We start from the raw sequence: 113,248 nt of genomic DNA, 5'->3' as shown, positions 1-113,248 counted from the left end.
GACGTAGTAGTCCACGTCACCGTTGATCAGCGCCTGCTCGCGGCCGGCGGACGCGATCGCCTTGTAGTCGATCTTGTCCTCGCCGTAGCCGAGCTTGGAGGCGATCAGCTTGGCGATCTCGATGTCGAAACCGCTGTACTTGTTCGTCGTGGCGTCCTTGAGGCCCAGACCGGGCTGGTCCTCCTTGACGCCGATGACGACCTTGCCCCGCTTGGTGATGTTCTCGAACGTCTTCGAGCCATCGACCTTGACGTCGGTGGCGACCTTCTGCGAGGGGGCCGGGGTCGACGCGCCGGGGCTCCCCTCCTTGCCGCACGCGGTCAGGGCGAGGCCGCCTGCCAGCAGCACCACCGCAAGGGTGCGAACCCTCATCGTCTGTCTCCTGCTCTTCTTCGGGGTCTGGCGGCGCCAGGCTCAGCGCCGCGGTCACGGGACTTCAGTGGGTCAGGATCTTGCCAAGGAAGTCCTTCGCGCGGTTCGACTTCGGCGCGGAGAAGAACGCCTCCGGCGTCGAGTCCTCGACGATCTCGCCGTCGGCCATGAAAACCACCCGGTCGGCCGCCTTGCGGGCGAAACCCATCTCGTGGGTGACCACGAGCATGGTCATGCCCTCCTTGGCCAGCGTGGTCATCACGTCCAGCACCTCCTGGACCATCTCGGGGTCCAGCGCGGAGGTCGGCTCGTCGAACAGCATCACCTTGGGGCGCATCGCCAGGGCGCGGGCGATCGCCGCGCGCTGCTGCTGCCCACCGGACAACTGGGCCGGGAACTTCTCCGCCTGGTTGGCGATCCCGACCCGCTCCAGCAGCTCCATGGCCGTCTTGCGGGCCTCGGCCGCCGGGGTCTTGCGGACCTTGAGCGGGGCCAGCATCACGTTGTCCACGATGCTCTTGTGGGCGAACAGGTTGAACGACTGGAAGACCATGCCCACGTCCGCGCGCAGCCGGGCCAGCTCCTTGCCCTCGGCGGGCAGCGGCTGGCCGTCGACCTCGATGGTGCCCTTGTCGACGGGCTCCAGGCGGTTGATCGTGCGGCACAGGGTGGACTTGCCCGAGCCGGACGGCCCGAGCACCACGACGACCTGGCCCTTCGGCACTTCGAGCACGACGTCCTTGAGGACGTGCAGTGGCCCGAAGAACTTGTCCACGCCCGCCATCCGGATCATCGGCGGAGCAGGTGTGGGGGCGGTCATCAGATCCTCCAAAGGGGTTCCTTCAGCGATGGCGGAAACCTAGGTGTGCGCCACCACACCAGTCCAGGCGGTTGAGCAAGACTTAGGGTCTCAACTCTGTCACAGGCAGGCGACAATAACTGGGGAGGACGCCGGTGCGGGTGCTGTTGGTCGAAGACGACGACCGCGTCGCGGAAGCGCTGGTCCCGGCGCTGACACGGCGCGGTTTCACTGTAGACCGACAAGCAACCGGTCGGGGGACGCTCGATCGGTTGGCGGGGGTCGACGTGGTGTTGCTGGACCTCGGTCTGCCGGACATGGACGGGGTCACCCTGTGCCGCAACATCCGGGCCGCCAGCGACGTCGCGATCATCGTGGTGTCGGCGCGCGGCGAGATCATCGTGGTGTCGGCGCGCGGCGAGATCGACGACCGGATCCTCGGGCTGCACGCCGGGGCGGACGACTACCTGGTCAAGCCGTACGACGTCGGCGAGCTGGTGGCGCGGGTGCACGCGGTGCGGCGGCGGCGCGGCGACCCGGTCGGGGTGGGCGTCGCGGGCACGGAGGTGTTCGAGGCGGCGGACGTGCGGGTCGACCTGGCCCGGCACGAGGTCACCGTGGCGGGTGAAGTGGTGGCGCTGTCGCGCAAGGAGTTCCAGGTGCTGGCGCTGGTGATGGCCGCGGGCGGCGCGGTGTGCACGCGGGAGCGGATCCTGGCCGAGGTGTGGGGGCGCACGTGGGCGGGCGCGAACCGGACCCTGGACGTGCACGTGGCCACCCTGCGCACCAAACTGGGCCGGCCCGCGCTGCTGGAGACGGTGCGCGGCGTCGGGTACCGGCTCAGCTCGATCGGTGGTTGAGGCCGGCCGGGTTCGGGAGCGGGTTCGGCGGGTTCGGGAGCGCGTGCGGCGGGAGCGCGTGCGGCGGTTCGGGTGCTGTCAGGGTGTGGCGGGGAGGTTGAGTGCGTTCGCGGTTGTTGGGCATCGTGCTCACCCTTGTGGTGGTGGTGCTGGCCGGCATGGGTGTGCCGCTGGGGCGCGGGGTCGCGGCGGGTGAGCAGCAGGAGATGTTCCTGGACCGGCTGACCGACACGGCGCGGTTCGCGTCCGTGGCGCAGCGGCCGCTGATCGACGACCAGCCGGTGGTGATGGAACGGGAACTGGCCCGTTACCAGGACCTCTACGGGATCCGGGTGGCGCTGCTGGACCGGTCGGGGAAGGTCGTCGCGGCGTCCGGGTCGGGGATCGACGTCACTTCGGAACCGGTGTCGGACCTGGTCCGGGGCGCGCTCGCCGGGCGGCAGCCGGTCGTGCCCGGCCTGCTCATGCCGTGGAACCGCGAAGACCTGGTGCTGGCCGAGCCGGTGCTGGTGGACGGGGAGGTGCGCGGCGCGGTCGTCACGTTCTCGCCGACGGTCAAGACCCGCACCGAGGTGATGTGGTGGTGGGTGCTGCTGCTCGTGGCGAGCCTGCTGGTGCTCTCGCTGGCGGTGCTGGCGGCGTTGCCGCTGGTGCGGTGGACGCTGCGGCCGGTGCGCCGGCTGGACGACGCGACCGGCGCGCTGCTCGGCGCGGTGGTGTCCGGCAAGCCCGTGCAGCCGGTCGGGTCGTCGTCCGGGCCGCCGGAGCTGCGGCAGCTGTCCCGGTCGTTCGACCAGATGGCGGCGAACGTCGGCGACGTGCTGGCCGCGCAGCGGGCGTTCGTCGCGGACGCCTCGCACCAGCTGCGCAACCCGTTGACCGCGCTCAAGCTGCGACTGTCCAATCTGGACGGTCACGTGTCCGGGGACGGCGTGGTGCACCAGGCCGCGGCGCTGGACGAGGCGGACCGGCTCAACCGCATCCTGGACGAGTTGCTGGCCATGGCGCGCGCCGGGTCGCCGTCGGTCGACCCGGTCGAGGTGGACGTGGACCGGGCGGTCGCCGGGCGGCTGTCGGCGTGGCAGCCGGCCGCCGCCGCGCGCTCGGTGCACCTGGTGCTCGACGGCGAGCCGGGCGGGCGGGCGCTGGCCCCGCCGCGCGGCGTGGAGGCCGTGCTGGACGCGCTGCTGGACAACGCGCTGAAGTTCGCGCCCGACGACACGCTGGTGCGGGTCGACGTGCGGCGGCGGGACTCGACGGTGACGCTGACGGTGAGCGACGAGGGGCCGGGGTTGTCGCCGGACGAGCTGGAGCGGGCGACGGACCGGTTCTGGCGCTCGCCCGCGCACCAGAACATCCAGGGGTCCGGGTTGGGGCTGGCGATCGTGCGGCAGATCGTGGAACGGGTGGACGGGCAGGTGCGGCTGTCGCTGCCGGCGGATGGCGGGTTGAGGGTGACGGTGACGTTCCCGGCGACGGTGTGAGGGTCGCGGGTGGGGTTGCGGGTGGGGTTGCGGGTGGGGTTGCGGGCGCTCAGACCTTGACGTCGCGGTAGTAGTTCTTCGCGCCGGGGTGCAGGGGCAGCGGGGTCGTCTCGATCGCCGATCTGACCTCTATCGAGCGGGCCACCGGGCTGACCGCCACGAGTTCGGGTTGCGCCTGGAACAGGCCGCGCAGCAGCACCTCGGCCACGTCGTCCGGCATCGCGTCGGTGACCAGCAGGAAGTTGCGCACGACCAGCGTGGTGACGGGCTTGGCCACCGGGCCGCCGGGCAGTTCGTACGCGGAGGCGGGCAGCGTCGCCGACCCGTAGACGGGGTAGAGCCGGCGCAGGTTCGGCAGCACGTCGCCCAGGTCGAGCATCCGCAGCCGCACGGTGGTGGCGAGCGTGGTGACGCCGGTAGTGGGCACGCCGCCGGACCAGAAGAACGCGTCCAGCGAGCCGTCCCGCATCGCGTCGGTGGTCGCGTTCAGGTCCAGGTAGCGGGGTTGCAGGTCCTCGGTCGGCGAGATGCCGGCCGAGCGCAGCAGGCGTTCGGCGATCAGCTTCACGCCGGAGTCGCGCGCGCCGAGCGAGACCCGCCTGCCCTTCAGGTCGGCGAGCTTGGTCGCCGGGACGTCGTCGCGCACGACGAGCTGGAGGTAGTCGTCGTGCATCCGGGCCAGCGCGTACAGGTGGCGCCCGCCGTCGTTGGTCTGCGCCTCCTCCGCCGCGTCGGCCGCCGAGAACCCGACCTGCGCCTGACCGGTGCGCAGCCGCTCCAGGTTGTCCACCGAACCGGCCGTCGCCACGACCTGGGGACGGGGGATGCCGGGGTTGCGCGTCCACGCGTCGGCCAGGGCGGTGCTCAGCTTGTAGTAGACGCCCGTGTCGCTGCCGGCCACCATGGTGAGCTTGACCTGGTCGAAGTTGTCGCCACAGGCCGTCACGGACAGCGCGGCCAAGGCCAGCACGGCCCCCGCGGCGTGCACTCTGAACAGCGTTCCCGACACGCCTGGCATCGTCGCACGTCCACCTCTCGCGGCGGACCGGACCGACGTGTCGGGCCCGGTCAGAGGTGGTGGCCGCGGGCGTCGGGACGAGGGCGGGACCGGGGCGCCCGTCGAGCGCATACCATGCCTGGTGGGCGTCGGAGGCCGTCGGACCACCTCGATCCACCCGGTGAGCAGCAGCGATGACCTCCTGGCGACCGTGGCCTCACTCGGCCACTGACCAGGGGATATGGTGACTACGTGAGCGCGTTGCAGGTTCCGAGGACCTTCCAGATTCGCACGTTCGGGTGTCAGATGAACGTGCACGACTCCGAGCGCCTCGCCGGGATGCTCGAAGACGCGGGCTACGCGCCGGCGGAGGGTGACGCGGCTCCCGACGTGGTGGTGTTCAACACCTGCGCGGTGCGGGAGAACGCGGACAACAAGCTGTACGGCACGCTCGGGCACCTCGCGCCGGCCAAGACCGCGAACCCGGACATGCAGATCGCGGTGGGCGGCTGCCTCGCGCAGAAGGACCAGGGCGAGATCGTCAAGCGCGCACCGTGGGTCGACGTCGTGTTCGGCACGCACAACATCGGGTCGCTGCCCGTGCTGCTGGAGCGCGCCCGGCACAACCGGGAAGCCCAGGTCGAGATCCTCGACTCGCTGGAGACGTTCCCGTCCACGCTGCCCGCGCGCCGCGACTCCGCCTACTCGGGGTGGGTGTCGGTGTCCGTCGGGTGCAACAACACCTGCACGTTCTGCATCGTCCCGTCGCTGCGCGGCAAGGAGAAGGACCGCCGGCCGGGCGAGGTGCTCGCCGAGGTCCAGGCGCTGGTCGACGAGGGCGTGCTGGAGGTGACGCTGCTCGGCCAGAACGTCAACTCCTACGGCGTCGAGTTCGGCGACCGCTACGCGTTCGGCAAGCTGCTGCGCGCGGCGGGCGGGATCGACGGCCTGGAGCGGGTCCGGTTCACCTCCCCGCACCCGAAGGACTTCACCGACGACGTGATCGCCGCGATGGCCGAGACGCCGAACGTGTGCCACCAGCTGCACATGCCGTTGCAGTCGGGCTCGGACCGGGTGCTCAAGCAGATGCGCCGGTCGTACCGGTCGGCGAAGTACCTGTCGATCCTGGACGACGTGCGCGCCGCCATGCCCGACGCGGCCATCACCACGGACATCATCGTCGGGTTCCCCGGCGAGACGGAGGAGGACTTCCAGGCCACGCTCGACGTGGTGCGGGAGTCGAGGTTCTCCAGCGCGTTCACGTTCCAGTACTCCAAGCGGCCCGGCACGCCGGCGGCGGAGCTGCCCGACCAGTTGCCCAAGGCGGTCGTGCAGGAGCGCTACGACCGGCTGGTGACGCTGGTCAACGACCTCGCGTGGGAGCAGAACAAGCTCCAGGTCGGCCGGCGGGTCGAACTGCTGGTCGCGAACGGCGAGGGCCGCAAGGACGCCGAGACGCACCGGATGTCCGGCCGGGCCCGCGACGGCCGGCTGGTCCACTTCACGCCCGGCGACGCGCGGATCCGGCCGGGTGACGTCGTGGAGACCGTGGTGACCTACGCCGCGCCGCACAACCTGATCGCGGACGGGGACGTCCTGTCCCACCGCCGCACGAAGGCGGGCGACCGCTCGGAGGCCGGCATCAAGCCCAAGACGTCCGGGGTCACCCTCGGACTCCCGAAGTTCGGCACCCCGGACCCGCTGCCGGCGGCGGTCGGCGGGTGCTCGGTCGGATGATGAGCGACGAGCGGGACGACATGGCGGAACTGCGGGACGAGATCGACCAGGTGGGCCGCACGGCGGCCAAGCGGTTCGACCCGGGTCGCGGGGCGTTGACGATCGCGGTGGCGGTGCTGGCCATCCTGGTCGCGATGATCCTGCCGTGGGTGGGCGAGCAGACCGGGTTGGACGTCCTGTTGGGCGAGGCTCGGGCGATTCCGAAGGTCTTTTCCTACGGGGCGCTGATCGTCGGGGTGCTGCTGTCGGCGGTGACGTTGGCGGTTCGGCGGTGGGCGCTGGCGTGGGTTTCCTCGTTGGCTTTGTTCGCCACTTCGGTGAGCGGTGTGCTGTCGATTTGGATGACTCAGACGACTACCGGGCACAAGGTGGGCGAAGGTCCCGGGGTCGGGCTCGTGGTGGCGGTTGTGGCGGTTGTCCTGTTGCTGGTCAAGTGGCTTCGGATTGCGGCGTCCCGGCCGCCTATCGACTGATGGCCGGTTGAGGAAAAACGTCCTCGCCGGACGGGCTGACCACCGAGGATGACTGAAAGAACGGGCGGGTCTGCGTGTCATCCCCGCATGTCCTGGTCGGGAGACAACCACCCTTGAGTAGGGAGTGCAAGCGAAAAGCGTGCTTGCACTCCCTACTCAAGCGCGGTTCGCTGGCGCGCAGGCCATACGGGGATGACACGCAGACGGGGCGGGGTGTGCGCGGCGCGCGTTTGTCAGTGGGCTGACAAGGAATTCGTTCGTGGGTTTTGTCTCGATAGGGGATTGAAGGGAACAGCCCGGCCCCGTGTTCGTGGGGCCGGGCTGTGTCCGGGTCGTGCGGGTCGTACGAGGTGTGGTGCGGGTCGTACGAGGTTGTGCGGGTGGTGGTGTTAGCGGGTGGCTACGGCCTGTTCGGCTGCGGCCAGCCATTCGCGCCACTGCTTGGCCTGGGCCTCGGCCTGTTCGGCGCGGCGCTTGTCGCCGGACGAGCGGGCCTTTTCGGCCTGGGCCTCGAACTGCTCCACGCGCTCGCGGAACTGGGCCACGCGGGCCTCGGCCTCGGGGTCGGAGCGACGCCACTGGGCGTCCACCGCGCCGCGCACCCTCTCCTCGATGGTGCGCAGCTTGCCCTCCAGCTCGCGGACCCGTTCGCGCGGGACCTTGCCGATCGCGTCCCAGCGCTCCTGGATCTTGTAGAGCTGCTGGCGGGCGGTCTCCAGGTCGTGTGACGGGTCGATGTGCTCGGCCTCGGCGAGCAGCTCCTCCTTGAGCTTCGCGTTGGTCGCGAACTCCGCGTCACGCTCCGAGAACGCCTCCGAGCGCTTGGCGAAGAACGCGTCCTGCGCGGCCCGGAAGCGCTGCCACAGGGCGTCGTCGGCCTCCTTGGGCGCGCGCCCGGCGGCCTTCCACTCGACCATCAGGTCCTTGTAGCGGCCGGCGGTGGGGCCCCAGTCGTCGGACTCGACGAGCTTCTCGGCCTCCTCGACCAGCTCCTGCTTGCGGCTCTTGGCCACGCCGCGCTGGCGGTCCAGGTCGGCGAAGTGCGAGCCCCGCCGCCGGTTGAACGCGTCGCGCGCCTTGGAGAAGCGCCGCCACAGCTGCTCGTCGGTCTTGCGGTCGACGCCCCGGATGGTCTTCCACTCGTCCAGGATGGTCCGCAGGCGGTCGCCCGCCGCCTTCCACTGGGTGGACTCGTTGGCCAGGACCTCGGCCTCCTCGACCAGCTGGAGCTTGCGCGCCCCGGCCTGCGCCCGGGCCTCGTCCTTGGCCGCCTTCGCCGCCTCCAGGCCCTCCTCGGCCTTGGCCAGCACGTGCTCGACCCGCGCGGCCAACGCCGCCAGGTCGCCCACCACGGCCGCCTCCGCCAGGCTCTCCTGGACGTGCTTCGCGCTGGTCAGCGCGTGCTTCGGGTCGCCCGCCCCGGACGAGAGCCGGGTCACCAGCAGCTCGACCTCGGTACGCATGTCGTCGAACCGGCGCGCGAAGTGCGCCAGGCCCTCGGCGGGCTCACCCGCCTGCCAGGAACCGACGACCCGCTCACCGTCGGCCGTCTTGACGTAGACGGTGCCGTCCGCGTCCACGCGCCCCCAGCGGTCAGGGTGGTCCGACGCCACGGGGACCGGCGGAGGCGTGCTGCTTTCCGCCCGGGTCTCCTCGACTACCGCCCCCGTACCACTGTCGCCAGTGGCTTCCGGTGTCGTCTCGTGCTCCGTCATCGCCGGCTTCCTCCTCGCCTGCCCACTTCGTGGTGCCCGTGCCGACCACGGGCGCCCCGCCGATGGCGGGGCCCAGCACCCGGGTACCGCGACTCCTCAGACAGTGCCCAGTACCCCGCGCGCATTCAAACAGGTCAGGGCTCACATCGGTACTGGTGGTGGCCGATGAGTAGCGTGGGTTGCCATGATCTCGCGTGTCGCCGTGGTGCCGCACCCTCCTCTCCTCGTGCCGGAACTGGTCGCCGGAGCCGTCCCGGAAACCGCCTCCGTGCGGGCCGCGTGCCTTGCCGCGGCACGGGATCTCGCCGCCTTCGACCTGGACTGGACGGCCGTCGCGGTGGACCCCTCCGGGCCCCGGACCTTGACCGACAGCGCCGGATCGTTCCGGGGATTCGGCGTGGACGTGCCGGTTTCGCTGTCCGGGCGGCCGTCCTCTGTGGATCCCTCGCTCCCCCTGCCGGTGCTCGTGGCGGGATGGCTGCGGGAACAGGCCGGCGCGCGTTCGGTGCGGGTGCACCTCGTGCCGCCGGACCTGCCCGCGGCGGACTGCGTCTCATTCGGGTCACAGTTGACCGGACGGGCGCTGCTGGTGCTCGGCGACGGCTCGCACCGGCACGGTGAGCAGGCCGTGGGACGCCCGGACGAGCGCGCCGGGCCGTTCGACGAGGGCGTGCGCGCCGCGCTCGCCACGGCCGACGTGGCGGCCCTGGCGGGCCTCGACCCGGAACTGGCCGAGGAGCTGGGGGCACGGGGGCGGGCCGCGTGGCAGGTGCTGGCGGGCGTGCCCGGCGGGTGGCGGTGCACCCGGTCGGAGTTCCTCGCCCCCTTCGGCGTCGGCTACCACGTGGCCGTCTGGGAGGCTTGACCCCGTGAACGCCCCTGTCGCCGTCGTCGGACCCACCGCCACCGGCAAGTCGGACCTGGCCGTGCGGCTCGCCGTCGAACTGGGCGGCGAGGTGGTCAACGCCGACTCGATGCAGTTCTACCGGGGCATGGACATCGGCACCGCGAAGGTGACCGCCGAGCAGCGGCTGGGCGTGCCGCACCACCTGCTGGACGTGCTGGAGGTCACCGAGCCCGCCTCGGTGGCGGTCTACCAGCGCGAAGCCCGCGCGGTGATCGAGTCGCTGCTGGCCTCGGGCCGGGTTCCGGTGCTGGTCGGCGGCTCGGGGCTGTACGTGCAGGCGGTGCTGGACGACCTGGTGTTCCCCGGCACCGACGACCGGATCCGGGGGCAGCTGGAGAACGAGCTGGCGGTGTTCGGCGCGGAGACGCTGCACGGCCGGCTGGCCCAGCTGGACCCGGCGGCGGCGCTGGCCATCCTGCCCACCAACGGGCGGCGGGTGGTGCGGGCGCTGGAGGTCATCGAGCTGACCGGGCAGCCGTTCTCGGCGACCCTGCCCAAGCCCGGACCGGCCCGCTACGGCACCGTGCTGGTGGGGCTGGACCGCGCGGTCGCCGAGCTGGACGAGCGGGTCGACCGGCGGGTGGACCGGATGTTCGCCGACGGCCTGGTGGACGAGGTGCGGGCGCTGGAGGCGGTGGGGCTGCGCGACGGGCGCACGGCGTCCCGCGCGCTGGGCTACCAGCAGGTGCTGGCCTCGTTCGACGGCGAGTACGACCTGGCCGCCGCGGCCGCCGAGACCGCGCAGGCGACCAGGCGGTTCGTGCGCCGCCAGCGCTCCTGGTTCCGGCGCGACCAGCGGGTCACCTGGTTCGACGCGGGGGCCGCGGACCTGGTCGCCGACGTGCTGGAACTGGTCGCGAAGTAGCCTGGTGGGCGTGGGAGTCGAGTTTCTGAAGGGTCACGGCACCGAGAACGACTTCGTGCTGCTGCCCGACCCCGACGGTCTGCTGGACCTGACGGAGTCGCGCGTGCGGGCGCTGTGCGACCGGCAGCGCGGGCTGGGCGCGGACGGGGTGCTGCGCGTCGTGCGGCCCGACTTCGGCCCCTGGTTCATGGACTACCGCAACGCGGACGGGTCCATCGCCGAGATGTGCGGCAACGGCGCGCGCGTGTTCGCGCACTACCTGGTGGTGGCCGGTCTCGCGCCGCTGGGCGGGTTCGCCATCGGCACGCGGGGCGGGCAGCGCGAGGTCGTGGCGCACGAGGACGGCACGGTGACGGTGGACATGGGTCCGGCTCGGGTCACCGGGACGTCGTCGGCGCGGGTCGGCGGCGTCGAGTTCGCCGGGGTCGCGGTGAACGTCGGCAACCCGCACCTGGCGTGCGTGACGGAGACCCCGGTGGCCTCGCTCGACCTGCGCGACCAGCCCGAGTACGACCCGGCGGTGTTCCCGCAGGGCGTGAACGTGGAGTTCGTCAACGTGCTGGGTGACGGGGCGCTGCGGATGCGCGTGCACGAGCGCGGCGTGGGCGAGACCAGGTCGTGCGGCACGGGCACGGTCGCGACCGTGGCGGCGTGGCTGCACGGCACGGGGCAGCGCACCGGCAAGGCCACTGTGGACGTCCCCGGTGGACAGGTCGCGGTGGTGGTCGAGGAGGAGTCGTCCACCCTCACCGGGCCGGCCGTGCTGCTCGCGCGCGGAGAACTCGACCAGGCGTGGTGGGACGCCCTCTGAGGCCGCCTGGCGGCTTCTAGAGCGGGAACACCTCCAGTTTGCCCAGGTGGGCCGTGCTGACGACTTCGGGCTGCGAGGTGGGCGCGGTGCAGCACACGAGGCGGTCGCCGACCACCGCGACGGCGAAGCAGATCTGGCTGGTCTCGACGCGGTGGGTGATCTCGCCGCCTTCGACCACGCGGAACGCGTAAGGCTGCAACGCGGGCGCCACCCAGATGCCGCCCTCGGCGTCCACGGCGATGCCGTCCGGTGCGATGAAGTGCTCCCGCAGCGGGGCCCAGACGCGGCGGTTGGACAGCGTGGCGTCCTCGGCCACGTCGAACGCCGTCAGGCCGAACGCGAGCGTCTCAGCCACGACCAGGGTCCGGGGGTGCCCTTCCCGGTGCGGCAGCAGCGCCATGCCGTTGGGGAACTTCAGGTCGTCGGCGGCGGCGGTGACCGTCCCGTCGGGCTGGACCAGGGCCAGCGGGGTGCCCGGAGCGACCCAGTCGGGTTCGAGCAGCCGGGCTTCGCCGCCCTGCGCGATGGCGGCGTGCAGGTCGAAGCCGAAGTTGCCGACGTACGCGCGGCCCCCGTCGTCCACCAGCATGTCGTTGGCGTGGAACGTGGCGATGCCATTGAGGTCGGCGTGCCGGACCAGCCCGCCCGCTTCGAGGCGGCGGACCGTGCGGTCCTTCATGGACACCACGAGCAGGCGTCCGTCGGGCAGCCAGCCGAGCCCGGACGGCTGGCCGGGGACCGTGCAGACCACTTCCTCGGCGCCCGTGTCGAGGTCGAGCGCCCACACCTCGTGGCCGTAGAAGTCGGAGTAGTAGAGCCGGCCGTCCGGTCCCTGCCGGGGCCCTTCGCCGAACCGGAGACCGTCGCGCACCACGGTTGTGTCAACCATGGGCAGCGACGTTAGTGATCACCCCACACGTCCCGCATCGCCCGCAGTGGTGACGGTGTCGTGCGCGGTGCGCAACGGGGAGAACACGACCCACACGGGTGACAGCGCGCGCCCGACCACCGCGACCCACAGCGTGGCCAAGATGCCGATCTGCGCCCCGAGCAGACCGCCGATCAGGCCGCCCAGCGGCAACGCGCCCCACACCACGAACCGGATCGAGGCGTTCATCCGGCCGAGCAGGTGGTCCGGGCAGATCGCCTGCCGGTAGCTGACCTGCGCGATGTTGTAGACGATCGCCCCGTAGGCCAGGAGCAGGTCCGCGACCACGACGAACGCGAGCCGCCAGTCCGCGTCGGCCAGCGGCAGCAGCAGCCCGAACGGCTGGGTGACCACCATCGACAGCCAGATCACCTTGATCTGGCCGAACCGCTTGTTCCACAGGTTCGCGGTCAGCGCCGCGAGCACGCCGCCCGCGCCCGCCGAGCTGAGCAGCAGCCCGATCGCGCCGTCGGACAAGCCCAGCTCACGGGCCAGGAACAGCACCATCACGGCCAGCGCCACGCCGTCGAAGAAGTTCGCCGTCCCGGTGGTGCCGACGACCGCGCGCAGCGACCGGTTGCCGAACACGAACCGCAGGCCCTCGGCGATCTCCGACACCAGGCCCGGCCGGTCCGGGACGCGCGGCGCGGGCTCCTCGGTCCGGATCCGCAGCAGGAACAGCGCCGAGCACAGGTAGCCCACCCCGGTGGCGAGGATCCCGTTGGCCGCGCCGAGCGCCTGCGCCACGCCGCCGGCGGCGGCCGGCCCGGACACCTCGGCCACGGACTGGCTCGCGGTGAGCTTCGAGTTGCCCTCCACCAGCTGGTCCCGCCCGACCAGCGCGGGCAGGTAGGACTGGTAGGCGATGTCGAACATCACCGTGGCCGCGCCGACCAGCAGGGCGACCACGACGAGGTGGGCGAAGGTGAGCGCGCCCAGCCACCAGGCGACCGGGATGGACAGCATCAGCGCGGCCCGCACGAAGTCCGCCGTGAGCATCACCGGACGGCGGCGCATCCGGTCCACCCACACCCCGGCGGGCAGGCCGATGAGCAGGAACGCGGCCGTGTTCGCCGCGGTCAGCAGGCCCATCTCCCACGGGGTGGCGGCCAGCGCGCCGGCGGCGAGCAGCGGCAGCACGGTCCGGCCGATGGTCGAGCCGAACTGGCTGATGGTGTCGCCCACCCAGAGGAGGCGGAAGTCGCGGTGCTGCCAGAGGGACACGCCGGGGAGTCTCGCCGAAGTGATTGGAAAGTGTCAATCACTTAAGCTCCACGTCATGCACCGACGACCCGCCAGCGAGGCCGAAGCCGCCGCGCTCTCATCGGCCGTGCGGCTGCGCATCATCCGGCTGACCTACGACCGCGCGCTCACCAACAAGGAGATCGCGCACCGGCTCGGCAAGGACCCCGCCACCACCCTCCACCACGTGCGCAAACTCGTCGCCGCGGGCTTCCTGGAGGCCCAGCCCGCCCGGACCGGCAACCGCGGCGCGCGGGAGATCCCGTACCTGTCGACCGGCCTGTCGTGGCAGATCGCCGGCGGCGAGGCGGCGCCGGCGCACCGGGCGATGCTGGAGGCGTACCTGGCCGAGGTCGCCGAACTGGCGCCCGAGCAGCTCGACCAGACCCGCCTCGTCGTCCGGGTGGACCCGGCGGAACTAAACCGGAGGCTCCGTTCGTTGTTGGATGAGCTGGAAGCCGAGCCGGACGACCCGTCGGGACAGCGCGTGGCCCTCTACCTCGCGGTGTACCCGGGAGACTGAGCCGCGGATTATCCACTCGGCGGCAGCGGCTGGACGTGCGACGATGAGAGGCAAATGACGGAAAACACGCATAACAGCAACGACTGGCTCGACCACGACGCCGAGCTGTCCACCGGCGAGCTGGCGCTCGCCGAACGAGCCGCGCTGCGCCGCGTCTCCGGCTTGTCCACCGAGCTCCAGGACGTCACCGAGGTCGAATACCGGCAGCTCCGCCTGGAGCGCGTCGTGCTGGTCGGCGTGTGGACCGAGGGCACCGCCGCCGACTCCGACGCCTCGCTGGCCGAACTGGCGCTGCTCGCCGAGACGGCGGGCTCCGAGGTGCTCGAAGGACTCGTCCAACGGCGCGACCGGCCCGACCCGGCCACCTACATCGGCTCCGGCAAGGTCGCCGAGCTGCGCGACATCGTGATCTCGACCGGTGCGGACACGGTGATCTGCGACGGCGAGCTGTCCCCCGGCCAGCTGCGGCAGCTGGAGGAGAAGCTCAAGGTCAAGGTCGTCGACCGGACGGCGCTGATCCTCGACATCTTCGCCCAGCACGCCTCCTCGAAGGAGGGCAAGGCGCAGGTGGAGCTGGCCCAGCTCCAGTACCTGCTGCCGCGCCTGCGCGGGTGGGGCGAGTCGCTGTCCCGGCAGGCCGGTGGCCGTGCCGGCGGCGGCAACGGCGGCGTGGGTCTGCGCGGTCCCGGTGAGACCAAGCTGGAGACCGACCGCCGGCGCATCCGCGCCCGGATCGCGAAGCTGCGCAGGCAGATCGTGGCGATGAGCGTCATCCGGGACACCAAGCGCGGTGCCCGGGTCGCCAACGCGGTGCCCAACGTGGCCATCGCCGGCTACACCAACGCGGGCAAGTCGAGCCTGCTCAACGCCCTGACCGGGGCGGGTGTGCTGGTGGAGGACGCGCTGTTCGCCACCCTCGACCCGACGACCAGGCGCACCCAGACGCCGGAGGGCCTGCCGTACACGCTGACCGACACGGTCGGCTTCGTCCGGCACCTGCCCCACCAGCTCGTGGAGGCGTTCCGGTCGACGTTGGAGGAGGTCGCCGACGCGGACCTGCTGGTCCACGTGGTCGACGGCTCGGACGGGATGCCGGAGAAGCAGGTCAGCGCCGTGCGCGAGGTGATCTCCGAGATCAGCGAGCGCCGCGACGACCCGATGCCCGCCGAACTCCTGGTGGTGAACAAGATCGACGCGGTCGGCGAGCTGGGCCTCGCCCGCCTGCGCCACCTGTTCCCCACCGCCGTCCTGGTGTCCGCGCACACCGGCGAGGGCATCCTGGAGCTGCGCGAGCGCATCGCGAGCCTCATCCCGCGCCCCGAGGTCGTGGTGGAGGCCCTGGTGCCGTACGCGCGCGGCGAACTCGTCGCCCGGATCCACCGCGAGGGCGAGATCCTCAAGGAGCGGCACACCGAGGAGGGCACCGAGCTGAGCGCCCGGGTCCGCCCGGACCTGGCAGGCGTCCTGGAGCAGTTCGCCGTGAACGGAAGCCGCGCCTGACCCGTTGCTCAACCACGTCCTGTTGACCATCGCCCTGACGGCCGGCTTCGCGACAGCGCAGCCGGCCGTCGGCGACGTCTGCCGGATCACCGACCAGCGCCTGGAGGAACTCTCCGGCCTGGCCTCCGACGGCGACCGCTGGTTCGCCGTCAACGACAGCGACAACGGCGCGATCGAGATCCACGTCCTGGACCGGGGCTGCGCGATCACCGACACGATCACCGCGGCCACCGACCCGTACGACGTCGAAGACCTGGCCCTGGCCCCGGACGGCACCCTCTGGCTGGCCGACACGGGCGACAACAACAAGACCCGCGCGACCGTCGCCCTGCACGCCGTGACCCAGGACGGCACCGCGCGGCTCTACCGGCTCACCTACCCGGACGGCAAGCACGACGCCGAAGCCCTGCTGCTCGACGGGAACGGCACCCCGTACATCGTCACCAAGGAACCCCTGGGCTCAGCCCTCGTCTACCGGCCGGCGGCCCCCCTGGACGAAGCCGCCCCGACCCCGCTGGAACAGGTCGCGAAGATCTCGATCAGCGGCACCGACACCCCCGGCGGCCCGCTGCAGAGCCCGGTCATGACCAGGGTCGTCACCGGTGGCGCGATGTCCAAGGACGGCAAGGTCGCCGCCGTGCGCACCTACACCGACGCCTACCTGTTCCCCGTCCCGGACGGGGACTTGGCGAAAGCCCTGGAAACCGACCCGGTCCGCATCCCCCTGCCGAACGAGCCGCAAGGCGAGGCCATCGCGTTCGACCCGGACGGCACCCTGCTCTCAGCCTCGGAGTTCGGCACCCAGCACGCCACCACGTCGACGGTCCGCGCGGTCCCGGGCGCAACAGCCCTGGCCACCCCACCCCCGCCGAAGACGACAACGACGCCCCCACCGCCCCAAGGCGACACGGCAGCGACCCCGGAACCCCCCACGTCCACCGAGGACCGCCCGCTCTGGCCCGTGCTGGGCGCGGGAGCAGCAGCCCTGGCCCTGGTGGCCCTGGCCATCCGCCGCTCACGCCGCTCCCGCCGCAGACGAACCTGACAGTCGCCCCCTCGGCACTGCCCTCTCGACACTGTCCCCTCGTACCGCCTGCCCCCTGGCACCCCGCCCTCAGGCAGCCCGCCCTCAGGCTGACGGCACCTCCCACAACGCCTCAGACCTCAGAGACGCCGCAGCACCGCCACCACCTTGCCCAGGATCGACGCCTCGTCACCGAGGATCGGCTGGTAGGCGGAGTTGTGCGGCAACAGCCACACGTGCCCGTCCCGACGCTTGAACGTCTTCACCGTCGCCTCGCCGTCGATCATGGCCGCGACCACGTCACCGTTCTCGGCGGTCGGCTGCTGGCGGACCACCACCCAGTCACCGTCGGTGATGGCGGCGTCCACCATCGAGTCACCCACGACCCGCAGCAGGAACACCTCCCCCTCGCCGACGATCTCGCGCGGCAGCGGAAAGACGTCCTCGATGGCCTCCTCGGCCAGGATCGGCCCACCGGCCGCGATCCGACCCAGCATCGGCACGTAGGCCGGCGTCGGCCGCGCGGCCGGGTCGACCCCCGTCACGATCTCGGCCGGCAGCACCCCCACCGCGCGCGGCCGGTTCGGGTCGCGCCGCAGGAACCCCTTGCGCTCAAGCGCGCGCAACTGGTGCGCGACCGACGAGGTGGACGTGAGCCCCACCGCCTCGCCGATCTCCCGAACGCTGGGCGGGTAGCCGAACCGGTCCAGCCAGTCCCGGATGACGTCGAGCACCTTGCGCTGCCGCAACGTGAGCCCGGCGTTGCCCGCGATGTCGGCGGGTTCGGGAGCGGAGGGCACATCGGCGGCGATGCGCAGGTCGTCATTGGTCTTGCGAGCCACAGTGCTTCCCTCCTCACCGGTCCCGATTGCCCAGGCCGGCTGTGCGTCGATCTTCAGTTGTCGAAGGTAGTCGCAGGAGAGGCCCAGATCAAACACCTGTTCGAAGTAAGTGTCGGCGTGTCCTTCCCGTTTCGCCGGTCGAAGTGGTAGACATTCGCACGGACGTTCGATCGAACAGAGGTTCGATCATGATCGGATGACCTGCGTTGGAGGGCGTCATGGCGGTGGTCATTGGCACGAGGAACGGCTTCGACCTCGTGGACGGAACCACGGCGGAAGACGTACGCCGAGGACCACAACTTCACCCCGGCCCGCGAGTCCTGCGCACGTTCGAGGACACCCGTCGCCCCAACACCCCCCGCCGGCTCCCGGTGGCGGCGAAGACCACCCCGGACCCGGCCGCGTGCCAGGTCCGCGAGGACACCCGCCACCCGGCCGTCCAGTTCGCGATCTACGCGGCCGTGGCGATCGCGGCGGCCGTGACCCTGAGCCTGCTCTACCTGTACGGCTCGGGCGCGACGACAGTCCCCGAACGAACCAACGTCGTACACGTCCAGGTGGGTGAAAGCCTCTGGGACGTAGCAGAGCGTTCAGCGCCGAACAGCGACCCGGAAGCAGTAGTGGACCGCATCAAGGCCCTGAACAACCTGACCGACACCACCACGATCACCCCCGGCCAACCCCTGGTGGTCCCAGACGGCCGAGCCGAACCGGCCAACTGACACCCAGGCCCAACACGCACCAATACGCACCAACGCGCACCAACACATGAGGCGCGCGCAGCGCACACTCCTCGCCCCGCGTCGTGTCATCCCCGTGTGGCCTGCGCGCAGCGAACCGCGCTTGAGTAGGGAGTGCAAGCACGCCCTTCGCTTGCACTCCCTACTCAAGGGTGGTTCGCTGCGCGCAGGCCACACGGGGATGACACGACGCCCGCCCCTTCTTTTCGTCATCCTCGGCGGCCAGCCCGTCCGGCGAGGACGCTTTTAACTCTTTTCGCAGTTCAGCGCAGCGACGCGGTGCCCAGGCGTGGCCTCCGGCCCCCGACACCATGATCCCACGCACCACCGACAATCACGCCGCCCCAAGCTGAGACCGCCACCTTCACCACGCCCCGCACCACACCCCACAGCACCGCGCCGCCCCACCGCGCCGCCCCACCGCGCCCTGCCGTGCCGATGCCCGTGCCCCGTGCCACACCGCACACGCGGCCATCGAGCCAGGCACGCCGGGGTCGAGCCAGGCGATGCAGGGTCAAGCCGAGGCGCAGGCACCACGCCGGCCCCGATCACCCTGCACTGGTCGAACGACGCAGCCCAGGAACGACCCGACACAACCCGCCCGCACGACCTCCCCGCCAAGTCGCCGCGCCCCAACACGCCGCCGAACCACACCACCGCGACAGCCCTACGCAATACCCTCGCCGAGCCACACCACGCCGAGCCACACCACGCCGAGCCACACCACGCCGAGCCACACCGCGCCACGCCACACCGCGCCACGCCACGCCACCCCGAATCACCTCAAGCCACACCGACCCCACCCAGTGGCCGGACGACCGCACCCCGCTACCTCCCAGCCACCGGACAACCCCCCACCGCGCCACCTCGTAGCCACCCGGTAGCCACCTCATCGCAGCGAGTTTCACCCGACCGTGTCGTCCACGACACGCCGACGCCCAACTTGCACCATGTGGGCCACAGGCATAGGTTTACCCCTACATCTAGTGGTTACACCGTCGTAGTTAGTCCACAGGTTGGGGTATTCCCCACCACCAGGGCTAACGCGATGGCCGCTGCGCAGGGGAGGGGTGACCGGTCGTGCGCTGTCCGTTCTGCCGCAACTCGGACTCCCGCGTGGTCGACTCGCGCGAAGTGGACGAAGGCCAGGTGATCCGCCGCCGCAGGTCGTGCTCCAGCTGCGGCCGCCGGTTCACCACCGTCGAGGAGGCGATCCTCGCCGTGGTGAAGCGGTCCGGGGTGACCGAGCCGTTCAGCCGGGACAAGGTGGTCACCGGCGTCCGCCGCGCGTGCCAGGGCAGGCCCGTGGACGAGGACGCGTTCCACCTGCTCGCGCAGAGCGTCGAGGAATCGATCCGCGCGACGGGCTGCGCCGAGATCCCCAGCCACGAGGTGGGTCTGGCCATCCTGGGCCCGCTCAGAGACCTGGACGAAGTCGCCTACCTGCGGTTCGCCAGCGTTTACCGCTCGTTCTCCTCCGTAGAGGACTTCGAGAAGGAAATCGCCGACCTCCGAACCGCGCAACAGGACTAGCCGACCCCCGGAAAACACCCGCACCACGCAGAAACCACACCACAAGCCACACCACGAGCTACACCACGAGCTACACCACGCACGACATCACCACGCACCAAACCACGCACGACCCAGTGGCAGACGAACACGCCCGCGACCGCCTCGGACGGGAGCCCGGACGTTGGTCGCATCAACGATTTCGACGACGCGCGGAAAGAGGAACGGGGAATGACGGAGACCGTTGGTGGCTCCAGCAAGAAGACGGCCACCCGCAACGGTGCGGGGGACAAGCGCCTCACGGTGGAGCGCGTCTACACCACCGAGGGCGTGCACCCTTACGACGAGGTGACGTGGGAGCGCCGCGACGTCGTCATGACGAACTGGCGCGACGGCTCGATCAACTTCGAGCAGCGCGGTGTCGAGTTCCCGGACTTCTGGTCGGTGAACGCGACGAACATCGTGACCAGCAAGTACTTCCGGGGCGCGGTGGGCACGCCGCAGCGTGAGCACAGCCTCCGCCAGCTGATCGACCGCGTCGTCAAGACCTACACCGAGGCGGGCACCAAGAACGGCTACTTCGGCACCGACCAGGACGCCACGACCTTCGAGCACGAGCTGACCTGGATGCTGCTGCACCAGGTGTTCAGCTTCAACTCGCCGGTCTGGTTCAACGTCGGCACCAGCTCGCCGCAGCAGGTCAGCGCCTGCTTCATCCTCGCCGTGGACGACACGATGGAGTCGATCCTGAACTGGTACCGCGAGGAGGGCCTGATCTTCAAGGGTGGTTCGGGCGCGGGCCTGAACCTGTCCCGGATCCGCTCCTCCAAGGAGCTGCTCTCCTCCGGCGGCACCGCGAGCGGCCCGGTCTCGTTCATGCGCGGCGCGGACGCGTCGGCGGGGACGATCAAGTCCGGTGGCGCGACGCGTCGTGCGGCGAAGATGGTCGTGCTGGACGTGGACCACCCGGACGTCGAGGAGTTCATCGAGACCAAGGCGCGCGAGGAGGACAAGGTCCGGGCGCTGCGCGACGCCGGGTTCGACATGGACCTGGGCGGCCGGGACATCGTCTCCGTCCAGTACCAGAACGCGAACAACTCGATCCGGGTGTCGGACGAGTTCATGCACGCCTACGAGAACGGCGGCAGGTTCGGCCTGCGCGCCCGCCAGACCGGCGAGATCATCGAGCACGTCGACGCCAAGGACCTGTTCCGGAAGCTGGCCAAGGCGGCGTGGGAGTGCGCGGACCCGGGCATCCAGTACGACGGCACGATCAACGACTGGCACACCACGCCGGAGTCGGGGCGGATCACCGCGTCGAACCCGTGCTCGGAGTACATGCACCTGGACAACTCCAGCTGCAACCTGGCGTCGTTGAACCTGATGAAGTTCCTCAAGGACGACGGCCGCTTCGACGCGGAGCTGTTCGCCAGGTCGGTTGAGCTGGTGATCACCGCGATGGAGATCTCGATCAGCTTCGCGGACTTCCCGACCGAGCCGATCGCGGAGACCACCCGCAAGTTCCGGCAGCTGGGGATCGGCTACGCGAACCTGGGCGCGCTGCTCATGGCGACCGGCCACGCCTACGACTCCGAGGGCGGCCGCGCCCTCGCCGCCTCCATCACCTCGCTGATGCAGGCCGTGGCGTACAAGCGGTCCGCCGAGCTGGCCGGGGTCGTCGGCCCGTACGAGGGCTACGCCCGCAACGCCGAGGCGCACCAGCGGGTCATCCGCAAGCACGCCGCCGCGAACGACCTGATCCGCACCTACCAGGCGAACGACGCCGCGGTGCACAAGATCGCGACTCGCGCGTGGCAGGAGGGCATCCAGGTCGGCGCGAAGAACGGCTGGCGCAACGCGCAGGCGTCCGTCCTCGCCCCGACCGGCACGATCGGTCTGATGATGGACTGCGACACCACCGGCATCGAGCCCGACCTCGCCCTGGTCAAGTTCAAGAAGCTGGTCGGCGGCGGCTCCATGCAGATCGTCAACCAGACCGTCCCCCGCGCGCTGAAGTCCCTCGGCTACCAGGACGAGCAGGTCGAGGCCATCGTCGAGTACATCGGCGAGCACGGCCACGTCGTGGACGCCCCCGGCCTCAAGCAGGAGCACTACGAGGTCTTCGACTGCGCCATGGGCGACCGCTCCATCGCCCCCATGGGTCACGTCCGGATGATGGCCGCCGTCCAGCCCTTCCTCTCCGGCGCGATCTCCAAGACCGTCAACATGCCCGAGACGGCGACCGTCGAAGAGGTCGAGGACGTCTACTACCAGGGCTGGAAGCTCGGCCTCAAGGCGCTGGCGATCTACCGCGACAACTGCAAGGTCGGCCAGCCCCTCTCCGCCGGCAAGTCCGCCAAGTCCTCCTCGGAGACCAAGGCGGAGACCGTCGTGGAGTACCGGCCGGTCCGCAAGCGCCTGCCCAAGAAGCGCCCCTCCCAGACCGTCTCCTTCACCGTCGGCGGCGCCGAGGGCTACCTCCACGCCGGCTCCTACCCCGACGACGGCCTCGGCGAGATCTTCGTCAAGCTCGGCAAGCAGGGCTCCACCCTGGCCGGCGTCATGGACGCCTTCTCCATGTCCATCTCCGTCGGCCTCCAGTACGGCATCCCGCTGGAGTTCTACGTCTCGAAGTTCCAGAACCTGCGCTTCGAACCCGCCGGCATGACCGACGACCCCGACGTCCGCATCGCCACCAGCGTGCTGGACTACCTCTTCCGCCGCCTCGCCCTGGACTACCTGCCCTTCGACAAGCGCTCCCAGCTCGGCATCTTCACCGCCGACGAACGCACCGCCCAGGTCAACGAGAACTACGGCAACGGCGACGTCGACCTGGAGGGCCTGCGCACCTCCGTCGACTCCTCCGTCGAGGCCACTCCCAAGACCGCCGCCGTCGAGAAGAAGAAGCCCCAGGACATCCACGTCGGCAGCTCCACCGAACTGCTCGAACTGCACCTCGGCACCACCGCCGACGCCCCGCTCTGCATGACCTGCGGCACCAAGATGCGCCCCGCCGGCTCCTGCTACCTCTGCGAAGGCTGCGGCTCCACCTCCGGTTGCAGCTGACCGGTAGCAGCACTACCTGAAATGGCAACCCGAGAACGGGGACCGGCACCGCGCCGGTCCCCGTTCTCCTTTTGTCCCCGGCACTTCCGCCGTGTCACGATCTCCGGATGAACGTCCGCGATCGCCGGAGCAACGTCGTGCGCACGACCCGCGTGCTCGGGGCCGGGCCGTTCGGCGAGATCGGCCACCCCACCGTCGCCGCCGCCTCGGACGCCCTGCTCGTCGTGGCCGGCGACCTGGGCGCGGGCCAGTGGAACGCGTGGGACGTGCGCGGACCACGGCGTCTGATCGGCGTCTACCGCACCGACGACCTCGGCTGCCTGGGCCTGTTCCACTCCCGCTGGCCGGTGCGGTGCCTCGCGATCCACCCGACCTCGCCGCTGGTCGCGGTGGGCACCGGGGCGTACGACGGCGGGTACCAGTACGAGGGCGAACTCCTGCTGCTGAACACGGAGTCCGGCCGGGTCGTGTCCGCGCTGGAGGACGTCCGCCAGGTGTCCTCGGTGGAGTGGCTCGACGACCGGACGCTGACGATGGTGCTCGAACCTCCGTGCGACGAGGAGGATTCCCGCTTCGAACTCACGGTCGCGCGCGACTGGACCACCGTCGCCGCCAGGTCGGTCGAGACCGCCGGCTCCCCCACCGACCGCGTGCCGACCTCGACCCCGGCACTCCGCACGATCGCGACCGTCACCGACGTCTCCTGGACGCCTCGGCGCGAGGTCTGGGCCGTGCACGCGCTGAGCGACGGCCGGGTCCTGGCCGCCTCCGAGAACACCGCGCTGGAGTGCTGGCCGCCCGACGCCGACGAGCCCGCGTGGTCGATCCCCACGACGGGCACCGGCTGCCAGATCAAGGTGGCCCCCGACGAACGCACCGCGTTCATCAACGTGCACCCGCCGGGCCTGGCGCTGGAGGCGGTCAACGAGATCTCGATCGTGGACCTCGCCACCGGCCGCCCGACCACCGCGGTCGACACCACCACGCCGACCGTCCTGGTGGGCCGGCGGGACGGTCTGCTCGCCGCGCGCTCCACCCGCCTCGACCCCGTGCGCCCCGAGCCCGTGCAGCTCCTCGACCGGGCCGGCCACCGGGTCGGCCGCGTCGAGATCACCCGCTACGACCTGTTCAACCACTACTTCGACGTCCGCCACGCGCCGGAACTCCTCTTCCTGCGAGGAGACCGCCGGGAACCGCACCGCGACAAGCAGGTCGTCGCCGCCGACGAGTCCGGTCTGCGCGTGAAGTTCCCGCTCGAATGGGACGCCGACCGCGCCGGGCACCTGTTCGGCGGTCCCGGCGTCTACTTGGCGGCGGGCGCGATCGTCCACACCGGATCCGTCTACAGCGGACGGGGCCTGTTGCCGGGCAACGCTTTCGTGGTCCGCCGGGACTACGAGACCGGCCACGCCCAGTGGGTCCACACCGCCGACCACCAACCCACCGCGATCGACACCGACGACGACACCGTCTACGTCACCTTCACGTCCGGCGACCTGGTAGCTTTGGACGCCGTGACCGGCGTGGTCCTCGCCCGCCAGAGGCTCACGGCGAACGGTCACCCGGTGGTCCCGCTGTCGATGTCCTCGGCCGGCGACCGCCTGGTCATCGGCACCCGCAACGGGTACGTGCTCGACTGCACCGTCGAGAGGTAGCGGCGCGCACGCCGAGGTCCGGCGCGGGCGGGGTGGGTCGCACCCCGCCCGCGACCTTCAGGACCTGCGGAACAGCTTGTTGCCCAGCCAGACGATCGGGTCGTAGCGGCGGTCCGCGACGCGTTCCTTCATCGGGATCAGGGCGTTGTCGGTGATCTTGATGTGTTCCGGGCAGACCTCGGTGCAGCACTTGGTGATGTTGCACAGGCCCAGCCCGTGCTCGGACTGCGCCTCCTGCACCCGGTCCGCCTCGTCCAGCGGGTGCATCTCCAGTTCCGCCACGCGCATCAGGAATCGCGGCCCGGAGAACGCCTCCTTGTTCTCCTCGTGGTCGCGGATCACGTGGCAGGTGTTCTGGCACAGGAAGCACTCGATGCACTTGCGGAACTCCTGGGACCGCTCGACGTCGACCTGCGACATCCGGTAGTCGCCCGGTGCGACGCCCTTCGGCGGCTGGAACGCCGGGACCTCGCGCGCCTTCGTGTAGTTGTACGACACGTCGGTCACCAGGTCCCGGATCACCGGGAAGGTGCGCATCGGCGTCACCGTGATCGTCTCGTCCTCGGCGAACACCGACATCCGGGTCATGCACAGCAGCCGCGGCTTGCCGTTGATCTCCGCCGAGCACGAGCCGCACTTGCCCGCCTTGCAGTTCCACCGCACGGCCAGGTCCGCCGCCTGGGTGGCCTGCAACCGGTGGATCACGTCGAGGACCACCTCGCCCTCGTTGACCTCCACCGTGAAGTCGCGCAGACCGCCTCCGTCCGCATCACCGCGCCACACCCTGAAGTGCCCCTGGTACCCCATGTCAGCCCTCCAGTTCGCCGGCGGTCAGGTACTTCTGCAACTCGGTGTACTCGAACAGCGCCAACAGGTCCGGCCGGATCGGGATCTGGGGCTCCTCGGCGACCGTCACCTCCGAGTCGGACGCCGTGCACACCAGCAGCTTGCGCCGCCAGTCCGGTTCCATGCGCGGGTAGTCGTCGCGGGTGTGGCCGCCGCGCGACTCGGTGCGCAGCAACGCCGCCCGTGCCACGCATTCGCTGACCAGCAGCATGTTGCGCAGGTCCAGCGCCAGGTGCCACCCCGGGTTGAACTGGCGGTGGCCCTCCACGGTCAGCGCGAGCGCGCGCTGCTTGAGGTCGTCCAGGCGCTTCAACGCCTGGTCCATCTCCTCGGCCCGCCGGATGATGCCGACCAGGTCGTTCATCGCCTGCTGCAACTCCATGTGCAGCGTGTACGGGTTCTCCCCGCCGTCACGCGAAAACGGTTCCACGGCAACGCGTTGCGCTTCGGCGACGGTCTCGTCGGAGCACACCGGGCGGGTGGCGAGCCCGGACACGTAGGCCGCCGCGCCATCGCCCGCGCGGCGGCCGAACACCAGCAGGTCGGACAGCGAGTTGCCGCCCAGCCGGTTGGAGCCGTGCATCCCGCCGGACACCTCGCCCGCCGCGAACAGGCCGGGCACCGACGACGCCCCGGTGTCCGGGTCGACCTGCACGCCGCCCATCACGTAGTGGCAGGTCGGCCCGACCTCCATGGGCTGGGCGGTGATGTCGACGTCCGCCAGCTCCTTGAACTGGTGGTGCATCGAGGGCAGCCGCCGGGTGATCTCCTCGGCGGGCAGCCGGGTCGAGACGTCCAGGAACACGCCGCCGTGCTCGGAACCGCGCCCCGCCTTGACCTCCGAGTTGATGGCGCGCGCCACCTCGTCGCGGGGCAGCAGCTCCGGCGGCCGGCGGTTGTTGTCGGGGTCGGCGTACCAGCGGTCGGCCTCGGCCTCGTTGTCGGCGTACTTGTCCTTGAACACCTCGGGGATGTAGTCGAACATGAACCGCTTGCCGTCGGAGTTGCGCAGCACGCCGCCGTCGCCGCGCACCGACTCGGTGACCAGGATCCCCTTCACCGACGGCGGCCACACCATGCCGGTCGGGTGGAACTGGATGAACTCCATGTTGATCAGCGACGCGCCGGCCCGCAGCGCGAGCGCGTGCCCGTCGCCGGTGTACTCCCAGGAGTTCGAGGTCACCTTGAACGACTTGCCGATGCCGCCGGTCGCCAGCACCACCGCAGGCGCTTCGAACAGCACGAACCGGCCGGACTCGCGCCAGTACCCGAACGCGCCGGCGATCTTGCCGTCCTCCTGCACCAGGTCGGTGACGGTGAACTCCTGGAAGACCTTCAGCCGCGACTCGTAGTCACCGGTCGCCGCGTGGTCGTCCTGTTGCAGCGAAACGACTTTCTGCTGCAACGAGCGGATCAGCTCCAGACCGGTGCGGTCGCCGACGTGCGCCAGGCGCGGGTACTCGTGGCCGCCGAAGTTGCGCTGGCTGATCCGGCCGTCCTTGGTGCGGTCGAACAGCGCGCCGTAGGTCTCCAGCTCCCACACCCGGTCCGGGGCCTCGCGCGCGTGCAGCTCCGCCATCCGCCAGTTGTTCAGGAACTTCCCGCCGCGCATGGTGTCGCGGAAGTGCACCTGCCAGCTGTCGTTGGAGTTGACGTTCCCCATGGCCGCGGCGATGCCGCCCTCGGCCATCACCGTGTGCGCCTTGCCGAACAACGACTTGCACAGCACCGCCGTGCGCATCCCGTGTTCCCTGGCCTCGATCGCCGCACGCAGGCCGGCGCCTCCCGCGCCGATCACCAGCACGTCGAACGAATGCCGTTCCACCTCGGGCAAAACCAGCTCCTCAGTTGATGATCCGGAGGTCGGCGATCGTCCCGGAGGAGACCAGCGCGACGTAGAAGTCGGTGACGCAGACGAAGATCAGCGACGCCCACGCCAACTGCATGTGGCGGGCGTTCAGCTTGGAGATCTGCGTCCACATCCAGTACCGCACGGGGTGCTTCGAGAAGTGCTTGAGCCGCCCGCCCGCGATGTGCCGGCAGGAGTGGCAGGACAGGGTGTACGCGCCGAGCAGCGCCACGTTCACCAGCAGCACGATGTTGCCCAGGCCCAGACCGGTCGTCAGCGAGTAGACCGCGTCGTAGATGTTGATCAGCAGCAGGATCGACGCCGCGTAGAAGAAGTAGCGGTGCAGGTTCTGCGCGATCAGCGGGAATCGGGTCTCGCCGGTGTACTTGGCGTGCGGTTCGGCGACCGCGCACGCGGGCGGGGACATCCACGCGGCGCGGTAGTACGCCTTGCGGTAGTAGTAGCAGGTCACCCGGAAACCCAGCAGGAACGGGATGATCACCACCGGGGGCGTCAGGAACCCCGGCAGCTCGGGCAGCGGGCGTCCGAAGTGCGCCGCCGCTTCAACGCATTCCTGGCTCAGGCAGGGCGAGTACATGGGCGTCAGGTACCGGTACTCGTCGACCCAGTAGTAGTCGCCCATGAAGGTGCGCACCGCCGCGTAGATCGAGATCAGCAGCAGGCCCGCGACGGTCACCGCGGGCGGTAGCCACCACCGGTCGGTGCGCAACGTGCGCTGGGCGATCTGCGCCCTCATACCTCACCTCGGTTCCACTTCGTTGTGGTGGGGACGGTCGAATCGGTTCGGTCCGGTCGGACTCGCGGGGGCGGGGCCTTCCGGGGGGTGGGGACAGGGCTTGGAAAACCGAAACCGGCCCCCGCGTGGTCACGCGGGGGCCGGCCGGTGGTCGTTCAGGTGTGGCGGTATCCGCCGAGACCCTCGTCGTCGGCGTCGTGCCAGAGCTTCGGGTCGTAGGGCGTGTCGGGCACGACGACCACTTCACGCTCCACCCTGGGCGCCTCGCGCTGCCGGGGTGTGCTGTCCAGGTCGATCAGCTCGGTCGCGTCGATGTCCATCCGCTCGACGTCGTTCGCCAGCCGTTGCACCGCGGCGACGTCGCCGTACCGCGTGCGCAGGGAGCCGACGCAATGGCGAAGCTGGCCGAGGGCTCGACGCAGCTCCACGATCTCCGAGGACGTCATGGCAGCACCTCCCTTGGGGGTCCGGGTGCCGACTCTGCCCGTTCGGAGGCCCTGTGACAAGCACCACAGGTCACCGCGTCGTGTCTCAGCCTCTGAATCGTTTTTGTGACGATCATGCGTCGTGACATAGTGTGGGTGCTGTCACGTCCGTCCGTGCGACGCCAGCGCTGTCGTCCCACCGGGCCCACCACGGCCCGTGATCACCACCGGAGACAGCGAACCATGAGCGTGCATCCCGTCGTCGCCGAAGTGACGGCTCGCATCGCCGCCCGCAGCGCCGCCAGCCGGTCCGCTTACCTGCAACGACTCGCCGAATCGTACTCCGAGGGCCCGGTCCGCCGGGACCTCGCGTGCAGCAACTTCGCGCACGGCTTCGCCGGGATCACCGGCGGTGACAAGGAGGCGTTGCGCGCCCTTCGTCGCCCGAACGTGGCGATCGTGTCCGCCTACAACGACATGCTGTCCGCCCACCAGCCGATGGACGAGTACCCCGCGTGGATCAAGGACGCGGCGCGTGCGGTCGGCGGCGTGGCCCAGTTCGCCGGCGGCGTGCCCGCGATGTGCGACGGGATCACCCAGGGCCGCGCGGGCATGGAGCTGTCGCTGTTCAGCCGGGACGTCATCGCGATGTCCACCGCGGTCGCCCTGTCGCACGACATGTTCGACTCGACGCTGCTGCTCGGCGTGTGCGACAAGATCGTGCCCGGCCTGCTCATCGGCGCCCTGTCGTTCGGGCACCTGCCGGCCATCCTGGTGCCCGCCGGCCCCATGCACTCCGGCCTGCCCAACTCGGAGAAGGCGCGCGTGCGGCAGCTGTTCGCCGAGGGCAAGGCGACCCGGGAGAACCTGCTGGAAGCCGAAGCCGCGTCCTACCACAGCCCCGGCACCTGCACGTTCTACGGCACCGCCAACTCCAACCAGCTCGTGGTCGAGGTGATGGGCCTGCACCTGCCCGGCGCGAGCTTCGTGCCGCCGGGGACCAGGCTGCGGCGCGCGCTGACCGAGGAGGCCGCGCGCCGGGCCGTGGAGATCAGCCGGGGCGACGACTACACCCCGATCGGGCACGTGGTGGACGAGAAGTCCGTGGTCAACGGCGTGATCGCGCTGCTGGCCACCGGCGGCTCGACCAACCACACCATGCACCTGGTGGCCGTCGCGTCCGCCGCCGGCATCGAACTGGGCTGGGACGACTTCGCCGACCTGTCCGCGGTGGTGCCGCTGCTGACCAGGGTCTACCCGAACGGCAGCGCCGACATCAACCACTTCCAGGCCGCCGGCGGCGTCGGGTTCCTGGTCGGCACGCTGCTCGACGCCGGTCTGCTGCACGCCGACGTGCGCACCGTCGCGGGCCCCGGGCTGGACCGCTACCGGCAGGAGCCGACCCTGGTCGAGGGCGTGCTGACCTGGCGAAACGGCCCCGGCAAGTCGCTGGACCCGGACGTGCTGCGGCCGGCGACCGAGCCGTTCGCGGCCGACGGCGGGCTGCGCATGCTGGCGGGCAACCTCGGCCGCGCGGTGATCAAGGTGTCGGCGGTCGCGCCCGCGCACCGGGTGGTCGAGGCCCCGGCGCGGGTGTTCACCTCGCAGGAGGCGTTCAGCGCCGCGTTCCAGGCGGGCGAGCTGGAGCGCGACGTCGTGGTCGTGGTGCGGCAGCAGGGGCCGCAGGCCAACGGGATGCCCGAGCTGCACAAGCTGACCCCGGCGCTGGGCGTGCTGATGGACCGGGGCTTCCGGGTCGCGCTGGTCACCGACGGCCGGATGTCCGGCGCCTCGGGCAAGATCCCGGCGGCCATCCAGGTCACGCCGGAAGCCGCCGTCGGCGGTCCGCTGGCCCGCGTGCGCGACGGCGACGTGCTGCGCGTCGACGCCGAGACCGGCACGCTGGAGGCGCTGCTGGACCCGGCCGAGCTGGCCGCCCGCGACCTGGTGGACTTCCCGCCGGACGCGCAGGCGTGGATCGGCACCGGACGCGAGCTGTTCGGCGCGCTGCGCCGCTCGGTCGGACCGGCCGACCGGGGCGCGAGCGTGTTCGGACCCATCGCGGCCTCGCACTTCGCGGGCCGCGCGAACCAGGAGGTAACCCGGTGACCACCAGCGCCGATCTGCTGGACCTGTCCCCCGTCGTCCCGGTCGTCGTGCTGGACGACGCCGCGCAGGCCGTGCCGCTGGCCCGCGCCCTGCTGCGCGGGGGCATCCGGGTCATCGAGCTGACCCTGCGCACCCCGGCCGCGCTGGCCGCGATCGAGCGGATCGCCGCCGAGGTGCCCGAGATCGTGCTGGGCGCGGGCACCGTGACCGCGCCGGAGCACGCCGAGCAGGCCGCCAAGGCCGGCGCGTCCTTCCTGGTCACGCCCGGGTCGACGGACCGGGTGCTGGACGCGGTGGAGGACACCGGCCTGCCGTTCCTGCCGGGCGCGGCGACGGTGTCCGAGGCGATGCGGCTGGCCGAGCGCGGGCTGACCGCGCTGAAGTTCTTCCCGGCCGAGGCGTCGGGCGGCGTGGACTTCCTGAAGTCGGTCGGCGGCCCGCTGCCCGGCCTGCGCTTCTGCCCGACCGGCGGCATCACGGTGGACAGCGCGGCCCGCTACCTGGCGCTGCCGAACGTCGGCTGCGTCGGCGGGTCGTGGCTGACGCCGAAGGACGCCCTGGCCGCCGGCGACTTCGACCGGGTCGAAGCCCTCGCCAAGGCCGCGTCCGCGCTCTGACCCCTCGGGCCCGGCGTCGGGGTGCCCGCCCCGACGCCGGCCGGGTCAGGCGAGCCGGGCCAGGTGCGCGAGGGCATCCGGGATCGAGTCGACCACCGGGAGGCCGGTCGCCGCCAGGCGCGGGCGGTCGCCCATGCCGGTGGTGACCAGGATCGCGTGCGCGCCGACGTGCAGCGCCGCCTCGGCGTCGTCCACCACGTCGCCGATCAGGACGACGTCCGCCGGGTCGAGCCCCTGGTGGGCGAGGTGTTCGGCGAGGTGCCCGGCCTTCGAACCGCCGCCGGTGTCCCGGCGCAGGCCGTCGACCCGGGTGAACAGGCCGGTCAGCCCGTGCTCGGCGACCAGCGGGACGAGTTCGTCGTGGAACCACATGGACAGCAGCGACTGCGTGCCCGCCCACCCGTGCAGCAGGTCCGGGACGCCCGTGGCCAGCCGGCACGTGTCCAGCAGCGTGCGGTACTCCTCGTGGTAGAGCAGGTCGATGTGGGCCCAGTCGCCCGCCGAGAGCGCCCGCCCCAGCAGGCGCTCGTAGCAGGCGGGCAGCGGGCGGCTGAACATCGCGCGCCACTCGTCCAGCGCCACCGCCGCCCGGCCGTAGTGCAGGCACACCCGGTTCACCGCGCCGAGCATGGCGTGCGTGTCGTCCAGCAGCGTGCCGTTCCAGTCCCAGACCACGTGCTTCGCGGCGTTCGTCACCGGCACCTCCCCCGTCCGTCCCGACACGGTAGTCGGCGGACGGCCGGGCCAGGACTACTCCGGCAGGAAGTCGTCCAACGGGGACTCGACCTCCGCCGCGCGCAACTCCTCGCGCACCACCCGGTAGGCCATGCCCTCGGCGTACCCCTTGCGCGCCAAGGCACCCACCAACCGGCGGATCTTCGCCTGATCGTCCACTCCGGACATCGAACGGAGCTTCTTGCGCACCAGCTCCCGCGCCCGCGCCTGCTCGGCCTCGTCGTCCACGGCCGCCACGGCTTCGGCGGCCACCTCGTCGGCCACCCCCTTGCTGCGCAACTCCCGCGCCAGCGCCCGACGCCCCAGACCTTGGTAGGTGTGCCGGGACCGGACCCACACCTCGGCGAACGCGGCGTCGTCGATCAGGCCCGCGCGGTCGAACCTGCCCAGCACCTGTTCCGCGGTCTCCTCGCGGATGCCCTTGCGCAGCAAGGCTTCCTTGAGTTCCACCCGGGTCCGGGCACGGGCGGTCAGCAATGCGTAGCAGATGTCGGTGGCCTTGCGCTGCTCCTTGACCGGGTCGACCGGCGCGGCCTCCGCGTCCGGGTCGACCTCCCGAGCCCCTCGACGCCCGGCCGCACGCCCACGACCGCCCCGGGACCCACCACGGGACGACCTCGCCGACGCGGCCTCGAACGCACCACCCGCGCCGTCACCGGCCGGTTCCTCGGCTTCGCCCGCGAACACGACCGGCTCAGGGGCACCCGAAGCCGCCTCGACCGGACGATTCCGCGCGCGAGCCTGCCGCTCCCGCACAGGCGCGTCGAACGGGTCATCACTCGGACGCGTGACCCGCATGGCTTCCGCCGGGGCGGGCAGGGCTTCGCCCGACGCGTTCCGCCGCCGACCCGCCGTCTCGAACGGATCGTCCGAGACCTCGACGGCCTCGACCGAAGGCTCGAACGGCACAGCTTCGCCGGACGCCCCGCGACGCTGCCCCCACGCCTCGAACGGATCCACATCTCCGGACCCGGCCGCATCCGAACCAGCCACACCCGAACCGACTGCATCCGAACCAGCCGCACCCGACGACCCGGACCCGCGCGGAGCCCGGACACCGCCGCCCTCGGCCAAGTCGTCCCAGGCGTCACCCGGAGGCGGCACCTCGCCGCCCTCCGCCACGCGACCACCCGCCGCAGCGGGCCACGCCGCGTCGCTCCAGGCATCGGCCGAAGCCGCCGGCACCGCACGACCACCCGACGCCCCGAACGGATCGTCGGGCGTCGGACCGGCAACTGCCGGACCACCGGACCGCGGACTCCCGGCCGGCGGGCCGCCGACCGGAGGGCTGTCGGACGCCGACTCGACGGGAGCCGGCAGGGCTGGCGGCGTGGGAGACGAGTCGGCCGAGAGGTCGCGAGAGGTCCCGCGACCACGGCCGCCTTGCCCCGCCACCGCTAGAAGTCGACCGGCGCGGGCGCGCTGTCGTCGGCGTCGAGGGTCGCCCCGATGCCGAGCTTGTCCTTGATCCGCTTCTCGATCTCGTTGGCCACGTCCGGGTTCTCGCGCAGGAACTTGCGGGCGTTCTCCTTGCCCTGCCCGAGCTGGTCGCCCTCGTAGGTGTACCAGGCACCGGACTTGCGCAGGATCGCCTGGTCGACGCCCATGTCGATGAGCGAGCCCTCGCGGCTGATGCCGTGGCCGTAGAGGATGTCGAACTCGGCCTGCTTGAACGGCGGGGCGACCTTGTTCTTCACGACCTTGACGCGGGTCCGGTTGCCGACCGGCTCGCCGCCGTCCTTCAGCGTCTCGATGCGGCGCACGTCCAGGCGGACCGACGCGTAGAACTTCAGCGCCTTGCCGCCGGTCGTGGTCTCCGGGGAGCCGAACATCACGCCGATCTTCTCGCGCAGCTGGTTGATGAAGATCGCGGTGGTGCCGGAGGTGTTCAGCGCACCGGTGATCTTCCGCAGCGCCTGGCTCATCAGCCGGGCCTGGAGGCCGACGTGGTTGTCGCCCATCTCGCCCTCGATCTCGGCCCGGGGCACCAGCGCGGCCACCGAGTCGATCACCAGGATGTCCAGCGCGCCGGAGCGGACCAGCATGTCCGCGATCTCCAGCGCCTGCTCGCCGGTGTCCGGCTGGGACACCAGCAGCGCGTCGGTGTCGACGCCGAGCTTGCGGGCGTAGTCCGGGTCGAGCGCGTGCTCCGCGTCGATGAACGCGGCGATGCCGCCGTTGCGCTGGGCGTTGGCCACGGCGTGCAGCGCGACGGTCGTCTTACCGGACGATTCCGGGCCGTAGATCTCCACCACGCGGCCGCGGGGCAGGCCGCCGATGCCGAGCGCGACGTCGAGCGCGATCGCGCCGGTCGGGATCACCTCGATCGGCGCGCGGCCTTCCTCGCCGAGCCGCATGACCGAGCCCTTGCCGAACTGCTTGTCGATCTGGGCCAGGGCCAGTTCGAGGGCCTTGTCCCGGTCGGGTGCCTGTGCCATCTGGAGTCCACCTCGGTTTGTCTTCTTGGTCGCTGAGCGATGTCGGGGCCGACGTTACGGGCGGGGTACGACATTTCTCGGCGGGGACCGGGTCACCTGCGGGGGCGTGTCACCCGGACGTGCTGGGGACTATAGCCGAACAGGTGTTCGACCACCTGGTCGACACGCCGGGTCACCGCCGGTGTTCCGGCACGTCGAACGCGTCGCACACGGCCAGCCAGATCTCCTTCGGCGGCAGGCCCGCCTCCAGCGCCTGGTCGGCAGTGCGCCCACCGAGGGCGGACATCACGTGGTCCCTGGCCACCATCTCCGCCCTGACCTGGCCGAACTCGTCGGACATCAGCTTGCGGAACACCGTATTGCGCATCGCGTCCAGGCTAGCGCGCCGCCTGCCACGCCAGGCTCTCGACGTAGTGGTTGTCGTAGAGGTCCTGGGACGCCCCGATCTCGGCGGGGTCGGCCTGGCCGCGCTGCACCCGGTCCAGCAGGCGGTAGTAGTCGAACCGGCCCATGCCGGGCGTGAAGACGAACAGCACGTCGGCGTCCGCGCCCTTGGCCGCGCCGAACGCGTGTGGCGTGCGCGGCGGCACGACCAGGAAGTCGCCCTTCTCCAGCGTGATCACGTCCTGGTCGAGCAGCACCTGAAGGGCGCCGTCGAGCACGAAGAACAGTTCCGACGCACGGGTGTGGAAGTGCGGTGGCGCGCCGTTCGCGCCGTCCAGGAACGTGGAGCGGTTGCTGGTCAGCCCCTCCAGGTCGGCGAGCAGGGTGACGACGGCGGTGGGGTCGGCGGTGAGCTTCTCGGCCTGGTCGGCCCGGACAAGCAGCGTGTTTTCCATGAGTCGACGATCTCCCGGATCGACGGGCCCGACAACGACCGGGAACGCAACGAACGATAACCTGGGCGTTATGGAACGCCGGGACATCGAGATCTTCCTGGTCTTGGCCGAGGAGCTGCACTTCAGCCGCACGGCCGCCCGCCTGCACGTGTCCCAGGCCCGCGTCAGCCAGACCGTGAAGCAGATGGAACGCCGCATCGGCGCGCCCCTGTTCGAACGGACCAGCAGGCGGGTCGCGCTGACCCCCATCGGCCGCCGGCTGCGCGACGACATCGGCCCCGCGTACCAGCGGATCGTGGAAGGCGTGGAACGCGCCGTCGCCGCAGGTCGCGGCACGGGTCTGCTGCGGGTGGGCTTCGAGGCGCCGGCGCTCGCCGACCTCATCCCGGACGTCCTGGCCCGCTACCGCGCCGGGCACCCCGGCAGCGAGGTCCGGGTGCGCGAAGCGCCGTTCGTGGACCCGTTCACGCTGCTGCGCGACGACGAGGTGGACGTCCTGGTGACGTTGTTCCCGGTCGACGAGCCCGACCTGACGGCCGGCCCGGTGGTCTACCGCGAACCGGTGGTGCTGGCCGTGGCCGACACGCACCCGTTCACCAGGCAGGCCCGCGTCACGGTGGAAGACCTCGCCCGCGACACGGTGTTCCGCGCCGCCTTCTGGCGTGACACGACACCGTCCGGTCTGCCCATCGCGCGCGGACGCGCCCTTACGACGTTCCAGGAACTCATGACGGTCATCGCGAACGGCGAAGGCGTGTGCCCGCTGGGCGCGCACGCGGCCGGGTACTTCGCACGTCCCAAGATCGCGTTCCTGCCGCTGGAAGGCGCACCTCACCTGGAATGGGGAATGGTCTGGCGCACGGCGGGCGAGACGAGTCGGGTGCGCGAGTTCGCCGCAGCGGCCCGTTAATCTCGGACGCATGGACGACTCCACGGCCTCGTGGCTGTACCAGATCGTGCTCATCGCCGGCCTGCTCGCCGCGATCGTGGTCGGCCTGCGCGCGTGGTGGTACCACAACCGCAGGAAGTGATCAGCGGACCCGCTGCAACGACGTGAACAGGCACGCGATCAGCAGCGGCAGCGCCGTGAACCCCACGATCAGCCCCAGCGCGCCGTAAGACCACGCCGTCACCACGATCCCCGCCGTGACGCCGCCCGCCGCTCCGCCGATGTTCATGCACAGGTCGGACAGGCCCTGCGCGGCCGGCCGGTCGGCCGTCGCGACCGACTCGGTGAGCAGCGCGGACCCCGCCACCAGCCCGGCCGACCAGCCGAAGCCGAGCAGCGTCAGACCGGCCGCGAGCTGCGGCGCGTCGTGCGCCGGGGCCATGCCGGCGATGCCGGACGCGGCCACCACCAGCGCCGAGCCGATGGCCAGCACGGGCACCCGGCCCATCCGGTCGGCCAGCCACCCGAACAGCGGGCTGGCCACGTACATCGAGGCCACGTGCAGGCTGATCACCACGCCCACGACCCGCAGCGACGCCCCCGCGTGGTCCATGTGCACCGGGGTCATCGACATGAGGCCCACCATGGCCGTGTGGCACAGCGTGATGCCGCCCAACGCGAGCTTCCCGGTGGCGGGCAGCGCGCGCCACACCGCACCGGACCCCCGTGTGTCGCCTACGCCCCCGGCGCAGTGCGCGGGCGTCACGGGCGCGGCGGACTGGGCCATGGTCAGCGGATCGGGCCGCAGGAAGCGCAGCACGACCAGCGCCGCCGCGCCGAACAGCACCGCTGCGGCCAGGTATGGCCCCGCGCCCACCGGCAGGCCGAGCCGTGCGGCGAACTGCCCCGCCGGGTCGGCCAGGTTGGGCCCGGCGACCGCGCCGAGCGTCGCCGCCCACACCACGATCGCCAGCGAACGGGCCCGCCGCTGCGGGTGCGCCAGGTCCGTCCCGGCGTACCGGGCGGCCAGGTTCGCGCTGCTCGCGGCCCCGAACAGGACCAGCGCGACCACCAGGACCTGCCACGAGCCGAGCACCACCGCGCAGGCCGCGACGACCGCCCCGAGCGCGCCCGCGCCGTAGCCGAGGGCGAGCGCCGGGCGACGCCCGCGGCGGGCCGCGAGCCGGGCGGCGGGCAGGGCGAACAGGGCCGCGCCGAGGACCGCCGCGGTCTGCGCCAGGCCGCCCACCGCGTCCGAGCCGGACAGCACGGCGGCGATCAGCGTGGACACGGCGAGACCGATCGTGACGCCCGCCGCACCGAGGACCTGGGTGACCCCCAGGACCCGGAGCACCCGGCGCTGCACGACCTCCACCGTGGTCATGATCATCATCGTGCCAGGCCGAACGGCGCAGGCACAGCCTCCGTAAGGGTCAGGTACCGGGCTGAACGGTGTTTTCGAAGAAGGACGCGACGGTGTCCGCCGTGAGGTCGCCGCCGCCGCTCTTGGTCACGATGCCGAGCAACGGCCGGTCGTCGGCGGTGAACGCGAGCAGCCCCACGCCGCCGTCCGCAGCGGCGCGGTACTTGCCCTTGAGGCCGTTGCCCGCCCACTCCGCCTCGACCATGTCCGTCTTCAACGAGCGGATCACGGCGTCCGCGCCCTGCTGCGCGCCCGTGACGGTCTCGGTGAGGATGTACTGCACCGAGTAGTCGTCCTGGACCGCGCAGCTCACCACCGTGCCCTTGATGGCGCTGATGCCCGACACGCCGGCCGCGCCGCCCGCCTTGCACGTGTTCGTGTCCGGCACCTTGCCCGCGAGCTGCCTGAGGCACTGCGTGAAGCCCTGCGCGTCCTTCTCCGTGTCGGCCTTGCACTCCTGCGCGTCGGGCACGCCGGGGCCGCCGAACGCGAACAGGCCGCCCACGATGGCCAGCACCACCACCACGGCCGCGCCGGCCGCGATGAGCACGTTCTTATTGGGCTTCTTCTTCTGCGGCGTCTGCGCGCGCGGCGTGACGCTCGGGAAGTTGAACTGCTGCGGCCCCGTCTGCGGGTAGTTCACCTGGTACGGGCCGCTGACCGCCGGGTTGACCTGGTACGGGCCGCTCACCGCCGGGTTCACCGGGTAGGCACCGCTGATCGCCGGGTTGACCGGGTACGGGCCGCTGGCGGTCGGGTTCGGCGGGTACGGGGCGGTCGCGACCGGGTTCGGGCCGGTCACCGGCTTGGTGACCACCGTGGCGGGCTCGTTGGTCACCTTGACCGGGCGCTGCTGGTCCGAGCGCGGCGTCACGCCGTCCTTGGGCACGTGGTGCGCGCCCAGCGCGACCGCCGTCTCCGGCTGGTCCAGGCTGGTCGGCACCACCCGCACCTGCTCCGTGATCATGGTCGCCACCAGCGGGATCCGGCTCGAACCGCCCACCAGGTAGATGCCCGCGAGCTGGTTGGGGGCCATGCCGGTGGACCGGATCGTCGAGGCCAGCAGTTCCGCGCTGCGCAGCATGCTCGGCCGGACCAGCGCCTCCAGGTCGGACCGGTTGACCAGGACGTCCTCGAACGGCTCCGGCATCGGCACCTCGGTGTGCGCGTGCCGGGACAACGACTCCTTGGCCGCCCTCACGTCCTCCTGCAACGCACGCCGCGCACGGCGGTCCGCAGTCGACTCGGGCCGCAGCAGCCGCTGCCAGCCCGCCGGGTCGCGGTGCGACACCTGACGCCCCACGTGCTCCAACAGCGCCTGGTCCACGTCCAGACCGCCGAGGTCGGACAGACCGTCCTCGGCGAGCACGGTGAACCCGTTCTGGGTCGCACCGACGATCGCCACGTCGAACGTGCCCGCGCCCAGGTCGTACACGGCCAGCGCCTGGCCGACCGACAGCGACGCGTAGTGCGAGGCCGCCGCGACCGGCTCGGGCACCAGGACGATGTCCGTGGTCACGCCCGCCAGCCGGGCCCCGGACACCAGCACGTTGCGCCGGGTCGGCCCCCACTGGGCGGGGTGGGTGAGCCGGACCTCGTCCAGCTTCTCGCCGCCGAGCTGGCGGGTGGTCTCCTCCAGCACGCGGCGCAGCACGGCGGCCAGCGCGTCGGTGACCGGCACCACGTTGTCGCCGAGCAGCAACGTCCCGTCGTCCACCCGGCGCTTGGGGTTGGGCTCGAACCGCGACGGGTCCAGCCGCGCCCGCCGCTCGGCGTCCCGGCCGACGACCAGCGAGCCGTCCTCTTCGCAGTACACGGCCGACGGCATGGTGGCGGACCCGTCCACCTCGACGACCCTGGGCGGGCGACCATGCGCCGCGAGCACCGCGACGGTATTGGAAGTGCCCAGGTCAACGGACAGGACGCGCACAGTCACCCCTTACACGTTCGAACCGCAGAGATCCTGTCACAAGCCCCCACCACACGAAGCAGCGTCGGTATTTCGTGACAGATTTCTCCCCCACCCCACCCCACTCCACCCCGCTCTCCCCTCCCCCTCCCAGCCCCTCCCCCTCCCAGCCCCTTCCCTCCCAGCCCCTTCCCCACCTCTCCCTCCCAGCCCCGCACCGCGAGGCCGCGTCGGTGGTTCGCGCCTCATTTCCCGGCGATCACGCTTTTCGATCGACGGGAAATCAGGCGCGAGCCGCCGACTTCCAGGCGGCCGAGCCCGAGCCGCCGAAGGCGGCTCAAATCCCACACTGTCGTACCCCCGGTTCATGATGGTCGGCATGGATGTACTGGCGGCTTTCTCCCCCGCGACCCGGCAGTGGTTCGCCGGGGCCTTCGCCGCGCCCACGGCGGCGCAGGCGGGCGCGTGGGAGGCGGCTGCCGCCGGGGAGCACGCGCTGGTCATCGCGCCGACCGGGTCGGGCAAGACGTTGGCCGCGTTCCTCTGGGCGTTGGACCGGCTCGCGTCGTCCCCCGCGCCGGAGGACCCCAGGCACCGCTGCCGGGTGCTCTACGTGTCGCCGCTGAAGGCCCTGGCGGTGGACGTGGAGCGCAACCTCCGCGCGCCCCTGGCCGGGATCCGGCAGGCCGCGCACCGGCTGGGCCTGCCCGAGCCGTCCGTCACGGTCGGGATGCGCACCGGTGACACCCCGGCCGAGGACCGCCGCGCGTTCGCCCGCCGCCCGCCGGACGTGCTGGTCACGACGCCGGAGTCGCTGTTCCTGATCCTCACGTCGTCGGCGCGCGAGTCGCTGCGCGGGGTGGAGACGGTGATCGTGGACGAGGTGCACGCGGTCGCGGGCACGAAGCGCGGCGCGCACCTCGCGCTGTCGCTGGAGCGGCTGGACGCGTTGCTGGAGCGGCCGGCCCAGCGGATCGGGCTGTCCGCGACGGTCCGCCCGGTCGAGGAGGTGGGCGCGTTCCTCGCCGGTGGGCGTCCGGTCCGGGTCGTGCAGCCGAAGTCCGCGAAGACGATCGAGGTCCGGGTGGAGGTGCCGGTCGAGGACATGTCCGCGCTCGGCGAGCCGACCGGCGAGGTCACCGGGTCGGCGTCGGGCGCGGAGCAGCGGGCGTCGATCTGGCCGGCGGTGGAGCAGCGGGTGCTGGAGCTGGTCCGCGCGCACCGGTCCACGATCGTGTTCGCGAACTCGCGCCGGCTCGCCGAGCGGCTCACCGCCAAGCTCAACGAGCTGGCCGAGGAGGCGGCCGAGGTCCCGGAGCGGTTCCCGGCCGAGGCGGTCGGCCAGTCCGGTTTCACCACCCAGACCGCGCCGGTGGTGGCCCGCGCGCACCACGGCTCGATGTCGCGCGAGCAGCGGACGGCGGTGGAGGAGGAGCTGAAGTCCGGGCGGCTGCCGTGCGTGGTGGCGACGTCGTCGCTGGAGCTGGGCATCGACATGGGCGCGGTCGACCTGGTGGTGCAGGTGGAGGCGCCGCCGACGGTCGCGTCCGGGTTGCAGCGCGTCGGCCGCGCCGGGCACCAGGTGGGCGCGGTGTCGCGCGGGGTGATGTTCCCGAAGTTCCGGGGCGACCTGGTGTCGTGCGCGGTGGTCGCCGAGCGGATGCGGGACGGCGCGATCGAGGCCGTGCGGTACCCGCGCAACCCGCTGGACGTGCTGGCGCAGCACGTGGTGGCGATGGTGGCGATGGAGCCGTGGCCGGTGGCGGAGCTGGCCGGGCTGGTGCGGCGGGCGGCGCCGTTCGCCGCGCTGCCGGAGTCGGCGTTGCAGGCGGTGCTGGACATGCTGGCGGGCCGGTACCCGAGCGAGGAGTTCGGCGAGCTGCGGCCGCGCATCACGTGGGACCGGGTCAACGGCGAGCTGCGCGGCCGGCCGGGGGCGCAGCGGCTGGCGGTGACCTCCGGCGGCACCATCCCGGACCGGGGGCTGTTCACCGTGATGACCCCGGCGTCGGAGAAGGGTCCCGGCTCGCGGGTGGGCGAGCTGGACGAGGAGATGGTCTACGAGTCGCGGGTGGGCGACACGTTCCTGCTGGGCACCTCGTCGTGGCGGGTGGAGGACATCACCCACGACCGGGTGATCGTGGTGCCCGCGCCCGGCCAGCCGGCGCGGATGCCGTTCTGGAAGGGCGACGCGCCGGGGCGTCCGCTGGAGCTGGGGCGGGCGCTGGGGAAGTTCCTGCGCGAGGTGTCCACGATGGACCCGGCGCGGGCGGCGGACCGGGCGGCCGGCGCGGGGCTGGACGGGTGGGCGACGTCGAACCTGCTGGCCTACCTGGCCGAGCAGCGCGAGGCGACCCGGCACGTGCCCGACGACCGGACCGTGCTGGTGGAGCGCTTCCGGGACGAGCTGGGCGACTGGCGGCTGGTGGTGCACTCGCCGTTCGGGGCGCAGGTGAACGCGCCGTGGGCGCTGGCGATCACCGCGCGGCTGCGCGAGCGGCGCGGCATCGAGGCGCAGACGGCGCACTCCGACGACGGGATCGTGGTGCGGCTGCCGGACGCGGTCGACCTGGACGGCGCGCAGGTCGTGGCGGGCGCGGAGGACGTGCTGCTGGACCCGGAGGAGGTCGACCAGGTCGTGGTCGCGGAGGTGGGCGGTTCGGCGCTGTTCGCCGCCCGGTTCCGGGAGTGCGCGGCCCGGTCGCTGCTGCTGCCCCGGCGCGACCCGAGGCGGCGCACCCCGCTGTGGCAGCAGCGGCAGCGGTCGGCGCAGCTGCTGTCCGTGGCGGCGAAGTACGAGAGCTTCCCGGTGGTGCTGGAGGCGATGCGCGAGGTCCTCCAGGACGTGTACGACGTGCCCGGTCTGCGGGAGCTGATGACCGACGTGCGGGCGCGGCGGGTGCGCGTGGTGGAGGTGGAGACGCCGGCCCCGTCGCCGTTCGCGCGCAGCCTGCTGTTCGGGTACGTCGGGATGTTCCTCTACGACATGGACGCGCCGCTGGCGGAGCGGCGCGCGGCGGCGCTGTCGCTGGATTCGGCGCTGCTCGCGGAACTGCTCGGCTCGGAGGCGATCCGGGAGCTGCTCGACCCGGAGGTGGTCGAGGAGGTCGAGCGCACCCTGCAACGGCTGGCCCCGGAGCGGCACGCGCGCGACGTCGAAGGCGCGGCCGACCTGCTGCGGTTCCTGGGCGACCTGTCCGAGGCGGAGGCGGCGGCGCGCGGCATCCGACCGGAGTGGCTGACCGAGCTGGTGGCGCAGCGGCGGGCGCTGCGGGTGCGGATCGCGGGCGACGAGCGGGTGATCGCGATCGAGGACGCGGGCCGGGTGCGCGACGCGCTGGGCGTGGCGCTGCCGGTGGGCGTGCCGGAGGCGTTCACCGAGCCGGTGGCGGACCCGCTGGGCGACCTGCTGTCCCGGTACGCGCGAACGCACGGGCCGTTCCCGGCGGCGGAGGCCGCGCAGCGGTTCGGGTTGGGCGTCGCGGTGGTCACCGGCGTGCTGGAGCGGATGGCGGGCGCGGGTCGGCTGGTGCGCGGCGAGCTGCGGCCCGGCGGCACGCACACCGAGTTCTGCGACGCCGACGTGCTGCGCCGGCTGCGGCGGGCGTCGCTGGCCCGGTTGCGCGCCGAGGTCGAGCCGGTGGAGCCGGCCGCACTGGGCCGGTTCCTGCCGAGCTGGCACGGCGTGGGCCGGCGGCTGCGCGGCGCGCCGACCGTGGACGACGTGTACTCGGTGGTGGAGCAGCTGGCGGGGGCGCCGCTGCCCGCGAGCGCCGTGGAGTCGCTGCTGCTGCCCGCCCGGCTGCCCGGCTACACGCCGGCGCTGCTGGACGAGCTGACCGCGTCCGGCGAGGTGACGTGGACCGGTTGCGGTTCGCTGGCGGGCGGCGACGGCTGGATCGCGCTGGCCCCGACGGACGTGGCCGACCTGCTGCTGCCCGACCTGGTGCCGGAGGCGGTCCCGGAGTCGTCGCTGCACACCGCCGTGGTCGAGGCGCTGGCCGGCGGCGCGCTGTTCTTCCGCCAGGTGGTCGACCGGGTGTCGTTGCAGGGCCCGACGACCGACGGCGACGTGGTGGGCGCGCTGTGGGACCTGGTGTGGGCGGGCGTGGTCACCAACGACACCCTGTCGCCGTTGCGCGCCCTGGTCGCGGGCGGCGGCACGGCGCACAAACCCCGGCGCACCGCCCCGAGGGGCCGCTACGCCCGGATGCGCGCGGCCCGGCCGGACCTGCCCAGCCGCACCGGCCCGCCCACCGTCGGCGGGCGCTGGTCGTTGGCCGTGGTGCCCGCGACCGACCCGACCCGACGGGCGCACGCGCGGGCCGAGGCGTTCCTGGAACGGCACGGCGTGCTGACCAGGGGCGCGCTGGACACCGAGCGCGTCACCGGCGGGTTCAGCGGCGTGTACCGGGTGCTGCGGGCGATGGAGGAGTCGGGCCAGGTGGTGCGCGGCTACGTGGTGGAGGGCCTGGGCGCGGCGCAGTTCGCGGCGAAGGGCGCGGTGGACCGCCTGCGGGCGCTGTCCCGGCCGCCCGGCCAGGACCACGTGGGTGCCCCGCAGGCGGTCGTGCTGGCCGCCGCCGACCCGGCCCAGCCCTACGGCGCGGCCCTGCCGTGGCCCGACCAGGTGGGCGAGGGCAAGCACCGGCCGGGCCGCAAGTCCGGCGCGCTCGCCGTGCTGGTGGACGGCGTGGTCGCGCTGTACGTGGAGCGCGGCGGGCGTTCGCTGCTGTCGTTCACCGACGAGGAGGAGGTCCTGCGCGCCGCCGCGCAGGCGCTGGGCCGGGCGGTGCGCGACGGCTGGCTGGGCCGGCTCGCGGTGCAGCGGGCCGACGGGGAGGTGGCGCTGGGCTCCCGCCTGGCGGGCGTCCTCCAGGAAGCGGGCTTCCGGGCCACGCCGAAGGGACTGCGCCTGCGCACCTGACCCGGGCCCGGCTGCGACCTGCGGGCGCCACGACGTCACGCCACCTCGGTCGGTCCGGGTGCGCCGGCGCACCCGGCCGGATCCGGCCGGGAACCTATGATCGGGACCGGGGGTGGCGAGTCGCGGTTCGGCGGTGCCACCCGGGACGTCGGACCACGAGTTGAGAGCGGGTTCCACCCATGGCATGCCGGATCAGCGAACTCGTGCTCGGTTGCCGCGACCCCGAGTCGCTGGCGCGGTTCTGGTGCGAGGTCCTCGACTACGTCGTGCTGGACCGCGAGGACGACGGCTCGCTGGAGATCGGGCCGCGCGAGGGGTTCGGCGGCCCGCAGCCGACGATCATCCTCAGCTACCGGGACGAGCCGGAGAAGGGCAAGTCCCGGCTGCACGTCGACGTCAACCCCACCGACCGCGACCAGGACGCCGAACTCGAACGCCTCCTGGCGCTCGGTGCCCGGCCGGCCGACATCGGCCAGACCGGGCAGGAGCAGTGGCACGTCCTGGTCGACCCCGAGGGCAACGAGTTCTGCCTGCTCAAGGCCCGCCTCGCCGCGCTCTGAGGCCACCGCGCCGGGTCGGGGTGGCGCGGGTCAGCGGAAGAGGGCGCTGTAGGCGTTGAGGGCCGGTTGGCCGCCCAGGTGGGCGTACAGGACCGTGGAGTCGCGGGGGATCTCGCCGGACGAGACCAGTTCCACCAGGCCCGCCAACGACTTCCCCTCGTACACCGGGTCGGTGATCATGCCTTCGAGGCGTGCGCCGAGCTTCATCGCCGCCACGGTGGACTCGCCCGGCACGCCGTAGATCCCCTCGTGGAAGCGTTCGTCCAGCAGGACGTCCTCGGCCCGCACCTCGACGTCGAGCAGCTTCCCGGTCGCCTGGGCGATGCGGGTGATCTGGGCCCGGGTGTCGTCCGGCTCGGCCGACGCGTCGACGCCGATGATCCGCCGGCCGCTGCCCGCGAACCCGGCGACCATCCCGGCCTGGGTGCTGCCGGTCACCGAGCACACCACGACGGTGTCGAACCGCACGCCCGCCTCCGCCTCCTGCCGGCGCACCTCCGCCGCCCAGCCCGCGAACCCCAGGCCGCCCAGCGGGTGGTCCGACGCGCCCGCCGGGATCGCGTAGGGCGTGCCGCCGGCGGCGCGGACGTCCTCGATCGCCTGCTCCCACGCGGGTTTCACACCGATGCCGAAGCCCGCTTCCACCAGCCTGACGTCCGCGCCCATGAGCCGGCTGAGCAGGATGTTGCCCACCCGGTCGTACACCGCGTCCGGCCAGTCCACCCAGCTCTCCTGCACCAGCACGCACTTCAGCCCGGCCCGCGCCGCCGCGGCCGCGACCTGGCGGGTGTGGTTGGACTGCACGCCGCCGATCGACACCAGCGTGTCGCAGCCGGTCGCCAACGCGTCCGCCACCAGGTACTCCAGCTTGCGGGTCTTGTTGCCGCCGTAGGCCAGGCCCGAGTTGCAGTCCTCCCGCTTCGCCCACACCGCGGCCCCGCCGAGGTGCCTGGTGAGGCGCTCCAGCGGGTGCACCGGAGACGGTCCGAAGGTCAGCGGGAACCGCGCGAAATCACCCAGTGCCATGGTCGTACTCCTCCAACAGGTCGGCCAACGTCGCCCAGTTCCGCTCGACCAGCCGCGCCGCGAGTTCGGCGTCACCGGCCGCGCACGCGGCGATGATCTCGTCGTGCATCGCCACCGAGTGCCGTCCGGGCGGCGCGGCGAACCGCAGCCGTTCCAGCCGGCGCACCAGCGGGGTGTAGCGCTCGATGGTGGCGATCACCGCGAAGTTCCCGCTCCCCCGCACCGCCACGTCGTGGAACTCGTCGTCGGCGGCCAGCGCGGCGGCGACGTCCCCGGCGGCCAGCGCGGCGGCGAACCGCCCGTTGGCCGCGCGCATCGCGTCGAGTTCCGGCGCGCCCATCCCCGGCACGGCGAGCCGCGCGGCGAGGGCGTGCATGGCCTGGATGACGGCGTGCGCGTCCCGGACCGGCGCGGTGTCCAGCGGGGTGACGCGCGTGTAGCTGTGCGGCTTCGACTCGACCAGGCCCTCATCGGTCAGCCGCGCCAGCGCTTCGCGCACCGGGGTCCGCGACAGGCCGAGCCGTTCGGCGAGTTCGACGTCCTTGACGGGCGCGCCGGGCGCGAGGTCGCCGTCCAGGATCGCGGCGCGGATCGCGCTCAACGCCTGGTCCCGGTACAGCGCCCGACTGATATATTGCATACCGGACCTTAACCCGGCTCCACCAGCCGACGCCAGACCCCCGCCACCGGCGACCACCGCCGGATGACCCGAGCGGGTGGTGTGGCCGCGTTGTCCTCCTCCGCCTCCGACCGGCGGGCCACACTCGGCCGTATGACTCGGTCGGGGGATCGGTTGCTGCGCGAGTTGTCGGCAGCGGCGGTGCAGCGGGTGGACGCGGACGAACTGGGCGAAGAGATCTCGCGGGCGCTCGCCCCCGTGGTGCCGCACGACGGCGTGCGGCTCGCCGCGACCGCGCCCTCGGCGGCGGACGGCACGGTGCCGCTGGGCTTCCTGCACGGGTACGACGTCGACTTCGCGCGGGCGTGGGCGCTGCACTGCGTCGACCGGGCGGACCCGTTGCGCTGGCCTGTGCTGGCCCGACGGGTGGTGCCGGCGGGGGTGATCGACGGCCGGGAGCGCGACCCGGCGACCCGGCGGCTGTTCGCCGAGCACGGGATCGGCGGCGAGTTGCGGCTCCTGCTGCGGGACTCGCACGGCGTGTGGGGCGCGTTGAGCCTGCTGCGGGCGCGGGGGCGCAGGGCGTTCGACACCGACGACGTGCACCGGGTGGCGGAACTGGGACCGGCGTTGATCGCGGCCCTGCGCGGGTACGTCACCAGCGGCCCGCTGGCCCCGCCCGGACCGGCCCAGGCGCCGGGCGTGGTGATCGTGGGCCCCGACGACAAGGTGCGGGCGGCCACCCCGGAGGCGATGCGGTGGCAGCCGTGCGGCGCGCGGCACCGGCAGAAGTGGGTCGCGGAGGTCTTCTTCGCCGCGCTGGCCGTCCAGGCCCGCCGGCACGCCCGCGACCCCCGCGCGCCGGTCGCCCTGGTGCACGGGCCCGCCGTGGCCTTCGGCCGGTGGGTCGCCTTCCACGCGCAGGCCGTGGACCCCGACGGCTCGGGCGACGTCGCGGTGGTCCTCCAGGCGGCGTCCGGCGCGCGGCTGCTCCCGGTCTTCGCCGACTGGTACGGCCTGACCGCCCGGGAGCGCCAGGTGGTCACCGAACTCCTCGACGGGGCGGTGCCCAAGCAGATCGCCCGCCGCCTCGACGTGTCCGTGCACACCGTCAACGACCACTTCAAGTCGATCTTCCGCAAGACCGCCGCCGACGGCCGGCACGAACTCGTCACCGCGCTGTCCGGCTGACACCCCCGGCCACCGCGCCGCCGCTCGGCGTCGAAGCGCCGGTCAGCGGGGCGTGAGGACGCAGAACTCGTTGCCCTCCGGGTCCGCCAGCACGACCCACGGCACGACGCCCTGGCCGACGTCGGCCCGTACCGCGCCGCACGCCTCCAGCCGGGCTACCTCGGTGGGCAGGTCGCCGTCGACGGGCGGCGCGACCTCCAGGTGCACCCGGTTCTTGACCGCCTTCGGCTCGGCGACCCGGACGAACTCGACCCAGAACCCGCCTTCCCGGCGCAGCGACGCGAACCCCGGGCCCTCCCGGGTCACCGCCAGTCCGGTGGCCCGCGACCAGAACCGCGCCAGCGCGCCGGGATCCACCGCGTTGACCACCACCGCCGCGACCGGTCCGGTCCCCAGGTACTCGTCCCGGGGCTCCAGCACGCAGAACTCGTTGCCCTCCGGGTCCGCCAGCACCTCCCACGGCACCGGTCCCTGCCCGATGTCCACCGGCACCGCGCCCAGCCCGCGGGCCCGCGCCAGCAGCCACTGCCGGTGTTCCGGCGACGTCGTCGCCAGGTCGAGGTGCAGCCGGTTCGTCACCGACTTCGGGTCCGCGACCGGCACGAACGCCAACTCCACCGACTCGTCGAGCGCCACGTCCACCTCGTCGGCGGTCTCGCCGATCACCGGGCGTTCCAGCAGCTTCGACCAGAATCGCGCCAAGGCGGCCGGGTCCGCGCAATCCACCACGACATCGCACAGCCTCGTCGTCATGCTCCGACGGTAACGTCTGCGCCCATGGCGCAATTGGTGCTCGGTCCGGTGCTGCGGCACGTCGACGCCACGTCGGCCACCGTCTGGGTGGAGACCGACGCGGCCTGCGAGGTCACCGTGGCGGGGCACCGCGCCACGACGTTCCAGGTGGACGAACAGCACTTCGCGCTGGTCGTCGTGACAGGTCTGACGCCCGGCACGTCCACGCCCTACGACGTGCGGCTGGACGGTCGGACCGCCTGGCCGGAGCCCGGCTACGAGTTCCCCGCGCCGAGGATCCGCACCGGCACGGCCAAGCAGCTCGTGTTCGGGTCGTGCCGCGCGGCCAAGGGCGGCACCGAGAACGACCGACTCGGACCGGACGCGCTGGACGCCTTCGCCGCGCGGATGAAGGACTGGCCCGAGCAGCGCTGGCCGGACGCCCTGCTGCTGCTCGGCGACCAGGTGTACGCCGACGAGCCGACGCCCCGGATCCGCGAGTGGCTGGCGGAGCGCAGGCCGGAGCCGGCGGGCGAGGTGGTGTCGTTCCGCGAGTACGCCGAGCTGTACCACGAGTCGTGGGCCGACCCGGAGATCCGCTGGCTGATGTCGGTGCTGCCGACGTCGATGATCTTCGACGACCACGACATCCGGGACGACTGGAACACCTCCCGCACGTGGCGCGCGCAGATGGCCGAGAAACCCTGGTGGGGGCAGCGGATCCGGGCCGGGTTGGCGTCGTACTGGGTCTACCAGCACATCGGCAACCTCGGCCCGGCCGAACTCGCCGACAACGAGCTGTTCGCCACCGTCCAGAACGCCGGCGGCGACGTGCAGGGCCTGCTGGAGGACTTCGCCGAGCAGGCCGACCGCGAGGTGGAGGGCCGCAAGTCGACCCGCTGGAGCTACCGGCGCGATTTCGGCCGGGTGCGGCTGCTGGTCATCGACACCCGCAGCGGCCGGATCCTGGACGGGCCGCAGCGGCTGATGGTCGGCGACGAGGAGTTCGACTGGATCGAGCGCAACACCGAGGGCGAGGTCGACCACCTGCTGATCGGCTCGTCGCTGCCGTGGCTGATGCCGCACGCGCTGAGCCACTTCCAGTCCCTCAACGAACGCGAGGCGGCCCGCCCCGGCAGGCGCGGGCGGCTCGGCGAGAAGATCCGCCAGGTGGGCGACCTGGAGCACTGGCCGGCGTTCCGGGCGTCGTTCGAGCGGCTGGCCCGCCTGCTGCACCGGCTGGGCCGGGCGGCGGACGCGCCGGGCACGATCTGCGTGCTGTCCGGCGACGTCCACCACAGCTACGCGGCCCGCGCCGAGTTCGCCGAGCCGACGAAGTCCGCGGTGCTGCAACTGGTCTGCTCGCCGGTGCACAACGACCCGCCGAAGATCTTCCGCGTGGTGTTCCGCGCGTCCTGGTCCAGGCCGCTGGCGCGGGTGCTGCGGTGGTTGGCGGACCGGGCGGGCGTGTCGCCCGACCCGGTCTCGTGGCGGCGGGTCAGCGGGCCGCACTTCGGCAACTCGGTGGCGGTGCTGGAGATCGCCGGCCGGAGCGCCCGCTACCGCCTGGAGACCGCCACCGCCGACGGTCTCGTGGAGAGCGCGGACCTCGCGCTCTAGTCACTTCGTCGCCAGCCGCAGCAACGCCCACAGCTGCGCGATCGCGTCGTGGTCGCCGGTGGTCTCCACCTCGCGGTCCGGGATGCGGCCCCACAGCCAGCGGTAGACCAGCGCCGGCGCTCCGGTGACGTCCGCGTCCGCCGACTCGGCCTCCTCCGGCGCGGCCTGCCACGCGGTCGCGGGTTCCGGGCCGGTGCGGGCGAGCCACACCCGGCGGCCGGTGCGCACGGCGACCGTGCTCTCCCTGGTGCCGCGCACGCCCAGCACGTCCAGGCGGTGGCCCAGCCACAGCGAGAGCACCTCGTCCGCGCCGTCCTCGGCGATGTCGTCGGGCACCGGGTCCAGCGGCAGGCCGGCCGCCGACTGGACGTCCAGCCGGTGCACGGTCGCCTCGTGCGCGAGCCGCCGCGCCCAGAACCCGCAGGTGCGCTCGGCGGGCCACCACGTCTCGCACGGGTCGTCGGCGGCGCGTTCGGACAACGCGTCCACCAGCGGCCCGACGCCGTCGCTCAGGTAGTCCGACAGCGTCTGGCCGGGCCGCGGATCCTGTTGCCACGCAACGGGTTGCCGCCCTTCCCGGACCCACGCCGCGACCATCCGGAACATGCTGCCGACGTGCCGCGCGGTCTCGCCCAGGTTCAACCCCGGGCACGCGGGCACCTGGCGCTCCGGCCGCTGCCCCTGCGCCGACGCCGCCAGCAGCTCGGCCTCCGCCGCCACCGCGTCGATCAGCCGGCCGTAGCCGACCAGTCCCCTGCTCACAGTCTGCCCTCGTACATGATCTCGTCGACCAGCTCGGTGAACTGCGCCGCTTGGCGCACGAGGTCGTCGGCACTCCGTCGGTCCACCCGCCGGGTGATGCCCGCCTGGACGGCCGCGCGGGTCGCGGAGCAGGACGCGAAGTACGCGGCCCACTCCCGCAGCTCCGGCGCGAGCGCGGGCAGCAGCACCCACACGCTGGTCGGCTTGGCCCGGCCCCGGTGCGGCCGGCCGCGCAGGGCCAGCACAGCCGCGGCGGCGCGCAACGCGCCCAGGTAGGCGGTGGCGAACCGGTCGGCGGGCTCGGTCGCGCGCTCGGCTTCCCGGGCGCAGTCGCGGGCCTGCGCGAGCAGGCTGACGGCCGACGCCGGCGGCAGGGGCAGCGGCACCCGGTGGGTGCTGGGGAAGTCGGTGGAAGTCGACATCGGCGGCCTCCTCGCGGCGTCGGGACAGCGACGACCGCCGCGGGGAGACGGCGGCACTTGGTGGTGGGGCGCTTCCCCCGCCCCACCACCAAGGCATAGCTCGAACAGATGTTCGAGCAAGCCCAGCGTAACCCGTGAACCCGGCACTCCTCAACCCGGCCGCACGTGGTCTTATGAACAGGTGAGCGCACTTGACCACCCCGGCATCCGCAAGGTGGCGGCGGCTTTGGCAGAGGCCGGCCACCCCGAGGCGGCGGACGGGATCCGCGTCCTGGCCGACGCCGTCCGCACCGCGGCCGAGGCCGCGCAGGCGGTGGACGTGCCCGTCGGCGCCATCGCCAACAGCCTGCTGTTCGTCGCCGTGCGCGGCGAGGAGGTCGCCCCGCTGCTCGTGCTCACCTCGGGCGCGCACCGGGCGGACACCGACCTGCTGGCCGAACTGGCGGGTGCCGACCGGATCGACCGCGCCAAGCCGGACTTCGTGCGGGAGCACACCGGCCAGGTCATCGGCGGCGTGTCGCCCCTGGGCCACCCGGCGCCCATCCGGACGTTCGTCGACGTCGACCTGGAGCGGTACGAGGTGGTGTGGGCCGCCGCCGGGCACCCGCACGCGGTGTTCCCGACGACCTACGCCGGCCTGGTCGACCTGACCGGCGGCACCCCGGCGAAGGTCGCCCGATGACGGCCGCGCCGTCGCAGCGGCTGGTGGAGCTGTCCGCGCGGGAGCTGAACTCCCGGCTCGGCGAGGCGCTCGCGCTCTACGTCAGCGCCATGAACTACCCGCCGGGCACGGCCGAGCAGCGCGCGCCGATGTGGCTGGCGCACATGCTGCGCGACGGCTGGCGCTGCGTGGTGGCGCTCGGCGAGGACGACGAGCTGATCGGCATCGGCTACGGCTACCGGGGCTCGGTGGGCCAGTGGTGGCACGAGCAGGTGCGGCACGGCCTGACCCTGGTGTCCGGGCCGAACTCGGTCGAGGAGTGGATGCGCGACTACTTCGAGCTGACCGAACTGCACGTCCTGCCGACCGAGCAGGGCCGGGGCGTCGGCGAGGGCCTGCTGCGCAACCTGCTGGCGGGCGTGACGACGTCCCGCGTGCTGCTGTCCACCCCGGAGGGTCCGAGCAAGGCGTGGCGGCTCTACCGCCGGCTGGGCTTCGCGGACGTGCTGCGGCACTACCAGTTCACCGGCGACCCGAGGCCGTTCGCCGTCCTGGGCCGCACCCTGCCGCTGGACTGAGGACCGGAGATCAGGAACACGACGGGCGGACCGCGTTCACCAGCAGAACGCACTCCGGGGGCCGGGTGACGTCGCGGACGTCCGGCAGGCGCAGCAGGGCCGGTGGTCGGTCGCGACCGTCGCGGAACCTGGACAGGTCGATCCGCCCGGACGGGCCCTCGTAGCAGTTCCGGGCCGTGACCACCGGCTCCTCGCAGGCGGATTCGCGCAGTTCCTGGGCGACGGCCGCCCGGTGCGGCCCCTGCCCCGTGGTGTAGGCGGCCGTCGCGGCCTGGAGCAGGACGCCCGCGCTGTCGTAGCTCAGGCCGAGGCGTTCACCGACCCACACCAGCGGCTGCTCGCGGAGCACGGCTCCGAACTCGCGCCCCGCCGGCCCGTACACCTCGGCGCCCTCCAGCAGGTCCCGCAGGCCCAGGCACAGGGCGGTGGCCTGCCGGCCGTCCGACGGGACGCACGCGCGGTTGTCCAGGACGGTGGTCGGGCCGAGTGACACGTAGAGGATCGACTTGCCCCCGAACGTCGGCTTGTTGCGCTTGTCGCGCTGCGCGACGAAACGCGCCACGGTGTCGTCGCCCACGACCACCGGGGGATCGTCCGGGCACAGGTCGAGCGCCCGCTGCAGGAAGGTGTCGAAGTCGACCTGCCGGCCGGCGAAGAACGCCACCTGGTCCGACCCGCACACCGGGTCGACCCGCCCGATGTCGGTCCAGCGGTGGAACGCGCCCGGGTCGACCACCTTGGCCAACTCCGCGCCCAGCGACTCCAGGTACCCGTCGCCCTCGACCCGGGCCGGTTGGTAAACGGTGAGCTTGCGGCCCTCCCGGTCGGCGTAGCGCTTGACGATCGCGGCCTGCTGCCGGTTGTCCGGAACGACCTGGAAGTAGAGCGGGGAGCGGCGCGTCAACCCGGTGCCGGTGAGCGTCGTGGCCACCGCGGGGACGCCGAGGTTGCCGAGCATCGTGATGGCGTCCTCCACCGGGTCCACGGTGCGCCCCATGCCGACCGCGCCCATGATCGCCGTGTCCTGGACCAGCAGCGGCGTGAGCATGTCGACGAGCGTCCTGGCGTGGCGCATCTCGAACCCGGCGTTCGCGACGACGACCCGCAGCAGCGCGTTCGGGTGGTCGCTGCGCCGGTTGGCCTCGGCTTGCAGCAGCAGCAGGCCGGTCAGCTGCTCGATCGTCGAGTCGTCCCCGCCCAGTTGGCCCTCCGGCTTGGTGAACTCGCCGAAGTAGACGACGCTGACCAGCGGCCGGTTGCGGGACTCGTCCTTGAGCAGGCGGGCCGCGTCGTTCATCTCCAGCACTGCGCGCTGCGCCGAGAGCAGCCGGGGTTGTCCCCGAACAGGTGGCCGTCGCGGTCGCTGTAGCCGATGCACTCCGGCCCCGCCACGCCGTCCACCCACCGGGTGGCCACCCCGGCACCCGCGCCCGGCAGGCAACCCCCGGCCAGCCGGGGAACGGCCCACAGCCCCGCCGGGACGAGCAGGCTCGCGACCACCACGGCGAGCACGGTCCTCGTGACCGCTTCGCGGGCGGCCAGGGGTACCCGCGCCGGTCGCGGGTAGCCGATCCGGGACCAGGCGGTCTCGTCCTGGTCGCTCACCGGCTCGTCGTCGTCCGGCACGCGGACCACGACGAAGCGGGCGTCGCGGTGCAGGACGAAACGCCGCTCGGGGAGTCGTCCGCTCCACTGCGCGATCACCCTCGGCAGCCGGTGGACCGGTTCCACCACGCCCTCGCCGGCCCACCGCGACGGTACGTGGTCGGCCGTCGCGACCACGAGGACGGGATCCGGCTCGGTGGAGCGGTTGCGCACGTCGTTGACCAGTTGCAGCAGCTCCCAGCCGCCGTTCTGCCCGGTCACGCCTTGGAGGAGCACCAGTACGTACGCGGGGTGCCGCCAGCGCCGCAGACGCCACGTGCCCGTGCCGAACTCCCGCCGGAGGTCTTGGAGGAACGCGTGCACCAGGAGCAGCTTCACCTCCTCCCGCGCGTCCTCCCGCCGGCTCGCCCGCGCGAGCCACTCGGCGAACCCGATGAACGACCCGGAGTGGCGAGGGGTCAGGAAGGGTTGGCGCATGATCCACGAGCGCTCCCGCCCGAACCTGATCCACCACTGGTAGCGCAGCCGCCGCACCAGCGCGCCCGGCGAGAACTCGACACCGCCGGGCACCGTCACCCGGACCGGCGCGGCCGACTCCGCGGTGTTCGCGAGCCTGGCGCGGTGCCACGTCCTCAACAACGCCGTGATGGCGGCCCGCTCGTCGCGGGTGGTGCTCGACCGCACCGGCTGCCGGGCGATCCAGGCCAGGAGGCGCAACGTCGGGAAGCCCCTGATCCGCCGGCTCCCGAACCGGTCGCCGACCAGCTGCCCGCACAGCGCCTCCAGCACCGGGAGCAGCCCGGGTTCGAGCGCCGGGTCGCCGTCCGACCTCGACCTGGCGTCGGCCTCGCGCACCTCCCGGACGGCGCTGTCGACGTCGGCGGTCGCGTAGCGCACCTTGGGCGGCGCGACCGGTTTCAGGCGCGCGTCCAGCTCCCGGACCCACGCCGAAGCCCGCGGGCCGACCAGGCAGAGGAGCGGGAGCGCCCGCTCCCGGCTGTGGTGCCACCGCGTTTTCTCGCTGTCGTACGGCTGCTGGTCGAGGCGCGCGGCCCTGGGTCGATTCAGCAGCACCTGCAATTGTGTGAGAAGCGTGTCAAGCCCGCGAAAAACCACACCGTGCACGGCGCTCCCTATCACTGCTCGTCGCAAGAGGCGCTCGACAAGAGAGCCCACTCGACGGGTGGCGGACAGCCGGGTCGGTAACGTTGGCACCTCCGGGCAGCGCGAAGAACCCCTATCAGCACAACAGCCGAGCCGAACTCCGGCGATACCACCCGGTCGGACCCGGAGCATTCGACGGAGCGCGTTCGAAAACCGGCCGAAATCGGCCCGCGAGACCACCGATCAGCCGAAACCCACTACGAAGAGTCGCCGCCGGGCGGCCTCAAAAATTCGGGGAAACGTCCGTGGAACTACGGCAAAATACCCGCCCGCGACCGGCGGACGGGCATTCGCGGCCAACTCCGGCGGACAATGTCCAGGCCGGCGGAATCATCGGGAAATCTTCACTTCGGCAATCCGCACGGGGGCCGCGTTCCGACCGGGACGACGACGGGCGGCCGTCCGGGTGGACGGCCGCCCGCGGCGGTCTGGAAACCGGAGACCTAGAACGGTGACACGAAACCCGACGCCTTGAGGCCGGGGCCCGCGTTCAGGTCCGAGATCCGACGCCACTTCGAGTAGACGACCTGGTCGCTCACGTTGCCCTCGACCGTGCGCACGTGGGTCGCCCTCCGGCCGGTGGCGTCGTAGTTGACCTCGACCACGATGCCGACGTGCGCGACCATCGACGGGTAGTTGCCGTACACGACGGCGTCGCCCATCTCCACGTCGCGGTCGGCCAGCGGCTTCCAGCGGCCGTGCTCCTGGCCCCACTTCTGCCAGTACGTCGCCCAGTGGCCCTGGTCCACGCCCGGCGCGCCCTCGGCCGGGCGCATCGACGGGCGCTGCGGCACGCCGGCCTTGGTCCACGCCCAGTTCACGAACACGCCGCACCACTCCACCGGACGCCGGACGTCCGGGTCCACGTCCTGGTAGCGCTGCGGGTAGCCGTTGGGGCCGTTCTCCTTCGCGCCGATCTGGCTGAACGCGTAGTCCACGATCTCCAGCCGGATCCGCCACTCGTCGGGTGCGTGCTCCTGCTGCTGCGCCTGTGCCGGCACCGCGCTCAGCACCGGGCCCAGCACCAACGCGCCCACGGCGGCGAACACCGTCGCGGAGCGTCTGAGACGTTTGGCCATCCGTCCCCCCTCCCACTCGTGCCCGCAGCATATGCAACAGAAACCCCGGTGACGACGCAGTGAAGCGGAATCACCGGGGCCTGTTCACCGGCGCGCCGTTCACAGTTCCGCGAGGCGCTCCCGCAGCGTGTCCAACCCCATCGCGCCCATCTCCAGCGCGTTCTTGTGGAAGGTCTTCAGGTCGAACGCCGCGCCGTGCCGGGCGCGCGCCTCGTCCCGCGCCGCCAGCCACAGCCGCTCGCCGAGCTTGTAGGACGGGGCCTGGCCGGGCCAGCCCAGGTAGCGGTCGATCTCGTCGCGCACGTGCGCCGGGTCGGTGATGGTGCGGGTGAGCATGAACTCCAGGCCCAGCTCCGGGGTCCAGCGCTCGCCGTCGTGGAAGCCCGCGCCCTTCGGGATCTCCAGCTCCAGGTGCATGCCGATGTCGATGATCACCCGGGCCGCGCGGAACAGGTGCGCGTCGAGCATGCCGAGCAGGTCGCCGTCGTCTTCGAGGTAGCCCAGCTCGCGCATCAGCCGCTCGGCGTAGAGGGCCCAGCCCTCGCCGTGGCCGGACACCCAGCACATCATCCGCTGGAAGTTGTTCAGCCTCTCCGCCTGGTAGACGGCGGTGGCGACCTGGAGGTGGTGGCCGGGGACGCCCTCGTGGTAGACGGTGGTGACCTCGCGCCAGGTGGAGAACTCGGTCTTGTCCGCGGGCACCGACCACCACATCCGGCCGGGGCGGGAGAAGTCCGGGGTGGGGCCGGTGTAGTACGCGCCGACGCCGCCGCCGGGCGGCGCGATCCGGCACTCCAGCTTCATCAGCTCGTCGGGCAGTTCGAAGTGCACGTCGCGGACGTCGAGCAGGGCCTTGTCCGAGAGGTCCTGCATCCACGACCGCAGGCCGTCCTGGCCGTGCACCAGGTAGCGCGGGTTCGCGTCCAGCACGCCCGCGGCCTCGGCGAGCGTCGCGCCCGCCTTGATCCGGTTCGCGACCTGCTTCATCTCGGTCTCGATGCGGGTGAACTCGGCCCAGCCCCACTCGTAGGCCTCGGCCAGGTCCAGCCGCGCGCCGGTGAAGTAGCGCGACCACAGGCGGTAGACGTCCGCGCCGACGGCGTCCTTCTTCGGCGCTTTCGGCGCGAGGTCGTCGCGCAGGAACACGGCCAGGTCCGCGTACGCCTCGGCGGCGGCCTTGGCGCCCGCCTCCAGGTCGGTGCGCAGCGACGCGCCCACCTCGGCCTGCTCGACCAGCGTCGCGAAGTAGGACTTGCCGCCGGAGCGGCCGGCCCAGGTGTCGCACTGCTCGGCGACCTTGGCGACCTGGCGCAGCGCGGCGACCTTGCCCTTGTCGGCGGAGTGGGCCAGGCCCGCGCGCAGGTTCGCCACCGCCTCGGGCATGGCGGTGAGCCGCTTGGCGATGGTGGCCCAGTCCTCGGCGGTCGAGGTCGGCATCAGGTCGAACACCTCGCGCAGGCTCTGCACGGGGCCGGCGATGACGTTGAGCTCGCCCTCCCACAGGCCGGCCTGGTGGATCTCCAGGTCGAGGCCGATCCGCTCCAGGAACACGGACTTGGCGGCGACCTCGCCGGCGTCGGCGGGCTCGGCCGCGGTGATGTCGGCCAGGGCGCGTGCGGCGAGCGCCTCGCGGGCGGCGTGGCCCTCCGGCGAGTAGTCGGTCAGCCGGTCGTCGTAGCCGGGCGTGCCGATGAAGGTCGCGGTCAACGGGTCGGCCGCCGCGTAGTCGGCCACGAACTGGTTGCTGATGCCGTGCACGCCGGCCGGAGAGGTTGACATGGGCCGCACGTTACCTGTGGGTCAGGTACCTCCAACAGGTAATTAGCCAGGCTCACGACCGTGTCCGAACGGTCAACTTTTGACCCGGCCGGCAGGATGACCGGCGTGCCTCGGGCCTCAGCGCTCCTCCTCCCGGTGATCCTCCTCGCGATGTTCTCGCTGACGGGGTGCGTCCGGCTGCACGCCGCGATGGCGCTGTCGCAGGACGACCGCGTCTCGGGCGAGATCGTCGCCGCCACCCCGCCCACCCAGGACAACGACCCGGGACCGCAGCTCAAGGTGCCCGAGGACCTGGCCGGACGGGTGACCACCAAGCCGTACAAGGTGGACAACTACACCGGGACGCAGCTGTTCTTCAGCGCCCTCACCTTCGAGGAGGTGCGCACGCTGTCGATGGTGACCAGCGCGTCGTCCAGCCGCTACCAGCTCGCGTTCCGGCGGTCCGGCGACCTGGTCACGCTGTCCGGCTCGGTGGACCTCACCCAGGTGCCGATCGACCGCGCGGACATCCAGATCAAGATCAGCTTTCCGGGTGAGATCGTCGACACGAACGGGCGAGAAGAGGAGCCGACGACCATCGCGTGGGCCCCCAAACCGGGCCAGGCGTCGATGCTCACCGCCACGCTGCGCTACGCCGGGGAGAACTCGCCGTCCTACTTCGCGTGGACCATGCTGGTGGCCGGCCTGACCGGCGCGGCGGCGCTGATCGTGGTGGTCCTGGCGGTCGTCGCGCACCGCCGCAGCGTCGTGGCGTAGGACGTGGCGCAGGCCACTGTCACACCTGCGGGGCCCGTACCGTCCACCGGGTATGAGGATGAATCTCCCCGAGGTCGCGCCCGAGGTCTACCAGTCGCTGCTCCAGCTCGACGGCTACGCCCGTGAACACCTCGACCCGACGCTCGTCGAGCTGGTGAAGCTGCGGGCGTCCATGCTGAACAACTGCGCGTTCTGCGTCGACATGCACTCGACCGACGCGATGAAGGCGGGCGAGAACCCGCAGCGCCTGTTCGCCGTGTCGGTGTGGCGCGAGTCGCGGTTCTTCACCGAGACCGAGCGGGTCGCGCTGGAGTTCACCGACGCGGTGACCCGGCTCGGCGAGCACGGCGTGCCCGACGAGCTGTGGGAGAAGGTCACCGCGGCGTTCGACCAGAAGCAGATCGCCGCGCTGCTGGCCCAGCTCATCGCGATCAACGGGTTCAACCGGATCGCCGTGCCGCTGGACTCGGGCACCGAACGCCGGCTGCACCCCCGGCACTGAGCCGACGACGGTGGGCCGGTCAGGTCCGGGCGGGCACCAGGCCCAGCCGGCCCACCACCTCGCGGGTCGCCTTGGAGCGGTTGAACGTGTAGAAGTGCAGCCCCGGCACGCCTTCCGCGAGCAGCCGCTCCCCCATCGCGGTCACCAGGTCGACACCGGCCGACCGGAACGCCTTCGGGTCGTCGACCAGCGGTTCCAGCCGCCGGGCGACGGCCGTCGGCAGCGGCGCGCCGGACAGCTCCACGCACTTGGCCAGCGTGCGCGGCGTGGTCAGCGGCATCAGGCCGGGCAGCAGGTAGGTCTCGTGGCCGAGCGCGGCGACCCGGTCGCGCAGCCGCAGGAAGTGGTCGGTCTCCAGGAAGAGCTGCGCGATCGCGAAGTCCGCGCCCGCCCGCAGCTTGCCCACCAGGTGCCGGGTGTCGGTGTCCAGGTCGGCCGAGCGCGGGTGCCCGTACGGGAACGCGGCCACGCCCACGCAGAAGTCGCCCAGTTCGCGGCACAGCCGGACCAGTTCCTCGGCGTAGGTCAGGCCCTCCGGGTGGGCCACCCACTCGCCGTTGGGGTCGCCGGGCGGGTCGCCGCGCACCGCGAGGATGTTGCGCAGCCCGACCGCCGCGTACCAGCCGATCACGTTGCGCAGCTCGGCCACCGTGTGCTCCACGGCGGTGAGGTGCGCCATCGGCACCAGGGTCGTCTCCTGCACCACCCGGCCGGTGGTGCGGATCGTGCGGTCGCGGTTCGAGCCGCCGGCGCCGTAGGTGATCGACACGAAGGCCGGGTCGAGGGCTTCCAGCTCGCGGATGGCCCGCCAGAGGATCTGCTCGTCGGCGTCGTCCCGAGGCGGGAAGAACTCGACCGAGAACACCGGGTTGCCGCCGCTGAGGCGATCGACGACGGACGTCATGACCCCCAGCCTAGTGCGTGTGCCGGCCAGTGGGAGGGACTGTTCACTGGATGGGAGCAGGCCCCCGGTTGGCCGGCGGTCCGGGGCAGAGGTGACCATAAGAGGGTGCCGCCCCACCCGTTGGACCTGGAACTGCCCAAGCACGTCGACGCAGCTCTCGCAGGCTACCTCGCCGACCGCCGCGCCCTGGGCGAGCGGATGGAGGAGAACTTCACCGACGTGGTCGACGCGCTCGCGGACTTCGTGCTCGGCGGCGGCAAGCGGATACGGCCGACCTTCGCCTGGTGGGGCTGGCGGGCGGCGGGCGGCGACCCGGACGGCGAGCCGGCCGACGCGGTGCTCACGGCGGTCAGCTCGCTGGAGCTGATCCAGGCGTGCGCGCTGATCCACGACGACCTGATGGACGCTTCGGAAACCCGTCGCGGGATGCCCACCGTGCACGTCCGGTTCGCCCGCCGGCACCTCGCCGAGCGCTGGCTGGGCGAGCCCGCGCGGTTCGGCCTGGCCGCCTCGGTGCTGATCGGCGACGTGGCGCTGGCGTGGGCGGACGACATGCTGTTCGCGGCCGGCCTGCCCAACGACGCGTTGCAGCGGCTGAGCCTGCCGTGGCGGGACATGCGCACCGAGATGCTCGCGGGCCAGTACCTCGACGTGCTCACCCAGGCGCGCGGCGACGCCTCCCCCGACGCCGCGCTGCGCATCGACCGGCTCAAGACCGCCGCGTACACCGTGGAGCGCCCGCTGCACATGGGCGCCGCGATCGGCGACGCGTCGCCGGAGCTGGTGGCGGGCCTGCGGGCGTTCGGCACCGACATCGGCGTGGCCTTCCAGCTGCGCGACGACCTGCTGGGCGTGTTCGGCGACCCGGCGGTGACCGGCAAGCCCGCGGGCGACGACCTGCGCGAGGGCAAGCGGACCCTGCTGGCGGCGCTGGGCCTGGAGTTCGGCGCGGACGTGCTGCACGACGCGCTGGGCCGCCCCGACCTGGACGTCGAGACCGTGGACGTGGTGCGGGCCCGGCTGGTCGAGGTCGGCGCGGTGGCCGCGGTCGAGGACCGGATCGCCCGGCTCACCGAGTCGGCGCTGGCCGCGCTGTCCGACGCGCCGGTCGCCGAACCCGCCGGGGAGCGGCTCGCCGAACTCGCGATCAGCGCCACGAAACGGACCTACTGACCATGCGCACGGTCACCGGCCGCACCGACCACGTCGTCGTGGTCGGCGCGGGCTTGGCGGGCCTGTCCGCGACCCTGCACCTGCTCGGCGCGGGCCGCCGGGTCACCGTCGTGGAGCGCGACGAGCTGCCCGGCGGGCGGGCCGGGCGGCTGGACCTGGGCGGCTACCGGTTCGACACCGGGCCGACCGTGCTGACCATGCCGGAGCTGGTGGACGAGGCGCTGCACGCGGTCGGCGAGAGCCTGGCCGACCGGCTGGACCTGCGGCCCGTGGAGCCCGCCTACCGGGCGCGGTTCGCCGACGGCGACGTGCTCGACGTGCACGCCGACGGCGAGGCGATGGAAGCCGAGGTGCGGCGGTTCGCCGGTCCGGCGGAGGCGGCCGGGTACCGGGCGCTGCGGGCCTGGCTGACCGACCTGTACCGGGCCGAGAAGGACGCGTTCATCGGCGCGAACTTCGACTCGCCGATCGGGCTGCTCACGCCCCGGCTGGCGCGGCTGGCGGCGTTGCGCGGCTTCGCCCGGCTGGGCCCCTCGGTGGCGCGGTTCCTGAAGGACGAGCGGCTGCAACGGGTGTTCTCGTTCCAGTCGCTCTACGCGGGCGTGCCACCGCGCAAGGCGCTCGCCGCGTACGCGGTGATCGCGTACATGGACACCATCGCGGGCGTCTACTACCCGCGTGGCGGGATGCGCGCGCTGCCGGACGCGCTGGCCGACGCGGCCCGGGACGCGGGCGCGGACCTGCGCTACCGGACGAAGGTGGCGTGGCTGGAGCGGATCGGCGGCCGGGTCACGGCGGTGCGCACGACGCAGGGCGAGCGCATCCCGTGCGACGCGGTGGTGCTCACCCCGGACCTGCCGATGTCCTACCGGCTGCTGGGCCACCGGCCGCGCCGCCCGGTGCCGATCACGTGGTCGCCGTCGGCGGTCGTGCTGCACGCGGGCGTCGACCGGACGTGGCCGGAGCTGGCCCACCACACGTTGTTCTTCGGCCGCGCGTGGGACCGCACGTTCGACGAGCTGACCCGCCGGGGCACGCTGATGAGCGACCCGTCGCTGCTGGTCACCAGCCCGCCGGGGCGCGGCATGTTCGTGCTCGCGCCGACCCCGAACCTGCGGGTCGGCCCGGTCGACTGGGAGCGGGTCGGCCCGGCCTACCGGGACGAGGTGGTGCAGGTCCTGCAGGCCAGGGGGCTGACCGGGTTCGGCGACTCGATCGAGGTGGAGCGCCTGGTCACGCCCAGGGACTGGGCGGGCATGGGGCTGGCCGCCGGCACGCCGTTCTCGGCGGCGCACACGTTCGCCCAGACCGGCCCGTTCCGGCCGCGCAACCTGGTGCTGGACAACGCGGTGCTGGCCGGCTGCGGCACCACGCCGGGCGTGGGCGTGCCGCCGGTGCTGATCTCCGGCAGGCTCGCCGCCCAGCGGATCACCGGGGCCGCCGGCGCGGCGTGGCGGCGGCCGGCGGCCAGGCCGCGAGCGCACAGCCCGCGATGACCGGCGGGTGGCGGGCCGGCGGGCCGGCGGGCCGGCGACCCCGGCGGACGCGGTGCCGTCGGTGACTGCGTCGACCACCGCGACCAGCCCGAACGCCGGCGGGTAGCCGAGCGGCAGGGCCGGCTCGCCGACCGGCGCGGTCACCGGCCGTCCCGGGGTCGCGGTCAGGCGTTCCCGCACGGTCGGGTCGCGCGGTACCGGCGACGTAATTGAACGTGCGTTGAATTGCCATCCCGAGCGGTCGTCCCGGGAAGCGCCGACGCCCCGGCGAACCGGGCCGAACCGGAACGCGGTCCCGCCCGAACACCCTGCCGGGAAGGTGGTTCGGAGGTGTGCGCGGAACTCGCCCGAACGGGCGTTCTCGCACGTCGGAATACTCCATGTGGTCACTCGCTCGGGTGACACGCACGTGCGAGGATCCGTCGGGGTGTTACGACCCTGTCACGCGTGTCCGCCATAGCGTGCCGACGCGCGCTCGCGTTGTGCGACGATGTTGCCGCGATGGCCGCGACCCCGTCCCTACCCCGATCGAGCGCCGCACCTGTCGAGCCGGTGCGGTCCGGTGCTACCCAGGTTCCGGACCCCGGCGGGATCCCCGTGCGCACCATCCTGCTCGGGGTGGCGGGCGTCATGCTCGTCGCGCTGGGCGGCACCGGCGCGGGGGCGATCCTCAAGCGCGACCCGCTGCTCGCCGACACCACGCTGAGCTGGATCCGCTACGGCCACGGGCACGACCTGGCCACCGCCGTGCTCTACCTCGGGCTCGGCATGGTGATCTGGTCGTGGATCCGGCTCGGCCGGATGGTCCGCAACGGGCACGTCGGCAGCAGCGCCGTCCTCACCGCGATCGTGGTCTGGACGCTCCCGCTGCTGTTCGCGCCGCCGCTGTTCAGCAAGGACATCTACAGCTACCTCGCCCAGGGCCAGATCGCGCTCAACGGCCTGGACCCCTACCAGGTCGGCCCGGCGGTGCTGCAAAGCCCGCTGTCGGACAACGTGAGCTGGGTCTGGCAGAACACGCCCGCGCCTTACGGCCCGGTGTTCCTCGTGCTCGCCATGGGCGTCGTGTGGGCCACGAACGCGAGCGTCATCGGCGGCGTGGTGCTGATGCGGTTCGTGCTGGCGATCGGCCTGGCGCTGCTCTGCTGGGCGCTGCCGGGCCTGGCCCGGCACCTCGGCGGACGTCCCGCGATCGCGCTGTGGCTGGCCGCGGCGAACCCGCTGATGCTGGTGCACCTGATCGGCGGCGCGCACAACGACCTGCTGATGGTCGGCCTGATGGCCGCCGGCTGCCTGTTCGTGCTCGACGGCCGGCACGTGCTGGGCATCGCCGTGGTGACCCTGGCGTTCGCGGTGAAGGCCACCGCCGTCGTCGCGCTGCCGTTCCTGGTGCTGGTGTGGGCCCGCCGGCTGACCGGCACGCGGACCGCGCAGCTGGTCAAGGCGATGGCGGGCGGGGTGGCCACGTTCCTGCTGGTGTTCACCGCGACGACCCTGGTGTCCGGGCTGGACCTGGGCTGGATCCCGGCCCTCAGCTCGTCCTCCACGATCGTGAACTGGCTGTCGCTGCCCAGCGCCGTGGGTGACTTCGCCCACACCGTGGTGAACCTGGTCGTCCGGGTCGAACCGGGCGTGTTCATGACCGTCGCGCGCGGGCTCGGGTCGCTGCTGCTGCTCTACATCGCGTGGCGGCAGTGGCGGGCCGCCGACGACGGCGGGCCGGAGGCGATCCGCCGGGCGGCGATCCTGTCGCTGGCCGTGGCGCTGCTCTCGCCGGCCACGCTGCCCTGGTACTTCAGCTGGGCGCTGGTGCTCGGCGCGGGCCTGGCGTGGACCACGACGGGGCTGAAAGCCGCCGCGTTCTTCTCCACGTTCCTGCTGCTGGTGACCTTCCCCAACGGCGACACCGCGCTCTACTCGTGGGCCTACCTGGCGCTCACCGTCGCCGTCTCGGCGCTGGCGTGCGTGTCGCTGGTCAAACCCGACCCGTTGAAGCTGTCCAGCAGGTACACGTGACCGAACTGGCCCTGGCCTACGCCCGGTGCCGCGAGCTGAACGCACGGCACGGCCGCACGTTCTTCCTCGCCACCCGCCTGCTCCCGCCCGACCGGCGCCCCGCCGTGCACGCCCTGTACGGCTTCGCGCGGTGGGCCGACGAGATCGTGGACAGCGGCACGTCCACCGACCCGGCGGGCGAGCTGGCCGCGTTGGAGGCGCAGCTCGGCGACGAACTCGCCGGACGCCGCACCGGGCACCCGGTGCTGGCCGCGCTCGTGGACACCGTGCGACGCCACCGGATCGCCCCGGCGCTGTTCACCGACTTCCTGACGTCCATGCGGATGGACCTGCACACCACCGAGTACGCGACGCTGGCCGAACTCGGCCGGTACATGCGCGGGTCGGCCGAGGTGATCGGGCTGCAACTGCTGCCGGTCTTCGGCACCGTCGCGCCCCTGTCGCACGCCGAACCCGGCGCGGCGGCGTTGGGGCGCGCGTTCCAGCTCACGAACTTCCTGCGGGACGTGGGGGAAGATCTCGACCGCGGTCGCGTGTACCTGCCGCAGGACGTGTTAGCCGTCTACGACGTGAACCGGGAGCTGCTGGCGTGGTCACGGCGGACGGGCAAGCCGGACGAACGCATAAGGCGCGCCGTGCAGCACCTCACGGCCGTGGCGTACGCGACGTACCGGGAGGCGGAGGCCGCCGTGCCGTTGCTGCACCCGGTCGCACGGCCGTGCGTGCGCACGGCGCTGGTGCTCTACCGGGAGATCCTGGACGGGATCGTGCACGCCGACTACCACGTGCTGGACAAGCGCGTGGAGGTGTCGAACGCACGGCGGCTCGCGGTGGCCGTGCCGGGGCTGTCCCGGGCGGTGGCGGCCCGCGCGACGTCCGGACGGCTCCGCTGGAACCGCCCGGACGTGCCTGGTCGGAGTTAGTGGCCTGGTCGGAACACGCGTCAGAAGCCCATGGACTGGGCGCGTCGCTTCACCTCGCGACCGCGGTCTCCGCGCAGCGCCTCGATCGGCGTGCCGGGCAGCGTGTCGTCTTCGGTGAACAGCCAGCGAAGGATCTCATCGGTCGAGTAGCCGGAGTCGCGCAGCACCGTGATGGTGCCGGGCAGCCCCTTCACCACGCCTCCGGCGGCGAGGAACTGGGAGGGGACGACGAGGACACCGTTCCGGCGCTCCGCGAGCAACTGGCCGTCGCGCAGCAACTGGTGGACACGGGTGACCGGCAAACCAAGACGCTCGCCGACCTCGGGCAGGTCCAGGACCTCCAGGTCGGGAGCCAGCACATCCGCAGCGGCAGGAATCGCACTCACGTGCGTCACGATGCCACAACGCCGGGAGCAATGCCCTGCGCCAACCGGGTGGTGGCGATACACCCCCGGGTCGGTTCCCGGACACCCCCTGTTTCCGGGGACTTTGACACGGATCCCACACGCGGGCCGGGATGCTCCCAGCGCACGACACGGGTCGGCTCCACCCCACCGTACGATCCACGGCTGTGGAAAGGTCGGCGACGAATGTGATCGGCGGGCTGCTCGAACAACGCTACCGAGTGGGCGCCCTGGTGGCACGCGGCGGCATGTCCACCGTGTACCGGGGTGTCGACACGCGCTTGGAGCGCCCCGTGGCGATCAAGGTCATGGACCCCCGGTTCTCCTCGGACCCGCAGTTCGTCGCGCGGTTCGAGCGCGAGGCGCGCGCCGCCGCCGGGCTGCACCACCCCGGTGTCGTCGCGGTGCACGACCAGGGCGTGGACGAGGACCGGGTCTACCTGGTCATGGAGCTGGTCGAGGGTGGCACCCTGCGCGACCTGCTCAACGCGCGCGGCAAGCTCGACGTGCCGCTGGCGCTGACGGTGCTGGAGCGGGTCCTCTCGCCGCTGGCCGCCGCGCACCGGGCCGGGCTGGTGCACCGGGACGTGAAACCGGAGAACGTGCTCATCGGGCGCAACGGCGCGGTGAAGGTCGCGGACTTCGGGTTGGCGCGCGCGGTGTCCACACCGGCCATCACCAGCGACACCACGATCCTGGGCACGGTCGCCTACCTGTCCCCCGAACAGGTCACCAACGGCTCGGCGGACGCCCGCAGCGACGTGTACTCGGCCGGCGTGCTGCTCTACGAGATGTTGACCGGCGCGCCGCCTTACGTCGGCGACACGGCCATCTCGGTCGCCTACCGCCACGTGAACGAAGAGGTGCCGCCGGTCACCGGCGTGCCCGCCGAGGTCGCGGAGCTGGTCCGCCGGGCGACGCGCAAGGAGCCGTTCCTGCGGCCGGCGGACGCCGAGGCGTTCCTGTCCGAGGTGGAGACGGCCCGCGCGCAGCTCGGCCTGGCCGCCGTGGACGTGCCGACCGTGACGGCGGCGACCGCCGACGCGCCCGCTTCGGCCGAGCCCCGGACCGAACGGGTGCAGCCGGTGGGCGTCGGGGCCGTGGCGCACGCCGAGGCGACCGTGCCGGTGCGCCGGATCCCCCCGCCGGGCCCGCAGGGCACCCAGGCGCTGCCGCGCGGGCTGGACCCCACCCCGTCACCCGCCATGGGCGTTCCCGCGCCCTTAGGAGGGCAGCAGACGGCCGTTGTGCCCCGCACGCGACCCGTACGGCCGAAGCGACCCCCGAAGAAGAAGACGCCCGAGCAGCTCTACGAGGAGATGCGGGCCAAGAGCAAGAAGCAGTTCATCACCTGGATCAGCGTGGTGGTCGTCGCGGCGATCGTGATCGGCCTGGTCAGCTGGTGGCTGTCGATCGGGCGCGTGGAGACCGTGCCGGACGTCGTCGGCAAGGAGCAGGACGCGGCGGTCGCGATCCTGGAGAGCGCGCACCTGAAGTCGGCGGTGTCCACGGAGAACAGCGACAGCGTGCCCAGCGGCCAGGTGCTGCGCACCGACCCGGCCTCCGGCACCGAGGCGACCAGGGGCGACCTGGTGCGCGTGGTGGTCTCGCGCGGCAAGCCGGTGGTGCCGCCGATCGCGGCGGGCGTCGAGGTGGCGGCGGCGGAGAAGGAGATCGCCGCGCTCGGGCTGAAGTCCAAGGTCGGCCCCGAGGACGAGGCGTTCAGCGACCGGGTGCCCAAGGGCAAGGTCGTCACGACCAAGCCCGCGCCCGGGACGGCCGTGGAGATCGGCAGCACGGTCACCATCGTGGTGAGCAAGGGCGTGCAGCCCAAGCCGGTGCCGAACCTGAAGGGCAAGACCAAGGAAGAGGCGTTCGCGGAGCTGTCGGCGGCCGGTTTCGAGCCGGTGGAGGGCCCGGTGGAGCCGTCCGGCGAGGTGGACGGCGGCCGGGTGATCCGCACGAACCCGGCGGCGGGCACCACGCTCGGGGCGGACAAGCGGGTCACCGTGGTGATCGCGGCGGACCGGGGCGTGGCCGTGCCGAACGTCGAGGGCAAGAAGCTCAAGGAGGCGAAGGAGACGCTGGAGAAGGCGGGTCTCCAGGTCGAGGTGCAGTTCAACAACCGCGAGCGGGCGACGGTGGTCAACCAGTCGATCCGCCCCGGCGAGCGGGTGCCGAAGGGCACCAAGATCACGATCATCGCGGTCTGACCCGGCGGTGGCAGACTCGGTCCGGTGATCGACGACGACGCGAAGGCGCACCTGCACGCCGACCTGTGCGAGGTGCGCCAAGCGGTGCTCTCGAAGCTCGACGGGCTGTCCGAGTACGACGTCCGCCGCCCGCTGACCCCGACCGGCACCAACCTGCTCGGCCTGGTCAAGCACCTGGCGACCGCCGAAGCCCGGTACCTGGGCGAGGTCTTCGGCCGGCCGTTCCCCGAACCGCTGCCCCGCTGGGACGACCGGGCCGCCCGCCACGCCGACCTGTGGGCGGCCGGGCACGAGACCCGCGCCGGGATCGTCGCCCGCTACCTGCGGGCGGCCGAGCACTCCGCCGCCACGGTCGACGCGCTGGACCTCGACTCCCCCGGGCACGTGCCGTGGTGGCCGCGCCCGGACGTGACGCTGTTCGGCGTCCTGGTCCAGCTGCTCGCCGAGACCCACCGGCACGCCGGGCACGCCGACATCCTGCGCGAGCAGCTCGACGGCGCGGTGGGCGTCACGGGTGCCGAGCCGGTCGCGGACGCGGCCTACTGGGCGGCCCGGAACGCGGACATCGACCGTGCCGCCAAGGCCGCCGCGACCTGACCCGGACGCGCCCGTGCCCCGGCGGTCCGGGACGAGGTCCTCTGGTCCGCCGGGGCACGGGGTCCGCTCAGGTCAGCTGCGGAGCATCTCCGCGACCAGGAAGGCCAGTTCCAGCGACTGCTGGGTGTTCAGCCTCGGGTCGCAGGCGGTCTCGTAGCGGCCCGCCAGGTCGGTGTCGGAGATCTCCTGGGCGCCGCCCAGGCACTCGGTGACGTCCTCGCCGGTCAGCTCGATGTGGATGCCGCCGGGGTGCGTGCCGAGCCGGCGGTGCACCTCGAAGAAGCCCTGCACCTCGTCCACGATCCGGTCGAAGTGCCGGGTCTTGTAGCCGGTGGACGACTCGTGGGTGTTGCCGTGCATCGGGTCGCACTGCCAGATGACCTGGTGGCCCGACGCGGTGACCTTCTCCACGATGGCGGGCAGCACGTCGCGCACCTTGCCGTTGCCCATGCGGCTGATCAGGGTCAGCCGGCCGGCCTCGTTGCGCGGGTCGAGCCGCTCGACGTACTCGACCGCCAGCTCCGGCGAGGTCGACGGGCCGATCTTGAGGCCGATCGGGTTGGCCAGCAGCTCGGCGAACGCGATGTGCGCGCCGTCGAGCTGGCGGGTGCGCTCGCCGATCCACAGGAAGTGCGAGGACAGGTTGTACAGCTTGGCCTGGTCGCTGTTGGTGTCCAGGCGCAGCAGCGCGCGCTCGTAGTCCAGCAGCAGCGCCTCGTGCGAGGCGAAGATCTCCGTGGTGTGCAGCGAGCTGTCGTCCACGCCGCACGCCGACATGAACCGCAGGCCGCGGTCGATCTCGGCGGCCAGCGCCTCGTACCGCTCGCCGGCGGGCGAGGTGCGGACGAAGTCCTTGTTCCACTCGTGCAGCCGGTGCAGGTCGGCCATGCCCGCCGTGGTCATCGCCCGCAGCAGGTTCATCGCCGCGCCCGCGTTCGCGTACGCCCGGATCATCCGCGACGGGTCCGGCACGCGCGCCTCGGGCGTCGTGACCAGCGAGTTGACGATGTCGCCCCGGTAGGACGGCAGGCCGAGCGCGTCGATGTTGGACGAGCGCGGCTTGGCGTACTGGCCGGCGATGCGGCCGATCTTCACCACCGGCAGGCTCGCGCCGTAGGTCAGCACCACGGCCATCTGGAGCAGGGTGCGCACGTTGGCGCGGATGTGGGGCTCGGTGTTGTCCGCGAACGTCTCGGCGCAGTCACCGCCCTGGAGGAGGAACGCCTCGCCGCGGGCCACCTCGGCGAGGTTGCCGCGCAGCCGGTCGATCTCGGCGGGCACGGTGATCGGCGGGACGCTTTCCAGCACCGCGCGCACCCGGCGCACCTGCTCGGCATCCGGCCATTCGGGCTGCTGGGCCGCGGGGCGGCTCAGCGCGTCGTCCAGTCGGTTGCGAAGCTCGGGCGGGAGGGGCGGGAGCTCGGGAAGCGTGTCCACGGGCACGTCCACGGTCCAGTTCACGTGTTAAGGGTAGGCGGTCCACGCTGAGAGACGGGCATGGGATGGCCTGTCCATGATGTGAGTCATGTCCGCCGCCCGTTCGGGTGACAGATCACCCGATGACGTGGCAGCGGATCGGCTGCTGCCGACGGCGGTGGAGAACCCCCGGGCGGGCCTTGCCGACCGGGACCCGGGCGTGCACCGGACGTGGCCGACGCGCGCCGGCAGGTCCTGCGGGAACCCGCACCGGCGGGCACCCGCCACGTGGTCGGGCACGGCTGCCGAGCCGGGTGCGGAGACGGGAACGGGCGCTTCCGGGCGGGTCGAGGGTCCGTCCGGAAGCGCCCGAAGGCCGCGCGGTGCGCCCGCGACGGACCGGCGGGGCCGGTGCGCCGCGGGGCGACCGGTCGACCTAGCCGAAGAAGACCTCGGCCTCGGCGTAGCGCTCCAGCGGCACGGTCTTCAGCTCCGCCGTCGCCTCCGCCAGCTTCACCCGCACGATGTCGGTGCCGCGCAGCGCCACCATCACGCCGAAGTCGCCTTCGGCCACCGCGTCCACCGCGTGCAGGCCGAACCTGGTCGCGAGCACCCGGTCGTAGGCGGTCGGGATGCCGCCGCGCTGGGTGTGCCCGAGCACGACCGCGCGGGACTCCTTGCCGGTGCGCTCGGCGATCTCCTCGGCCAGCCAGGTGCCGACGCCGCCCAGCCGGACGTGGCCGAACGCGTCCTTCTCACCGGAGTGCAGCACCTCGGCACCGCCCTCGGGCACCGCGCCCTCGGCGACGACGATGATCGGCGCGTACTGCCGCTCGAACCGCCGCTCCACCCACTCGACGACCTTCTCCACGCTGAACGGCCGCTCCGGCACCAGGATCACGTTCGCGCCGCCCGCGAGGCCGGAGTGCAGCGCGATCCAGCCCGCGTGCCGGCCCATGACCTCGACCACCAGCGCGCGGTGGTGGGACTCGGCGGTGGTGCGCAGCCTGTCGATGGACTCGGTCGCGATGTGCACCGCGGTGTCGAAGCCGAACGTGTAGTCGGTCGCGCCCAGGTCGTTGTCGATGGTCTTCGGCACGCCGACCACGCCGATGCCGTCGTCGGTCAGCCGCTTCGCGACACCCAGGGTGTCCTCGCCGCCGATCGCGATCAGCGCGTCGACGCCCTCGGCGGCGAGCACCTCGCGGATCCGGTCGACGCCGCCCTCGATCTTGTACGGGTTGGTGCGCGACGAGCCCAGGATCGTGCCGCCCCGGGTGAGGATGTCCTCGACGTCACCGAGGCCGATCGGCTTGGTGAGCCCTTCGATCGGCCCCTGCCAGCCGTTGCGGAAACCCACGATCTCCCAGCCGTGGGCTTCGACGCCCTTGCGGACCACGGCGCGGATGACCGCGTTCAGGCCGGGGCAGTCACCACCGCCGGTGAGCACACCAATACGCATCTGCTTAGCCAATCTCTTCGTGGCGTGGGTCACCCAAGACTGTCACGAACTGGATCGGTGCAGCAAGGAGGGGTCCCACCTAGCGGACGGCGAATCCGCGCCGGTGCCGCTCGGCCTCGATCACCTGCCAGCGGGCCAGGTTGTGCCGCGCGTCGGCGAGCGCGTCGTGCGCGTCGGCGGGCGGGGCGGGCAGCTTGGGCTTGCCCACGTCCTCCCAGCGCTGCCGCAGGTCGCGGGTGAACCGGGGCAGGCAGCGGGGCAGCGCGGGCATCGGGCCCCACAGCTGGGCCAGCGCCACGTGGTCGTAGGCGGCGAACCACGCCCACAGCTCGACGTCGTCCCGGTTGGCCTTGGCCCCGCCGAGGAACTCCAGCAGGTCGCGGCGGATCCGCTCGCGCCCGCGCCACGCCCGGTCGGCGGGTGGCGGGAGCTGGTTGAGCACGTTCGCCCGCACCCACGGACCGGCCTTCTCCGGGTCGAACTCGGTCGACACGGCGTAGAACTCGCGGCCTTCCTCGTCGACCACCCCGATGGAGACGAGGTCGATCGTCACCCCGTCTTCGATGAACTCACAGTCGTAGAAGAACCGCACCGCGCCCACCTTAAGGTGCGGTTCACCCGGCCTTCGTGCCGGGCAGCCGGTCGACGTCCTTCGCCGCGGGCTTGGGGTCCTGCTCCTCCTTGGCCTTGGCCGCGTAGACGTCCACGTACTCCTGGCCGGACAGCTCCATCAGGGCGTACATGATCTCGTCGGTGATCGACCGCAGCACGAACCGGTCGCCGGAGAGCCCCTCGTACCGGGAGAAGTCCAGCGGCTTGCCGATCTTGATCCGGATCGGGTACGGCCGCCACATCTTCGAGCCGATGGGGTTGGCCTTGTCGGTGCCGAACATGGCGACCGGGATGACCGGCGCGCCGGACTCCAGGGCGATCCACGCGACGCCGACCTTGCCCTTGTAGAGCCGCCCGTCGGGCGAACGGGTGCCCTCGGGGTAGATGCCGAGCAGCTTGCCCTCGCGGACGATCCGCACGCCGGTGTCCAGCGCGCCCTGCGCGGCCGACGCCGAGGACCGGTCGATCGGCACCTGGCCGACGCCGGAGAAGAACCAGCGCTGGAACGCGCCCTTGAGGCCCTTGCCGGTGAAGTACTCGATCTTCGCCGGGAACGTGACCCGCCGGGACAGCTTCAGCGGCAGGAAGAACGAGTCGGAGACGGCGAGGTGGTTGGACGCCAGGATCGCGCCGCCCTCCTTGGGGATGTTCTCCGCGCCCTCGATGATCCGGGGGCGGAAGAACAGCTTCAGGAGCGGCCCGAGAAAGATGTGTTTCATCAACCAGTAGAGCACTGCCGGCAGCGCCTCCTCGACGTGCTTGATCCCCGCGGGCCAGCCTACGGAGCCGACCGCACCAGGCACAACGAACGGCCGGGTGCGGCCGGTACGGTCGCAAGTCCCACCGACCGCCGTAATCCGCAACACAACGGCCTCGTGGGACGATGAAGTCTGGCAGAGGGTTCGCCTTCACGACCGGAGGGTTGGGGCACGCCGATGAACTCCCGACGCGACTCGACGGACGGCCCGGAGGACGTGGACGCGACCTTCGCCGAGATCGTGGCCGGTCTGGAACGCGAAGGCGTCGGCACGACGTGGCCCGACGACGACGTCCAGGACGACGAGGCCGAACCCGCGGAGCCCGCCCGCCCGGAAGGCCGGCCGGCGGTGGCGACGGCCGACGACGACCCGGACCACGACGACCCGGACGACCACTTCGTCCCCCCGGACCCGCCCCCGCTGCCCGCCCTGCGCGCGGGCACGATCGCGGCCCTGCTGCTGATCCTGCTCGGCGTGGTCCTGCTGCTGTTCCCGGGCCTGTTCGGGCTGGCCCCGAAGATCGGCACCCCGCTGGCGCTGGTCGTGCTGTGCTCGGGTGCCGGCTGGCTGGTCCTGCGCATCCGCAACGGCCCGCCACCCGACTCGGGCTGGGACGACGGCGCGGTCCTGTAGCGCGGCCCTGCGACACGTTCCGCGCTCTGCGCGCTGCCCGACTGCGTCATTCGACTGCCGCTGCCCGGTCCGGCTTCTCGACCCGGCTGCCCTGTCCGGCTCGCCCTGTCCGGCTCGCCCTGCCCAGCTTGCCCAGCCCGGCTGCGCGACCCGGCTTGCCCAGCCCAGCTTGCACAGCCCGGCTGCCCGATCCGGCTGTCCCGTCCGGGCGGTCGATTCGGCTGTTCGGGCGACGTCGTCGGCCCGGTCGTCGGGCGGCTGAGAGCACGGCCGTCAGACCTCAGCTTCACGGCCCGGCACTGTCGTACCCGTGTGTTTGACTGAAAGCAGGGGTCCCCCTGGGCGGGGACGCCTGCGAAAGCACGGCCGGCCGACGCGAGCGGTCCCGAGCAAGCGACCCGGAGCGAGCGGCCCTTATCGAGTGGCCCGGAGCGAGCGCCCCGAGCGAGCCGCCGGAGCACGCAGTCCGGAGCACGCAGTCCGGAGCACGCAGTCCGGAGCACGCGGTCCGGCGCAAGCCTCAAGGCGCGAGCGCACGGCGCAAAGCCGCGCGACGCAAGCGCCCGGCGCAAGCCGCACGGAGCGGGCGATCTAGAGCAAACGGTCCGGGAGCGAGCGGTCCGGACCGAGCCGCCGAGCAAGCCGCCCTGAGCAAGCCGCCTCTGGCAAGCCGCACGGGGCAAGCACCCGACGTGATCGGCCCGATCCTGCTAGCGGCGGCCGTTGCGGGTCGGGCGGGGGACGGTCAGGTCCCGGGCGAGGGTGGCCACGCCGACGATGCCCGCGTCGTCGCCCAGCTGGGCGGTGCGGATGCGGGCCAGGGGGCGGTGGCCCGCGCCGGTGACCACGGACGCGTAGCGCTCGCGGGCCTCGTCCAGGAACAGCGGCGCGGATTCCGAGACACCGCCGCCGATCACCACGACCTCCGGGTCGTACACGTCCGCCACCAGCGCCAGCCCCTCCCCCAGCCAACGGGCCAGGTCGGTCATCGCGCGCTTCGCCAGCGGGTCGCCGTCGCGGGCCGCGGCGGCGATGCGACGCCCGGTCACCGCGCGCGAATCGCCCAGCGCCTCGCGCGCCAGCGGCGTCGACAACCCGGGGTGCCGGGCCAGCAGTTCGACCGCGGTCGTGGTCAGGGCCGTGCCGCTGCAATAACGCTCCCAGCAGCCGTGCTTCCCGCACGGGCACGGCCGCCCGTCGGGCACCAGCCGCAGGTGGCCGAGTTCCGGCGCGACGCCGTGCGCGCCCCGGAAGACCTTGCCGTCGATCAGCAGGGCACCGCCGATCCCGGTGCCGAGCGCCACCAGCACCGCGATCCCCGCGCCGCGCGCCGCGCCGAACCGGTGCTCGGCGAGGGCGGCGGCGTTGGCGTCGTGCTCCAGCACCACGGGCAGCCCTACGCGCGCGGCGATGCGGTCGGCGACCGGGGCCTGCCGCCACGCCAGGTGCGGCGCGAACCGGACGGTCCGCCGGTCCGGCGCGACGAAGCCCGCCACCGCGAGCCCGACGGCGGCCACCCGGTGCCGGGACGCCACCTCGGCCACGGCCGCGCCGATCGCCTCCTCCAGCGCGTCCTCGTCGGACGGGGTGGCGGCGCGGGCGGTGTCCAGGACGGCCCCGTCGGCGTCGACCACGCCGACCCGCACGCTGGTCCCGCCGACGTCGACGCCGACGGTCAGCACTGCGTCCGCCGCACCACCGGGATGTGCTGCACGCGGGGTCTGCGCTCCTCCTCGGCGTCCTCGGCGTTCTCGGCGTTCTCGGCGTCCTCGGCGTCCTCGGCGTCCTCGGCGTTCTCGGCGTTCTCGGCGTTCTCGGCGTTCTCGGCGTTCTCGGCGTTCTCGGGGCGCTCGACGTCCGGGGCGGGCTCGGCCAGCGCGGCGCGCAGCACCGCGAGCAGGCCGGCGACGTGCTCGGCGGCGCGGGCGGCGAGTTCCGAGCGGTCGCCGCGGACCAGCGCCACCGCGTTGCACAGCGGGCACCAGCCGCAGGTGCGCTCGTCGTGCTCGCCGGCGGCGAGCTTGTTCAGCCACGGCTGCGCGCGTTCGGAGGCGGCGTCGAGCAGCAGCCGCAGTTCCTCGGCGAGTTTCGCGTCCACGTTCCTCACCGCATCCACAGGTCGGGGTCGGGGCGGAACCGCACCGCCAACCCGTCGTCGTCCAGTTCCGCGCCGAGCACCACGCACCGCCGCAGCAGCGACGGCAGGGCGATCAGCTTGCGCCGCCCGTCCACGGTCACCGCGAGGTCGTCGCCGACCCGCGCGAGGTCCGGGGTCGAGTCGCCGACCGGCAGCGCCAGCCGCAGCTCGTACTCGTCGCCGACCCGCACCACGTCGACCAGCGGCCCCCGCGCGCCGGAGCCGGCCAGCGGGTCCGCGCCCCGGTAGAGGCCGTCCGCGACCTCCAGCAGCGCGGCCAGGCCGACCGGTTCGCCGGCGCGGTGCTCGACGGTGCGCACCGGGCCGAGGTCGAGCGAGGCCAGCACGGCGTCCTGCTCGGCGCGCCGGGTGCGCAGCCAGGCCGCGGCCGGGCCCCGGTCGTCGTCGCCGAGGTGCGGCACCAGCCGGTTGACGATCACGCCGTCGACCCGGATGCCCTGCAGCGCGAGCGCGGTGACGGTCCGGCGGGTCTCGGCGGCGACCACCCGTTCGGGGGTGAGCACCAGCCGGACGGCGGTGGTGTCGGCGGTGAGCAGCGCGCGCAGCTGCTCCAGGCTCTCCGCGAGCCGGCCCAGCGCGTCGGCGGTGGCGTCCCACCTCTCCACCGACGCCGCGCCGCCCGCCAGCCCGGCGAGCAGGCCGCGGACCACCCGGCGGTGGGTGGGGAACAGCCGTTCCAGGTAGGAGCCGACGGCTTCGGGCAGGGCCAGCAGCCGCAACGTCTCGGCGGTCGGGCCGCAGTCGACCACGACCACGTCCCACGGCCCGGTTCGCGCCAGCCGCCGCACCTCGGACAGCGCGAGCAGCTCCTCCACGCCCGGCAGGACGGTCAGCTCCTCGGCGTCCAGCTCGTCCACGCCCGCACCGGCCAGCACGGTCCGCAGGTGCCCGCGCAGCTCCCGCCACGTGTCGTCGACCAGCGCGCGGGGGTCGACCTGGGCCGCGTGCAGGCCGGCGTCCACCTCGGTGGGCGAGGTGCCCAGCGGCACGCCGAACGCGTCACCGAGCGAGTGGGCGGGATCGGTGGACACGACCAGGGCCTTGCGCCCGCCGGCGGCCAGCGCGGCGGAGGTGGCGGCGGCGAGGGTCGTCTTGCCGACCCCGCCCTTGCCGGTGAACAGCAGCAGGCGCGCGCTCATCCAGCGTTTTCCACCCGGCGCTTGAGCTCCTTCAGCGCGGTGTCCATGATCATCTTCTCGGCTTTGCGGCGGAACAGGCCGATCATCGGCACCACGAGCTGCACGGACAGCGTGTAGGTCACCTCGGTCGAGCCGCCGCGCTCGGTGAACGCGTAGCTGCCCTCCTGGGACTTCTGCATCTGCCCCTTGACCAGGTGCCAGGAGACGCGCGCGGTCGACCACTCGTCGTAGGCCAGCACGTACTCGTCCTTGATCGGACCCTGGTCGATGTTGAACTTCACCTGTGCCGCGTAGTCGTCCGCGCCGGTCGACAGCACCTCGGTGCGCTTCACCCCGTTGGCCCATTCGGGGTACGCGGCGAAGTCGGCGATCACCGCCACGATGTCGGAGGGAGCCGCGTCGATGACGATGGACTGGGTGGACTCGTCGGCCATGCCGGGCAGGCTACCCGGTGGTTCTGCTCACCAGCGCAACACGTGGGGCGTGCCGCTGCGCTGGAAGTGGCCGACGTTCACGCATTCGGTCCACCCCACCCGCACCCGCCGCGCCATCGGCTGGTGCACGTGCCCGAACACCGACCACCGGGGCCGGTCGCGGCGGATCGTGTCCAGCAGCGCCGCGGACCCCCACTCGGGCCGGCGCGCCACCACGTCGTAGGTCAGCTCGGCCACGGCGGGCGGGATGTGGGTGCACAGCACGTCCACCGGGCCCAGCCCGGCCAGCGCCGCGTCGAACTCGTCCTCGGTGCGCAGGTACGGGTACCAGGCCGCGCCGGGCCGCCGCACGAACCCCGGCGCGATCAGCGCGCCGCCGACGAACCCGAACTTCAGGCCGCCGATCTCGGTGGACTCGCCGTCGAGCACGTGCACCCCGTCGCGGACGAACCGCGGCCACAGCTCGGGGCTGTCCACGTTGCCGGGCGTCGCGTAGGTCGGCGCGCTCATCGCCGCGAACAGCTCGGTGTACTGCTCCAGCACGGCTTCGCGGACGACCTCCGCCGCGTCGTCCAGGCTGTCCCACAGCGACCGGATGTAGCGCACGGTCTCCGGGCCCATCCGCTCGCGCCGCAGCCGGGCGAACACCTCGACCTTCTCCGCGCCGAACACCCGGCCGAGGATGCCCTTGCCGTGGTCGTAGTAGTCGACGAAGTCGACCAGGTCCCCCAGGACCACCAGTGCGTCGGCACCGTCGCCCGCCCGGGCGAGGGCCTCGGCGTTGCCGTGGACATCCGAGACGACGTGAACCCGCACCCCGTGGAATCTACGGCAGGACGGGCGGCACGCCGGGCTCCCGGCCTGCTTCCAAGGTCGTTTTCAGCCCCAGGGACACCTGTTTGGCGGCCAGTTGGCGACGGCGGAGTTCCTGCCGCACCCGTTTGGGTGTCGTCTCGCCGCGCGGGTCGGCGCGCAGGAAGTAGTGCAGCAGGGTGCCGTCGAGCACCGGCTCCAGCCAGACCTCCATCGTGCCGACCAGCGCGCCGCCGACGGTCCAGCGCAGACCCTGCGCGCCCCGGTCGAGGTAGACCTCCAGAATGAGGTCCGGCCAGTACCGCGCCCACGATTCGGGAGCGGCGAAGGCGGCGGCCACCACCTCGGGAGGGACTGCGAGAAATGTCTCGTCCACGACGTCCACGCTCGGCACGGGTGGGAAGAGTGCCACGACACGATCACGGAACAGACCACCGGCCTGGTGTATCGCCGGAATCACAGGCTAAGTTTCCCCACCGGTAACAAACAAATCGTCCGGAGGTTGACGTGCGCGAGTTCAGCGTCCCCGCCACCGCCACTGTGGCTGCCGAGGAGAACCTCACCGACATGGTGCAGGCGAACGCGGAGCGCTTCGGCAACGCCGTCAGCTTCCGCCGCCGCGTCGACGGCACGTGGGTGGACGTGACCGCCCGCGACTTCGCCGCCCAGGTGCTCGCGGTCGCCAAGGGCCTGATCGCGTCCGGCCTGCGGGCGGGCGACCGGGTCGGCCTGATGTCCAAGACCCGCTACGAGTGGACCCTGCTCGACTTCGCCGTCTGGCACGCGGGCGGCGTCGTGGTGCCGATCTACGAGACGTCGGCGGCCGAGCAGGTCGAGTGGATCCTGTCCGACTCCGGAGCCAAGGCCGTGTTCGTGGAGACCGCCGAGCACAAGGCCACCCTGGACACCGTCGTGTCCGGGCTGCCGGAGCTGGGCAGCGTCTGGCAGATCGACGGGCCGGGCGCGGACGCCGCCGGCGCGATCGACGAGCTGACCGCGCTCGGCGCGGGCGTGTCCGACGACGACGCGCGCGCCCGGCGCAAGGAGGTCGGCGCGGACGACACGGCGACCATCGTCTACACCTCGGGCACCACCGGCCGGCCCAAGGGCTGCGAGCTGACGCACTACAACCTGCTGTCCGAGGTGCGCTCCGACGTGGCGGCGTTCCCGCAGCTCATGCAGGCCGGCAACTCGCTGCTGGTGTTCCTGCCGCTGGCGCACATCCTGGCCCGCGCGATCGCCCTGTGCGGCGTGTACACCCGGGTGACGCTGGGCCACACGCCGGACGTGCGGAACCTGGTGGACGACCTCCAGTCGTTCCGGCCGACGTTCGTGGTGGCCGTGCCCCGGGTGTTCGAGAAGGTCTACAACGGCGCGAAGCAGAAGGCGCACGCGGCGGGCAAGGGCAAGATCTTCGACGCCGCCGAGGCGACCGCGGTGGCCTACAGCCAGGCGCAGGACACCGGCGGCGCGGGCCTGGGGCTCAAGCTCAAGCACGCGCTGTTCTCGAAGCTGGTCTACTCCAAGCTCCAGGCGGCGCTGGGCAGCCGGTGCATCGCGGCGGTGTCCGGCGGCGCTCCGCTGGGCGCGCGGCTGGCGCACTTCTTCCGCGGCGTCGGCGTGCCGGTGCTGGAGGGCTACGGCCTGACCGAGACCAGCGCGGCGGCGTGCGTGAACACCGTGTCGGCGTTCCGGGTGGGCACGGTCGGCCGGCCGATCGCGGGCACCGCGGTGCGGATCGCCGAGGACGGCGAGATCCTGATCAAGGGCGACGTGGTGTTCCGGTCGTACTGGAACAACGCGGACGCGACCCGCGAGGCGCTGGAGGACGGCTGGTTCCACACCGGCGACCTGGGCGAGCTGGACGGCGACGGCTTCCTGCGGATCACCGGCCGCAAGAAGGAGATCATCGTCACGGCGGGCGGCAAGAACGTCTCGCCGGCCGTGCTGGAGGACCGGCTGCGGGCGCACCCGCTGATCAGCCAGTGCATGGTGGTGGGCGACGCGCAGCCGTTCATCGGCGCGCTGATCACCATCGACCCGGAGTTCTTCCCGGCGTGGAAGGAGCAGAACGGCAAGTCCGCGTCGGTGTCCGTGGCGGACCTGGTCGACGACGAGACGCTGCGGGGCGCCATCCAGGCGGCGGTGGACGAGGCCAACCACGCGGTGTCCAAGGCGGAGGCGATCAAGAAGTTCCGCATCCTGCCGGTGGACTTCACCGAGGCCGGCGGCGAGATGACGCCGAGCCTGAAGCTGCGCCGCTCGGTGGTCGCGACCACCTACCAGCAGGACATCGAGGCGATCTACGCGAAGTAAGACGAGTGGCCCGCACCCAGCGGGTGCGGGCCACTCGACCCCCAGTGATCGTTATCCGCTGTCGCGGATTCGAGAAGCTGTGTTGTCCCGGTCCCCCAACCGGGACGTCCTGAAGACTGCCGGACCTCGCTGTCGTATCGCTGACGCGGCGGTGACTCGGGCCGTCAGCGGCACCCCTAGGCTGGTGGTCGCGGGACGTTCAGCCGAGGGGATCGACGATGGGATCGGGGCCGCTGTTCGCTCTGCTCGGCCCCCTGGAGGTGCGCCTGGACGGCCGGCGGGTGCCGGTCCGGGCGGGCAAGCACCGGGCGCTGCTGGCCGCGCTCGCGCTGCGCGCGGGCCGGGTGGTGCCGGTGCACGAGCTGGTGTGCTTCCTGTGGGGCGACGACCCGCCCGCGCGCACCAGGGGCACCCTCCAGACCTACGTGATGCGCCTGCGGCAGCTGCTCGGCGACCCGTCGCTGATCCGCACCACCTCGGACGGCTACCGGCTGGTGGTCGCGCCCGAGCAGGTCGACGTGCACCGGTTCACCACCGCCGCCGGACTCGCCCGCCAGGCCGCGCGGCGGGGTGATCCCGCTCACGCCGCCGGGCTCTACGCCGAGGCGCTGGGCCTGTGGCGCGGGCCGGCGCTGGCGGACGTGCCGTCCGAGGCGCTGCGCGACGACGAGGTGCCCCGGCTGGTCGAGCGGCTGATGACCGCGCACGAGGAGCACAACGACGTCGAGCTGGAGCTGGGCCACCACGAGCGGCTGGTGCCGGTGCTGCGCGGCCTCACCGCCGACCACCCGCTGCGCGAGCGGTTCTGGGCCCAGCTGATGCTCGCCCTGTACCGGGGCAGCCGGCAGGCCGAGGCGCTGGAGGCGTTCCGCCGGGTGGACCGGGTGCTCGCCGGGCAGCTGGGCATCGAGCCCGGCCCGGAGCTGCGCCGGCTGCACCAGGCGATCCTGGTCGGCGACCCGGCGCTGGCCGCGCCCGCCGGACCGGTCGACCCGGACGTGCCCGACCAGCTGCCGCCGGACGTGCCTGGGTTCGTCGGGCGGGACGCGGACGTCGAACGGATCACCCGGCTGGTCGCACCCGAGGGCGAGACCGGCACGGCGGTGCCGATCGTGGTGCTCACCGGCGTGCCCGGGGTCGGCAAGACGGCGCTCGCGGTCCGGCTCGCGCACCGGCTGCGGCACCGGTTCCCGGACGGCCGGCTGTACGTGGACCTGCGCGGCCTCGGCCCGGAGCCGCCGCCGCGCGCCGAGGAGGTGCTGACCCGGTTCCTGCGGGCGCTGGGCGTGCCGCCGGAGCAGATCCCGGTCGAGCAGGACGAGCAGGCTTCGCTGTTCCGGTCGCTGCTCGCGGGCCGCCGGATGCTGCTGGTGCTGGACAACGCCGCCGCGCCCGACCAGGTGCGCCCGCTGCTGCCCGGCACCGCGGGCTGCCCGGTGCTGGTGACCAGCCGGGACGACCTGCGCGGCCTGATCGCCGTGGACGGCGCCCGCCGGGTCGCGCTGGAGGTGTTGCCCCCGGCCGAGGCGCAGGCCGTGCTGGGCCGCTCCGGCCCGGCCGCCGCGGAACTGGCCGAGCGCTGCGGCCGGCTGCCGCTGGACCTGGTCGTGGCCGCCGCGTCGCTGGGCGACGGCTCGGTGTCGCGCTACCTGGACCGGCTCGGCGACCGCCGCCCGCGCGACCTCGCCGTCGCGGCGCTGCCGCCCGACGCGCGCCGGCTGTTCTGCCGGCTCGGCGCGGTGCCGGGCGTGGACTTCACCGCCGAGGTCGCCGCCGCCGCGGCCGACCTGCCGGTGGAGGTCGCGGGCAGCGTGCTGGCCCGGCTGGCGGCCGCGCGGCTGCTCCAGGGCCACGGCGGGCGGTACTCGTTCCACGACGAGCTGGGCCGGTTCGCCCGCGAGCTGGCCGAGGTGGCGGGCGAGGACACCGCGCGGGCCCGGCTGCGGGTGCTGAAGTTCTACGTGCGGGCCGTCGACCACTGCGCGGAGCTGCTCTACCCGGACCTGATGCGGCTGCCCGCGACCGACCCCGACCCGGTCGGCCCGCCCCGGGTGGAGACCGCCGCGCAGGCCCGGTCGTGGCTGGACGCGGAGCGCCCGAACCTCACCACGGCGATCCGGTCGGCCGCCCAGCACGGCCCGGCGGAGATCTCCTGGCGGCTCGCGGACGGCCTGCGCGGGTACCTGTGGATCGGCAAGCACGTCGCCGAGTGGGCGACCACCGCCCGGTACGGCCTGGACGCCGCGCACGAGCAGCGCGACCGGGCAGGCGAGGCGGCGATGCGGCAGAACCTGGGCACCCTGCACTGGCGGATGGGCGATTTCGAGGCGTCCGTCGCGCACTACACGCGGGCCGTCGAGCTGCACCGGGCAGCGGGCGACCTGGCCTCCGAGGCGGGCGTGCGGGGCGCGCTGGGCCTGGCCCGGCTGGACGCGGGCGACCTGGCCGGGGCGCGCGACGACCTGGAGACGTGCCTGGCGCTCAAGCGCGAGTCCGGCGGTCCCCGGGCCGGCGAGACCGGCGTGCTGACCGGGCTGGGCCTGCTGGCCATCGACACCGGCGAGCTGGCCGAGGCCGAGGACCTGCTCGGCGAGGCGCTCGCGGTCAGCGCCGCGCACGGCCAGCGGACCGGCGAGATCAACTCCCGGGTGCTGCTCGGCATGACCGCGCAGCTGCTGGGCGAGCCGCAGCGGGCGCTCACGCACCTGGACGAGGCGCTGCGGCTCAGCCGCGAGGCGGGTTTCCGGGCGTCCACCGCGCGCGCCCTGGAGGCCACCGCCACCGTGCGGCTGGACCTGGGCGAGCCGCTGACCGCGCTGGAGCTGGTCGACCAGGCGCTGGCCGAGCTGCGGGAGGACGGCGACCAGCGGGTCACCACGAGCGTGCTGACCGTGATGGCCGCGGCGAACCGCGACCTGGGCGACCTGGGCGCCGCCGACGAGCAGTTCCAGCAGGCGCTCACCAAGGGCCGCCGGATCGGGTTCCGGTTCGGCGAGGCCAAGGCCCTGGTCGGCCTGGCGGCCGTGCGCCGGCTGCGCGGCGAGCCGGCCGAGGCCCGCGCCCTGGCCGCCCAGGCGGTCACCCTGACCACCGACCACGGCCTGCGCATCCTGGAGGGCTCGGCCCGCGCCGAGCTGGCCGCCGCCCACCTGGCCCTGGGCGACCACGCGGCGGCCGCCGCCGAATCCGCCCGAGCCCACGCCCTGCACACCCGGACCGGCCACCGCCCGCCGGTCGGCCACTAGATGACTGATTCCCAGGGTTGGTGGTCGTAGGCGGTCGGGGATCGTTTGACTGGTCGTTGTGCCGGATGGCTGCGGTGGGGGCGAGGACGCGTTGCAGGACGCGGGCGATCACTCCTGCGGGTGTGCGTCCGCCGTGTCGTTCGAGGTCGAGTCGGGCCTTGAGGGTCTGGTCGATCGACTCGACGGTCTGGCGCAGCGGCTTGGACAGTCGGGTGCCGGGCCGTTCGGGCTCGCCCGTGCGTGCCCGGCGCAGCAGGACGAGGCCGGCCCCGGCCAGGGCCTGTTCGAAGTCAGGCCCGTAGTAGTGGCCGTCGGCGATCGGCACCTGCCACGGCCGGGGAGCGGTCAGGGCCGGGTCGGTGTCGAGGACGTCGAGGATGTCGAGCGGGGCGGTGCGTTCGTCGGCCTTGGCCCCGGTCGACGCGAACGCGACCGGCAGACCTCCCGACCCCGGACTCCACGGGCCAGGTGCGGCCTTCAGCAGATCGCCGGTCCTGACGTGGAGTGCGGTCTCCAGGTGCCTACTCCTTGGAATCATCCAGGAGGACGCGGCGCTCAGCCGTCGATCAGGCACGCCAGACGGGCCGCCAGGTCGTCCCAGCGCCACTCGCGGGACACCCACTCGCGGCCCGCCAAGCCCATCTTCGCCGCCAGGTCGCGGTCTTCCAGCAGCCGCCCGACCTCGGCCGCCACCTCGGCCACCGCGCGGCCGTCCACCACCGTGCCGGTCACGCCGTCGCGCACGGTCTCCGGCGCGCCGCCGGAACGCCCCGCCACGACGGGCAGCCCGGTCGCCGAAGCCTCCAGGTAGACGATCCCCAGCCCCTCCACGTCCAGCCCGCGCCCGCGCGTGCGGCACGGCATCGCGAACACGTCGCCCGCGTTGTAGTGCGCCGGCAGCTCCGACCACGGCACGGACCCGGTCAGCACCACGTGCTCCGCGACGCCCACCGACGACGCCAACCGCGCCAGCCCGTCCGCGTAAGGCCCGCCGCCCACCAACAGCAGCGCCGCGTCGGGCACCTTCCGGCGGATCTCCGGCAACGCCCGCACGAGCACGTCCTGCCCCTTGCGCGGCACCAGCCGCGACACGCACACCACCACCGGCCGGTCACCCAGGCGGTAGCGGTCGCGGATCTCCGAGCGCGCCGCCGGGTCGGGCGCGAACACCGCGGTGTCCACTCCGGACGGAAGGTGCTCCAGCGCCGCCAGCGGACCGAACGCGGCGGCGAACCGGGACCGCGTGTAGCGGCTGACGAACGTCACCACGTCCACCGCGGAACCGATGGCGCGCAACGACTGCCGCGCCCCCGGCAGCATCGACCAACCCACCTCGTGCCCGTGCGTGCACGCCACCACGCGGTGCGCGCCCGCGTCGCGCAGCCACGGCGTGAGCAGCGCCAGCGGTGCCGCCGCGCCGAACCACACGGCCTCGCAGCGGTGCGAGCGGACGATCTCCGCCGCACGCCGCCGCACATCCGGTGTGGGCAGCATCAGCGTGCCGGGGTGCCGGATCACCTCGAACGGCTGGACGGCGTCGAACTCGGGGTGCGAACCGGACGGCGACTCCCACGACGGCGCGTAGACCACCAGGTCGGGCAGCCGGACCGCGAGTGCGTGCAGGTACGCCTGGATCCCACCGGGCCGGGGTGGGAAGTCATTGGTCACCAGCAGTGTCCGACGCACCGGCCTCACGGTACGCCGAAGGAGGACCGGAGGAATTCCCGCCAACCCCGCACCAACTCGGCCAGGTCCAGGCCGGTCGTCTCGCGCACCAGGGACGCCGTCCGCTCGTCGTCCAACCGCCCCGCGCCGGCCATCCGGCGGTAAGTCCGCACCAGTCCCGGCTCGCCGAGCCGCTGCGCCAAGTACAGGTTGAACGACCACGACTCCTGGTAGGCCAACTCCATGCCCTCGCCCCGGAACCGCGCGTCGGACGGCAACGCGTCCGGCAGCGCGACCCGCGCCTGCGCCGCCAGCGCGGGCGCGGCCTTGCGCGGCGGCAGGTCGCTGCCCCGGTAGCCCACGTAGTCCGCGAACCCCTCCAGCAGCCACATCGGCGCGCCGTCCACGGTCTCGCCGCGCGCCGCGATGTGCGTGATCTCGTGCCGCAGCAGCACCCGCAACGCCAGCGGCGACAGCACGGCCGCGCCGGCCGGGTTGAGCACCACCCGCTGGCCCTGCGCGGTGCGGGTCGCGGAGTCCACCCGGTCGGCCACCGCGACGCCCGCGATCGAGCCGTCCGCGAACCCCGGCCCGACCAGGGCCTGGAGTTCGCGCGCGTCGGCCGGGATCAGCACCGCCACCTGGCGCGCCCACGCCTGGCCCCACACCTCGGTCACCGTGCCCACCGCGGTGTCCAGTTCGGCCAGCACCCGCGCGGCCAGCGGCTCGCCGCCGGGGTGGCTGAGCACGAACCCGCCCGGGCCGGTCAGCACGTGGCACGGCCCGAAGTCCCACGGCCCGCGCCAGGTGCGCTTGCCCAGCGGCTCCAGCGCGGTGTCCGAGTTGAGGTACCAGCGGTCGCCGCGCCGGGTGAACAGGTAGGCCATGCCCTGCGTGCTGGGCACCGCGTCCACGCCGCGCAGCCGGTAGGACAGCCGCACGTCCGGGGCCCACGACTCGTCGGCGGCGGGCAGCCGCACGGCGGCGAGGTCCGTCTCGCCCTCCAGCCGGTACGCCCAGTCGCCCAGCGGCACCGCCGCGAGGTTGCGGAACAGGTCGCGCTGCCGCTGCCGGAAGTCCGGGTCGGCGGCCGGGTCGAGGTCCGCGGTGAACGCCGCCTCGTCGCGGTCCAGCAGCGCGCGGGCCCGCCGGTCCAGCAGGTCGCGCACGGCGTGCCCGCGCGGGTCGGGGTCGGTCGCCGACGCGCCGGACACCGGCGGGGCGCCCGGCGGCACGGCCAGGGCCAGCCCGCACAGGAACGTGGCGGCCACGACGGCGGCCAGCAGGACCCGGAAGCGGTTCACGCTTCGCCAAAGTAGTCGGCAGGGCCGCCCCGGTGCGGGACGGCCCTGCCGGACGTGCTGGCGGATCAGCCCTCGATGCGGCGCATCGCGTAGATGGAGCCCGGGGACTCCAGCGACACGATCTTCACCGGCACGCCGTCCGTGGACGCGTGCACGACGCTGCCGTTGTCCACCGCCATGCCGACGTGGTTGCCGCCGTTGTAGATGATCAGGTCGCCCGCGCGCACTTCGCCGCGCGACACCGCGCGCCCGGCACCGGCCTGGCCGTTGCTGGTGCGCGGGATGGTCACGCCGGCCGCGGCGTACGCCTTGGACGTGAGACCGGAGCAGTCCCACAGGTCCGGACCGGTCGCGCCGTACTGGTACATGTCGCCGCGCTGCGCCAGCGCGAACGCCAGTGCCGCGCCCGCGGTGCCGGCCGGCACCGCGATGTTGGAGGTGTCGCCGGGGTCGGCCAGCTGCTTGCGGTCGGTGGTGCTGAGCCGGTTGAGCTGCGTCTTGACCTCGTCGATCTGGCCGCTGAGGTCTTCCTGGCGCTTCTTGATGTCGTCGGCGATCTTGGCCGACTCGTCGGTCGCCTTCTGCGCGCGACCCTGCGCGTCGGACGCCGCGGTCTTGGCCGACACGGCCGCGTTGACCGCGTTGGACAGCTTGTCCAGCGCCTCGCCGTTGTCCGCGGCGAGCACGCCCAGCGCCGACATCCGGTTGAGGAAGTCCTGCTGCGAGTCGCTGACCAGCAGTGCGGACAGCTGGTTGAACCGCGCGCCCTCGAACGACGCCTCGGTCAGCTTGTCGACCTGGACGCGGAAGGTCTCTTCGTCGTTCTTGGCCTGGTCGCCCGCCTGGGACGCCTGGGCCAGGTCCGCGTTGGCCTGGTCGAGCAGCTTCTGGTTGTTGTCGCGCTGCTCCTCGGCCCGGAGGAGTTCCTCGTTGAGCTTGGTGGCCTGCTCGGCCAGCTCGTTGTACTTCTTCAGCGCGTCCGAAGCCGTGTTCGGCTGAGCCCCGGCGGGAACGGGCATGACGCCCACCGCCGCGGCGGCCACCGCCGTGGCCGCGATCGCCCCGCGCACACCGCGCTTGAGTCGTTGCGACGCCACAGTCGCGTGTCACTCCTAACGTATGAACCGCCGACCGGTCGGGCGCGCGTGTCCGCACCTGCCCGACTGATCCGGCTTTCGCAAGCTCCGGTTCGGCTCCCCGACAGGCCGATTCGGCGGTGAACCCGCGTCGCCGTCCAGGATGGACGGCTGCCCGCCGCGAGATCTCGGCTAGGTTACGAAAGGTGAGGCCCGGCGTCCACCCGCAGGGCCCCGAAAACCTTTCAGGTTGACAACGATCCCCGAACGGCCGACCCGTGACCTCGAAGTGTGACCAACCGTGGTGTGAAAAACACGACGTGTGTCACACCCGTCCCAGCCTGGCGAGCAGCACGGCGGACGGCACCGGGTGCGCACCCCGCCGTCGGACGGAGTCCGCGACCGCCCGATCGGAGGTCACCACGACCACCGGACGGCCCTCCGGCTCGGCGGTGACCAACGCCCGGATCACGTCGTCCGCCAACACCCCAGGGTCGCTGAACAGCACGCGAACACCGCGCGGCGCGCTGGTCGGCACCGCCACCACCCCCGCGCCGTCGAACACCAGCGTCACCTCCGCGCCGGTCCGCGCGGCGAGCACCGCGAGCTGGTGCACCAACCGGTCGCGCTGGTCGGACAGCGACAGCTCCGGGTAACCCGTCTTGGTGACGTTGTAGCCGTCCACGATCAGGTGAACGGCGGGCAGCGCGAGCAGCCGGTCCAACGCCGCCGGGTCCTCGACCCGCCCCACCGCGGACTGCGCGGCGCTCGCACCCCGCACCAGGTCGGCCGGCCTCGGCCCCGCACCACCCAGCGCGAGTTCCCGGCGCAGCCCGTTGACCGCGCCGTCCAACGTGTCCACCAGCAGCGCCAACCGCACCTCGTCGGCCTGCCGGGCCTCCTTCGCGGACTGCCGCGCCACCTCCGCGTCGGCCTCCGCGCGCTGCGCCTTGCCCCGCTCGTTCTCCGCCCGCTCGCGCTCCCGGTCCCGCTCGGCGGTGATCCGCCGGACCTCCGCGTCCGCGTCGGCCCGGGTCCGCTCGGCCGCCAGCAGCGCCGCCTCCGCCCGGTCCTTGGCCTCCCGCAGCCGCACCCCCTGCTCCCGCAGGCGCTTGCGCAGCCGCTCCAACTCGACCTCGGCCTCTTCCCGGATCTTGTCGGTGACCGTCGTCGACTCGGCGCGCTCGGCCTTGAGCCGTTCCAGCTCCTGCTCCAGCCGGTCCGACCTCGACACCGCGGCATCGCGCTCGACCCGCAGCGCCGCCTCGCTCCCCCGCCGGGACACCAGCTCGACGAAGTGCGCCGCGACCTCCTCCCCCTGCAGGATCGCCGCCGCGCCGGCGGCCACCGGGTCCGGCGAGGTCACCTCCAGCGCGGCCGGCCGGTTGCGCTGGAGCCACTCGACCACGGCCGCCCGGAAGTTGGCCGACCCGCGCAGCCCCGCGATCAGCGGACCACCGCCCAACCGGGCCCGCTTGGTCGGCGCGAACCGCGCGACGGCCCGCAACGACTGCGGCACGTCCACCTTGGCCAGATCGCCGAGCGCGTCCGCGCTCAACTCGGCCAACCGGGCGCGCAGTGGCTCCGGCAACGCCCCCCAGTCCACAGTGGACTCGACGGGCGCGTCCGGCTCTCCGGTCACGAGCCCGCCGTCGTCAGGCGCTATCGGGTCTTGCACCCGTACAGGCTACGGCAGTGTTGGATGGCCGCGACTGCATTGGATGGCCGCGACGGAGTCGCGGCGGCTCGGCCGCCTGGAAGTCGGCGGCTCGCGACCGATTTCCCGCCGATCGAAAAGCGTGATCGGCGGGAAATGGGGCGCGAACCACCGACGCGGCCTCGCGTGGTGGCTGGGAGCTGGGGGAACGGGATCGGAACGGCGGACCAACAAGGGGGACCGAAGGAGCGGACGACGAGAGGGGTCCGGAGGAGCGGACGGCGGGAGGGGTGAGTGGGGAGGCTGGGGCGGAGGTGGGTGGGGAATGTCGTACCGGCCGGCTACGGTCCGGGGCGATGAGTACCGCCCTGCCCGCCCAGCTCTCCTTCGACGAGTTGGGCACACCGTTGCGCGACACCACGTTCGTCGTGTTCGACCTGGAGACGACCGGCGGCAGCGCCAACGCCGACACGATCACCGAGATCGGCGCGGTCAAGGTGCGGGGCGGCCGGGTGCTCGGCACGTTCTCCACCCTGGTCGACCCCGAGCGCGGCATCCCGCCGCAGATCGTGGCGCTGACCGGGATCACCCAGCTCATGGTGACCGGCGCGCCCCGGCTGGCCACCGTGCTGCCCGCGTTCCTGGAGTTCGCCGCCGGGTCCGTGCTGGTCGCGCACAACTCCGGGTTCGACGTCGGCTTCATCAAGGCCGCCTGCGAGCGCCACGGCTACCACTGGCCCAAGCCCGGCGTCGTGTGCACGGTGAAGCTCGCCCGCCGCGTGCTGACCCGCGACGAGGCCCCCAGCTGCCGGCTGTCCGCGCTGGCCCAGCTCTTCCGGATCGGCACCACGCCCAACCACCGGGCCCTGGTCGACGCGCAGGCCACCGTCGAGGTGCTGCACCACCTGCTGGAGCGGGTCGGGTCGGTCGGCGTGCACTCGCTGGAGGAGCTGCTGGCCTACCTCCCCGAGGTGACGCCCGCGCAGCGGCGCAAGCGCGAACTGGCCGCGCACCTGCCGTCGACGCCGGGCGTGTACCTGTTCCGGGGCCCGTCCGAGGAGGTCCTGTACGTCGGCACGGCTTCGGACCTCCGCAGGCGGGTCCGCCAGTACTTCACCGCCTCGGAGGGGCGGCAACGGCTGCGCGAGATGGTCGCGCTGGCCGTGCGGGTGGACGCGGTCGAGTGCGCGCACGCCCTGGAGGCCGAGGTCCGCGAACTGCGCCTGCTCACCGCGCACAAACCCGCCTACAACCGCCGCTCCAAGAACCAGGGCGGCTGGTGGTGGCTCACCCTCACCGACGAGCCCTTCCCGCGCCTCTCCCTGGTCCGCACGCCGCGCGCGGGGGCCATCGGCCCGTTCCGCTCCCGCAGGCTCGCCGAAGCCGCCCAGGACGCCCTCCAGGACGCCGTGCCGGTGCGGGCGTGCGCGCAACGGATCTCCGCCCGCAAACCCACCGGCACGCCGTGCGCCCTGTTCGAACTGGGCCGCTGCAAAGCCCCCTGCGCGGGCCGGCAGTCCGTCGAGGAGTACTCCCCCGCCGTGACCGCGCTGCGCGACCTGGTCGACGGCCGCGACACCACCCCGTTCCGGGGCATGGCCGCCCACCTCGAAGAACTCTCCGCCGCGCACCGCTTCGAGGACGCCGCCGCCCACCGCGACCGGCTGTCCGGCCTGGTCCGGGCGCTGGACCGGGGCCAGCGGCTGGCGGGCCTCGCGGTCCTGCCCGAACTCGTCGCCGCCCGCCCCGACGGCGAGCGCGGCTGGGAGTTCGCCGTCGTGCGGCACGGCCGGCTGGCGTCCGCCGGCGTGGCCCGCCGGGGCGTGCCCCCGATGCCCGTCGTCGCCGCCCTGGTCGCCGCCGCCGAGACGGTCGTCCCCGACGACGGCCCGCTGCGCGGCGCGCCGCCCGAGGAGACCGCGGTGATCCTGCGCTGGCTCGACCGGCCGGGCACCCGGCTGGTGCACTGCGACCGGCCCTGGACCTCGCCCTCGGCGTCGGCCGGGGCGTGGCGGGCGTGGGTGGAGCGCGCCGAGGCCGGCCGGGACCAGTACCGGATCACGGGCCACTAGCATGTGGGCACCCCGACCTTGACGAGGAGGACGCTGTGATCACCGCGATCGTGTTGATCCAGGCCGCCGCCGATACCATCCCGGACGCGGCGCAGGCGATCGCCGACATCGAAGGCGTCACCGAGGTCTACTCGTGCGCGGGCGATGTGGACCTGATCGCCCTGGTGAAGGTGGCCCGGCACGAAGACCTGGCCGAGCTGGTGCCCGGCCACATCTCCAAGGTGCCCGGCGTGCTGAACACCGACACCCACATCTCGTTCCGCTCGTACTCCAAGCGCGACACCGAAGCCGCCTTCTCCGTCGGCCTCGACGAGGGCTGACCCCGGTCCCGGGGCGTCACCGCCCCGCGACCACCGGCCCCGCGAACCACCGGCCGGCGCACGAAAAGCTCCCGGCGCACGAAAAGGCCCCCGCACCCTTCCGGGTACGGGGGCCTTTCCACAACTCCCGAGGCGCTCAGTCCTCCGGCTGGGAGGGCTTGCCCGCCAGCTCGTCGGACGGCTTGTTCTCGCCGGTCAGGGCCGCCTTCGGGTGGCCGGCGTCGTGGCGCGCCCGCGCCAGGGCCGCGGTCTCCTCCGGGGCGTCCGGCGTCAGGAAGCTGCCGGGCACCGGGTGGCCGGCCGAGCCGAGCTTGTTCATCTTCTTCGGCACCGGGGCGCCCTGGTAGGCCAGGGGCAGCGGGTGGCCGTGGTCGTCCACCGGGCCCAGCGGCTGGTGGAGTTCGATGAACTCGCCGTGCGGCAGGCGCTTGATGATGCCCGTCTCCACGCCGTGCTCCAGCACCTCGCGGTCGGCGCGCTGGAGGCCGATGCAGATCCGGTAGGTGAGGAAGTACGCCACCGGCGGGATCACCAGCATGCCGATGCGGCCCATCCACGTCGTCGCGTTCAACGAGATGTCGAACTTGTACGCGAAGATGTCGTTGGCGCCCATGACCAGCAGCACCATGAAGTACGAGATGGCCATCACGCCGAGCGACGTGCGGACCGGCACGTCACGCGGGCGCTGGAGCAGGTTGTGGTGCGCGTAGTCCTTGGTCATCTTGCGCTCGATCCACGGGTAGACCGCCGCGATGCCGGTCAGCAGCGGCAGACCCAGCAGGAACGGCCAGAACGGCGCCGGGATCGTGTAGTCGCCGAGGTACATCTCCCACGCGGGCCACACCCGGACCAGGCCGTCGGTCCACCCCATGTACCAGTCGGGCTGCGAGCCCGCCGAGACCTGGGACGGGTTGTACGGGCCGATGTTCCAGATCGGGTTGATCTGGAAGACGCCGCCCATGATCGCGGTGACCGCGACGACGACCGCGAAGAAGCCGCCGCCCTTGGCCGCGAACACCGGCATGATGCGCACGCCGACGACGTTGGTCTCCTTGCGGCCGACGCCGGGGAACTGGGTGTGCTTCTGGTACCAGACCAGACCCAGGTGGACCGCGATGAGCGCCAGGATGATGGCCGGGATGACCAGGATGTGCAGCGTGTACAGGCGCGGGATGATCTCCGTGCCGGGGAACTCGCCGCCGAAGGCCAGCCAGTTGATCCAGGTGCCGACCACCGGGAACGAGATCAGCAGCGCCGCCATCACCCGCAGGCCGGTGCCGGAGAGCAGGTCGTCGGGCAGCGAGTAGCCGAGGAAGCCCTCGATCGCGCCCAGCATGAACAGCACGATGCCGATGACCCAGTTGATCTCCCGGGGCCGGCGGAACGCGCCGGTGAAGAAGATCCGGAACATGTGGATCACGATCGCGGCCATGAACAGCAGCGCGGCCCAGTGGTGGACCTGGCGCACGAACAGGCCGCCGCGCACGTCGAAGGAGATCTGGAGCGTCGACTCGAACGCCCGCGACATCTCCATGTTGTTCATGTTCGGGCCGCTGCCGTGGTAGACGACCTCCGCCATGGAGGGGTCGAAGAACAGCGCCAGGTACGTGCCCGACAGCAGCAGGACGATGAAGCTGTAGAGCGCGATCTCGCCGAGCAGGAACGACCAGTGGGTCGGGAAGACCTTGTTGATCTGCTTGCGGATGCCACCGGCCATGTGGAACCGGTCGTCAGCCCACTTCGCGGCCCCGCCCGCCACCCTGGCGGCGGCGTTCTGCCGCTTGGTCGGCGTCGTGATGCCGCTCATGACTTACGCTCCCAGAACGCCGGACCCACAGCCTCGATGAAGTCGCTGCGGGCAATCAAGTATCCCTCTTCGTCCACCGTGATCGGAAGCTGGGGAAGGGCGCGGGTCGCCGGACCGAACCGGGGCTTGCCGTAGTGGAAGACGTCGAACTGCGACTGGTGGCACGGGCACAGCAGCAGACCGGTCTGCTGCTCGTACAGCGAGGTCGGGCAGCCCAGGTGGGTGCAGATCTTCGAGTAGGCGTACAGGTCGCCGTAGTTGAAGTCCTCCTGGCCGTCGCGCTTGACGACCTGCTGGCCGGGGCGCAGCCGGATCAGCATGACCGGGTTGTCGGCCCGCTTCATGGCCGCGACCAGGGCTTCTTCGTTGCCGCGCTCCGACTCGCGGAACGGGAACACCGTTTCGAAACCGCCGGCGTCCAGGTCCTCCGGGCGCACCAGCGCGATCTCGTGCATCCGGCCGGTGCTGCGGCGCAGGTAGATCTTCTCGCCGTTCTCGGGCTTCCAACCGGTGTGCCAGAGCGAGTCCTTCGACTCGCTGTCCGCCCACGGGTTCTTGATCAGGCCGCCGAGCGGCACGGCCAGCACACCGAGGCCGAACACGCCCGCGCCCAGGCCCGCGGTCCGCTTGATGAGCGACCGGCGGCCCAGGGTCGAGCGCTCGCCGGCGTCGGCCAGCTCCGCCAGCACGGTCGCCTTGTCGACCTCCGGCGAGCCGCCGTCGTGGCGCTGCTGGACGGCCAGCTCCTCCGGGATGAACTTCTTGGTGTAGAGCAGCGCGCCCACGCCCAGCGCCAGGATGGACAGACCCAGCGTCGCGCCGATGATCGGCGTGTACAGGCTGTAGACGAAGTGCATCGAGGAGTCCGAGTCCTCGTACTTCCACGGCCAGAACAGGAACGCCGCGAGGAACGCCACACCCGAGAGCGCCGCGATGAGGAACCACAGCGCGACGGCGCGTTCCGCGCGCCGCTCCGCGCGGGTGCCCTTGACCGGCCACCGCTCCTCGTAGTGGACCAGCTCAACGCCGTCCAGCCCGGTACCGAGCTTGACCAGCTCGTCCCGGCTCATCCCGGCGAGTTCGGCCTCGTCGGGCACGTTGTTCGGCTTCTCGCCGCTCATGCCTTGGCTCCGATCCAGAGGGTCACGCCGATCAGGGCGGCGATACCCACGATGAACGCGATCAGACCCTCCGATACCGGCCCGAGGCCGCCGAGGGGGGCGCCGCCGGGGTTGTTGTTCCCGTCGGTCACCGACTTGATGTACGCGATGATGTCCTTCTTCTCCTCCGGCGTGAGCTGCCGGTCGGAGAACTTCGGCATGTTCTGCGGACCGGTGAGCATCGCCGTGTAGAGCTGCTCCTCGGTCACGCCGTCCAGCTCGGGTGCGAACTTGCCGGACGACAGCGCCCCGCCGCGACCGGTGAAGTTGTGGCACGCCGCGCAGTTGAGCCGGAAGAGTTCGCCACCCCGGGCCGGGTCCTCGCCGCGCAGCGCCTCGCCGCGCTCCTCGGGGGTCTGCGGACCGGCGCCGCGGGACTGGATGAACGCGCCGAGCGCGTCGATCTCCGCCGCGGTGAACACCGCGGGCTTGCGCTGGGCCTGGGCCTCCTGGCGGGCCATCGGCATCCGGCCGGAGGAGACCTGGAAGTAGACGGCCGCCTCGCCCACGCCGATCAGGCTCGGACCCCGGTCCTGGACGCCGTCGAGGTTCTTGCCGTGGCAGGAGATGCAGGTGTTGTTGTAGAGCTGCTCGCCCAGCCGCACCTGGGCCGGGTCGTCCTGCGCCTGCGCGGTCTGCGGCTGCGGCGCGAGCGCGCTGAACAGGAAGCCCGCGGACAGCAGCGCGAAGCCCAGCGCGAGGAGGCCCGAGATCCGCCTGCGCAACTTGGTGCTGCGCTTCCGGGCCCGTGTGGTGTTGGTGGTCATGTGTGCGGCAACCCTTGCTGGTGTGAGTTCGGGGTTCGAGCTGGTCGTCAGGGCACGATGTAGATGATGGCGAACAAGCCGATCCAGACGACGTCCACGAAGTGCCAGTAGTACGACACGACGATGGCCGAGGTCGCCTGAGCCGGGGTGAACTTGCTCAGCTTCGTGCGGACCAGCAGGTAGCCGAACGCGATCAGACCACCGATCACGTGCAGACCGTGGAAGCCGGTCGTGAGGAAGAAGACGGTGCCGTACGCCGAGTCGTGGATGGTGGTGCCCTCTTCGACGAGGGTCATGTACTCGCCCGCCTGGCCACCGACGAAGATCGCGCCCATGATCAGCGTCACGAGGTACCAGCGACGCAGACCGAAGACATCACCTCGCTCCGCGGCGAACACGCCCCACTGGCACGTGAACGACGAGGCCACGAGGATGATCGTGAAGAACAGTGCGTAGGGCACGTTCAGATGCGTCGGTGCCGGGGGCCAGTGCCCTTCGTTCTGGGCCTTCACCGTGAAGAACATGGCGAAGAGCCCGGCGAAGAACATCAGCTCACTGGACAGCCAGACGATCGTGCCGACGCTGACCATGTTCGGGCGGTTCAGCGAGTGCACGCGCTGGCCGATGGAGGGCGCTGCCGTTGTCACACGACGCATTATTGCTTGCAGGTTTTCGCTCCGCCCATCGGGTCCGGAGCTGTCCGACCGGTCATCCGGGTCACACAGGCGGTGAGGTCGTCATGGGGTTGTTGCGCCGGTTGCGTGACCGCTGGGGGCGAAGGGACGAACCGGACCTGGAGATCGACACCCCGGGCCTGGTCGTGGTCGCCGAGGCGTTCGACTTCGCCGAGGCCGACTCGGCCGTCCTCGCAAGATCAACAAGCCTACGGCAGGAGCGCCCGGCCGTCCTGCGGCACCACCTCACGCTGCCACCTGACCAGGTAGAACGCGCGCGGGAGCTGCTTGAGCAGGATGGCTGGACGCTCACCCGCGGCGAGGTCAGCCACGCCCTGCGGGTCCAACTGCTGACCGCGATCTCCTGCGCTCAGGAGCGCTCCAGGATGGCGAGCCTGGCCCAGCGGCTGGGCGGCGACTGGATCGGTTGGGACGCTCTCCAGGTCCCGCAAGGGTCCGCATAGGCGAGCCCGATAACATCACACAACCTGGCACCCGACCCGCCGGAGGATCACGCAGATGAGCACGCAGACGACCAGGATCCTGGTGTTCAGCCACCGCCCCGAGGTGCGTGAGACGATCATCACTGCGGTGGGCCGCAGGCCGGCCCCCGACCTGGGCCGGGTGGAGTACGTGGAGCTGGGCACGATCGCCGACGTCCTCTACGAGATGGACCACGGCAACGTCGACCTGGCCATCCTCGACGGCGAGGCGCAGCCCACCGGCGGCATGGGCCTGTCCCGCCAGCTGAAGAACGAGATCACCGACTGTCCCCCGATCGTGGTGGCCGTCCGGCGCAAGGACGACCGGTGGCTGGCGACGTGGTCGCAGGCGGACGCGGTGCTCGTGCACCCGCTCGACCCGCTGGCCGCCGCCGAGACCGTGGCCGAGGTGCTGCGCTCGACGTCCGCACCCGCAGTGCGGGGGTGAGCCCGATGACGGAGCGCACCTGGCCGTTACTGCTCAACCAGCTCATCGACCGCGTGGACCTGTCCGAAGAGGACACGTCGTGGGCGATGGACCAGATCATGTCCGGCGCCGCCACCACCGCCCAGGTGGGCGGCTTCGCCGTCGCGCTGCGGGCCAAGGGCGAGACGCCGGAGGAGGTCGACGGCCTGGCGAACGCGATGCTCAAGCACGCGCGCCGGTTCACCGTCGACGGACGGGCGGCGGACATCGTCGGCACCGGCGGCGACAACTCGCACTCGGTGAACATCTCCACCATGGCCGCCATCGTCACGGCGGCGGCCGGCGTCCCGATCGTGAAGCACGGCAACCGCGCCGCCAGCTCCAAGTGCGGCACGGCCGACGTCCTGGAAGCCCTGGGCGTGGCGATCGACCTGCCCCCGGTGGGCGTCCAGACGACGGTGGCGGAACTGGGCATCGGCTTCTGCTTCGCCCCGGTCTTCCACCCGGCGTTCCGCTACACCCTGGCCCCGCGCCGCGAGCTGGGCATCCCCACGTCGTTCAACCTCCTGGGGCCGCTCACCAACCCGGCCCTGCCCAAGGTCGGCCTGATCGGCTGCGCCCGAGCCGCCGCCGCCCCCCTGATCGCGGGCGTCTTCGCCCGCCGGGGCAACACGGCCCTGGTCGTGCGCGGTGACGACGGCCTGGACGAGATCACCACGACGACCACCACCACCGTCTGGGTGACCCAGGACGGCGAGGTCCGGGAAGACCGGATCGACCCCGCCGTCCTGGGCGTCCCCCCGGCCCTCCCCGACGACCTGCGAGGCGGCGACGCGGCGTTCAACGCCGAGGTCGTACGCGACCTGGTAAGCGGCAAACCCGGAGCCGTGCGCGACGCGGTCCTGCTGAACGCGGCAGGCGCCATCGCCGCGCACACGGGCCTGAGCACCGACCTGCACGCCGACGTGGCAGCAGCCCTGGGCAGGGCGGGCGAGGCGGTCGACTCAGGCCGAGCCGCCGACCTGCTCCGCAAGTGGGCCGCCCGCTCGACCGAGCTGAAAGCCGAACTAGCAGAGTCCTGACCAGCACAAACACGGCCAAACACAGCCCCAAACACGCACCCCCCACGCACCACACTCACCCAGCCCCACACTCACCCAGCCCCACACTCACCCAGCCCCACACACACCCAGCCCCGCACACACCCAGCCCCGCGTCGTGTCATCCCCGTATGACCCGCGCGCCAGCGAACCGCGCTTGGCCAGGGTGTGCAAGCACGCCCTTCGCTTGCACACCCTGGCCAAGGGTGGTTGTCTCCGACCGGGCCATACGGGGATGACACGACGCCCGCCCGTTCTTTTAGTCATCCTCGGCGGCTCGCCCGTCCGGCGAGGACTCTTTAAAACCCACACCGACGCACGACCCCACGCCCCACGCCCCACGCACCACCCGATCGAGCCAAGGTTGCTGAGGTTTCAGCCACCTTTTTACTACCGGGTAACGACGAGGGTGGATGCTGTTCCCATGCTCTACACGGTGATGAAGCGGGTGGTGGCCCCCACCGCGAGACTGGTCTGGCGACCGAAGGTCGAGGGCCTGGAGAACATCCCGACAACCGGCCCGGTCATCCTCGCCCCGAACCACCTGTCGTTCATCGACAGCATCGTGATCCCCATGGTCGTCCCCCGCCGCGTCTCGTTCCTGGCCAAAGCCGAGTACTTCGAGGGCACCGGCCTCAAGGGAGCCCTCTCCCGGTACTTCTTCGGCTCCCTGGGCCACGTCCCGGTACGCCGGGGCATCGGGAGGGCCGCCCGCGCCTCCCTGGACACCGCAGCCGAGATCCTGGCCGCCGGCGGAGCCTTCGCGATCTACCCCGAGGGCACCCGGTCCCTGGACGGCAACCTGCACCGGGGCCGGACCGGCGTGGCCAGGATGGCGCTGGAATCCGGCGCGCCGGTCATCCCGGTGGGCCTGATCGGCACCGACAAGGTCCAGCCAGTGGACGCGAAACTCCCTCGCATCCGCCCCGTGACCATCCGCTTCGGCACACCCCTGGACTTCTCCCGGTACGCCGGGATGCACGAGTCCCTACCGGTCCTGCGCTCGGTCACCGACGAGATCGTCTACCGCATCCTGGACCTCTCCGGCCAGGACTACGTCGACCGCTACCAGGCCAGCCCGAGCGACGGCACCAACGACCAGGCAGCCTGACCCCCGCACCCACAGCACCACCGCCCACACCACCACCACTCACAACACCGCCACCACCCACAGCACCGCCACCCACAGCACACCCACAAACCACACGGGGCCGCCTCCCAACCAGGAGGCGGCCCCGCGAAGCTCTCGACCGAACGTCAGTCGTGGTTCGGCCCGGTGTGGTACTCGAACACCAACCCGCCGACCATGATCAGCAGCACCACCACCGCGATCACCAGCAGCCAGACGTGCCAGAACGCCAACGCCACGCCGGCCAGCGCGGCCGACGCCGCCAGCCCGATCGGCCAGTACGACCCCGGGCTGAAGAACCCCAGCTCACCGGCACCGTCGGACACCTCGGCCTCGGCGTTGTCCTCGGGCCGGACCTCGATCCGCCGGGCGACGAACCGGAAGTACGTGCCCACGATCAGCGCCAGCCCACCGGTCAGCGCGAGGGCGACCGTGCCGGTCGGCTCCACGTGGTTGGTGTCGGCCCAGGTCCAGTAGCCGTACACCACGGCCATCAGGAACGAGAACCCCATCACCAGGTCGAAAATGCGCGCTTCGATCTTCATCGCAGATCCCTCCTACCGACCGCCGCCGGACGACGCCTCGCGCACGGTCCGGTCGGTGTCGAAGGGCTTGGTCGTGACGGCGTAGGGGGTGCACAGCTCGCCGCAGTTCAGCTCGGTCAGCGCCTCGGCCGCCGTGTAGAGCAGGCCCGTCTTCGGGTTCTTCTCCTGGCGCAGCTTCATGTACCGGTCGAAGTCGCCCGACTCCAGCACGCGGATCTCGAAGTTCATCACCGCGTGGTAGACGCCGCACAGCTCCGCGCACCGGCCGACCAGCGACCCCGTCCGGTCGATCGGGCTGATCTCGAACGAGCTGTCCTGGTTGTTCTTGTGCGGCAGCGGGAAGACGTCCCGCTTGAAGTGGAACTCCGGCACGTAGAACGAGTGGATGACGTCCGTGGACTCCAGGTTGAACAGGATCCGCTTGCCCTGCGGCAGGACCATCAGCGGCACCTCGCCGGACGAGCCGACGGTGCTCACGACCGGGTCCTTGCCCTTCACGGGCTCGCCGCCGGGGATCTTGTACTGGGGGTACTTGAACTCCCAGTTCCACTGGAACGCGACCACGTCGACCGTCACGTCGGCCTTGCCGGTCTTGTTCGTGACGAAGTTCTGGGTGACCGCGGTGAAGTAGAACAGGACCGCGACGATGACCGTCGGCACGACGATGAGGACTAGCTCCAGCGGCAGGTTGTAGGCCACCTGGCGGGGCAGTTCCTCGCTCTTCTTGCGGTGGAAGGCCACCGACCAGAGGATCAGGCCCCAGACGATCACCCCGACCGCGAGCGCGGCGACGACCGACCAGGTCCACAGCTCCTGCATCCGGTGGGCCTGCTCAGTCACGCCCACGGGCCAGCCGAAGCGCAACACCTCTTCCGTGGAGCAACCCGTGGCCCCGACGCCGACCAGGCCGACCAGCCCGACGACCTTCGCCAGCCGCGCTGCCCTGGTGCCCTCCTTCAGGCCCACTGCTCGCCGCCTCCTCGTTGAAAGCTCGCAGGCGAGGACGGACTTCCTGTCCTCGCCGGATCATGCGGGAGCGTAGCCCAGCCACCACGCGCGCACCCCTCGGGGGCCGCACCCGCACGGTGCAGTTTCGGTCACACAAAGGGGTCCCGGCATACTGGAGACTTCTCCACACCCCACGAAAGGTGCGACGGCGTGTGCGGCCTGGTTGGACTGGTTTGCCTTGGCGAGAACGAAGCGCACCACTCGCGCTCTGCGGTGGCGGCCGCCATGCGCTGCCAGCGGCACCGCGGCCCTGACGAGACGGGCACCTGGCAGGGCGGCGAGGTCGTGTTCGGCTTCAACCGCCTGGCCATCATCGACATCGAGCACTCGCACCAGCCGTTGCACTGGGGGCCGCCGGAACTGCCCGGCCGGTACACCATCAACTTCAACGGTGAGATCTACAACTACCTCGAACTGCGCGCGGAGCTGACCAAGCAGTTCGGCGCGGTGTTCGCCACGGACGGTGACACCGAGACGATCGTCGCGGCGTACCACTACTGGGGGCCCGCCGCCGTCGGCAAGCTGCGAGGGATGTTCGCGTTCCTCATCTGGGACTCCGAGCGCAAGGTCGTCTTCGGCGCCCGCGACCCGTTCGGCATCAAGCCGCTCTACTACGCGGCCGGCCCCGGCGGGGTGGCGTTCTCCAGCGAGAAGAAGTCCGTGCTGGAACTCGCGCCGACCCTCGGCATCCGCCCGGAGCTGGACCGCAAGGCCCTCCAGCACTACCTGATCCTCCAGTACGTGCCCGAGCCGGAATCGCTGCACAGCCAGATCCACCGGGTCGAGTCCGGCACGTCGTTCACCGTGCAGCCCGGCGGCCAGGTGGTCGCCGAGCGCTACTTCCCGGCCACCTTCCGCCCGCGCGCGGTGCACGGCGCGTCCGACGAGAACCGCCTGTACGACGAGATCACCGCCGCGCTGCGCGACTCGGTCGCCAAGCACATGCGCGCGGACGTCACGGTCGGCTCGTTCCTGTCCGGCGGCATCGACTCGACCGTGGTCGCGGCGCTGGCCAAGGAGCACAACCCGGACCTGATCACCTTCACCACCGGCTTCGAGCGCTCCGGCTACTCCGAGATCGACGTGGCGGCCGAGTCCGCCGCCGCGATCGGGGTCAAGCACGTGGTCCGCGCGGTGACCGCGCAGGAGATGATGGACGCCCTGCCGCTGATCACCTGGTACCTGGACGACCCGGTGGCCGACCCGGCCCTGGTGCCGCTGTGGTTCATCGCCCGCGAGGCGCGCGAGCACGTGAAGGTCGTGCTCTCCGGCGAGGGCGCGGACGAGCTGTTCGGCGGCTACACGATCTACCGCGAACCGCTGTCCCTGGCCCCGTTCGAGAAGGTGCCGGGCGCGCTGCGCAAGGCCATGGGCCGGGTGTCGACCAAGATCCCGCAGGGCGTGCGCGGCAAGGACCTGCTGCGCCGGGGCGCGCTGACCCTGGAGGAGCGCTACTACGGCAACGCCCGGATCTTCCTGGACGACCAGCTCCGCCAGGTGCTGCGCACGTACGACCCGAACGTGTCGCACCAGGACGTGACGGCCAAGCCCTACCGCGAGTCCCAGCAGTGGGACCCGGTGACCCGGATGCAGCACGTCGACCTGTTCACCTGGCTGCGCGGCGACATCCTGGTCAAGGCCGACAAGATGACCATGGCCAACTCGCTGGAGCTGCGGGTCCCGTTCCTGGACCCCGAGGTTTTCCGGATCGCGTCGCAGGTGCCCTCCGAGCTGAAGCTCACCAAGGAGACCACCAAGCACGCCCTGCGCCGGGCGATCCGCGACATCGTGCCCCCGCACGTGCTCAACCGCCGCAAGCTGGGCTTCCCGGTCCCGATCCGGCACTGGCTCAAGGACGAGATGCACGACTGGGCGATCGACATCGTCCGCCAGTCGCAGACCGACCAGTACATCGACAAGAACGCCGTGCTGCGGGTCATCGAGGAGCACCGCTCCGGCGTGGCCGACAACAGCCGCCGGATCTGGGCCCTGCTCGTGTTCATGCTCTGGCACGGCATCTTCATCGAGGGCCGCATCCGCCCGGTCGTCCCCGAGCCCCACTACCCCGTCAAGCTCTAGTCACCCGACCGAAAGCCCCCGGCCCAGCCGGGGGCTTTCGCGCACTCAGGCCCACCCCACACCCGCGCCACTCACACACCGGCCCACCCACACACCAGCCCACTCACACTCCGGCACGCTCACGCCGCCCCTCCGTCTCCCCCTCCGCGCACTGCGCCGCCGTCACGCGCTTGGCCGCCAGAATCCCCCCGACATCGGCCACCAACCGCGTCAAATGGGCCTTGCTGCGCTCCAGCGCTTCGATCCGCTGCTCCACCGTCGCCAACTCGTCCTGGAGCATCTCCAGCAACGGCACGCACCCGGCCTCGTCCTCCGGCAACTCGATCTGCTGGTCGAACGCGTGCGCCAACACCAACCGCACCAACCGCACGTTCAGTCCGGACGCGATCAGGCAGCGCACGCTGCGCACACGCTCCACGTCGGACTCGTCGTACACGCGGTACCGGGACTCCGTGCGCTGGGGCTGCAACAACCCGTTCTGGTCGTAGTAGCGCAGCATCCGCACCGTCGCACCGGTCCGCTCGCTCAACTCGCCGATCCGCACCCCGCCACACCCCTCACGTCAACCCCACCGCCAACACCGACCAACCCAGCCAACCAGGCCACCCCCCAGCCAACCGGGTCACTCCCAGCCAACCCGGTCAACCCAATTCCCCGACGTATTCCCACGTCAGGACAAAAGAGCCCTCGATCACCGAAGCTTGACCCTGACGTCAGTGTCACACTTTAGCGTCGCCCTCGTGATCGCTCTCGTCCTGATGCTGTGCGCGTTCGCCGTCGGAACCTCAGAGTTCATCGTCGTCGGCGTGCTGCCCGAGGTCGCTGCGGACCTCGACGTGGCCCTGCCCACCGCGGGCCTGCTGGTCACCGCCTACGCGGTGTCCGTCGCGGTCGGCGGTCCAGTCCTCACCGTCCTGACCGGCCGCCTGCCGCGCCGGTCGCTGCTCATCGCCGTCATGGTGCTCGCGCTGCTGGCCGCCACGGCCTGCGCGCTGGCCGTCGACTACCCCACCCTGATGGCCGCCCGCATGGTCGCGGCGCTGTCGCAGGGCCTGTTCTTCGCGGTCGCGTCCCAGGTCGCGGTCGCCGCCGTGCCACCGGAGAAGCAGACCGCCGCCATCGCCAAGGTGGTCAACGGCGTGGCGCTGTCCACCATCCTCGGCATCCCGGTCGGCACCCTGGTCGGCCAGAACTACGGCTGGCGCGCGTCGTTCGCGCTGGTCGCCACCCTGACCCTGATCGGCCTGGTGGGCGTCGTGCTGGGCGCGCCGAAGGTCGAGCACGAGCCGGACGCCGGCGTGCGCGCCAGCCTGTTCGCGTTCGGCAAGCGGACCGTCCTGCTCGGCCTGCTGGCCACGGTCCTGTCCTTCACCGGCATGATCACCGCGTTCACCTACGTGGCCCCCGCGCTGCGCGACGTCACGGGCTTCAGCCCCGCGTGGGTGACCGGGGTCCTGCTGGTCTACGGCCTGGGCACCATGGTCGGCAGCACGATCGCCGGCCGCGTCCCGCCCGGCTCCATCGCGAAGGTGCTGCCGATCCCGCTCACCGCCCTGACCGTGCTCCTCCTGGCCCAGGGCTTCCTGCTGGAGACCAAGGTGACGGCCGTGATCGCGGTGTTCGTGCTCGGCGCGACCGCCTTCGCCTCCGGACCGCTGCTGCACACGTTCCTGATGGGCCAGGCGGGCTCGGCGGCCGGTCTCGTCGCGTCGGTGAACATCTCGGCGTTCAACGTGGCGGCGGCCCTCGGCCCGATGATCGGCGGAGCCGTCATCGCGGGCGGCTTCGGCTTCCAGTGGATCGCCGCCGTGGGTGCCGTCCCGACCGTCCTGGGGGTGCTCGTGGCCCTCGTCATCGCCAGGCTGGTGCGCCGGGGAGCCGCACCGTCCACCGAACCCACCGGAACCGCCTACGCACACGCGTGACCAGCGAGAACCCCTACCGGGCGGCTACCGCCCGGTAGGGCTGTCCGCGAGAACGAAGTCCGCATAACGTCGGAAACGTGAGGAACCTTGAAGCGGACACGCTGGACGAACTGATCGACGACTGCACCGCCATGCCGGCAGAGCTGCGCGGCCGGGCCGAGACCCTCCCCGAGCCCCGCCCCGCCACCCCGTGGCAGGTCACCGACGACTGCGTGGCCCAGGTAGCCGGCTTCGACGCCTACGTCTGATCACCCCGCCCAGCCGCCAAGCCCTCGGAACGGCCGACGTCCCCACCCGCGCCGCCCACGTCCCCACCAGGCAAGACCCCGGACACGCGAACGGCCCCCGCCACAAGGCAGGGGCCGTTCACCGCACTACGTCGAGATCCCTCAGGGTCAAGATCCCTCAAGGTCAAGATCCGTCAGGGTCGAGATCCCTCGGAATCCCTCAAGATCCTTCGCGACTCAGTGGAACGAGTCGCCGCAGGCGCACGAACCGCCCGCGTTCGGGTTGTCGATCGTGAAGCCCTGCTTCTCGATCGTGTCCACGAAGTCGATCACCGCGCCCTCGACGTACGGGGCGCTCATGCGGTCCACCGCGACCTTGAGACCGCCGAAGTCGCGCAGCGCGTCACCGTCGAGCGTGCGCTCGTCGAAGAACAGCTGGTAGCGCAGACCCGCACAACCACCGGGCTGGACGGCGATGCGGAGGTGCATGTCGTCGCGACCCTCTTGGTCGAGCAGCGCCTTGGCCTTCACGGCCGCCGAGTCGGTCAGCGTCACGCCGTGGGTGGGCGGTGCTTCAGGAGTCGGGGTGACTGCGTCCTGGTCCTGAGCGGTCGTCATAGCTCTCCCTCGGAGGTCCTTTGCGGGCATCTATTCCCTGGAAACACGGGCGGCACCCGCTTTGTTCCTTACCTCATGGTCGCACAGTCGTCAGGGGCGAGAGTGTGACCACTGCCTCGCCACGTCCGAGGCGAGCGCCGACAAGGTCCCCACCGGGTCGCCCATGGACCTCTCCACAGATCCAGCGTGCTCGGCGACCGAGTACGACTCCTGCACCCCGGCGGCCCCGGCCTCACGCCGGCCCACGCTCACCTGACCGGCCAGGACCAGGCAGGGGATCCCCCGCTCGGCGGCACCGCCGGCCACCGCCGTGATCAGCTTCCCGCGCAGCGACTGCCAGTCGAAACTGCCCTCGCCCGACACCGCGAGGTCGGCGACGTCGAGGGCCGCGTCCAGCCGCGTGGAGGACCGGACCATCCCGGCCCCCGACTCCACCGACGCGCCCAACGCCATCAGCGCGGCACCCAGTCCACCGGCCGCGCCCGCGCCCGGCAGGTCGCGGACCGGCTCCAGCACGGCCATGGCCGCCAACCGGGCCTCCAGCCGTGCGACGACCTCCGCGGACGCCCCCTTCTGCGGCCCGAACGTCGCAGCCGCGCCGTGCGGCCCCAAAAGCGGGTTCTCCACATCGCAAGCCGCAACGAGCCGTGCCGACACCGACGACACCACGGACAGCAACCCAGCGCCACCGTCCGTAGTAGCCGAGCCACCCAGTCCGACAACGATCGTGTGACATCCCGCAGCATCCGCAGCCGCCACCAGCTCGCCCACCCCGCGCGTAGAGGCGGACTCCACCGACGCCGGGCGCTCGTCCCGGGGGATCAGGTGCAGCCCGCACGCCTGCGCGGACTCGACGTACGCGGTCCCGTCCGGGGCCACCAGCCACTCGGCGTCGACGGGTTCACCACGAGGTCCGGACACCACGGACGAATGCACCACACCACCCAGTGCACCGTGCAGGACGTCGACGAACCCCGGCCCGCCATCGGCCAGCGGCCGGAGCAGCAGTTCGTCATCGGGAGCGGCCGACCGCCACCCGGAGGCGATCGCCTCGGCGGCTTCCCGAGCAGTCAAGGTCCCGCCGAAGCAGTCCGGAGCAATAACAACGCGCACCTCGCGAAGGGTACGTAACCCCCCACCACACCCATCTCCTACTCTTGGGGTGTGAGGTTCCTGCGCCGCAACGCCGACGAAGCCACCCCGACCGCCGAAGACACCCCGGCGGAGGTGACGTCCGCCGACCCGGCGCGCACCCCGGCGAAGGGCAAGCCCACCCCGAAGCGCCGCGAGGCCGAGAACAAGCGCAGGGGCCCGGTCCCGCCCCCGCCCCGCACGCAGCGCGAGGCGCTCAAGCGGATGCGCGGCAACAAGCAGAGCAAGGAAGAACGCCGAGCAGCCTCGGTCGAGCGCCGCCAGCGCATGATGGCCGGCGAGGACAAGTACCTGCTCCCCCGCGACCGGGGCCCGGTCAAGGCATACATCCGCGACCTGGTCGACTCCCGCCGCAACCTCATGGGCCTGTTCATGCCCTTGGCGATCCTGGTGTTCGTCGCCCTCCTGGTCCCGCAGCCCGCGATCCAGCAGTACGCGACGCTGGTCACCACGTTCATGCTGCTGGCCATGGTCGTGGAAGGCGTGGTCCTCGGCCGCATGGTCTCCAAGCGGGTCAGGGCCAAGTTCCCGGACGACACCACCCGCGGCCTCTCCATCGGCTGGTACTCCTTCATCCGAGCCAGCCAACTCCGCCGCCTGCGCGTCCCCAAGCCCCGCGTGACCTACGGCGCCAAGATCTGACCACCCCCCACACCCCTCACCTCACCTCACCCGCCAGCGCAGCGCACACTCCTCGCCCCGCGTCGTGTCATCCCCGTGTGGCCTGCGCGCAGCGAACCGCGCTTGAGTAGGGAGTGCAAGCACGCCCTTCGCTTGCACTCCCTACTCAAGGGTGGTTGTCTCCCGACCAGGCCACACGGGGATGACACGACGCCCGCCCCTTCTTTTCGTCATCCTCGGCGGCCAGCCCGTCCGGCGAGGACGCCTTTAACTCTTTTCGCAGGTCAGCGCAGCGACGCGGTGCCCAGGCGCGCTGAAGGCGATCTTCGACCGAGAGACCGGCACGAGCCCGGCCCTGATCCACACCCCGGTCGAGATGAACGCCTTCGCAGAACGGGTGCGGAAGCTCGCAGCCACGCAGCAGTGCCCCGCTGTCGTAGAGATCTCCCACTCCGACGACCCCTGGGGGCACGCCATCCTGGAAGTCGGCATCGGGGAGGAACGCGGCTTCGTCCGCGAGAACTGGACACCGACGCGCGCCACACACGCCGAGACCGAGGTCACCGACCCCGTCGTGTACGACGCCCGCATCCCGGAAGCCTTCCCCGACCTGCACATCCTTAGCTAGCCGAAGCACCCCGTATTAGGCTGGGTCCCATGGAGTTCCGACGCCTCGGCCGCAGCGGCCTCAACATCAGTGAGATCTCGTACGGCAACTGGCTGACCCACGGTTCCCAGGTCGAGGAGGACCAGGCCACCGCCTGCGTCCGCGCCGCACTGGACGCCGGCATCACGACCTACGACACCGCCGACGTCTACGCCAACACCAAGGCCGAATCGGTCCTCGGCCGCGCGCTGAAGGGCGAGCGGCGCGAGTCCCTGGAGATCTTCACCAAGGTCTTCTGGCCCACCGGCCCCGGCGGCCCCAACGACAAGGGCCTGGGCCGCAAGCACATCGCCGAGTCGATCAACGGCTCGCTCCAGCGCCTCCAGACCGACTACGTCGACCTCTACCAGGCGCACCGCTTCGACCGCACCGTGCCGCTCGAAGAGACCATGCAGGCGTTCGCGGACGTCGTCCGCCAGGGCAAGGCCCTCTACATCGGCGTCTCCGAGTGGAACGCCGAGCAGATCGCGCGCGGCGCGGCGCTCGCCCGCGAGCTGAACGTCCCGTTCATCTCCAACCAGCCCCAGTACTCGATGCTGTGGCGGATCATCGAGTCCCAGGTGGTCCCGACGTCCGAGAGCGAGGGCATCAGCCAGATCGTCTGGTCGCCGATCGCGCAGGGCGTGCTCACCGGCAAGTACCTGCCCGGTCAGCCCGTTCCCGCCGGCTCCCGCGCCACCGACGAGAACGGCTCGAAGTTCGTGGCGCGCTTCCTCGACGACGACGTGCTCACCAGGGTGCAGAACCTCAAGCCGATCGCCGAGGAAGCCGGTCTGTCCCTCGCGCAGCTCGCCGTCGCGTGGGTGCTCCAGAACCCGAACGTCGCGTCCGCGATCATCGGCGCGTCCCGCCCCGAGCAGGTGACCGAGAACGTGAAGGCCGCCGGCGTGAAGCTCGACGCCGAGCTGCTCAAGAAGATCGACGACGTCCTCGACGGCGTCGTGGAGACCGACCCGCGCCTCACCGTCACGCCGTAGCGACGAGAAGGCCCCCGCACCACGCGGGGGCCTTCAGCCGCGCCCTCCCGGCCGGTTCACTCCACGGGTGACAGCGACATCGGCCCGTACACCTCGGACTCGCTGCGCAGCAGGGTCACCTGGGCGACCCCCGCCGAAGCCAGCGACTCCCACGAGGCGCTGAACCAGTCCTCGGCCTCGCCCTGGTCCGCGAAGGCCACGGCGGGCCCGTCGACTTCCCGCCCCTGCTCGTCCTGGTACCGCCAGCGGTACTCCACGACGGCCTCCCCACGATGTCTTCGTCGATGACGTCGGAAATGATGTCTTCCAGGTAACGTTCCCTGGTCAGGCTATGTCCTCCCAACCCGGATGGAGTGCGGTGTGACGCGTCGGACACTGGTCCTGGGCGGCGCGCGTTCAGGCAAGTCGGCCCACGCCGAGGGCCTGGTCACGGACGACGTCGTCACCTACGTGGCGACGGCCCGCCGCTACCCCGACGACGCGGACTGGGAGCTGCGGATCGCGCAGCACGTGGCCCGCCGCCCCACCACGTGGCACACCGTCGAGGCCCCGGCCCCGAACGACCTGACCGCGCTGCTCACCGCCACCGCCGAGAGCGACCCGCCGATCCTGGTGGACGACCTGGCGACGTGGCTGGCCGGCGCGCTGGACGACGCCGGCGCGTGGGAGGGCCACGGCGTCGGCGAGGTCGAGCGGCAGTGCGGCGCGCTGGTCGACGCGGTGTCCCAGACCCGCGCCCGGCTGGTGCTCGTCTCGGCGGAAGTCGGGCTAGGCGTCGTGCCGAGCACGCGTTCTGGCAGGCTCTTCCGCGATCACCTCGGTTCGCTCAACGCGCGGCTGGCCGAGGTCTGCGACGAGGTGTTGCTGGTCGTCGCCGGAATCCCACTGCGACTGCGCGAAGCCGGAGGTAGTCGGTGACCATCGAGTTCCCGCACGTCGACCCGCCGAACGAGGGCGCCCGCCGCGAGGCGGTGGCCCGGCACGGGGTGCTGACGAAGCCCGCCGGGTCGCTGGGCAAGCTGGAGGAGCTGGGCGTCTGGGTGGCCGCGTGCCAGGGCGTGTGCCCGCCGCGCCCGTTCACCCGGCCCCGGGTGATCGTCTTCGCAGGTGACCACGGCGTGGCCCGGCACGGCGTGTCCGCGTACCCCAGCGAGGTCACCGGCCAGATGGTGGCGAACTTCCTGGCCGGCGGCGCGGCGGTGAACGTGCTGGCCACGGTGGCGGGCGCGACCGTCCGCGTGGTGGACGTGTCGGTCGACTCCGACACCTCCGTCGGCGACGCCAAGATCCGCCGCGGCTCCGGCTCCATCGACCGCGAGGACGCGCTGACCCGCGAGGAGGCCGAGCAGGCCGTCGCGCTCGGCCGCAAGCTCGTGGACGACGAGGTCGACGGCGGTGCGGACATCCTGATCGCCGGCGACATGGGGATCGGCAACACCACCCCGGCCGCCGTGCTGATCGCGGCCCTCACCGGGTCCGAGCCGGTGGCGGTGGTCGGCCGGGGCACGGGCATCGACGACCGGGGCTGGATGCGCAAGACCGCCGCCATCCGGGACGCGCTGCGCCGCGCCCGCCCGGTGATCAGCGACCCGGTGCAGCTGCTGGCCACCGCGTCCGGGGCGGACATCGCCGCCATGGCGGGCTTCCTGGCCCAGGCGGCGGTCCGCCGCACGCCCGTCATCCTGGACGGCGTGGTCGTCGGCGCCGCGGCGATCGTCGCCGAGGAGCTGGCCCCCGGTGCCCGCGAGTGGTGGGTGGCCGGGCACAAGTCCGCCGAACCCGCGCACGCCCTGGCGCTCAACCACCTCAGCCTGGAGCCGCTGCTCGACTTCGACCTGCGCCTGGGCGAGGGTTCCGGCGCGGTCGCCGCGTTCCCGCTGGTCGCGATGGCCACGAAGGTCCTCGCCGAGATGGCGACCTTCGACGGCGCGGGCGTGTCCGGACCGGCCTGACGACGACGCACCCGGCCCTCCGATGCGCTTGGCCCTGTCCTGGCTGACCGTGCTCCCGGTCCACGTCCCCGACGTGGACGCGCGGTCGGCCAGGCGCGCCATCCTCTGCTCGCCGCTCGTCGGCGTGCTGCTCGGGCTGGTCACCGCAGCGGCGCTGCACGGCCTGGCGGTGCTCGGCGCGCCGCCGCTCCTCGCGGGCTTCCTCGCGGTCGGCGGGTTGGCGCTGGCCACCCGGGGAATGCACCTGGACGGCCTGGCCGACACCGCCGACGGCCTCGGCTGCTACGGCCCGCCGGAACGCGCGCTGGAGGTCATGAAGCAGGGCGGCGCGGGCCCGTTCGGGGTGGTCGCCCTGATCATCGTGCTCGGCGGGGAAGCGGCCACCCTGCCCACCGTCCCGTGGGGCGCGGTGGTCCTCGCCCTCACCGCCGGCAGGGCCGCGTTCGTCCTGTGCTGCCTGCGCGGCGTCCCCGCGGCACGCCCCACGGGCCTCGGCGCCCTGGTGGCCGGCACCCAACCACCGGCCACGGCCATCACGTGGTGGCTGCTGCTCGCCGCAGCGGGCTACTTCGTGCACCCGTGGCACGGCCCGCTCGCCGTCCTGCTGGCCGGCGCGCTCGTGCTCCTGCTGATCCGCCACACCCGCCGCCGGTTCGGCGGGATCACCGGCGACGTGCTCGGCGCGGCGTGCGAGACGGCGAGCCTCACCGTGCTCGCCGTCTGCTCCCTCTCCTGACAACCCGGCCCGGCAACCCAAGCCCGGCGCAACCCAAGCCCGGCAACCCGGCCCGGGTCGTCGACCTCAGGCCAGCGGGGTCATCCACCCGTGCGGGTCCTCGACCAGCCCCTGCTGGATCCCGGTCAACCGGTCCCGCAGCTTCAGCGTCACCTCGCCGGTCGCCCCGCCCGACACGCTGAACTCGCCGCCCGCGTGCTTCACGTGCCCGACCGGCGTGATCACCGCCGCCGTGCCGCAGGCGAACACCTCGGTCAGCTCACCGGACTCGGCCTTCTTCTCCCACTCCTCGGTGGAGATCCGCCGCTCCTCGACCCCGTACCCGAAGTCGGCGGCGAGCCGCAGCAGCGAGTCGCGGGTGATGCCCGGCAGCAGCGCGCCGGACAGCTCCGGCGTGACGACCCGCGCGTCGGCCCCCGAGCCCAGGACGAAGAACAGGTTCATCCCGCCCATCTCCTCGACCCAGCGCCGCTCCACGGCGTCCAGCCACACCACCTGGTCGCAGCCCTGCTCGGCGGCCTGGGCCTGCGCCACCAGGGACGCCGCGTAGTTGCCCGCGAACTTGGCCGCGCCGGTACCGCCCGGCGACGCGCGCACGTACTCGGTGGACAGCCACACCGTCACCGGCTTGAGGCCGCCCGAGAAGTACGACCCGGCGGGCGAGGCGATGAGCACGTAGACGTACTCGGACGAGGGCCGCACGCCCAGGCCCTTCTCCGACGAGTACATGAACGGCCGCAGGTACAGCGACTCCTCCGCGGCGGCGGGCACCCAGCGGCCGTCGACCGCGAGCAGTTCCCGGACCGACTGGAGGAACAGCTCGTCAGGCAGCTCCGGCATGGCGATCCGCCGCGCGGAGGCGCGGAAGCGCTCGGCGTTCGCCTCGGGGCGGAAGGACGCGATGGATCCGTCGGGCCGGCGGTACGCCTTGAGCCCTTCGAAGATGGCCTGGCCGTAGTGCAGCACCATTGCCGCCGGGTCCAGCTCCAGCGAGTGGTAGGGCTCGACTGCGGCGTCGTGCCAGCCCTGTTCGCGGTTCCAGCGGATCGTCACCATGTGGTCGGTGAAGTGCTGCCCGAAGCCCGGCTTGGCGAGTACCTCCGCGACCCGCTCCGGGGTCGCCGGGTGGGGGTTGGGGGTCCGGGTGAAAGGCAACGCGGTCGTCATGACAGCACACTAGCTCCCAGTGCGACTTCGGAAAATCGCTGTCCCGACGCTCGGACGTCCGACTTCCCCGTGGCCACGCACATACGAGGCCACCTCACACTTCCTTCTTTCCAGCGACACCCCCAGGGCGTCTACTGGGGCACCTTCTACTGGGGCACCTTCTACTGGGGCACCTTCTACTGGGTACACCCCCGGCGCCCATTCACCCGACCGATTGACGAATCCTTCCGAGCCCCAGCAACCCGGTGCCCACCACGAGCGCGATCCCGGTGATGACCAGGGCGTCGGCCGGCGCGCTCATCGCCAGCAGCACCGACAACCCCAACCCCAGGCACGCCGTGCGCATCGGCC

General features: G+C 72.2%; 104 protein-coding genes and 1 pseudogene (2 of these 105 only partly in view). 49 read left to right on the top strand and 56 right to left on the bottom strand.

Features of this window, described 5'->3' with window-relative positions; all coding sequences use genetic code 11:
* On the bottom strand, positions 1 to 372 hold the 5' end (the start) of the coding sequence (locus AC0HI0_RS44545; RefSeq protein WP_480929485.1) for a glutamate ABC transporter substrate-binding protein. The gene continues 516 nt to the left of window position 1, outside the view; the window shows 372 of its 888 coding nt (coding positions 1-372); it begins with the start codon at positions 370 to 372; its stop codon lies beyond the left edge, outside the window.
* A gap of 64 nt (positions 373 to 436) precedes the next feature.
* Positions 437 to 1,165 carry an amino acid ABC transporter ATP-binding protein gene (locus AC0HI0_RS44540; protein WP_480934529.1) on the bottom strand — a complete coding sequence of 243 codons (729 nt, stop codon included), beginning with the start codon at positions 1,163 to 1,165 and terminating at the stop codon, positions 437 to 439.
* 161 nt (positions 1,166 to 1,326) lie between these two features.
* Between AC0HI0_RS44540 and AC0HI0_RS44535 the strand changes: the two genes are divergently transcribed.
* A complete protein-coding gene (locus tag AC0HI0_RS44535; RefSeq protein ID WP_480929484.1) occupies positions 1,327 to 2,031 on the top strand; it encodes a response regulator transcription factor in 705 nt (234 codons plus the stop codon).
* 101 nt (positions 2,032 to 2,132) lie between these two features.
* Complete coding sequence (locus AC0HI0_RS44530) at positions 2,133 to 3,515, top strand: sensor histidine kinase (protein ID WP_480929483.1); 1,383 nt, start codon at positions 2,133 to 2,135, stop codon at positions 3,513 to 3,515.
* A 49-nt stretch (positions 3,516 to 3,564) separates the two neighbouring features.
* Here AC0HI0_RS44530 and AC0HI0_RS44525 read toward each other — a convergent pair whose 3' ends face one another.
* Entirely contained in the window at positions 3,565 to 4,524 is a 960-nt protein-coding gene (locus AC0HI0_RS44525; RefSeq protein ID WP_480929482.1) for a TAXI family TRAP transporter solute-binding subunit, read from the bottom strand.
* 240 nt (positions 4,525 to 4,764) lie between these two features.
* On the opposite strand from AC0HI0_RS44525, the gene miaB reads away from it, so the two are divergent.
* Together miaB and AC0HI0_RS44515 are read left to right on the top strand one after the other, a co-directional pair.
* Complete coding sequence (gene miaB / locus AC0HI0_RS44520; protein ID WP_480929481.1) at positions 4,765 to 6,249, top strand: tRNA (N6-isopentenyl adenosine(37)-C2)-methylthiotransferase MiaB; 1,485 nt, start codon at positions 4,765 to 4,767, stop codon at positions 6,247 to 6,249.
* Positions 6,246 to 6,722, top strand: coding sequence for an Rv2732c family membrane protein (locus tag AC0HI0_RS44515; RefSeq protein WP_480929480.1), 477 nt, complete (start codon positions 6,246 to 6,248; stop codon positions 6,720 to 6,722). The genes miaB and AC0HI0_RS44515 overlap by 4 nt, the downstream gene beginning before the upstream one ends.
* Before the next feature lie 389 nt (positions 6,723 to 7,111).
* Here AC0HI0_RS44515 and AC0HI0_RS44510 read toward each other — a convergent pair whose 3' ends face one another.
* The gene (locus tag AC0HI0_RS44510) at positions 7,112 to 8,437 is read right to left on the bottom strand and encodes a DUF349 domain-containing protein (RefSeq protein WP_480929479.1); all 1,326 of its coding nucleotides are present in this window, start codon (positions 8,435 to 8,437) and stop codon (positions 7,112 to 7,114) included.
* A gap of 184 nt (positions 8,438 to 8,621) precedes the next feature.
* On the opposite strand from AC0HI0_RS44510, the gene AC0HI0_RS44505 reads away from it, so the two are divergent.
* The 3 genes from AC0HI0_RS44505 to dapF are packed head-to-tail and all read left to right on the top strand — an operon-like array spanning position 8,622 to position 11,020.
* Entirely contained in the window at positions 8,622 to 9,302 is a 681-nt protein-coding gene (locus tag AC0HI0_RS44505) for a class III extradiol dioxygenase subunit B-like domain-containing protein (RefSeq protein ID WP_480929478.1), read from the top strand.
* A gap of 4 nt (positions 9,303 to 9,306) precedes the next feature.
* On the top strand, positions 9,307 to 10,209 hold the full coding sequence (gene miaA, locus AC0HI0_RS44500; RefSeq protein ID WP_480929477.1) for a tRNA (adenosine(37)-N6)-dimethylallyltransferase MiaA: 903 nt from the start codon (positions 9,307 to 9,309) through the stop codon (positions 10,207 to 10,209).
* 10 nt (positions 10,210 to 10,219) lie between these two features.
* Positions 10,220 to 11,020 carry a diaminopimelate epimerase gene (gene dapF, locus AC0HI0_RS44495; protein WP_480929476.1) on the top strand — a complete coding sequence of 267 codons (801 nt, stop codon included), beginning with the start codon at positions 10,220 to 10,222 and terminating at the stop codon, positions 11,018 to 11,020.
* Positions 11,021 to 11,036: 16 nt separating this feature from the next.
* On the opposite strand, the gene AC0HI0_RS44490 is transcribed toward dapF, so the two are convergent.
* On the bottom strand, positions 11,037 to 11,909 hold the full coding sequence (locus AC0HI0_RS44490) for an SMP-30/gluconolactonase/LRE family protein (RefSeq protein WP_480929475.1): 873 nt from the start codon (positions 11,907 to 11,909) through the stop codon (positions 11,037 to 11,039).
* Between the two features lie 18 nt (positions 11,910 to 11,927).
* The gene (locus AC0HI0_RS44485) at positions 11,928 to 13,172 is read right to left on the bottom strand and encodes an MFS transporter (protein ID WP_480929474.1); all 1,245 of its coding nucleotides are present in this window, start codon (positions 13,170 to 13,172) and stop codon (positions 11,928 to 11,930) included.
* A gap of 55 nt (positions 13,173 to 13,227) precedes the next feature.
* Here AC0HI0_RS44485 and AC0HI0_RS44480 point away from each other — a divergent pair, with 55 nt between their 5' ends.
* From AC0HI0_RS44480 to AC0HI0_RS44470, 3 genes are read left to right on the top strand one after another with little or no spacing between them, the layout of a single operon-like run.
* Positions 13,228 to 13,713, top strand: a complete 486-nt coding sequence (locus AC0HI0_RS44480; protein WP_480929473.1) for an ArsR/SmtB family transcription factor — start codon at positions 13,228 to 13,230, stop codon at positions 13,711 to 13,713.
* A gap of 54 nt (positions 13,714 to 13,767) precedes the next feature.
* Positions 13,768 to 15,213, top strand: coding sequence for a GTPase HflX (hflX, locus tag AC0HI0_RS44475; RefSeq protein ID WP_480929472.1), 1,446 nt, complete (start codon positions 13,768 to 13,770; stop codon positions 15,211 to 15,213).
* A gap of 19 nt (positions 15,214 to 15,232) precedes the next feature.
* Positions 15,233 to 16,258, top strand: a complete 1,026-nt coding sequence (locus AC0HI0_RS44470) for a hypothetical protein (RefSeq protein ID WP_480934528.1) — start codon at positions 15,233 to 15,235, stop codon at positions 16,256 to 16,258.
* A gap of 119 nt (positions 16,259 to 16,377) precedes the next feature.
* Here the strand turns inward: AC0HI0_RS44470 and lexA are convergent, their stop codons facing one another.
* Positions 16,378 to 17,079, bottom strand: a complete 702-nt coding sequence (gene lexA / locus AC0HI0_RS44465; protein WP_480929471.1) for a transcriptional repressor LexA — start codon at positions 17,077 to 17,079, stop codon at positions 16,378 to 16,380.
* A 218-nt stretch (positions 17,080 to 17,297) separates the two neighbouring features.
* Here lexA and AC0HI0_RS44460 point away from each other — a divergent pair, with 218 nt between their 5' ends.
* From AC0HI0_RS44460 to AC0HI0_RS44445, 4 genes are all read left to right on the top strand, one after another.
* A complete protein-coding gene (locus AC0HI0_RS44460; protein WP_480929470.1) occupies positions 17,298 to 17,801 on the top strand; it encodes a LysM peptidoglycan-binding domain-containing protein in 504 nt (167 codons plus the stop codon).
* A gap of 1,098 nt (positions 17,802 to 18,899) precedes the next feature.
* Positions 18,900 to 19,352: a transcriptional regulator NrdR gene (nrdR, locus tag AC0HI0_RS44455; RefSeq protein WP_015099128.1), complete on the top strand. Its 453-nt coding sequence runs from the start codon at positions 18,900 to 18,902 to the stop codon at positions 19,350 to 19,352.
* 210 nt (positions 19,353 to 19,562) lie between these two features.
* Positions 19,563 to 22,397 (top strand): vitamin B12-dependent ribonucleotide reductase, encoded by a 2,835-nt coding sequence (locus AC0HI0_RS44450; protein ID WP_480929469.1) that lies wholly within the window; start codon positions 19,563 to 19,565, stop codon positions 22,395 to 22,397.
* Between the two features lie 107 nt (positions 22,398 to 22,504).
* The gene (locus AC0HI0_RS44445; protein ID WP_480929468.1) at positions 22,505 to 24,052 is read left to right on the top strand and encodes an outer membrane protein assembly factor BamB family protein; all 1,548 of its coding nucleotides are present in this window, start codon (positions 22,505 to 22,507) and stop codon (positions 24,050 to 24,052) included.
* A gap of 57 nt (positions 24,053 to 24,109) precedes the next feature.
* On the opposite strand, the gene AC0HI0_RS44440 is transcribed toward AC0HI0_RS44445, so the two are convergent.
* The 4 genes from AC0HI0_RS44440 to AC0HI0_RS44425 form a co-directional block, all read right to left on the bottom strand.
* The gene (locus tag AC0HI0_RS44440) at positions 24,110 to 24,859 is read right to left on the bottom strand and encodes a succinate dehydrogenase/fumarate reductase iron-sulfur subunit (RefSeq protein WP_480929467.1); all 750 of its coding nucleotides are present in this window, start codon (positions 24,857 to 24,859) and stop codon (positions 24,110 to 24,112) included.
* 1 nt (position 24,860) lies between these two features.
* Positions 24,861 to 26,732 carry a fumarate reductase/succinate dehydrogenase flavoprotein subunit gene (locus tag AC0HI0_RS44435; protein WP_480929466.1) on the bottom strand — a complete coding sequence of 624 codons (1,872 nt, stop codon included), beginning with the start codon at positions 26,730 to 26,732 and terminating at the stop codon, positions 24,861 to 24,863.
* A gap of 10 nt (positions 26,733 to 26,742) precedes the next feature.
* Positions 26,743 to 27,504: a hypothetical protein gene (locus tag AC0HI0_RS44430; RefSeq protein WP_480929465.1), complete on the bottom strand. Its 762-nt coding sequence runs from the start codon at positions 27,502 to 27,504 to the stop codon at positions 26,743 to 26,745.
* A 155-nt stretch (positions 27,505 to 27,659) separates the two neighbouring features.
* Entirely contained in the window at positions 27,660 to 27,950 is a 291-nt protein-coding gene (locus tag AC0HI0_RS44425; RefSeq protein ID WP_015099118.1) for a hypothetical protein, read from the bottom strand.
* Positions 27,951 to 28,172: 222 nt separating this feature from the next.
* Here AC0HI0_RS44425 and edd point away from each other — a divergent pair, with 222 nt between their 5' ends.
* Together edd and eda are read left to right on the top strand one after the other, a co-directional pair.
* Entirely contained in the window at positions 28,173 to 30,038 is a 1,866-nt protein-coding gene (gene edd / locus AC0HI0_RS44420) for a phosphogluconate dehydratase (protein ID WP_480929464.1), read from the top strand.
* The gene (gene eda, locus AC0HI0_RS44415; RefSeq protein ID WP_480929463.1) at positions 30,035 to 30,655 is read left to right on the top strand and encodes a bifunctional 4-hydroxy-2-oxoglutarate aldolase/2-dehydro-3-deoxy-phosphogluconate aldolase; all 621 of its coding nucleotides are present in this window, start codon (positions 30,035 to 30,037) and stop codon (positions 30,653 to 30,655) included. The genes edd and eda overlap by 4 nt, the downstream gene beginning before the upstream one ends.
* A gap of 45 nt (positions 30,656 to 30,700) precedes the next feature.
* Here eda and AC0HI0_RS44410 read toward each other — a convergent pair whose 3' ends face one another.
* The 5 genes from AC0HI0_RS44410 to AC0HI0_RS44390 form a co-directional block, all read right to left on the bottom strand.
* Positions 30,701 to 31,351, bottom strand: coding sequence for an HAD family hydrolase (locus tag AC0HI0_RS44410; RefSeq protein ID WP_480929462.1), 651 nt, complete (start codon positions 31,349 to 31,351; stop codon positions 30,701 to 30,703).
* 54 nt (positions 31,352 to 31,405) lie between these two features.
* Positions 31,406 to 32,350 (bottom strand): regulatory protein RecX, encoded by a 945-nt coding sequence (locus AC0HI0_RS44405; protein WP_480929461.1) that lies wholly within the window; start codon positions 32,348 to 32,350, stop codon positions 31,406 to 31,408.
* A gap of 437 nt (positions 32,351 to 32,787) precedes the next feature.
* The gene (recA, locus tag AC0HI0_RS44400) at positions 32,788 to 33,828 is read right to left on the bottom strand and encodes a recombinase RecA (RefSeq protein WP_480929460.1); all 1,041 of its coding nucleotides are present in this window, start codon (positions 33,826 to 33,828) and stop codon (positions 32,788 to 32,790) included.
* A gap of 172 nt (positions 33,829 to 34,000) precedes the next feature.
* Positions 34,001 to 34,195: a DUF3046 domain-containing protein gene (locus tag AC0HI0_RS44395; RefSeq protein WP_480929459.1), complete on the bottom strand. Its 195-nt coding sequence runs from the start codon at positions 34,193 to 34,195 to the stop codon at positions 34,001 to 34,003.
* Positions 34,196 to 34,205: 10 nt separating this feature from the next.
* Positions 34,206 to 34,667 carry a cupin domain-containing protein gene (locus AC0HI0_RS44390; protein WP_480929458.1) on the bottom strand — a complete coding sequence of 154 codons (462 nt, stop codon included), beginning with the start codon at positions 34,665 to 34,667 and terminating at the stop codon, positions 34,206 to 34,208.
* A 70-nt stretch (positions 34,668 to 34,737) separates the two neighbouring features.
* Here AC0HI0_RS44390 and AC0HI0_RS44385 point away from each other — a divergent pair, with 70 nt between their 5' ends.
* Positions 34,738 to 35,577, top strand: a complete 840-nt coding sequence (locus tag AC0HI0_RS44385) for a LysR family transcriptional regulator (protein ID WP_480929457.1) — start codon at positions 34,738 to 34,740, stop codon at positions 35,575 to 35,577.
* A 121-nt stretch (positions 35,578 to 35,698) separates the two neighbouring features.
* Here the strand turns inward: AC0HI0_RS44385 and AC0HI0_RS44380 are convergent, their stop codons facing one another.
* Complete coding sequence (locus AC0HI0_RS44380) at positions 35,699 to 36,940, bottom strand: MFS transporter (RefSeq protein ID WP_480929456.1); 1,242 nt, start codon at positions 36,938 to 36,940, stop codon at positions 35,699 to 35,701.
* A 49-nt stretch (positions 36,941 to 36,989) separates the two neighbouring features.
* The gene (locus tag AC0HI0_RS44375; protein WP_480934527.1) at positions 36,990 to 38,909 is read right to left on the bottom strand and encodes an Hsp70 family protein; all 1,920 of its coding nucleotides are present in this window, start codon (positions 38,907 to 38,909) and stop codon (positions 36,990 to 36,992) included.
* Between the two features lie 358 nt (positions 38,910 to 39,267).
* On the opposite strand from AC0HI0_RS44375, the gene AC0HI0_RS44370 reads away from it, so the two are divergent.
* Both AC0HI0_RS44370 and AC0HI0_RS44365 read left to right on the top strand, forming a co-directional pair.
* Positions 39,268 to 43,815: an ATP-dependent helicase gene (locus AC0HI0_RS44370; protein ID WP_480929455.1), complete on the top strand. Its 4,548-nt coding sequence runs from the start codon at positions 39,268 to 39,270 to the stop codon at positions 43,813 to 43,815.
* Positions 43,816 to 43,994: 179 nt separating this feature from the next.
* Positions 43,995 to 44,375 carry a VOC family protein gene (locus AC0HI0_RS44365; protein WP_480929454.1) on the top strand — a complete coding sequence of 127 codons (381 nt, stop codon included), beginning with the start codon at positions 43,995 to 43,997 and terminating at the stop codon, positions 44,373 to 44,375.
* Positions 44,376 to 44,405: 30 nt separating this feature from the next.
* Here the strand turns inward: AC0HI0_RS44365 and AC0HI0_RS44360 are convergent, their stop codons facing one another.
* Together AC0HI0_RS44360 and AC0HI0_RS44355 are read right to left on the bottom strand one after the other, a co-directional pair.
* Positions 44,406 to 45,401 (bottom strand): 1-aminocyclopropane-1-carboxylate deaminase, encoded by a 996-nt coding sequence (locus AC0HI0_RS44360; protein ID WP_480929453.1) that lies wholly within the window; start codon positions 45,399 to 45,401, stop codon positions 44,406 to 44,408.
* Positions 45,388 to 46,041: a GntR family transcriptional regulator gene (locus AC0HI0_RS44355; RefSeq protein WP_480929452.1), complete on the bottom strand. Its 654-nt coding sequence runs from the start codon at positions 46,039 to 46,041 to the stop codon at positions 45,388 to 45,390. The genes AC0HI0_RS44360 and AC0HI0_RS44355 overlap by 14 nt, the downstream gene beginning before the upstream one ends.
* A 132-nt stretch (positions 46,042 to 46,173) precedes the next feature.
* Here AC0HI0_RS44355 and AC0HI0_RS44350 point away from each other — a divergent pair, with 132 nt between their 5' ends.
* Positions 46,174 to 47,211: a helix-turn-helix transcriptional regulator gene (locus tag AC0HI0_RS44350; protein WP_480929451.1), complete on the top strand. Its 1,038-nt coding sequence runs from the start codon at positions 46,174 to 46,176 to the stop codon at positions 47,209 to 47,211.
* A 42-nt stretch (positions 47,212 to 47,253) separates the two neighbouring features.
* Here the strand turns inward: AC0HI0_RS44350 and AC0HI0_RS44345 are convergent, their stop codons facing one another.
* Entirely contained in the window at positions 47,254 to 47,964 is a 711-nt protein-coding gene (locus AC0HI0_RS44345) for a VOC family protein (RefSeq protein ID WP_480929450.1), read from the bottom strand.
* A 24-nt stretch (positions 47,965 to 47,988) separates the two neighbouring features.
* On the opposite strand from AC0HI0_RS44345, the gene AC0HI0_RS44340 reads away from it, so the two are divergent.
* Complete coding sequence (locus AC0HI0_RS44340) at positions 47,989 to 49,563, top strand: alkaline phosphatase D family protein (protein WP_480929449.1); 1,575 nt, start codon at positions 47,989 to 47,991, stop codon at positions 49,561 to 49,563.
* Here the strand turns inward: AC0HI0_RS44340 and AC0HI0_RS44335 are convergent, their stop codons facing one another.
* Both AC0HI0_RS44335 and AC0HI0_RS44330 read right to left on the bottom strand, forming a co-directional pair.
* A complete protein-coding gene (locus tag AC0HI0_RS44335) occupies positions 49,564 to 50,325 on the bottom strand; it encodes a maleylpyruvate isomerase family mycothiol-dependent enzyme (protein WP_480929448.1) in 762 nt (253 codons plus the stop codon).
* The gene (locus AC0HI0_RS44330) at positions 50,322 to 50,747 is read right to left on the bottom strand and encodes an SAV_6107 family HEPN domain-containing protein (RefSeq protein ID WP_480929447.1); all 426 of its coding nucleotides are present in this window, start codon (positions 50,745 to 50,747) and stop codon (positions 50,322 to 50,324) included. Before AC0HI0_RS44330 ends, AC0HI0_RS44335 begins: the two co-directional genes overlap by 4 nt.
* 181 nt (positions 50,748 to 50,928) lie before the next feature.
* On the opposite strand from AC0HI0_RS44330, the gene AC0HI0_RS44325 reads away from it, so the two are divergent.
* Together AC0HI0_RS44325 and AC0HI0_RS44320 are read left to right on the top strand one after the other, a co-directional pair.
* The gene (locus AC0HI0_RS44325; RefSeq protein WP_480929446.1) at positions 50,929 to 51,429 is read left to right on the top strand and encodes a YbaK/EbsC family protein; all 501 of its coding nucleotides are present in this window, start codon (positions 50,929 to 50,931) and stop codon (positions 51,427 to 51,429) included.
* Positions 51,426 to 51,986, top strand: a complete 561-nt coding sequence (locus tag AC0HI0_RS44320) for a GNAT family N-acetyltransferase (RefSeq protein ID WP_480929445.1) — start codon at positions 51,426 to 51,428, stop codon at positions 51,984 to 51,986. Before AC0HI0_RS44325 ends, AC0HI0_RS44320 begins: the two co-directional genes overlap by 4 nt.
* 10 nt (positions 51,987 to 51,996) lie before the next feature.
* Here the strand turns inward: AC0HI0_RS44320 and AC0HI0_RS44315 are convergent, their stop codons facing one another.
* The 4 genes from AC0HI0_RS44315 to AC0HI0_RS44300 form a co-directional block, all read right to left on the bottom strand.
* Positions 51,997 to 53,283, bottom strand: coding sequence for a hypothetical protein (locus AC0HI0_RS44315; protein ID WP_480929444.1), 1,287 nt, complete (start codon positions 53,281 to 53,283; stop codon positions 51,997 to 51,999).
* The gene (locus AC0HI0_RS44310; protein WP_480929443.1) at positions 53,280 to 54,665 is read right to left on the bottom strand and encodes a hypothetical protein; all 1,386 of its coding nucleotides are present in this window, start codon (positions 54,663 to 54,665) and stop codon (positions 53,280 to 53,282) included. Before AC0HI0_RS44310 ends, AC0HI0_RS44315 begins: the two co-directional genes overlap by 4 nt.
* 533 nt (positions 54,666 to 55,198) lie before the next feature.
* Entirely contained in the window at positions 55,199 to 55,834 is a 636-nt protein-coding gene (locus AC0HI0_RS44305; protein WP_480929442.1) for a CHAP domain-containing protein, read from the bottom strand.
* Between the two features lie 99 nt (positions 55,835 to 55,933).
* Positions 55,934 to 57,613: a DUF885 domain-containing protein gene (locus AC0HI0_RS44300; protein ID WP_480929441.1), complete on the bottom strand. Its 1,680-nt coding sequence runs from the start codon at positions 57,611 to 57,613 to the stop codon at positions 55,934 to 55,936.
* Positions 57,614 to 57,763: 150 nt separating this feature from the next.
* Here AC0HI0_RS44300 and AC0HI0_RS44295 point away from each other — a divergent pair, with 150 nt between their 5' ends.
* Both AC0HI0_RS44295 and AC0HI0_RS44290 read left to right on the top strand, forming a co-directional pair.
* Entirely contained in the window at positions 57,764 to 58,369 is a 606-nt protein-coding gene (locus AC0HI0_RS44295) for an LppM family (lipo)protein (protein WP_480929440.1), read from the top strand.
* A gap of 52 nt (positions 58,370 to 58,421) precedes the next feature.
* Complete coding sequence (locus tag AC0HI0_RS44290; protein ID WP_480929439.1) at positions 58,422 to 58,871, top strand: carboxymuconolactone decarboxylase family protein; 450 nt, start codon at positions 58,422 to 58,424, stop codon at positions 58,869 to 58,871.
* Between the two features lie 19 nt (positions 58,872 to 58,890).
* On the opposite strand, the gene AC0HI0_RS44285 is transcribed toward AC0HI0_RS44290, so the two are convergent.
* Positions 58,891 to 59,775 carry a methylenetetrahydrofolate reductase gene (locus tag AC0HI0_RS44285; RefSeq protein ID WP_480929438.1) on the bottom strand — a complete coding sequence of 295 codons (885 nt, stop codon included), beginning with the start codon at positions 59,773 to 59,775 and terminating at the stop codon, positions 58,891 to 58,893.
* A gap of 105 nt (positions 59,776 to 59,880) precedes the next feature.
* Between AC0HI0_RS44285 and AC0HI0_RS44280 the strand changes: the two genes are divergently transcribed.
* The 4 genes from AC0HI0_RS44280 (at position 59,881) to AC0HI0_RS44265 (ending at position 65,383) form a co-directional block, all read left to right on the top strand.
* Positions 59,881 to 60,948, top strand: a complete 1,068-nt coding sequence (locus AC0HI0_RS44280; RefSeq protein WP_480929437.1) for a polyprenyl synthetase family protein — start codon at positions 59,881 to 59,883, stop codon at positions 60,946 to 60,948.
* 2 nt (positions 60,949 to 60,950) lie between these two features.
* The gene (gene crtI / locus AC0HI0_RS44275) at positions 60,951 to 62,444 is read left to right on the top strand and encodes a phytoene desaturase family protein (protein ID WP_480929436.1); all 1,494 of its coding nucleotides are present in this window, start codon (positions 60,951 to 60,953) and stop codon (positions 62,442 to 62,444) included.
* A gap of 597 nt (positions 62,445 to 63,041) precedes the next feature.
* Entirely contained in the window at positions 63,042 to 64,460 is a 1,419-nt protein-coding gene (gene mptB, locus AC0HI0_RS44270; RefSeq protein ID WP_480929435.1) for a polyprenol phosphomannose-dependent alpha 1,6 mannosyltransferase MptB, read from the top strand.
* Positions 64,457 to 65,383, top strand: coding sequence for a phytoene/squalene synthase family protein (locus AC0HI0_RS44265; RefSeq protein ID WP_480929434.1), 927 nt, complete (start codon positions 64,457 to 64,459; stop codon positions 65,381 to 65,383). The genes mptB and AC0HI0_RS44265 overlap by 4 nt, the downstream gene beginning before the upstream one ends.
* Before the next feature lie 20 nt (positions 65,384 to 65,403).
* Here the strand turns inward: AC0HI0_RS44265 and AC0HI0_RS44260 are convergent, their stop codons facing one another.
* Positions 65,404 to 65,769, bottom strand: a complete 366-nt coding sequence (locus AC0HI0_RS44260) for an Rv2175c family DNA-binding protein (RefSeq protein ID WP_197540245.1) — start codon at positions 65,767 to 65,769, stop codon at positions 65,404 to 65,406.
* A gap of 185 nt (positions 65,770 to 65,954) precedes the next feature.
* On the opposite strand from AC0HI0_RS44260, the gene pknB reads away from it, so the two are divergent.
* Entirely contained in the window at positions 65,955 to 68,000 is a 2,046-nt protein-coding gene (gene pknB / locus AC0HI0_RS44255; protein ID WP_480929433.1) for a Stk1 family PASTA domain-containing Ser/Thr kinase, read from the top strand.
* Positions 68,001 to 68,024: 24 nt separating this feature from the next.
* Positions 68,025 to 68,597: a DinB family protein gene (locus AC0HI0_RS44250; RefSeq protein ID WP_480929432.1), complete on the top strand. Its 573-nt coding sequence runs from the start codon at positions 68,025 to 68,027 to the stop codon at positions 68,595 to 68,597.
* Between the two features lie 72 nt (positions 68,598 to 68,669).
* Here AC0HI0_RS44250 and AC0HI0_RS44245 read toward each other — a convergent pair whose 3' ends face one another.
* The 4 genes from AC0HI0_RS44245 to AC0HI0_RS44230 form a co-directional block, all read right to left on the bottom strand.
* Entirely contained in the window at positions 68,670 to 70,058 is a 1,389-nt protein-coding gene (locus AC0HI0_RS44245) for a class II 3-deoxy-7-phosphoheptulonate synthase (RefSeq protein ID WP_480929431.1), read from the bottom strand.
* A 391-nt stretch (positions 70,059 to 70,449) separates the two neighbouring features.
* Complete coding sequence (locus tag AC0HI0_RS44240; RefSeq protein ID WP_480929430.1) at positions 70,450 to 71,475, bottom strand: 6-phosphofructokinase; 1,026 nt, start codon at positions 71,473 to 71,475, stop codon at positions 70,450 to 70,452.
* Between the two features lie 79 nt (positions 71,476 to 71,554).
* Entirely contained in the window at positions 71,555 to 72,067 is a 513-nt protein-coding gene (locus AC0HI0_RS44235; protein WP_480929429.1) for a polyadenylate-specific 3'-exoribonuclease AS, read from the bottom strand.
* A gap of 22 nt (positions 72,068 to 72,089) precedes the next feature.
* Positions 72,090 to 72,821, bottom strand: a complete 732-nt coding sequence (locus AC0HI0_RS44230; protein ID WP_480929428.1) for a lysophospholipid acyltransferase family protein — start codon at positions 72,819 to 72,821, stop codon at positions 72,090 to 72,092.
* A gap of 201 nt (positions 72,822 to 73,022) precedes the next feature.
* Between AC0HI0_RS44230 and AC0HI0_RS44225 the strand changes: the two genes are divergently transcribed.
* A complete protein-coding gene (locus tag AC0HI0_RS44225; protein ID WP_480929427.1) occupies positions 73,023 to 73,478 on the top strand; it encodes a hypothetical protein in 456 nt (151 codons plus the stop codon).
* 710 nt (positions 73,479 to 74,188) lie between these two features.
* On the opposite strand, the gene AC0HI0_RS44220 is transcribed toward AC0HI0_RS44225, so the two are convergent.
* The 6 genes from AC0HI0_RS44220 to AC0HI0_RS44195 are packed head-to-tail and all read right to left on the bottom strand — an operon-like array spanning position 74,189 to position 78,434.
* Positions 74,189 to 75,160 carry an ROK family glucokinase gene (locus AC0HI0_RS44220; RefSeq protein ID WP_480929426.1) on the bottom strand — a complete coding sequence of 324 codons (972 nt, stop codon included), beginning with the start codon at positions 75,158 to 75,160 and terminating at the stop codon, positions 74,189 to 74,191.
* Positions 75,154 to 75,576 (bottom strand): hypothetical protein, encoded by a 423-nt coding sequence (locus tag AC0HI0_RS44215; protein ID WP_480929425.1) that lies wholly within the window; start codon positions 75,574 to 75,576, stop codon positions 75,154 to 75,156. The genes AC0HI0_RS44220 and AC0HI0_RS44215 overlap by 7 nt, the downstream gene beginning before the upstream one ends.
* A gap of 5 nt (positions 75,577 to 75,581) precedes the next feature.
* Complete coding sequence (locus AC0HI0_RS44210) at positions 75,582 to 76,775, bottom strand: ArsA family ATPase (RefSeq protein ID WP_480929424.1); 1,194 nt, start codon at positions 76,773 to 76,775, stop codon at positions 75,582 to 75,584.
* Entirely contained in the window at positions 76,772 to 77,209 is a 438-nt protein-coding gene (locus AC0HI0_RS44205; RefSeq protein WP_480929423.1) for an SRPBCC family protein, read from the bottom strand. The genes AC0HI0_RS44210 and AC0HI0_RS44205 overlap by 4 nt, the downstream gene beginning before the upstream one ends.
* 27 nt (positions 77,210 to 77,236) lie before the next feature.
* The gene (locus tag AC0HI0_RS44200) at positions 77,237 to 78,025 is read right to left on the bottom strand and encodes a metallophosphoesterase family protein (protein ID WP_480929422.1); all 789 of its coding nucleotides are present in this window, start codon (positions 78,023 to 78,025) and stop codon (positions 77,237 to 77,239) included.
* 10 nt (positions 78,026 to 78,035) lie between these two features.
* Positions 78,036 to 78,434: a polyketide cyclase / dehydrase and lipid transport gene (locus tag AC0HI0_RS44195; RefSeq protein WP_480929421.1), complete on the bottom strand. Its 399-nt coding sequence runs from the start codon at positions 78,432 to 78,434 to the stop codon at positions 78,036 to 78,038.
* 95 nt (positions 78,435 to 78,529) lie between these two features.
* On the opposite strand from AC0HI0_RS44195, the gene AC0HI0_RS44190 reads away from it, so the two are divergent.
* Positions 78,530 to 80,338, top strand: a complete 1,809-nt coding sequence (locus tag AC0HI0_RS44190; protein WP_480929420.1) for an AMP-dependent synthetase/ligase — start codon at positions 78,530 to 78,532, stop codon at positions 80,336 to 80,338.
* Between the two features lie 218 nt (positions 80,339 to 80,556).
* Positions 80,557 to 83,583 (top strand): AfsR/SARP family transcriptional regulator, encoded by a 3,027-nt coding sequence (locus AC0HI0_RS44185; RefSeq protein WP_480929419.1) that lies wholly within the window; start codon positions 80,557 to 80,559, stop codon positions 83,581 to 83,583.
* Here the strand turns inward: AC0HI0_RS44185 and AC0HI0_RS44180 are convergent.
* The 5 genes and pseudogenes from AC0HI0_RS44180 to AC0HI0_RS44160 all read right to left on the bottom strand — a co-directional run.
* A pseudogene (locus AC0HI0_RS44180) lies at positions 83,580 to 84,028 on the bottom strand (IS982 family transposase); the annotation flags it as partial. The gene AC0HI0_RS44185 and the pseudogene AC0HI0_RS44180 overlap by 4 nt on opposite strands.
* A gap of 110 nt (positions 84,029 to 84,138) precedes the next feature.
* Complete coding sequence (locus AC0HI0_RS44175) at positions 84,139 to 85,269, bottom strand: glycosyltransferase family 4 protein (RefSeq protein WP_480929418.1); 1,131 nt, start codon at positions 85,267 to 85,269, stop codon at positions 84,139 to 84,141.
* A 5-nt stretch (positions 85,270 to 85,274) separates the two neighbouring features.
* Positions 85,275 to 86,552, bottom strand: coding sequence for a basic secretory protein-like protein (locus AC0HI0_RS44170; protein WP_480929417.1), 1,278 nt, complete (start codon positions 86,550 to 86,552; stop codon positions 85,275 to 85,277).
* Positions 86,553 to 86,617: 65 nt separating this feature from the next.
* Positions 86,618 to 87,649: a C40 family peptidase gene (locus tag AC0HI0_RS44165; protein WP_480929416.1), complete on the bottom strand. Its 1,032-nt coding sequence runs from the start codon at positions 87,647 to 87,649 to the stop codon at positions 86,618 to 86,620.
* 304 nt (positions 87,650 to 87,953) lie between these two features.
* Positions 87,954 to 89,270, bottom strand: coding sequence for an NYN domain-containing protein (locus tag AC0HI0_RS44160; RefSeq protein ID WP_480934526.1), 1,317 nt, complete (start codon positions 89,268 to 89,270; stop codon positions 87,954 to 87,956).
* A 371-nt stretch (positions 89,271 to 89,641) separates the two neighbouring features.
* Here AC0HI0_RS44160 and AC0HI0_RS44155 point away from each other — a divergent pair, with 371 nt between their 5' ends.
* Both AC0HI0_RS44155 and AC0HI0_RS44150 read left to right on the top strand, forming a co-directional pair.
* Positions 89,642 to 91,357, top strand: a complete 1,716-nt coding sequence (locus tag AC0HI0_RS44155; protein WP_480929415.1) for a DEDD exonuclease domain-containing protein — start codon at positions 89,642 to 89,644, stop codon at positions 91,355 to 91,357.
* 35 nt (positions 91,358 to 91,392) lie between these two features.
* A complete protein-coding gene (locus tag AC0HI0_RS44150) occupies positions 91,393 to 91,677 on the top strand; it encodes an Lrp/AsnC family transcriptional regulator (RefSeq protein ID WP_480929414.1) in 285 nt (94 codons plus the stop codon).
* Between the two features lie 136 nt (positions 91,678 to 91,813).
* Here AC0HI0_RS44150 and qcrB read toward each other — a convergent pair whose 3' ends face one another.
* The 4 genes from qcrB to ctaE are packed head-to-tail and all read right to left on the bottom strand — an operon-like array spanning position 91,814 to position 96,067.
* Positions 91,814 to 93,484, bottom strand: a complete 1,671-nt coding sequence (qcrB, locus tag AC0HI0_RS44145) for a cytochrome bc1 complex cytochrome b subunit (protein ID WP_480929413.1) — start codon at positions 93,482 to 93,484, stop codon at positions 91,814 to 91,816.
* Positions 93,481 to 94,605 (bottom strand): cytochrome bc1 complex Rieske iron-sulfur subunit, encoded by a 1,125-nt coding sequence (gene qcrA / locus AC0HI0_RS44140; protein WP_480929412.1) that lies wholly within the window; start codon positions 94,603 to 94,605, stop codon positions 93,481 to 93,483. The genes qcrB and qcrA overlap by 4 nt, the downstream gene beginning before the upstream one ends.
* Positions 94,602 to 95,411 (bottom strand): cytochrome bc1 complex diheme cytochrome c subunit, encoded by an 810-nt coding sequence (gene qcrC / locus AC0HI0_RS44135; RefSeq protein ID WP_480929411.1) that lies wholly within the window; start codon positions 95,409 to 95,411, stop codon positions 94,602 to 94,604. The genes qcrA and qcrC overlap by 4 nt, the downstream gene beginning before the upstream one ends.
* 47 nt (positions 95,412 to 95,458) lie before the next feature.
* Positions 95,459 to 96,067 (bottom strand): aa3-type cytochrome oxidase subunit III, encoded by a 609-nt coding sequence (ctaE, locus tag AC0HI0_RS44130; RefSeq protein WP_480929410.1) that lies wholly within the window; start codon positions 96,065 to 96,067, stop codon positions 95,459 to 95,461.
* An 83-nt stretch (positions 96,068 to 96,150) separates the two neighbouring features.
* Here ctaE and AC0HI0_RS44125 point away from each other — a divergent pair, with 83 nt between their 5' ends.
* The 4 genes from AC0HI0_RS44125 (at position 96,151) to AC0HI0_RS44110 (ending at position 99,205) form a co-directional block, all read left to right on the top strand.
* Positions 96,151 to 96,549 carry a hypothetical protein gene (locus AC0HI0_RS44125; RefSeq protein WP_480929409.1) on the top strand — a complete coding sequence of 133 codons (399 nt, stop codon included), beginning with the start codon at positions 96,151 to 96,153 and terminating at the stop codon, positions 96,547 to 96,549.
* A 55-nt stretch (positions 96,550 to 96,604) separates the two neighbouring features.
* Complete coding sequence (locus AC0HI0_RS44120; protein ID WP_480929408.1) at positions 96,605 to 97,015, top strand: hypothetical protein; 411 nt, start codon at positions 96,605 to 96,607, stop codon at positions 97,013 to 97,015.
* A 5-nt stretch (positions 97,016 to 97,020) separates the two neighbouring features.
* Positions 97,021 to 98,076 carry an anthranilate phosphoribosyltransferase gene (gene trpD, locus AC0HI0_RS44115; RefSeq protein ID WP_480929407.1) on the top strand — a complete coding sequence of 352 codons (1,056 nt, stop codon included), beginning with the start codon at positions 97,021 to 97,023 and terminating at the stop codon, positions 98,074 to 98,076.
* A gap of 442 nt (positions 98,077 to 98,518) precedes the next feature.
* Complete coding sequence (locus tag AC0HI0_RS44110) at positions 98,519 to 99,205, top strand: lysophospholipid acyltransferase family protein (RefSeq protein ID WP_480929406.1); 687 nt, start codon at positions 98,519 to 98,521, stop codon at positions 99,203 to 99,205.
* A 146-nt stretch (positions 99,206 to 99,351) separates the two neighbouring features.
* On the opposite strand, the gene AC0HI0_RS44105 is transcribed toward AC0HI0_RS44110, so the two are convergent.
* Positions 99,352 to 99,768 (bottom strand): cytochrome c oxidase subunit 4, encoded by a 417-nt coding sequence (locus tag AC0HI0_RS44105; RefSeq protein ID WP_480929405.1) that lies wholly within the window; start codon positions 99,766 to 99,768, stop codon positions 99,352 to 99,354.
* A 12-nt stretch (positions 99,769 to 99,780) separates the two neighbouring features.
* Complete coding sequence (gene ctaC / locus AC0HI0_RS44100; protein ID WP_480929404.1) at positions 99,781 to 100,734, bottom strand: aa3-type cytochrome oxidase subunit II; 954 nt, start codon at positions 100,732 to 100,734, stop codon at positions 99,781 to 99,783.
* A gap of 192 nt (positions 100,735 to 100,926) precedes the next feature.
* Here ctaC and asnB point away from each other — a divergent pair, with 192 nt between their 5' ends.
* A complete protein-coding gene (gene asnB, locus AC0HI0_RS44095; protein ID WP_480929403.1) occupies positions 100,927 to 102,855 on the top strand; it encodes an asparagine synthase (glutamine-hydrolyzing) in 1,929 nt (642 codons plus the stop codon).
* A 103-nt stretch (positions 102,856 to 102,958) separates the two neighbouring features.
* Here asnB and AC0HI0_RS44090 read toward each other — a convergent pair whose 3' ends face one another.
* Entirely contained in the window at positions 102,959 to 103,399 is a 441-nt protein-coding gene (locus AC0HI0_RS44090) for a MerR family transcriptional regulator (protein WP_480929402.1), read from the bottom strand.
* A gap of 196 nt (positions 103,400 to 103,595) precedes the next feature.
* Here AC0HI0_RS44090 and AC0HI0_RS44085 point away from each other — a divergent pair, with 196 nt between their 5' ends.
* Positions 103,596 to 104,780, top strand: a complete 1,185-nt coding sequence (locus tag AC0HI0_RS44085) for an MFS transporter (RefSeq protein WP_480929401.1) — start codon at positions 103,596 to 103,598, stop codon at positions 104,778 to 104,780.
* A gap of 77 nt (positions 104,781 to 104,857) precedes the next feature.
* On the top strand, positions 104,858 to 105,028 hold the full coding sequence (locus AC0HI0_RS44080; protein ID WP_480929400.1) for a hypothetical protein: 171 nt from the start codon (positions 104,858 to 104,860) through the stop codon (positions 105,026 to 105,028).
* A 216-nt stretch (positions 105,029 to 105,244) separates the two neighbouring features.
* Here AC0HI0_RS44080 and AC0HI0_RS44075 read toward each other — a convergent pair whose 3' ends face one another.
* Both AC0HI0_RS44075 and AC0HI0_RS44070 read right to left on the bottom strand, forming a co-directional pair.
* Positions 105,245 to 105,625, bottom strand: a complete 381-nt coding sequence (locus AC0HI0_RS44075; protein WP_480929399.1) for a HesB/IscA family protein — start codon at positions 105,623 to 105,625, stop codon at positions 105,245 to 105,247.
* Between the two features lie 90 nt (positions 105,626 to 105,715).
* Entirely contained in the window at positions 105,716 to 106,738 is a 1,023-nt protein-coding gene (locus AC0HI0_RS44070) for a glycerate kinase family protein (protein WP_480929398.1), read from the bottom strand.
* 51 nt (positions 106,739 to 106,789) lie between these two features.
* On the opposite strand from AC0HI0_RS44070, the gene AC0HI0_RS44065 reads away from it, so the two are divergent.
* From AC0HI0_RS44065 to AC0HI0_RS44055, 3 genes are all read left to right on the top strand, one after another.
* Positions 106,790 to 107,419, top strand: coding sequence for a DUF3043 domain-containing protein (locus AC0HI0_RS44065; RefSeq protein ID WP_480929397.1), 630 nt, complete (start codon positions 106,790 to 106,792; stop codon positions 107,417 to 107,419).
* 292 nt (positions 107,420 to 107,711) lie between these two features.
* The gene (locus AC0HI0_RS44060) at positions 107,712 to 108,026 is read left to right on the top strand and encodes an Imm1 family immunity protein (RefSeq protein ID WP_480934525.1); all 315 of its coding nucleotides are present in this window, start codon (positions 107,712 to 107,714) and stop codon (positions 108,024 to 108,026) included.
* Positions 108,027 to 108,055: 29 nt separating this feature from the next.
* On the top strand, positions 108,056 to 109,042 hold the full coding sequence (locus tag AC0HI0_RS44055) for an aldo/keto reductase family protein (RefSeq protein ID WP_480929396.1): 987 nt from the start codon (positions 108,056 to 108,058) through the stop codon (positions 109,040 to 109,042).
* A gap of 56 nt (positions 109,043 to 109,098) precedes the next feature.
* Here the strand turns inward: AC0HI0_RS44055 and AC0HI0_RS44050 are convergent, their stop codons facing one another.
* Positions 109,099 to 109,299 (bottom strand): hypothetical protein, encoded by a 201-nt coding sequence (locus tag AC0HI0_RS44050; RefSeq protein ID WP_480929395.1) that lies wholly within the window; start codon positions 109,297 to 109,299, stop codon positions 109,099 to 109,101.
* A gap of 103 nt (positions 109,300 to 109,402) precedes the next feature.
* Between AC0HI0_RS44050 and cobU the strand changes: the two genes are divergently transcribed.
* Genes cobU through cobS form a run of 3 tightly spaced genes read left to right on the top strand, consistent with a single transcriptional unit; the run spans position 109,403 to position 111,730 of the window.
* Positions 109,403 to 109,960: a bifunctional adenosylcobinamide kinase/adenosylcobinamide-phosphate guanylyltransferase gene (gene cobU / locus AC0HI0_RS44045; protein WP_480929394.1), complete on the top strand. Its 558-nt coding sequence runs from the start codon at positions 109,403 to 109,405 to the stop codon at positions 109,958 to 109,960.
* Complete coding sequence (gene cobT / locus AC0HI0_RS44040) at positions 109,957 to 110,994, top strand: nicotinate-nucleotide--dimethylbenzimidazole phosphoribosyltransferase (RefSeq protein WP_480929393.1); 1,038 nt, start codon at positions 109,957 to 109,959, stop codon at positions 110,992 to 110,994. The genes cobU and cobT overlap by 4 nt, the downstream gene beginning before the upstream one ends.
* 22 nt (positions 110,995 to 111,016) lie before the next feature.
* A complete protein-coding gene (gene cobS / locus AC0HI0_RS44035; protein WP_480929392.1) occupies positions 111,017 to 111,730 on the top strand; it encodes an adenosylcobinamide-GDP ribazoletransferase in 714 nt (237 codons plus the stop codon).
* Positions 111,731 to 111,796: 66 nt separating this feature from the next.
* On the opposite strand, the gene AC0HI0_RS44030 is transcribed toward cobS, so the two are convergent.
* Both AC0HI0_RS44030 and AC0HI0_RS44025 read right to left on the bottom strand, forming a co-directional pair.
* Positions 111,797 to 112,897, bottom strand: coding sequence for a branched-chain amino acid aminotransferase (locus tag AC0HI0_RS44030; protein WP_480929391.1), 1,101 nt, complete (start codon positions 112,895 to 112,897; stop codon positions 111,797 to 111,799).
* Positions 112,898 to 113,099: 202 nt separating this feature from the next.
* A protein-coding gene (locus AC0HI0_RS44025) for an APC family permease (RefSeq protein ID WP_480929390.1) crosses the window boundary here: on the bottom strand, positions 113,100 to 113,248 show its 3' portion. The gene runs 1,057 nt beyond the window's last position; only the last 149 of its 1,206 coding nucleotides appear in the window; the start codon falls outside the window, past its right edge; the stop codon is at positions 113,100 to 113,102.

Source organism: Saccharothrix sp. NBAS 001, from assembly GCF_056640475.1.
This window is presented reverse-complemented; position numbering and strand designations above follow the sequence as displayed.

What these genes read in the sequence shown, in the direction of transcription:
- AC0HI0_RS44110 (WP_480929406.1), top strand. Translation starts at nt 98,519, where the DNA reads ATGCTCTACACGGTGATGAAGCGGGTGGTGGCCCCCACCGCGAGACTG.
- AC0HI0_RS44225 (WP_480929427.1), top strand. Translation starts at nt 73,023, where the DNA reads ATGAACTCCCGACGCGACTCGACGGACGGCCCGGAGGACGTGGACGCG.
- AC0HI0_RS44385 (WP_480929457.1), top strand. Translation starts at nt 34,738, where the DNA reads ATGGAACGCCGGGACATCGAGATCTTCCTGGTCTTGGCCGAGGAGCTG.
- trpD (WP_480929407.1), top strand. Translation starts at nt 97,021, where the DNA reads ATGACGGAGCGCACCTGGCCGTTACTGCTCAACCAGCTCATCGACCGC.
- recA (WP_480929460.1), bottom strand. Translation starts at nt 33,828, where the DNA reads ATGGCACAGGCACCCGACCGGGACAAGGCCCTCGAACTGGCCCTGGCC.
- AC0HI0_RS44295 (WP_480929440.1), top strand. Translation starts at nt 57,764, where the DNA reads ATGTTCTCGCTGACGGGGTGCGTCCGGCTGCACGCCGCGATGGCGCTG.
- AC0HI0_RS44430 (WP_480929465.1), bottom strand. Translation starts at nt 27,504, where the DNA reads ATGAGGGCGCAGATCGCCCAGCGCACGTTGCGCACCGACCGGTGGTGG.
- crtI (WP_480929436.1), top strand. Translation starts at nt 60,951, where the DNA reads ATGCGCACGGTCACCGGCCGCACCGACCACGTCGTCGTGGTCGGCGCG.
- AC0HI0_RS44490 (WP_480929475.1), bottom strand. Translation starts at nt 11,909, where the DNA reads ATGGTTGACACAACCGTGGTGCGCGACGGTCTCCGGTTCGGCGAAGGG.
- AC0HI0_RS44330 (WP_480929447.1), bottom strand. Translation starts at nt 50,747, where the DNA reads ATGTCGACTTCCACCGACTTCCCCAGCACCCACCGGGTGCCGCTGCCC.
- AC0HI0_RS44305 (WP_480929442.1), bottom strand. Translation starts at nt 55,834, where the DNA reads ATGGCCAAACGTCTCAGACGCTCCGCGACGGTGTTCGCCGCCGTGGGC.
- AC0HI0_RS44370 (WP_480929455.1), top strand. Translation starts at nt 39,268, where the DNA reads ATGGATGTACTGGCGGCTTTCTCCCCCGCGACCCGGCAGTGGTTCGCC.
- AC0HI0_RS44445 (WP_480929468.1), top strand. Translation starts at nt 22,505, where the DNA reads ATGAACGTCCGCGATCGCCGGAGCAACGTCGTGCGCACGACCCGCGTG.
- AC0HI0_RS44390 (WP_480929458.1), bottom strand. Translation starts at nt 34,667, where the DNA reads ATGGAAAACACGCTGCTTGTCCGGGCCGACCAGGCCGAGAAGCTCACC.
- AC0HI0_RS44315 (WP_480929444.1), bottom strand. Translation starts at nt 53,283, where the DNA reads ATGAACGACGCGGCCCGCCTGCTCAAGGACGAGTCCCGCAACCGGCCG.
- AC0HI0_RS44515 (WP_480929480.1), top strand. Translation starts at nt 6,246, where the DNA reads ATGATGAGCGACGAGCGGGACGACATGGCGGAACTGCGGGACGAGATC.
- AC0HI0_RS44360 (WP_480929453.1), bottom strand. Translation starts at nt 45,401, where the DNA reads ATGGCACTGGGTGATTTCGCGCGGTTCCCGCTGACCTTCGGACCGTCT.
- AC0HI0_RS44440 (WP_480929467.1), bottom strand. Translation starts at nt 24,859, where the DNA reads ATGGGGTACCAGGGGCACTTCAGGGTGTGGCGCGGTGATGCGGACGGA.
- AC0HI0_RS44155 (WP_480929415.1), top strand. Translation starts at nt 89,642, where the DNA reads ATGAGTACCGCCCTGCCCGCCCAGCTCTCCTTCGACGAGTTGGGCACA.
- AC0HI0_RS44355 (WP_480929452.1), bottom strand. Translation starts at nt 46,041, where the DNA reads ATGCAATATATCAGTCGGGCGCTGTACCGGGACCAGGCGTTGAGCGCG.
- qcrB (WP_480929413.1), bottom strand. Translation starts at nt 93,484, where the DNA reads ATGAGCGGCATCACGACGCCGACCAAGCGGCAGAACGCCGCCGCCAGG.
- AC0HI0_RS44460 (WP_480929470.1), top strand. Translation starts at nt 17,298, where the DNA reads ATGGCGGTGGTCATTGGCACGAGGAACGGCTTCGACCTCGTGGACGGA.
- ctaE (WP_480929410.1), bottom strand. Translation starts at nt 96,067, where the DNA reads ATGCGTCGTGTGACAACGGCAGCGCCCTCCATCGGCCAGCGCGTGCAC.
- AC0HI0_RS44340 (WP_480929449.1), top strand. Translation starts at nt 47,989, where the DNA reads ATGGCGCAATTGGTGCTCGGTCCGGTGCTGCGGCACGTCGACGCCACG.
- AC0HI0_RS44395 (WP_480929459.1), bottom strand. Translation starts at nt 34,195, where the DNA reads ATGCGCAATACGGTGTTCCGCAAGCTGATGTCCGACGAGTTCGGCCAG.
- AC0HI0_RS44425 (WP_015099118.1), bottom strand. Translation starts at nt 27,950, where the DNA reads ATGACGTCCTCGGAGATCGTGGAGCTGCGTCGAGCCCTCGGCCAGCTT.
- AC0HI0_RS44210 (WP_480929424.1), bottom strand. Translation starts at nt 76,775, where the DNA reads ATGAGCGCGCGCCTGCTGCTGTTCACCGGCAAGGGCGGGGTCGGCAAG.
- cobS (WP_480929392.1), top strand. Translation starts at nt 111,017, where the DNA reads ATGCGCTTGGCCCTGTCCTGGCTGACCGTGCTCCCGGTCCACGTCCCC.
- hflX (WP_480929472.1), top strand. Translation starts at nt 13,768, where the DNA reads ATGACGGAAAACACGCATAACAGCAACGACTGGCTCGACCACGACGCC.
- AC0HI0_RS44240 (WP_480929430.1), bottom strand. Translation starts at nt 71,475, where the DNA reads ATGCGTATTGGTGTGCTCACCGGCGGTGGTGACTGCCCCGGCCTGAAC.
- AC0HI0_RS44055 (WP_480929396.1), top strand. Translation starts at nt 108,056, where the DNA reads ATGGAGTTCCGACGCCTCGGCCGCAGCGGCCTCAACATCAGTGAGATC.
- AC0HI0_RS44540 (WP_480934529.1), bottom strand. Translation starts at nt 1,165, where the DNA reads ATGATCCGGATGGCGGGCGTGGACAAGTTCTTCGGGCCACTGCACGTC.
- AC0HI0_RS44185 (WP_480929419.1), top strand. Translation starts at nt 80,557, where the DNA reads ATGGGATCGGGGCCGCTGTTCGCTCTGCTCGGCCCCCTGGAGGTGCGC.
- AC0HI0_RS44380 (WP_480929456.1), bottom strand. Translation starts at nt 36,940, where the DNA reads ATGACCACGGTGGAGGTCGTGCAGCGCCGGGTGCTCCGGGTCCTGGGG.
- AC0HI0_RS44345 (WP_480929450.1), bottom strand. Translation starts at nt 47,964, where the DNA reads ATGACGACGAGGCTGTGCGATGTCGTGGTGGATTGCGCGGACCCGGCC.
- AC0HI0_RS44300 (WP_480929441.1), bottom strand. Translation starts at nt 57,613, where the DNA reads ATGTCAACCTCTCCGGCCGGCGTGCACGGCATCAGCAACCAGTTCGTG.
- edd (WP_480929464.1), top strand. Translation starts at nt 28,173, where the DNA reads ATGAGCGTGCATCCCGTCGTCGCCGAAGTGACGGCTCGCATCGCCGCC.
- AC0HI0_RS44350 (WP_480929451.1), top strand. Translation starts at nt 46,174, where the DNA reads ATGACTCGGTCGGGGGATCGGTTGCTGCGCGAGTTGTCGGCAGCGGCG.
- qcrA (WP_480929412.1), bottom strand. Translation starts at nt 94,605, where the DNA reads ATGAGCGGCGAGAAGCCGAACAACGTGCCCGACGAGGCCGAACTCGCC.
- AC0HI0_RS44285 (WP_480929438.1), bottom strand. Translation starts at nt 59,775, where the DNA reads ATGACGTCCGTCGTCGATCGCCTCAGCGGCGGCAACCCGGTGTTCTCG.
- AC0HI0_RS44030 (WP_480929391.1), bottom strand. Translation starts at nt 112,897, where the DNA reads ATGACGACCGCGTTGCCTTTCACCCGGACCCCCAACCCCCACCCGGCG.
- AC0HI0_RS44450 (WP_480929469.1), top strand. Translation starts at nt 19,563, where the DNA reads ATGACGGAGACCGTTGGTGGCTCCAGCAAGAAGACGGCCACCCGCAAC.
- AC0HI0_RS44365 (WP_480929454.1), top strand. Translation starts at nt 43,995, where the DNA reads ATGGCATGCCGGATCAGCGAACTCGTGCTCGGTTGCCGCGACCCCGAG.
- AC0HI0_RS44505 (WP_480929478.1), top strand. Translation starts at nt 8,622, where the DNA reads ATGATCTCGCGTGTCGCCGTGGTGCCGCACCCTCCTCTCCTCGTGCCG.
- AC0HI0_RS44320 (WP_480929445.1), top strand. Translation starts at nt 51,426, where the DNA reads ATGACGGCCGCGCCGTCGCAGCGGCTGGTGGAGCTGTCCGCGCGGGAG.
- AC0HI0_RS44480 (WP_480929473.1), top strand. Translation starts at nt 13,228, where the DNA reads ATGCACCGACGACCCGCCAGCGAGGCCGAAGCCGCCGCGCTCTCATCG.
- AC0HI0_RS44205 (WP_480929423.1), bottom strand. Translation starts at nt 77,209, where the DNA reads ATGGCCGACGAGTCCACCCAGTCCATCGTCATCGACGCGGCTCCCTCC.
- AC0HI0_RS44120 (WP_480929408.1), top strand. Translation starts at nt 96,605, where the DNA reads ATGAGCACGCAGACGACCAGGATCCTGGTGTTCAGCCACCGCCCCGAG.
- AC0HI0_RS44105 (WP_480929405.1), bottom strand. Translation starts at nt 99,768, where the DNA reads ATGAAGATCGAAGCGCGCATTTTCGACCTGGTGATGGGGTTCTCGTTC.
- AC0HI0_RS44290 (WP_480929439.1), top strand. Translation starts at nt 58,422, where the DNA reads ATGAGGATGAATCTCCCCGAGGTCGCGCCCGAGGTCTACCAGTCGCTG.
- AC0HI0_RS44510 (WP_480929479.1), bottom strand. Translation starts at nt 8,437, where the DNA reads ATGACGGAGCACGAGACGACACCGGAAGCCACTGGCGACAGTGGTACG.
- AC0HI0_RS44075 (WP_480929399.1), bottom strand. Translation starts at nt 105,625, where the DNA reads ATGACGACCGCTCAGGACCAGGACGCAGTCACCCCGACTCCTGAAGCA.
- qcrC (WP_480929411.1), bottom strand. Translation starts at nt 95,411, where the DNA reads ATGACCACCAACACCACACGGGCCCGGAAGCGCAGCACCAAGTTGCGC.
- AC0HI0_RS44125 (WP_480929409.1), top strand. Translation starts at nt 96,151, where the DNA reads ATGGGGTTGTTGCGCCGGTTGCGTGACCGCTGGGGGCGAAGGGACGAA.